Raw genomic sequence first — 111,931 nt, 5'->3', positions numbered from 1 at the left:
ATGACCACGCGTCCCACCAGCACGGAGGACTGGCAGCCGGTCTGCCGCGTCGCCGAGCTCGAGGTCGAGCGCGGCGCCACGGCCCTGGTCCACGGCCAGGCGATCGCGATCTTCCGCACGCCGGACGACACGATCTACGCGCTCGGCAACCACGATCCGTTCGCGAAGGGATCGGTCATCGCCCGCGGCATCGTCGGCCGGCGCGGCGAGGTCCCCTTCGTGGCGTCGCCGGCCCACAAGCACGCGTTCGACCTGCGCACCGGGAAGTGTCTGGACGACGCGCACGTGTCGGTCCCGGCGTACGACGTCAAGGTCGTCGAGGGCGTCGTCCTCGTCGGCCATCGCAAGCAGGTCGACGCAGCCTGAGGCTGGATCGCCGACGGTTCGAGGAGGGGTCCGGATGAGCTGTCTGGTCACGGTTGCCCGCGGAGTCGGCGCGACCGACGAGGTGGCGCGCGAGATCACCGAGCGGGCCGCGGCCGCGCTGGGCGTCCCGGGGATCGTGTCGTACGTCGAGGAGCGCTCGCCGTCCCTGCGGTCGGTCGTCGAGACAGTGCGCGAGCCCAGCGTGGTCGTGCCCCTGCTGCTCTCGACCGCCCATCACCTGCTGCGCGACCTGCCCGGGGTGGCGAGCGCCTCGGCGCACCACATCTCGGTGGCGCCGGCCCTCGGGCCGCATCCGTTGGTCGCCGCGGCCCAGGCCGCGCGACTGATCGCCGCCGGCGCCCGGCCGGGGCAGCCGGTGGTCATGGTCGCGCTCGGGTCAGCCGATCCCTCGGTCGACCACCACCTGGAGCGGGCGGCGCAGCTGCTCGCCGACACCTGGACCGGGCCGGTCGAGCTCGCGACGCTCGAGGACCGTGGCCCCCGCCCCGAGGAGGTCGTCCGGCGCGGGGTGGTGGTCTCGCCGTACCTGCTCACGCCGGGCCCGGACGCCGCCCGGGTCCGCGAGCAGTCGCTGGCCGCCGGTGCCCTGCTGGTCGCCGACGTGATCGGCACGCACCGGTTCGTGTCCGACCTGGTGGCCCGGCGGTTCCGGATCTCGGCTCAGGCCGCCAAGGCCGCCTGAGCCAGGGCGTCCTCGACCAGCTCGATCAGCTGCTCCGAGACCAGCTCGTCGCGTTCGAGCGGGAGCATGTGGCCGGCCCCCGGCGCGACCAGGAGCCGCGCGCCGCGGATCGCGCCGGCGATCCGGCGCGCGTGCTCCGGCGGGGTCAGCCGGTCGGCGTCGCCGACCAGCACCCGGGTCGGGATGGCGTCGTACGCCGCCAGCCCGGCGGTCCGCTCGTGGCGCAGGAAGTCGCGGTAGAACCCCGCCATCGTCGCCGGCGGGCAGCGGACCAGCTGGTCGACGACCAGGCCGGCGTCGCGGAGCCGGAGCCGGTCGCCGAAGAGCAGCCGGTTGACGACGGTGCGCTCGAGGCTGGGGGAGCGGCGCCGGGTCCGGCGGGTCAGCAGCCGGGCCCGGGCCGCGAGCACGAACGGCAGACTCCCGCGCACCGTGGGGCCGACCTCGGGGAGGCCGAGGGTGACGGTGTCCAGTCGTCCCGACGAGGTCGCGACGAACAACAACCCCGCGATCCGGTCCACCAGGTCGGGCCGCACCTGCGGCAGCGCCGTCATCGTCATCCCGCCGATGGAGTGCCCGGCGATCACCAGCCGCCCGTGCGGCGCGTAGGCGTCGACGAGATCACCGAGGTCGCGGGCGAGGTTCTCGATGGTGCACGCGCGCTCCGGGGCGGGGTCCGAGCAGCCGTGGCCGCGCAGGTCCCAGGTGAGGATCCGGATGCCGTGCCCGAACCGGGCCAGCAGGTCGCGCACCTGGTAGTGCCAGTCCTCGGAGTCGGCGGTCCAGCAGTGCGCGAGGACGACCGTCACCGGCGCGCCCTCGGGCCCGTACGCCGCGACGTGCAGCCGCAGCCCGTCGAAGGTCCTCACCCCGGGACCACCCCGACCACCAGGGCGGTCGCGATGGCGGCGACCCCGTCCCCGCGGCCGGTCAGGCCCAGCCCGTCGGTGGTGGTCGCCGACACCGAGACCGGCGCCCCGACCGCCGCGGACAGGGCGGCCTCCGCCTCGGCCCGGCGCGGGCCGATCTTGGGCCGGTTGCCGAGGATCTGGACGGCGACGTTGCCGATCTCGAAGCCGGCGGCGCGGACGCGACGCGCGGTCTCAGTCAGCAGGGTCGCCCCGGAGGCGCCGGCCCACTGCGGCTCTGCCGTACCGAAGTTCGAGCCGAGGTCGCCCAGGCCGGCCGCCGACAGCAGCGCGTCGCAAACGGCGTGGGCCGCGACGTCGGCGTCGGAGTGACCCTCCAGACCGGCCGGCTCGTCGGGCCACGAGAGCCCGGCCAGGTGCATGGGGACGCCCGGGACGAGACGGTGCACGTCGGTGCCGATACCGGTGCGGAACGGGACGGGGTCGACGGCAGGGGGGACGGTGGCCACGCGCCGATCATGCCGTGCGCGACAATCGTCGACGTGGACACCTGGCGCTCCTGGTCGGTGGCCGGCCTCGCAGCGGGGCTGGCCGGCCTCGCCACCAGCTATGCCGCTGCGATGGCGCTCAACGTCCGCGAGTCGCCGCTGGTGGCCGTGGCCGAGGTCGCCATCCGCTTCACCCCCGGGTTCGTCGCCGAGCTGGCCATCGAGCGACTGGGCCGCGCCGACAAGCCGCTGCTCGTGCTGGGCATCGTCCTCGTGCTCGGCCTGCTGTTCGCGTGGGCCGGCCGGCTCGCCCGACGCAGCTGGTGGGCACCCGCCGTACTCTTCGCCGCGCTCGCCGGAGCCGGGGCCGCCGCCGTCGCGGCCCAGCGCAACCAGCAGCTGGTCGACTTCGTCCCGGTCGCGGTCGGCCTGGTCACCTGGCTGGTGTGCCTGTCGCTGGTGACCGACCCGCTGCGCGGCTTCGCCGGCCACCCCGACGAGGTGGCGCCGAGCGGTGGCCACCACCGTCGTACCTTCCTGATCCGCGCCGGCCTGGTCGCCGGCGGGGCGGTCGTGGTCGGGCTGCTCGGCCGGGTGGTCGGCCGGGGCCGACGCCAGGTCGAGCAGACCCGCCAGCTGCTCAAGCTGACCGGGGTCACCGCGCCCCAGGTGCCGAGGTCGGTCCGCGTCGGGGTGGAGGGCGTCACCCCCTGGGAGACCCACAGCGACGACTTCTACCTGATCCACGCCGGCATCAGCGTCCCTGCCATCGCGCCGCACGACTGGTCGCTGCGGATCCACGGCATGGTCGACCGCGAGATCGTGCTGTCGTACGAGGACCTGGTCTCGCGCCAGTTCACCGAGGCCTGGGTGACCCTGACCTGCGTCTCCAACGAGGTCGGTGGCGAGCTGATCGGCAACGCCTGGTGGAGCGGCGTCCGGATCGCCGACCTGCTGGTCGAGGCCGGGGTCCGGCCCGGCGCCGACGCGGTCAAGCAGACCTCACACGACGGCTGGACCTGCGGCACCCCGCTGGCCGCGCTGACCGACGACCGCAACGCGATGCTGGCCGTCGCGATGAACGGCCGGCCGCTGCCGATCGACCACGGCTTCCCGGTCCGCACCGTCGTCCCCGGCCTGTACGGCTACGTCTCGGCCACCAAGTGGGTCGTCGACCTCGAGGTGACCCGGTTCGAGGACTTCGAGGCCTTCTGGACCGAGAAGGGCTGGGCGGAGGAGGGGCCGATCAAGCTGTCCTCGCGGATCGACGTGCCGGGCTCCGGGGACGAGCTGCCGGCGGGCGAGGTCAAGGTCGCCGGCATCGCCTGGGCCCAGCACACCGGCATCGGCGCGGTCGAGGTCGCGGTCGACGGCGGCCCGTGGCAGGGCGCCCGGCTGGCCCGGACCCCGAGCATCGACACCTGGGTCCAGTGGGTCGCCTCGATCGACCTGGAGCCCGGCGACCACGTCGTTCGGGTACGCGCCGTCGACCTCGCCGGGCACGTGCAGACCGGTGTGGTCGCGGCGCCGGTGCCCGACGGCGCCACCGGCTGGCACGAGATCCGGGTGTCGGTCAGCGAGGAGTGAGGCGCGCGGTCACCAGGCGCCCTGGGCTCCCGCGGGCAGCGGGTGCTCGTCGTCGTGGATGACGTAGGCCAGGCCGCCGGAGGTCGGCAGCCAGGCCCGCTCGAACTCGCCGCGGTCGTAGGTGCGCCGCACCGTCGCCCGGGTGGGCGCGGCCGGGTCGTTGACGACGACGTCGCCCGCGGCGGTGAAGCCCACGATGACGAGCAGGTGACCGTTGGTGGAGGAGATCGGGGCGCCGGTGAGGTCGCCGCGGCCGAACGAGATCGACGCGACGACCGGGATGCCGGCCTTGATCAGCCGCTCCGCCTGACGCAGCGAGGTCAGCCGGGTCACGAAGGCGTGGCCGGCCAGCGGCGCGGCGTACGCGGTGTTGAACGGCCAGTTGCCGGTGCCGCGGTAGGCGCGGTCGTACGTCGATCGCGCGGCGTGGTCGACCACGGGATCGGTGTGCCGCTGCGCCACCCAGCTGTAGTCCTTCGCCTTGGGCAGGGAGCGGTAGTAGCCGAGCACCATCGAGGTGGAGGTGGGCGAGCACCAGGCCTCGCCGCCGTTGCCCCACTGCGGGTAGTGGCCCTGGTGGGTCATCTGGGAGTAGCGGGGCACGTCGAGGACGACGCCGCGGGCGACGCCGGGCGCGGAGGTCGCGGGCGCGGTGGTGGGGAGCCGGCTGGCCACCGCCCCGATCGCATCGATGCTCGGCGGCTTCGTGGTCGCGCCGGTCTTGCGGTGCAGGACGACCTGCAGCTGCCAGGAGGTCAGGCCGGCGGGGGCGGAGGCGACCCAGGTGTCGACGTTGACCGAGGCCAGGTCGTCGTCCTGGCCGGAGACGGAGGTGCGCTTGGTGAAGCGGTCGCCGGAGGTCCAGCGGCCCAGCACGTCCCAGCTCGACCGGGCGCCGGCGGCGTTCTTGCCGCGCACGCGGACCTCGATCCACGAGTCGCCCGGAGTGATCGCCGACCAGGACGCGATCAGCTGGGTCAGCCCGAAGCCCGGCTTCGCCCAGGGCGAGGTCCAGCGGCCGAGGTCATAGCTGCGGCCGGCGTACCTGCGGGTGCCGGCCGGCTTGGCCAGCTCGAGGCGGCCCGCGCGCACCTTCACGCCGGAGGCCCGGCCCTTGCGCAGCTGGGTGGTGGAGTCCCAGTCGGTGTGGGTGACCGTGCGGGCGCCGGCGCGAGCCGCCACCTGCGCGGCCGGTTCGGCGGCGGGAGCGGCGCTCGCCGGGACGGCGGGGACCGCGGCCAGGGGAGCGGCGAGCAGGACGGCGGAGGTCAGCACGGTGGCGAGGGGAAGACGCACCCCCACACGATACGCCGCCATGTCACTCCAGTCCCAGCAGTCACAGAATCCGGCGATGCGACCGGGAGGGCGCGGAATCCCTAGACTTGGGGGGTGACCCTCCGGCTCTACGACACCGCGACGCGCGACGTGCGCGACTTCGTCCCCCTCCAGGAGGGGAAGGTCGGTCTGTACCTCTGCGGCCTCACCGTGCAGTCGGAGCCGCATGTCGGGCACGTCCGGTCGGCGGTCAACTTCGACGTGCTGCAGCGCTGGCTGCGCCACCTCGGCCACGAGGTCAGCTTCATCCGCAACGTGACCGACATCGACGACAAGATCATCGCCAAGGCCGCCGACCAGGGCCGGCCCTGGTACAACCTCGCCGCCGCGATGAAGCGCGAGCTCGACACGGCGTACGCCTCGCTCAACGTCGCGCCGCCGACCTACGAGCCGCTCGCCACCGGCCACGTGCCCGAGATGCTCGCGCTGATCGAGCGGCTGATCTCGCGCGGGCACGCCTACGCGGCCGAGGACGGCTCCGGTGACGTCTACTTCGACGTGCGCTCGTGGCCGTCGTACGGCGAGCTCACGCGCCAGCGGATCGACGACATGGAGGCGGCCGAGGACGCCGACCCGCGCGGCAAGCGCGACCCGCGCGACTTCGCCCTCTGGAAGGGCCGCAAGGAGTCCGAGCCGGAGACCGCGTCCTGGCCGAGCCCCTGGGGTGCCGGCCGGCCGGGCTGGCACATCGAGTGCTCCGCGATGGCCGGCAAGTACCTCGGTCCCGCCTTCGACATCCACGGCGGCGGCGTCGACCTGCGCTTCCCCCACCACGAGAACGAGCAGGCCCAGTCCCGCGCGGCCGGTCACCCGTTCGCGTCGTACTGGTTCCACAACGCCTGGATCACCACGGCCGGCGAGAAGATGAGCAAGTCGCTCGGCAACTCGCTGCTGATCCCCAGCGTGCTGCAGCGCTACCGCGGCATCGAGCTGCGCTACTACCTGGTGGCCGCGCACTACCGCAGCCACGTCGAGTTCAGCTTCGAGGCGCTCGACGAGGCGGCCCAGGGCTTCCGCCGCATCGAGGGCTTCCTCGAGCGCGCCGGTTCGGTCGAGCCCGGCGAGCTGCCTCCCGCCTTCGTGGCCGCGATGAACGACGACCTCGGCACGCCCGCCGCGGTGGCCGTGCTCTTCGACACCGTGCGCGAGGGCAACAAGGCAGCGGACCCGGCGGCGCACGCCGCCCAGGTGCTCGCGATGCTCGACGTGCTCGGGCTGCACCCGGCCGACCCCGCCTGGGGCGCCGGGTCGAGCGACGATGCCAAGCTCACCAGTGCCGTCGACGCCCTCGTCGCCGGCCTCCTCGAGGCGCGTGCCGAGGCGCGGGCCGCCAAGGACTTCGCCACCGCCGACGCGATCCGCGACCGGATCAAGACCGCCGGCATCGAGGTCGAGGACACCCCCAACGGACCGAAGTGGACACTGATCTGATGCCCGGGAACTCCAACCGCAAGGGCGCGATCCGCAAGACCGCCAAGAAGCCGACCGTCGGGTCCGGCGGGCGCGTCAAGCGTGGTCTCGAGGGCAAGGGCCCGACGCCGAAGGCCAAGGACCGCCCGTACCACCAGGCCTACCGGTCCACGAAGAAGGCCGAGAAGGCTGAGAAGGCCGGGGGGAGCGGAGGCGCCCGCCCCGGTGGCGGCGGTTCCGCCCGCCCGCGCAAGCGCTCGACCAGCGACGTCGAGTGGATCGCCGGCCGCAACTCCGTGGTCGAGGCGCTGCGCGAGGGCGTGCCGATGATCGGCGTGTACGTCGCCGACGGTGCCGAGCGCGACGGCCGGCTGCGCGAGGCGTTCGCGCTGGCCGCCGACAAGGGCGTCAGCCTGCTCGAGGTCAGCAAGAACGAGCTCGACCGGCTGACCCACGGCGCGGTCCACCAGGGCCTGGCCGCCAAGATCCCGCCGTACGAGTACGCCCACCCCGACGACCTGCTCGACGCCGCCGAGGCCAACGCCGAGGCGCCGCTGATCGTCGCGCTCGATCAGGTGACCGATCCGCGCAACCTCGGCGCGATCGTGCGCAGCGCGGCCGGCTTCGGTGCGCACGGCGTGGTGATCCCCGAGCGCCGGGCCGCGAGCATGACGGCCTCGGCCTGGAAGACCAGCGCGGGCGCCGCCGCTCGGATCCCGGTCGCCCAGACCGTCAACCTGGTCCGCCAGCTGAAGGCCTACCAGGAGGCCGGCCTGATGGTCGTCGGCCTGGCCGCCGACGGTGACGTGACCCTGCCCGAGCTGGTCACCCCCGAGGGGCTCGGCGACGGCCCGCTGGTCGTCGTGGTCGGCGCCGAGGGTGGCGGGCTGTCCCGGCTGGTCGCCGAGACCTGCGACCAGCTCGTCTCGATCCCGATGGCCAACCAGCTGGAGTCGCTCAACGCCGGCGTCGCCGCCAGCGTCACGCTGTACGCCGTCTCCGAGGCCCGGGCCCGCCGCTAGGGTCGGAGGTCGTCCTCCTGCGTCAATCGGCGCCTCCGGCGACAGGCCGCGGTATCGAGGTCGCTCGCGCCCACATGGCGCACGTCGCGACCACCAGGGCTGCGGTAGCGGGAACGAAGAAGATCCCGATGCTCAACATCGCCAGCAGGTTGAAGATCCCGAGGGCGCCCACGACGACGAAGGCGGCGACGACCGGCCCCACGCGTGGCCTGATGATGGAGAGGCACCCGATGAGGATCGTGGCCATCAGCGGCAAGCCGGCGAGGGCGTAGGCGCCGCTGCCGATCTCCTCGACCAGTGTCCTGGTCGTGCTGGTCGTGGCGCCGTCGGAAGTCATGGTGGTCTCGCTGACCATCGGCGCCACCCCGACGCCCGCCGCCAGGCCGAGACTCCACAAGCCGGCGAAGGCGAGGGGTATCGAGATCGACCGGGTGGCGAGCCGCCGTGCATCACTCATGAAGCACCTCCTGCGACGCGCTGGGTGCACTCCTTCATCCAGCTCGGCCTTGAACGTGTTCAATTGTACCGTCGAGTCAGGCGCAGGAACACGACACCCTCGGAACGTGGAGGCAGGGCCGTCGCCGGTCCCCTGTGCGAAGCGTCCGGTCCGCGGCGCTCTGTGGGCGCCGTCACCTTTGCCGTCGCCTCTCGTTGAAGAACTGATACCTGTTCTACTTCGAGGGAGATCGTCGTGTCACGACGCTGTTCGACCCTGCTCGTCAGCCTGCTCGCCCTGCTGCTCGCCGCGTGCGGATCGCAGCTGGACCCCAAGACCGTCTCGCAGGTCAACGGCGACGCCGGGGGCTCCGGAGCGGCGGCGGGTGAGGCTCCGATCGGGGGCGAGGTGCCGGTGGACGGGGAGGTGCCGGCCGGCACGGTGCCCGACGCCTCGGCGGGCGGCGGTGGGGCGCCCGCGGCCGGTGGCGGCCCGGCGGCGCCGGTGGCCGGCGGTCCTCCCGCGGCCGGAGGTGGCGGCGGCAAGGGTGGCAGCACCGACGGCGGCAAGGGCAAGAACAGTGCCGGGGGTGGCGCGAAGGGCGCGAGCTGCGCCGGCTTCAAGAACGGGCCCGGCATCACCGACAAGACGATCACCATCGGCAACGCCTCCGACATCTCCGGCCCGGTGCCCGGCATCTTCGAGGCCAGCCAGGACGCGGTGCGGGCCTACGTCGCCTACTTCAACAGCACCGGCGACATCTGCGGGCGCAAGCTCGCGATCAAGACCTACGACACCCGCGCCGACGCGGGCGCCGACCAGCAGGCGTACGCCAAGGCCTGCGAGGAGACCTTCGCGATGGTCGGCTCGATGTCGGCCTTCGACTCCGGTGGTGCCGCGACGGCCCAGGGCTGCGGCCTGCCGGATCTCCGCTCGGCCGCGACCAGCGTGGAGCGCAGTGCGTGTGCGACCTGCTTCGGCGCCCAGTCGACCAACGCCAGCCAGTTCCAGAACGCCGTCGCCGACTTCGTGCTGAAGAACTACGGCGACGCCGGCCAGCACGCCGGCTTCCTCTACATCAACGCCGGGGCGGCCGTGCAGAACGCCAAGGGCCAGGTCGAGGCGATGACCAAGCGCGGGATGAAGTTCGACGTGGTCCAGGGCATCGACATCACCGAGTTCAACTACGCGCCCTACGTCCAGCAGCTGAAGACCAAGGGCGTGCAGACGGTCTTCTGGATCGGTGCCTACCAGCAGTCGGTCCGGCTGCGGCAGGCCATGGACCAGCAGGGCTACAAGCCGAAGCTCTACCTGCGCGACCCCACCGACTACAGCCCGGCCTTCGTCAAGGAGGGCGCCGGTGCCGTCGACGGCACGGTGGTCTTCGCGAACTTCACGCCGTTCGAGGAGGTCGGCTCGAACAAGGAGCTCGCGCTCTACCTCGGCTGGCTGGACCAGGTGAAGCCGGGCGCGACGCCCGGGTTCTTCGGGCTGTTCTCGTGGTCGGCCGCGCGGCTGTTCGTGGAGCGCTCGATCGCGCTCGGCGGCAAGCTCGACCGCGCCAGCCTGGTCGCGCAGCTCGGCGGGGTGAAGAACTGGACCGCCAACGACCTGCACTCCCCGCAGCAGGTCGGGGCCAAGCAGACCGGCGAGTGCTGGCGCTTCGTCCAGCTCGCCGGGAGCGCCTGGAAGCCGGTCGGCGGCACGAAGTACCAGTGCTCCGGCCTCACCAAGACCGGCTGAGCCGCCTCGTCGTCGTACGGACGACTGCCGTCCGAAAAGACCCTGTGGTCCCCGTCACCTTTGGTGCCGAGACTCGTTACTGGTACGTGTTCTACTTTCTGGAGGACGCCGTGAGGACCAGTCCCGAACGGTCACGAGGGCGTACGACGCGGGCCCGCTGGGCGCTCGCGACGGGTGCCTCCCTGCTCGCGCTCGGCCTCGCCGCCTGCGGCTCGCAGCTCAACCCGGAGACCGTCGTCCGGACCTCGGCCGACACCGGCGCGGGGGACGCCGCCGCCGGCGCCGTCCCGGGTGAGCCCGGCTCCGACCCGGCCGGCGAGCCGGGCGCGGCTCCCGCGCCGGCCCCGGCCGCCGGTCCCGAGGGTGCGCGCCCGCCCTCCGGCCCGACCGGCGACGGCGGCGACGGCGCCGCCCCCGGAGGCGGCGAGGGCGGCGCGCCCGCGGGCGGCAAGGGTGAGAACGCCGCGGACGGAGGGGCCAAAGCCGGCCGCTGCGACGGCTTCAAGAACCAGACCGGGATCACCGACAAGACGATCACCCTCGCCAACGCCTCCGACATCTCCGGCCCGGTGCCCGGCATCTTCGAGTCCGCCCAGCAGGCGACCCGGGCCTACGTCGCCTACTTCAACAGCACCGGCGACATCTGCGGGCGCAAGCTGGAGGTGGCCGCGCTCGACAGTCGCGCCGATGCCGGCGCCGACAACCAGGCCTACACCACCGCCTGCGAGAAGGCGTTCGCGGCGGTGGGCTCGCAGTCCGCCTTCGACTACGGCGGCGCCGCCGCGGCCGAGAAGTGCGGGCTCCCCGACCTCCGGGCCTACTCCGTCTCCGCCGAGCGGACCGCGTGCCGCACCTGCTACGCGGCGTACGCCGTCCAGCCGAACCAGGTGCCGTCGGCGATGCCGGCGTACTGGGCCAAGCAGGCACCCGAGGCGGTCAAGAGCGTCGGGATGCTCTACGTCAGCGCCGGCGCCGCACCCGCCAACGCCAAGAACTTCAAGGCGGCGTGGGAGAAGAACGGCTGGAGCGTCCCGGTCTTCCAGGCCATCGACGTCTCGGAGTTCAACTACGCCCCGTACGTCCAGCAGCTGAAGGACAAGGGCGTGAAGCTGGTCAACTACACCGGCCCGTACCAGTTCACCGTGCGCCTGCAGCAGGCGATGGCGCAGCAGGGCTACCAGCCGGAGATCTTCCTGCAGGACGCCACGATCCACGACCAGCGCTACGTCGAGCAGGCCGGCAAGCACGCCGAGGGCGTCTACGTCTACTCGCAGACCGGGCTCTTCGACGACTTCAGCAACAAGGAGATGGAGCTCTACCGGGCCTGGCTCGCGCAGGTGGACCCGAGTGCGGAGCCCAACACCTACGGCGTCTACGCCTGGTCCGCGGCCCGGCTCTTCGTCGAGCAGGCGGTCGCGCTCGGCGGACGGCTGAACCGTCAGACCCTCGTCCAGTCGCTCGCCAAGGTGAAGAACTGGACCGGCAACGGCATCCACGTGCCGCAGCAGGTGGGCGCCGAGTCGACGACCAACTGCGTCTCGATCATCCAGTACCAGGGCGGGACCTGGAAGAAGGTCTCGCCCGGCAAGTACCTCTGCGGTCCGATCACCGACACCGGCCTGGGAGGCTGATGTGACCACGTTCCTGGCCTTCACCGTGTTCGGCCTGTTCAGCGGTGCGGCGTACGCCATCGCCGCGAGCGGCCTGGTGCTGACCTACACCACGACCCGGGTCTTCAACATCGCCCACGGGGCGCTCGGCATGGTGATGTCCTTCGTGTTCTGGGACTTCAGCGTCCGCCAGGGCCTGCCGACCTGGCTGTCGCTGGTGCTGGTGCTGCTGGTCGTGGCGCCGGCGGTGGGCTGGCTGCTGCAGCGGTTCGTCACCCGCGGCCTCGGCGAGGGACCGGTCAGCGTCGCGCTCGTGGTGACCGTCGGCCTGCTGGTCGGCTGCATCGGGTTCGCCACCCAGATCTGGCCGCCGGAGGCGCGCTCGGTGCTGCCGTTCTTCCCGACCACCTCCTTCGAGGTCGGCGGCGTGATCATCACCGGCCACCAGCTGCTGACCATCGTGCTCTCCGCCGCGACCGCGCTCGGGCTCTACCTGCTGCTCAACCGCACCCGCATCGGCACCGCCATGCGCGCCTCGGTCGACAACCCCGAGCTGCTCAAGTTGTTCGGTGGCAGGCCCGAGACCGCCGCGGCACTGTCCTGGGCCATCGGGGTCGCGCTGGCCGCGCTGGCCGGCGTACTCCTCGTCTCGCAGGTGGGGCTCGACTACTACGCGCTGACCCTGCTGGTCATCAACGCGTACGCCGCCGCGATGCTCGGCCGGCTCAAGAGCCTGCCGCTGACCTTCGCCGGGGCGATGGCGCTCGGCCTCGCGACGTCGTACGCCTCCGGCTACCTGCCGACCGAGGGCCTGCTCAACAGCGTCCGCAACGTCATCCCGGCGCTCTTCCTCTTCCTCGTCATCATCTTGATGCCGCAGGCGCAGCTGCGGATCGGCCAGGTCAAGGGCATCGTGTCCGCGCCGCTGCCGTCGATGACCAAGTCGCTCGGCTGGAGCGCCGCGCTGCTGCTGGTGGTGGCGCTGCTCGCGGGCTCCTTCGCCGACTCCGACCTGCTGCTGGTCGGCACCGCCGCGACGTACGCGATGGTGATGCTGTCGCTGGTGCTGCTGACCGGGTACGGCGGGCACGTCTCGCTGGCCCAGCTCACCTTCGCCGGGGTCGGCGCGCTGGCCTACGCCAAGCTCGACGAGCCCAACCTCTACGGGCTGGCCCTCTCGGCGGCCATCGCGGCCGGCGTAGGCGCCCTGGTCGCGCTGCCGGTGCTGCGGCTGACCGGGCTCTACCTCGCCCTGTCGACGATGGCCTTCGCCTACCTGATGGACAAGATGGTCTTCCAGGCCGACTTCGCCTTCGGCTTCAACGGCACCCTGCCCGCCGAGCGGATGTCGGTGCTCGGCACCTCGATCAGCAGCACCGGCGGCTACGTCATGCTGATGACCGTCTTCTTCGTGCTGACCGCCCTGGCGCTGCTCCTGCTGCGGCGCGGTCCGGTCGGCCGGCTGCTGATCGCGATGCGCGACAGCCCGGCCGCCTGCGGCACCCTCGGCCTGGACCTGCGGTGGTTCCGGGTCGCGCTGTTCGGGCTCTCGGCCGGGATGGCCGGCCTGGCCGGGGCGCTGTACGCCGGGCTGCGACAGACCATCGGCGCGGCCGACTTCCAGTTCTTCAACAGCCTCCCGCTGCTGCTCCTGGCCGTGGTCTTCGGCGTGACGTCGGTGACCGGCGCGACCCTCGGCGGCATCGGCCTGATGCTGCTGCCGGTGATGCAGAGCGACCACCCGAGCATCGCCGGACTGATCTTCGCCGTCATCGGCTTCGGTGCCGTGGCCGCCGGCCGCGACCCCAACGGCCTGGCCAACCAGCTCTTCCGGGCCGGACGTCTCGCCCAGAGCCGGCTGGGCCCACGGCTGCGCGCGTCGCTGCCGGCGCTGCCGGAGCGCCGCGCGCAGGACGCACCGGCCGACCAGATCGTGCCGGGGCTGGTCGACAGCCCGGACGCCAGGAAGGAACCCGCCCATGTCGCTTCTTGAGGTCGACGACGTCGTGGTCCAGTTCGGCGGTGTCACCGCCGTCAACCACGCGACCTTCACCGCCCACGCGGGCCGGATCACCGGCCTGATCGGCCCCAACGGTGCGGGCAAGACCACCTGCTTCAACGTCATCAGCGGCCTGCAGCGCCCGACACGCGGGAAGGTCCGCTTCGACGGCCGCGCCGTCACCCGGCTGCCCGTGCACCGCCGCTCCAAGCGGGGGATGGGCCGCACCTTCCAGCGCCTGGAGGCCTTCGGGTCGCTGTCGGTGCGCGAGAACGTCCGGGTCGCCTTCGACATCCACCGCGGCCCGATCGGGTGGATCCGCCCGGCGGCGGCGGACGTCGACGCGCTGCTGGAGCGGGTCGGCATCGCGTCGTACGCCCGTGAGCGCGCCGACTCGATCCCCACCGGTACGGCGCGGCTGCTGGAGCTGGCCCGCTGCCTGGCCGGACAGCCGAAGCTGCTGCTGCTCGACGAGCCGTCCTCGGGGCTGGACGAGACCGAGACCGACGCCTTCGGCGAGCTGCTGAAGGAGCTGGCCGCGGAGGGTCGCGGGATCTTGATGGTCGAGCACGACATGGACCTGGTGATGGGGGTCTGCGACGACATCCACGTCCTGGACTTCGGCTCGGTGATCGCCTCCGGGGCGCCGTCGCTGATCCGCTCCGACCCGGCGGTGCAGAAGGCCTACCTCGGCTACTCCGACCTCGACGACGATGACGCCGTCTCCCTTCGGCACGACGAGGCCGGCACCAGCACGCAAGTGCTCCCCGCGATCCCCGAGGAGGTCCGATGAGCGGCGTCCCGATCCTGGAGATCGTCGACCTGCACGCGGCGTACGGCCGGATCGAGGTGCTGCGCGGCGTCGACCTGACGGTCCCGAAGGGGGCGGTGATGGCGCTGCTCGGCCCCAACGGCGCCGGCAAGTCGACCCTGGTCAAGATCGTCTCCGGTCAGAAGCGACCGACCAGCGGTGACATCCACCTCGGCGGGGTCAACGTGCGCGGCGCCGACTCCCAGGAGCTCGCCCGGCTCGGCCTCTGCACCGTCCCGGAGGGCCGCTCGGTCTTCCCCAACCTGACCGTGCAGGAGAACCTCACGCTGATGTCGTACGCCGGCGTGCCGGCCGAGGCGGTCCTCGAGACCGCGTTCGCCTACTTCCCCCGGCTGCTCGAGCGCCGCGGCCAGCTCGCCGGCACCATGTCCGGCGGTGAGCAGCAGATGCTCGCCATGTCGCGGGCGCTGGCCTCCGACCCGGCGCTGCTGCTGCTCGACGAGCTGTCCATGGGTCTCGCGCCGCTGATCGTCGACGAGCTCTACGACACCGTCGCCCAGATCGCCGAGTCCGGTGTCTCCATCCTCTGCATCGAGCAGTTCGCCCGCACCGCGCTGCGGGTCTCCGACTACGCCGCCGTCATGACCGGCGGTCGGGTGGTCGCCAGCGGCGAGCCCGCCGAGATCCTCGAGACCATGTCCGACGTCATCCTGGGAGGTGCCGCATGACTTCACCCGGCAAGATCACTCGCTTCGCGCCCGCAACCGCAGGGGCCCCGAGGACGCGACGCATCGTGCTGCCGTTCCTCGCCGCCGGCCTCGTCGGCGCGGTGCTGCCGCTCGCCGGCCCGGGGGCGCCCGCGGCGCACGCCGAGGAGAAGAAGCCGTTCAGCGGCTACAGCACCTCGGCGTTCGCCACGCCGGTGCGCCTGGAGATCTACGAGCCGACCATCCCGATCCCGGCGACGCCGCAGCTGGAGCTGTCCTTCGGCTACAGCACCGTCGAGGCCGACTCGAGCAGCGGGCAGGGGCGCTCCAGCTACCTGTGGCCCGGCGACCCGGTCGGCGAAGGCCTCAAGACGATCGTCGAGCAGCTCGGTCTGCCTCCGGAGCTCGCCGGCCCGATCGCGGCCCAGGGCTACCCGGTCCAGGTGAACTCCCAGTTCCCCTCCGGCCCGGAGGCCACGGCCGACGAGCCGTTCCCGGGCCTGGTGATGCGCACCTCGTCCGCCGACGGCGCGGTCAGCGCGTCCACGGGCTTCTCCACCGACTGCGACGTCGCCGCACCGGCGAGCACCGGCGGCGGGCTGCCCGGGCTGCCCGGCGTCCCCGGCCTTCCGGCGCTGCCCACCTTGCCCACAGTGCCGGGGCTCGCTGGACTGCCTGTGCTCGGCGACCTGACCGCAGCCCTCCCCGGCCTGGTCGGCGCCCCCGCGCAGCCGGCCGCTGCGGCGCCGGCGAGCGCCGCCGCACCGGAGCCGACGCCGGAGGAGGCCGTCGCCTGCCAGATCCCGCCCGCGCTGAGCGCCCTGGTCGACCTCGGCGGCTACGTCTCGACCTCCCGCTCGAGGGTCGCTGACGGCAAGGTGGTCACCACCTCGCGGGCCTCGCTCGGCGACGTACGACTGCTCGGCGGCATCGTGACGATCTCGGGCATCCACGCCACGGCGACCTCGTCCAGCGACGGCAAGACCGGGACGCCGTCGGGTGAGGCCCGGTTCGGCACGGTCACGATCGCCGGCCAGGAGTTCGCCTTCGGTCCCGAGGGGTACCGCGCCGTCGGCCAGACCGGGGCGATCCCGGGGCTGCCCGACGACCCGGCCAAGGCGCTGAAGACCCTCGGCGTCACCCTGACCCTGCCCACCCCGGAGCGGGTCTCGGACGGTGACGAGGCGTCCACCGCCGTGTCGGCCCTGCAGGTCGAGATCGACACCGCGATCCTCGCGCCGGTGCTCCAGCAGATCCCGCTCGGGAAGCTCCTGGCCGAGGTCCCGTTCCCGCCCGAGGCGGCCATCCTCAAGAGCCTGCTCGGCGCGCTGCCCAACCTCGCGCCGCGCGTGGTGCTGACCCTCGGCTCGGCCCAGAGTGAGGTCGACACCGTCCAGGGCATCCCGCTGCCGGATCTCCCGGCGGCGGACACTCCCGAGACCCCGGACACCCCGGGTGGCGAAGAGCCTCCCGGGGCAGGTGGCGGTGCCGGCGACGGCGCGGGTGGGGGCGCAGGTGGCGCCGGCACCGCTGCACCTCCCGGGGGCACGGGCGGTGCGCCCGGTGCCACGACGGATGCCGCCGGAGTCGGCGACCTGCCGGCCGCGGCCCCGGTCGCCGCCGGGCTGCCGCCCCTCTTCTCGATCCCCGGCATGCTGCTCCTCGGCGGCATCGCGCTGGCCACCGTCGCCGGCAGCTACCTGCGCCGGCTCGGCGCGGCCGCCCTCGGCGGCGGCGCGTCCTGCTCCCACGGCCTCGACAGCGGCCTGCCCGACCTCAGGAAGGCGTGACATGACCACTCTGCAGCCCACCACCGTCCAGCAGGGCGGAAACCTTGCCGCCCTGCCGCGAGCCGGCACCCGCCCGGCGTCGGGCGGCGCGGCTCCGTTGAAGAACAACCACTACCAGCTGCTCCAGGTCGTGCTGTTCTGGGCCGGCGCGATCCTGCTGCCGCTCGGGCTCGTGGTGATCGTGCTGGGCTGGTACGGCGCGGCCAACACGCCGTACCAGTACGACCAGCTCTCCTACCTGGTCTCCGGCGGACTGCTCGGCCTCGGCCTCACCTTCGTCGGCGGTTTCCTCTACTTCGGCGCCTGGCTGGCCCGGATCGCCGACGACGGCCGGCAGTCCTCCAAGCGGCTGGCCGACACGCTGCTGGTGCTCGCCGACGTGACCTCGCGCTCCGCCGCCATCAGCGACCAGGGCGTCGACCTCGCGGCGGTCCCCGTCACCGCGGGCGAGGGCACCACCCTGCACCGCCGCGACTGCGCACTCGTCGCGCACCGCGACGACCTGCGCGCAGCCGGCGACAACCCGAGTCTCACGCCCTGCCGGGTCTGCCGGCCCTGACCTGACGGTGGTTGAGCATCGAAGCCGCGCTAGCGGGTTTCGACACGGTTGCTAGCGCAACCTGCTCAACCACCGGGCAACGGTTGCTAGCGCAACCTGCTCAACCACCGGGTGCTGGCGCAGCCTGCTCAACCACCGGATCTTCAGAACTTCAGGTGGTGGGACAGGTCGCCGGTCTGGTCGACGTACATGGTCCGGGTGTCGAAGCACCAGGCTCCGTTGACCCGGTGGAAGGTGTCGCGGTAGCGACCGGTGATGATCACCTGCAGCGGCAGGTCGGGGGTCGCCTGGGTGACCAGGTAGTACGACGAGCAGGTGGCGCTCCCGGCGTCCTCGTCGACCTCCACGCGGGCGTTCGTGGTCACGTGGTGGGTCCGGGGCGTGCCGTCGTCGTACAGCCGGGTCGCCATCTCGTAGAGCCCGCGCACCGCGTCGCGACCCTCGAAGACGGTGCCGGGCGGGCCGCCTTCCGCGCCGTGGATCCGGCCGCGCGCGAAGAGCGCCGCGACTCCATCGAGGTCGCCGGAGTCGATCGCCTCGGCGTAGGCGTAGAGCAGGTTCTCGATCTTGCGTGCGCTGTCGACCACGCGCGGAGCATAGGGTGACCGCCGTCACAGGAGGAACCATGACGGACTGGACGCTGGCCGGGGTGCTCGCCGACGCACGACGCAAGGAGGGCCTCGACGACTGGGGACCCGGTCCGTTCGAGGAGCCGCTCGCCGTACTCCTCGAGGCGTACGGCGGCGCCGACCTCACCGACGTCGGCGCCCACCTGCTCCGGAGCGGGGCGGTGCGCAGCCTGCGGATGCGGCTGCGCGCGCAGGAGTGGGTCCGGCGGCACCCCGAGATCCTCGACGAGCAGGTGGCCGACCCGGTGGTGGTGGTCGGGATGATGCGCAGCGGCACCACGCTGGTGCAGCGGCTGCTCGCGGCCGACCCGCGCTTCCAGTGCGCCCACGGCTGGGAAGTGGTCTCACCCGTGCCGCGGCTCGACCACGAGTGGACGTCCGTCGACCCGCGGATCGTCCGGGCCGAGGAGCAGGCGGCGGTCTCGCGCGAGCTGGCGCCGGAGATGTTCGCGATCCACCCGATGCACCCGCGCGAGGCCGAGGAGGAGATCGTCTTCCTCGCCGACGCGTTCCTCTCGCACGTGCCCGAGTCGTCGGCGGACGTGCCGGCGTACCGCTCCTGGATCGACACGCAGGACTTCACCCCCGCCTACGACCACCTGCACCGGATGCTCCAGCTCCTGCAGTGGCAGAAGCGCCAGCGGGGCGAGGAGGTGCGCCGCTGGGTGCTGAAGACACCGGCACACCTGGGCTACCTCGACGTCCTGCTCGCCCGCTTCCCGGGCGCCCACGTGGTGCACCTGCACCGCGACCCGCGCGCGACCATCGGCTCCGGCGCGAGCCTGAACGCCACCATGCGGGCGCTGCACCACCCGTCGGTCGACCTGCACCGGATCGGCCCGGAGTGGCTGGCGCGGATGGGCTGGGCGAACGACCGCGCGCTTGCGACTCGGGCCCGCTGGGGCGCGTCGGGCCCGGTCACGGATCTGGAGTACGACGCGGTGGTGGCCGACCCGATCGGCTCGGTCGCCGCGGTGTACGACGCCCTCGGCCTGCCGCTGACCGCGGTCGCGGAGACCTCGATGCGCGGCTGGCTGGCCGCCCGGCCGCACGACGGCAGCCGCCGGCCCGACTACGCGCTGGAGACCTACGGCTTGACCGGCGAGCAGGTCGACGAGCGGTTCGGGGCAGAACCCGTCAGCCGAGCGCCGGCCGGACCTGCGCCAGCGCCTCCTCGGTGAGGGTGCCGAGCCGGGTCAGGTCGTGCGGGGCGGGTGCTTCGGTCCAGACCGCAAGGGCGGCGAAGACGGCGCCGGCGACGACCTCGGCGCGGACGGCGGCGGCGAGCTCGGGGACGCCGCGCTCGAGCAGGACCGCGCGCAGCTCGGTCGCCATCGCACCCTGCCGGTCGCGGAAGGTGCGCTCGATCCGCTCCGGGCTGAGCAGCTCGCTGCGCAGCCGGGCGATCTCGACCATCAGCCGCGGGTCGGTCGGGGCCGAGCCGAGGGAGGCGAGCACCGAGCGGATCAGGCCCTCGCCGTCGGGCCGCTCGCGCAGCGCACGTCGGAACCACTCCAGCCGGGTCACGACGTCACCGAATAGCACCTCGTCCTTGGTCGCGAAGTGGCGGTAGAAGGTCCGCTCGGTCACGCCGACCTCGGCCGCGATCGCCGACACGCTGGCCGCCTCGAAGCCGTCGGCCACGAACCGTCGCAGCGCCGCGTCGCGGAGCGCGGCGCGGGTCCGATCGGCTTTGCCGGGGGTCTCGCTCACCGGGACACCGTAACAAAATGTCAGGGCTGACATTTCGCCGGATCACGAGTACGGTCCCCGCCATGAGCCACCCCGTCGCCACCGCCGAGCAGCACGCGCACGAGCTCGCGGCCCTCGACCTGATCGAGCACCCGACCGTGCGGGCGGCGTACCGCTCCGTCGCCGAGACCTGGCTCGGCCGGGCCATGGCGAGCGACGCGATGCGCGCCTGCTTCGAGGCGGCGTTCGAGGAGGTGATGTTCTCGGCGGCGGTGTGGAGCTCCAACCAGGACCCGCTGCGGCCGAAGGTCACCACCATCACCCGGCTCGCGCACGAGGTCGATGGCCGTCGGGTGCCCGGCAGCCGGTGGGGGATCGACAACCCGGACACGGTCTACCGGGTCGTGCCGATCTCGGGCGACGAGCGGTACGTCCTGCGCGGCCGGGTCGGCGAGCACCGGATGACCGAGAACTACTTCACGCTCTGGAACGCCCACATGGGCACCGTCGACGTCTGCGACGGCCGGCGGATGCACGTCGAGGCGGACGGGTCGTACGAGATCACCGTCGACGCCGACGAGGCCGGCGGGCGGCCCAACCACATCCGGTCGACGTCGGAGGCGCACGAGCTCTACATCCGCGACGTGCTGCTCGACTGGGGCCGCGACGACCCGAACACGATCGAGGTCGAGCGGCTCGGCGGGCCGCCCGCGACCGCCACGCTGACGCTCGACGAGCAGGCCGAGGCGACCGCGCGGATGATGGCCCACTTCGCCGACTTCACCGGCAAGCTCAGCCACGGGATGTACAAGACGCCCGCCAACCACTTCTCGCTCGCCTGGTCCGCCGACCACACGGGCGCGATGCGCAGCCAGGTGTACGTCGCCGGCCGCTACGAGCTGGCTCCCGACGAGGCGTTCGTGGTCGACGTGAGCGACGGGGGCGCGGAGTACTTCACCGTCCCGCTCTCGAACATCTGGGGTACGACGCTCGAGGTCCTCGACCGCACCGGCAGCCTCAACAAGGCGCAGTCGCGGCCGAACGACGACGGCACCTACACCTACGTGATCGCCGGCGAGGATCCCGGCGTGCCCAACTGGATCGACACCGGTGGCCTGCCCGAGGGCATCCTGACCCTGCGGATGGCGGAGTTCCCGGACGGCGGCGCCCGCCCCGACCTCGCCGCGACCGGCCGGGTGGTCCGGCTCGAGGAGGTCGGCAGCCTCGCTCTGCCGACGGTGACGCCGGAGGAGCGGGCCGCGCAGCTCGCTGAACGACGAACCGGCTACCTGCGACGACTCCCCGAGGTGACGGCATGAGCCGCTGGCTGATCACGGGCTGCTCCACCGGCATCGGCCGCGAGATCGCGCGCGCGGCGCTCGGGGCCGGCCACCAGGTCGTCGTCACGTCGCGCAAGGTCGCCGACGTGACCGACCTGGGCGAGCTCGACGGGGCGCTCGCCGTACCGCTGGACGTCACGGACCGGGACCAGATCGCCGCGGCGGTGGCGGCGGCCGAGGAGGCGTTCGGCGGGATCGACGTACTCGTGAACAACGCCGGGTACGGCTACATGTCGGCCGTCGAGGAGGGCGACGACGCGGAGGTGCGCGCGCTCTTCGACACCAACTACTTCGGCGTCGTCGACACCCTCAAGGCGGTGCTGCCGGGGATGCGCGCGCAGGGCTCGGGCCACGTCGTGAACATCTCGTCGATGACGGGCCTGGTCGCGAACCCGCCGAACGCCTACTACAGCTCGACCAAGTTCGCGCTCGAGGCGCTGACCGAGGCGCTCGCGAAGGAGGTCGGCCCGCTCGGCATCAAGGTCACCGCGATCGAGCCGGGCGCGTTCCGCACCGACTGGGCGCGCCGGTCGATGAAGGAGGCGAGCGCGCCGATCGAGGCGTACGCCGACGACGTGGGCGTGCGCAAGGACCTGATCAAGCAGTTCGCCGACCACCTGCCCGGCGACCCGCGCAAGGTGGCGGAGGCGGTGCTGATGGTCGTCGGGCTCGACGACCCGCCGCTGCGGCTGCTGCTCGGCCACGACGTGCTGAAGGCGGTGCGCGAGAAGCTCGCCTCGATGTCGGCATCGATCGACGAGTGGGAAGCCACCACCCTCGACGTGAACCTGCCGTCGTGAGCGCCCTCCCCACCGCCGCCGAGGTGCTCGCCGGCGTCGACCTCACCGGCCGGACCGCACTGGTCACCGGCGGCTACTCCGGCATCGGCGTCGAGGTGGTCCGCGCCCTCGCCGGCGCGGGCGCGACCGTCCTGGTCCCCGCCCGGCGGCCCGGGAAGGCGACCGACGCGGTCGCGGGCATCGACGGGGTCGAGGTCGGCGCACTGGACCTGGCCGACCAGGCCTCGGTGGCGTCGTACGCCGACGGGCTGCTCGCCGCCGGTCGCCCGCTCGATGTCGTCATCGGCAACGCCGGCGTGATGGCCTGCCCGCAGACCCGGGTCGGGCCGGGTTGGGAGCTTCAGCTGGCGACCAACCACCTGGGCCACTTCGCGTTGGTGAACCGGCTAGCGCCGCTGCTCGGGGCGGGCTCCCGGGTGGTGAGCGTGTCGTCGACCGGCCACCACCTGTCCGGCTTCCGGTGGGACGACCCGTGGTTCGAGACCGGCTACGACAAGTGGCTCGCCTACGGGCAGTCGAAGACGGCCAACGTGCTGTTCGCCGTACACCTCGCGGCGCTGGGTCGGGAGCGCGGCGTGTCCGCCTTCTCGCTCCACCCGGGCGCGATCCTCACCTCGCTCGGCCGGCACCTCCAGGAGTCCGACCTCGACGCGGTGATGACCCTCGACGCCGACGGGCAGCCGGTGCTGCCCGACTTCCGCTCGCCCGAGCAGGGCGCCGCCACCGTGGTCTGGGCGGCGACCTCGCCGAGCCTCGCCGCGCACTCCGGCGCCTACCTGGAGGACTGCGGCATCGCGCCCGTCGTACCTCCCGGTCCGCAGACGACGTACGGCGTGAAGGACTACGCACTCGACCCGAACGACGCCGCCCGGCTCTGGGCCTGGTCGGTCGAGCAGACCGGGGTGGACGGCTTCGGGGACGGCGCAGCCGGGTGACAAGTCGGAAGGAGCGCGGCCTTGTTCCGACTTGATGGGTGTAAGTCGGAATAACTGGGTACGCTGATCCGAGTTGCCCCGTCCCGTCAGGAGCCCCTCGATGGCGTTGTCCGGCTCGCCCGAGGTGCCGCGTGCGGACGCTTCGGCAATGGTCCCCATTGCGCCGCACGGCCGCCAGGTTCGTCCCTGGTCCCAGACCTTTCGGGCCGGGACGAAGGAGGACCGGATGATGAGCGAGGTCGAGACGTACCTGCCGCCGCACCTGGCCGACATCGACCCGGCGATCCCGTCGCGCCTCGGCTCGACGATGGACGCCGCCCTCAGCGCGATCGCCCGACTGGACGACACCCACAGCGAGCACCTGGCCTCCCTGTCCACGATCCTGCTGCGTGCCGAGTCGGTCGCCTCCTCGAAGATCGAGCGGATCGAGGCCTCGATGGAGGACTACGCGCGCGCCCTGCACGGCATCAGGGCGAATGCCTCCGCGGTCTCGATGGTGGCCTCCACCCGGGCGCTCGGGAACCTCATCGGATCCGTCGACGACGCGCGAGACCTCACCTGGGACAACGTCCTGGCCGCGCACCGCGTCCTGATGGCGGACGACCCTTACGAGGCCGCCTACGCCGGGAAGGTCCGCGACCAGCAGAACTGGATCGGTGGATCGGACCACTCGCCTCGCAACGCTCTCTACGTCCCGCCGCCCCCGGGGACCGTGGGCGCCTATCTCGAGGACCTCGTCACCTTCGCCAACCGGGGCGACCTCAACGTCCTGGTCCAGGCCGCCATGACGCACGCGCAGTTCGAGTCGATCCACCCGTTCACCGACGGCAACGGCCGGATCGGCCGGGCTCTGATCAACACGGTGCTCCGCCGCCGGGGGGCGACCAGCCGGATCGTCGTGCCGCTCGCCTCGGCGCTCGTCGCTCGACGCGACGACTACTTCGACGTCCTCGGCTCCTATCGCGACGGCGACGCCGGACCGATCATCGCCGCGTTCTCGACCTCATCGACCATCGCCGCCGAGGAGTCCGCCGTCACCGCCGAGCACCTCTCCCGGATGACCGCCGAGTGGCTGGAGTCCGCCGGCACGCCCCGGGCGGGCAGCGCTGCGCGCAGGATCGTCGACTCGCTCCTCGACGTCCCGGTGTTCTCCGCCGAGGAGGTCGAAGCCAGGATCGGTGGCGCCACGTCGAGCATCTACGCCGCGCTCGGCCGGCTGGAGTCGAGCGGCGTCATCCGGCCGCTGACCAACCGGGCGCGCGACCAGGTCTGGGGCGCCGCGGCGCTGCTGGACGAGCTCGACGACCTCGGGGTCCGGATCGGCGCCCGCGCGCGTCGTGTGCTGGCGTGACCCTGGCTCCCCAGGTGTCCGGAGGGGAGCGACGCCGGGCGGTCAGTCCTCGCCCGCCGTGACGACCTCGTCCGGCTTCGCCCTCAGCACGTGCTCGATGTAGTCGCGGGCGGTGTCGAAGATGCCGACCTCGTGGCCGGCGCGCTCGGAGAGGTACCACCGGTGCACCAGCACCTCGTGGAAGAACTCCGCCGGCTCCAGCTTGCCGCGCTGGTCGGGCGGGATCATCTCGATGAGCGGCTCGTAGATCTGGGTCAGCCATCGGTAGGCGACCAGGCTGCGGTCCTCGCGGCCGAGGCCGTAGTGGGCGGTGAAGGACGCGATGTCGTTGAGCATCCGGCGGGCCTGGCCGTCCTCGACGTTCAGCCCGGTCAGGGCCTGCAGCTCGCGGCAGTGGTGGCCGAGCTCGACGACCTTCGGCTGGATCCGCACCTCGTCGCCGTCGAAGTCGGTGACGATGTCGAGCTCGTCGACGTCGAAGCCGAGGTCGTTGAGCCGCTCGATGCGCTGCTCGATGCGCCACATCTCGCCGGCGGAGAACTCCTCGGGGTCGGTGAGCTCGGCCCAGAGTGCGTCGTACCGCTGCTGGAGCAGGGCCACGGTCTCGTGGGCGTGCACGTCGCTGTCGAGGGAGTTGCTGGCCTGCAGGTCGAGGAGCTCGGCGAAGACGTTCTCGGTGGCGATGGTCAGGTCGTACTCGCGCATCTGCCGCGACAGCGTCGGTCGGAGCTCGCCGGTCTCGGCGTCGACGAGGTACGCCGCGAAGCCGCCGGCGTTGCGGCGGAACAGCACGTTGGACAGCGACACGTCGCCCCAGAAGAAGTCGGCGAGGTGCAGCCGCACGAGCAGCACCACCAGGGCGTCGACCAGCGCCGGCAGGCTCTCGGTGCTCATGCCGTGCGCGAAGAGGCTGCGGTAGGGCAGCGAGAACTGCAGGTGCTGGGTGAGCAGCGCGGCGGGCAGCGGCTCGCCGTCGGCGTCGACCCGGCCGGTGACGACGCCCTGGGGCAGGACCGCGGGCAGGCCCAGCCGCTGCAGGTCGCGCAGCAGCCGGTACTCCCGGAAGGCGATCTCCTCGACCGTCTCCTTCACCGCGTAGGTGCGGTCGTGGAGCCGGATGATCCGCACGACGTGGCGCGACAGGCCGCGGGGAAGGGGTACGACGTACTGCTCGTCCCACTCCTCCAGCGGCTGGGACCACGGGAGCGTGATGATCGCGGGATCCGGTCGGCTGGCGACGATGCGCAGCGCCATCGGGCCACCCTAGCCCTCGGAGGCGTCGGAAAGTCCTCGGGAAGTCCTCGGGAAGATTGACGCTTCAACCTCTGTTGCGTCGGTATGAAGAACATCGGGTTCCTGTCCTTCGGGCACTGGACGCCGTCGCCGCAGTCGGCGACGCGCACCGCGGCCGACGCGCTGCTGCAGTCGATCGACCTGGCGGTCGCGGCCGAGGAGCTCGGCGCGGACGGGGCGTACTTCCGGGTGCACCACTTCGCCCGCCAGCTCGCATCGCCGTTCCCGCTGCTCGCGGCCATCGGGGCGCGCACCAGCCGGATCGAGATCGGCACCGGCGTGATCGACATGCGCTACGAGAACCCGCTCTACATGGCGGAGGACGCCGGGTCCGCCGACCTGATCTCCGGCGGGCGACTGCAGCTCGGCATCAGCCGGGGGTCACCGGAGCAGGTGATCGACGGGTACCGCTACTTCGGCTACGAGCCGGCGCCGGACACCGATCACGCCGACCTCGCGCGCGAGCACACCCGGGTGCTGCTCGAGGTGCTGCGCGGGGAGGGCTTCGCGGAGCCGAACCCGCGGCCGATGTTCCCCAACCCGCCCGGACCGCTGCGGATCGAGCCGCACGCCCCCGGGCTGCGCGATCGGATCTGGTGGGGCGCCGGCTCGCGCGCGACCGCCGAGTGGACGGCGGAGCAGGGCATGAACCTGATGTCGTCCACGCTGCTGACCGAGGACACCGGCGTACCGTTCCACCAGCTGCAGGCCGAGCAGATCGAGCTCTTCCGCAAGGCCTGGGAGGCCGCCGGTCACTCGCGGGTCCCCCGCGTCTCCGTGAGCCGCAGCATCTTCCCGATCGTGAACGACATGGACCGGATGTACTTCGGCGGGGAGGGCGGCAGCCAGGACCAGGTCGGCATGATCGACGGCGGCGTCGCGCGCTTCGGCAAGACGTACGCCGGCGAGCCGGACCTCCTGGTCGAGCAGCTGCGCGAGGACGAGGCGATCGCCGCCGCGGACACCCTGCTGCTGACCGTTCCCAACCAGCTCGGTGTCGACTACAACGCCCACGTGATCGAGTCGCTGCTCACCCACGTCGCGCCCGCGCTCGGTTGGCGCTGAGGGCGACTGCCCGCCCCGCAGACGTCTCAGGCGTCTCGGGCGTTTCATCGGTGTCGAGAAACTCGCGCTTGTGTCGTGAAGTATCTCGACGTAGGCGTGAATTTCTCCGCCTAGGCGGAGAAATTCACGCGCCACCCCAGACCCACACCCCAGCCCCGTCCGCAGCCGGCAGCCGTACGACGCCCCGCCGCGCCTTGAGATCGCCCGCACGCCCGCCCTCGGTGGCGAGCAGCAGCGAGCCGCGGGTGAGACCGAGCGGGCCGGCGGGCAGGTCGATGGCCGAGCCGCCCGTGCGGCGGGCGAGCACCAGCACCGAGCCGGCCGGGTGCTCGCGCAGGAAGACCAGGGCGTCGTCGTCGACGTAGGCCCAGCGCAGCCCGCCGCGGCGCAGTGCCTCGTGGTCGCGCCGGGCGGCCGCCAGCGCGCCGTACGTCGTGAGCGTGGCGTGGTCCCAGGTCTCGGGCCGGTCCCAGGGCATCGGGCGGCGGGAGTCCTCGCCGAGCACGCCCTCCAGGCCGATCTCGTCGCCGGCGAAGACCATCGGCACCCCGGGCAGCGTGAACTGCAGGCCGGCGGCGACCCGGTGCAGGGGGCCGGAGCCGGTGACGGTGCGGATCCGGGCGCTGTCGTGCGAGCCGAGGATGTTCCACGACGTGGCCGCAGCGTGCCAGCCGTAGCGGGCGGTCCACTCGCGGACGGTCTGCTGCACCAGGGGTCCGGGGCGGCGCGGCACGGGCAGTGGCCGGCCGAAGGCGCGCGCCGGGGAGGCCGGATCGCGCAGCCACGACCACACCGGCCAGGAGAAGCCGGAGTAGTTCATCGTCCCGTGCCAGCCGTCGCCGTCGAGGTCGCCGGACGCGTCGTGGTTGTGCTCGCCGATCACCAGCGGGTCCGGCCGCTCCGCGGCGGCGGTACGACGCACCGCGCGGGCGGTGTCGTGGTTGACGTCGAGGGTGCCCAGCCGCCCGGTCATGTTGGCGACGTCGATGCGCCAGCCGTCGACGTCGAACGGCGGCCGCAGCCAGCGGGCCACGACCGAGTCGGGCCCCTCGACCATCGCGGACCGCAGCGTGGGGTCGGCGAGGTTGAGCTTGGGCAGGGTGCCGTGGCCCATCCAGCACTCGTAGCTGCCGTCGTGGTTGAAGTAGTACCAGCCGCGAGCCGGCGACGAGGGGTCCGACGACGCACTGACGAACCACTCGTGGGTGTCGCCGGTGTGGTTGGTCGTCAGGTCGCCGAGCAGCCGCCAGCCGCGGTCGTGGACGGCGGTGCAGAGCCGGGCGTACGCCTCGTCGCCGCCCAGCAGCGGGTCGACCCCGTCGAAGGTCGAGGCGTTGTAGCGGTGGTTGCTCTCGCCGGGGAAGACGGGGGTCGTGTACAGGATCGTCGCGCCGACCTCGGCGACATGGTCGAGGTGCTCGACGACCCCGTCGAGGTCGCCGCCGAAGAACTGCAGCGGGGTCCGGGGGTCGCTGCCCTCGAACACCACCTCGTCGTCCCAGGCCGCGGGCACCGCCCACTCGGGTGTGGGCCGCCCGTCGGCGGCGGCCGAGCGCGCGAAGCGGTCGGGGAAGACCTGGTAGACGACCCCGTCCCGGCCCCAGTCGGGCGCCGGCTCGTGCACGGTGACCCGGAAGTCGAAGGTGTCCGGGCCGTCGTGGCCCACCATCCCGGCGGCGGTCAGCCAGCGCTGCTCGCCGTCTGCGTCGGCGAGCAGGAAGCGGTAGTGCGTCACCGGGTTGTGCACGGGCAGCTCGCCTTCCCACCAGGTCGCGTGCTCGTCGCGCTCGACCACGGCGCAGGCGTGGTACGTCGGCTCGGCGTCGTACGTCGTCCGCACCCACACCGACTCGACCGGGTCGCCGGACCAGGTGCGCAGCCGTACCTTCACGGGCCAGCCGAGGGCGGGGGCCTCGTGCTCGAGGTAGCGGGGCGACCCGTCGTGGTGCGGCTCGTGCAGCAGGTGGTGCGGGGTGGCGCTCATCGGGAGACTCCAGGTCGGTTGCGAGGCCGCGGCTCGAGCCAGACGGCACCGGTGCCGTAGCTCGCCGCCTCGTCGCCCGGGTTGACCAGGGCGCAGCTCTTCATGCTCAGGCAGCCGCAACCGATGCAGCCGTCGAGACGATCGCGCAGCAGCTCGATGCGGCGGATCTGCTCGTCGAGCCGGGGCCGCCAGGAATTGCTCAGCCGGTGCCAGTCGGACTTGGTGGGGGTGCGGTTGTCGGGCAGCGTCGCAAGCGCCTCGGCGATCTCCTCGAGGCTCAGCCCGATCCGCTGGGCCGTGCGGATGAAGCCGATCCGGCGCAGGGTGTGCTGCTCGTAGCGGCGCTGGTTGCCCGTCGTACGCACCGAGTGGATCAGTCCGCGGGACTCGTAGAACCGGATCGCCGACGTCGCCACGCCTGCGCGCTCGGCCAGGTGTCCGATGGTCAGCTGGGTCACGGGTCCAGCCTCGCGGAGGTTCAAGCCTGCTTCAAGTTGACCTTGCGCACGCTCTCCTGGGCGAGGGCGGTGAGGAGGACGCTCAACGCGGGAAGCACCAGGATGCCGCGCAGAGGGGCGTCGGTCTCCAGGATCGGGCCGGCGGCGGACAGGGTTGCCGCCGAGGCGCACACGGTGAGGCTCACCAGCATCGCGGTCGTCGCGACCGGGCGGGGCAGGAGCAGGCGCAGGGAGTTGCGCAGAGCCAGCAGTGCGAAGAAGCCCCCGAGGACGAGAGTGAAGGCGGTGGCCGCACCGGGGCCCTCGAACCCCACGCTCAGGATGGAGGCGACGACCGAGGCCTGGAAGACGACGAAGAACGGGGTCCCGATGTCCGCCTGCTCGTCGGGGCGCAGCCACCACGCAGGTCCGAAGGTCATGCGGACATCGTCGTACATAGCGAGATCGCACGTTGGTAGAACAAGTTCTAGTTCGCCTGCTAGCGTCCGGCCATGACCAGCACCCTGAGCGACGACCAGCGCGTCGTCGTCGTCACCGGCGCCGCCTCCGGCGTCGGCTACGCGACCGCCACGATGTTCCGCGACGCCGGCGAGGTCGTCTTCGGCCTCGACGTGAACCCGACCGTCCCCGAGGGCGTGACCTATGTCGAGACCAACGTCGCCGACAAGGCCTCGGTCGACGCGGCGATCGCGACCTGCGCCCAGCACGGCCGCATCGACGTGCTCGCCAACGTGGCGGGCATCGTCCAGTTCGGTCGGTTCGAGCAGATCGACGAGGCCGAGCTGGACCGGGTGCTCGCGGTCAACCTCAAGGGCCCGTTCCTGCTGACCCAGGCGGCGCTCCCGTACCTGAAGGCCGGACCGGGCTGCGTCGTGAACGTCTCCTCGGTCGCGGGCCGGGTCCCGCAGCCGTACGCCGCCGCGTACGGCGCCTCCAAGGGCGGGCTGACCCAGCTGACCAAGAACCTCGCCCTGGAGCTGGTCTCCACCGGCGTCCGGGTGAACGCCGTCTGCCCCGGCACCATCGACACCCCGATGGTGGCCAAGGTGGCCGAGACCTATCCGAGCGACCTGGAGCCCCGGATCTCCGAGCGGCTCTTCATGCAGATGCCCGGTGCGATCCCGCCCGGCGACGTCGCGGCGGCCATCGGCTACCTCGCCTCGCCCGCGGCCGCGTTCGTCACCGGCACGGTGCTGGCCATCGACGGGTTCATGAGCTGACATGGGCGTCCTGGAGGGCCGGGTCGCGATCGTCACCGGCGCCGCCCGCGGGGTCGGCGCCGGCATCGCCCGGGCCTTCGCCAAGGAGGGCGCGCGCGTCGCCGTGGTCGACCTCGACGCCGAGGGTGCCGAACGGACGGTCGCCGAGCTGACGCCGTACGCCGAGGCGTTCGCGCTGCGCTGCGACATCCGTGACTCCGCCCAGGTGGATTCCTGTGTCGCGGACGTCGTCGAGCGGCTCGGGTCGGTCGACGTGCTCGTCAACAACGCCATCGACGCGGTCTCGGCGCGTTTCGAGGCGACGACCGACGACGAGCTGGACCGGGTGCTCGACACCGGCCCGAAGGCGACGCTCTACTTCATGCGCGCCTGCTTCCCGCACCTGCAGAGCAGCGCGTACGGCGGCCGCGTGATCAACCTGCGCTCCGGCTCCGAGCCGCAGGGGCTCGCCGGCTTCGGCGCGTACGTCGCCTCCAAGGCCGCCGTCGCCGGACTGACCCGGGTGGCCGCCCGGGAGTGGGGACGGCACGGCATCACGGTCAACAACCTCGCGCCGTTCGTGCTCAGCGAGGGAGCCCGGACCTACTTCGACGAGCGCCCCGAGGAGCTCGAGAAGATCGTCCTGAAGACGATGTCGGTGCCCCGGGTCGGCGACGCCGAGCACGACGTCGGCCGGGCCGCGGTCTACCTGGCCGGCCCCGACTCGTCGTACGTCACCGGGGTGACGCTGAGCGTGGACGGGGGCGGCAGCTTCTTCAGCTGACCCGCGTGCCCACTAGCATGAGCGACCGACCCGATCGGGTCGCGCCGATGTAGCTCAGTTGGTAGAGCGCCTTACTTGTAATAAGGATGTCGCGGGTTCAATTCCTGTCATCGGCTCCGAGGCGGACTTCTCGGGGCAAGCCGTACGTTCTCGGCCGACATTTCGCCCGAGAACGTCCAGCTTCCCCGGTGAACCGGGGAAGTTCCAGGCCGGCCCTCAGTCGCCCTTCAACCCGGCGATGAACGAGATGTCCATCTCGTCCTTGTAGACCTCGACCTCGAGCCCGCCGGCGCTCGCGGTGACCTCGGGGCCGACCTGCCAGCCGACGTCCTTGATCGAGCCGCCGCCACGGGTGTCGACGGTGACGTAGACGCCGGACTTGAACGAGCCCTCGACGCCGCCCACGCCGCCCTTGGCCTTGCTGCCGGCGACGATGGTCATGGTGCCGCTGCGGAAGTCGTAGGAGATCTCGGCGAAGGCGTTCAGCAGCGGCAACACCTCGGCGGAGAACTCCTGCTGGACCTTCTCGCAGTTGACCTTCATCTCGCTCGGGCCGAGCCCGAACTTGAAGCTGATCTTCTTGGCCTCCTCCGAGCACGCGCCGGCGCTCTCGGCGTCCGGCTCGTCCTCGGCGTCGACGCCCTCGACCGGCAGCGGCTCGACGCAGTGGTCCGAGCGGACCTGGGCGTCGCGGGCCCACACCCAGCCGCGGGTGGCGATGCCGGTGTGGGTGGTCGCCTCGAGCCGCTCGATGCCGAGGATGATCAGGTCGTGGCCCGCGGGCTCGGCGACGTGGGCGGCGATCGAGCTCATCAGCTGCGAGAGCAGGGCGATCCGCTCGTTCTCGGTGTCCTGGTACTCCTGCATCAGCGCCAGCCAGTGCTGGTGCTCCGAGCGCAGCGCGGGACGGCAGTGGTCGTTCATGTACTTCGTGTAGCAGGGGGTGTCGTCGCAGGCGGCGAAGGCGTCGTCCTGGATCTCGCCGTAGGTGTACGGCGCCTCGCCGGTCCCGCCGCCCCAGAACGCCTCCTTCTGCTCGGTCAGGTCGTCGAGGATCCGGTCGACCTGGTTCTCCAGGGCCTCGATCTCGGGGCTGGTGGCGGTGTAGGAGAGGCTGATCAGGTCGTGCCGACGCTCGCGCTCGGCCTCGGTGCTCGTGGCGTCGGCGGCGTCGAGGAGCACGTCGAGCGCGTTCGCGCGGGCGTTGTGGTCGTCGATCTCGGTGAAGTTGTGGTCGAGGATCGCCTGGTAGCCGTCGATCATGGCGACCGCCCGGTCGGGGGAGACCGGCAGGGGGACCTGACGCAGGTGCGTGGTGCGGCCGGCACCGAGATCGATCTGCGACAGCGGCTCGGGACGCGCGACCTCCTGCTCCGGCGCGGTCTTCTCCTGAGTGCGCTGGCGGCTCTTGCGGACCAGGCGGGCCGCCTTCACGTCGTCGCCCGCGCAGGCCTCGATGGTGGCCAGGCCGGCCTCGGCCTCGGTCAGCACCGGTGCCGCCGCCCGGGCGGCGAGGAACCAGGGCCGCGCCAGCTCGGCGCGGCCGGTCATCACCAGGGCCTGTCCGCGCACGGTCGCCGCGATCGCCTGCTGCGGGATCCCCATCGCCGGGGTCCGGAAGGTCCGGGAGGCGGCAGCGTCGAGGAGCGCGACCGCCTCGTTGGGCATGCTCAGCGAGACCGCGAGCGACGCCGCGTTCACCAGGTGGGTGCCGATGGTCGGCTCCAGGTCCGCGGCGCGGAGCAGCGCGGCCAGGGCGAGGCCGGGCGAGCCCTGGGCGACGCCGGCCGTCGCGAGCTGCTGGAGCCCGACGACGTCGTCGTACGACGGGGATGCGGCGAGCGCGGCCATCCCCGCGGCGGCGTCCTGGGTGAGCCGGGACCGGAGGCTGGCCACGGCGTCCGGGAGGGAGAACGCCCGGGCGGGGTAGGCGGACTGGCAGAAGATCTTCAGGTACCCGAGCGCGTCGTCCTCGTCGGCCGGCCAGTCCCGGGTCGTCGCGAAGCTGTCGAGCACCGTCTCGCCCGGATCCATCGCGGGGATCTGCGGGGTCGGCGGCGCCGGCGGGGGAGTCGTCGGTCGCTGCACCTGCAGCGTCCCGGCGACCCGGCAGTTGTTGCGCTCGTTGCGCTCCTTGACCTTGCGCTGGCCGTCGGCGCAGACGCGGACGGCGTACGACCCGGTCGCCAGCGTCACGGGCACCCGGAACGCCACGGTGGCCGGCCGGGTCCGCTTGCGCGGCTTCAGGGCGCCGACGGCGCGACCGGCCACGGGTACGGCGGCGCGGCCCGCGACCAGGTGGACACGGGTCGTCGAGCGCCTCGCCTTCGCGGTGCCGCTGTTGCGCAGGGTGTGTGGGACTCGCACGGTCGCGCCGGGCGCGACCGTGCGCACCGGGAGCGACGCGCTCGCGACGACGAGGTCGGGTGCCTTCGGGCGTGCGGCCCCCGCCGGGCCGGCCGGCAGCAGAGTGGCGGCGAGGGCGACGGACGCGACGAGGACGGGCAGGCGGGACGACATGACCCAGGACTGAACCAGGACGGCGCGCGATCCCGCCGCGTCATTTCAGAGCCGTCCAGACCGGCCGGAAATGCGGGTGGCGGGACCCGTCCCGATGTCGTACGACGCTGGGTCAGCGCAGCCGGCGGGCGGGGAACGTCGGCGGCGGGTCGGCGATGGCGTCCTGGGCCGCGATGAGCTGGATCTCGCGGGTGCCGGCGGCGATGGTCGCCTCCAGGATCGCGAAGACCGACGAGGTGGTCCGCTCCAGCGCGGTGGCCGGCGAGCCGGTCGTGCGCAGGTGGGCCAGGTAGAGCGCCGCGGTGACGTCGCCGCACCCGTTCGGGCTGATCGGCAGCAGCGGGGTGGTGACCGCCCAGGCGCCGGCGTCGGAGACGGCGACCACGTCGAGGTGGTCGGGCTCGACCTCCGAGGTCAGCACGCTCGTGACCAGGACGTCGCGGGGGCCGCGGTCGCGGACGGCGTCCACCGCGTCCAGCACCTCCGCGATCGTGGTGGTCGTGCGGCCGGCCAGGAAGTCGAGCTCGAAGTGGTTCGGGGTCACCACGTCGGCCTGGGGCACGACCGTGTCGCGCATGAACTCGGGGATGCCCGGTCGCACGAACATGCCGCGGCCCACGTCGCCCATCACCGGGTCGCAGCAGTAGACCGCGTCCGGGTTGAGCGCCTTGACCCTGGCGACCGCGTCCAGGATCACCGCGCCGACGGCCGGGTCGCCCTGGTAGCCCGAGAGGACCGCGTCGGCCTGGCCCAGGACGCCACGGTCCTCGATGCCGGCGATCACGTCCGCGACGTCGGCCGGGGCGAGCAGCGGCCCGCGCCACGCGCCGTACCCGGTGTGGTTCGAGAAGTGCACCGTGAGCACCGGCCAGACCTCGTGGCCGATGCGCTGGAGCGGGAACGTGGCGGCGGAGTTGCCGACGTGGCCGTAGGCGACCGAGGACTGGATGGACAGGATCTGCACCGGACCATCCTCCACCCCCAGGTAACTAGAACAGGTTGCAGTTCATGGCGTAGTGTGTGCCGAGCCACATTCCGTCAGTATGTGAACGCCGAGGTGTATCGATGGCCAAGACCCCCTACCGCAACGAGGCCGACTACGTCGTCGTGGGATCCGGGAGCTCCGGCGCCGCGATCGCCGGCCGCCTGGCCGAGTCCGGGGCGAGCGTGATCGTCCTCGAGGCAGGCAAGAGCGACGAGCAGTTCCTGGTGAAGAAGCCCGGGATGATCGGGCCGATGCACTCGGTCCCGCAGATCAAGCAGCGGGTCGACTGGGGCTACTACTCCACCCCGCAGAAGCACATCCTCGACCGCAAGATGCCGGTCCCGCGGGGCAAGGTCGTCGGCGGCTCGAGCTCGGTCAACGGCATGGTCTACGTGCGCGGCAACCGGGCCAACTTCGACTCCTGGGCCGCCGAGGGCAACACCGGCTGGGACGCCGACTCGGTGAACGCGGCGTACAAGCGGATGGAGGACTTCGAGGACGGCGAGAACGCCTTCCGCGGTGCCGGCGGCCCGATCCGGGTCACCCGCAACAAGGCTCCGCAGGAGGGCACCCTCCAGTTCATCCAGGCCACCGCCGACACCCTCGGGGTCAAGGTCCTCGACGACTACAACGGGGAGTCGCAGGAGGGCATCGGCCGGATGCAGCAGAACGCCGCGCAGGGGCTGCGCTACAGCGCCTCCCGCGGCTACATCCACCACCTCGCGCCGCCCACCCTGCAGCTGCAGTCGGAGGTGCTGGTCCGCAAGGTCGTCGTCGAGAACGGCCGCGCGACCGGCGTCGAGGTGACCGACAAGAACGGCTCGCAGCGCACCGTACGCGCCGGCAAGGAGGTCATCCTCTCCGCCGGCTTCGTCGGGTCCGCCCAGCTCCTGATGCTCTCGGGCATCGGTCACGCGCAGCACCTGAGGGACCATGGCATCGCGGTCGTCGCGGACCTGCCGGTCGGGGACAACCTGCACGACCACATGTTCCACGCGATGACCTTCCACACGACCTCCTCGAAGATGCGCGGCAACGCCTTCTTCTTCGGCAAGGGCATCGTGAAGGAGGCGCTGCGACCCGGTACGACGTTCCTCGCGAACTCGGTGTTCGAGTCGGTCGGGTTCGTGCGCACCTCGCAGGCCACCGACGTACCCGACCTGCAGCTGCACCTGTTGCCGTGGGCCTACGTCTCGCCCAACCAGGACGAGGCGATCCGCCACGACGTCGACCAGCGGCCCGCGCTGACGGTGCTCACGACCCTGATCTACCCGCGCAGCCGCGGCACCCTGCGGCTGGCCTCGGCGGACCCGACGGCGGCACCGCTGATCGATCCCCAGTACCTCGCCGACCCGGCCGACCTCGAGCTTCTCGGCGAGGGGTCGGAGATGGTCCGCGAGATCATGGGCGGCGCGGCCTTCGGCGGCGCGGTCAAGGAGGAGCTGCACCCCGGCGCCAACCTGACGGGCCAGGCGCTGCGCGACGCGATCCTCAACCGGGCGACCTCGGTCTACCACGGGGTCGGCACCTGTCGGATGGGTGTCGACGAGCTCGCCGTCGTCTCGCCCGACCTGAAGGTCCGGGGCGTCGAGGGCCTGCGGGTCTGCGACGCCTCGATCATGCCGTCGATCACCGGCGGCAACACCAACGCGCCGGCCATCATGATCGGCGAACGCGGCGCCGACCTGGTGCTGGGACGGGGCTGACCATGACTCTCACGCCGCAGCGGATCGCCCGCCCCGCGTCGGTCACCGACGCCTTCCTCCAGCGCCTGGTCGCCCGGATCCCGTCCACCGGCGGCGGCACCTGGAGGCTCACCGAGGTCTACACCGGCGAGCTGCTCGTCGAGCTGCCGCAGTCGACCCCCGCCGACATCGAGGGCGCCTTCGCCGCCGCCCGGGCCGCCCAGCGCGAGTGGGCCGCCTGGCCGCTCGCCAAGCGGCTGAAGGTCTTCAAGAAGGCGCACGGCCTGTTCATCGACAACGCCCAGACGACCGCCGACCTGATCCAGGTCGAGAGCGGGAAGAACCGGCGGATGGCGATCGAGGAGACCTGCGACCCGCCGATGGTGATGAGCCACTACCTCAAGCGCGCGCCGAAGCTGCTCGCGTCGGTGAAGCGCGGCGGGCCGGTGCCGTTCCTGACGACGTCGACCGAGATCCGCCAGCCCAAGGGCGTCGTCGGTGTCATCGCGCCGTGGAACTTCCCGTTCGCGACGGGCATCTCGGATGCGATCTCGGCGCTGATGGCCGGCAACGCGATCGTGCTCAAGCCCGACAACAAGACCGCCCTGTCGCCGCTGTACGGCATCTCGATGCTGGAGGAGGCGGGGCTGCCGAAGGGGTTGTTCCAGGTCGTCTGCGGCGAGGGACCCGACGTCGGGCCGACGCTGATCGACAACGCCAACTACGTCATGTTCACCGGCTCGACCAACACCGGCCGGGTGATCGGCGAGCGGGCCGGTCGCAACCTGATCGGCTGCTGCCTCGAGCTCGGCGGCAAGAACCCGATGATCGTGCTCGAGGACGCCGACCTGGAGGAGACCGTGCAGGGCGCGGTCTTCGGGGTGTTCGGCAACACCGGCCAGATCTGCATGCACATCGAGCGGATCTACCTGCCCGAGTCACGCTACGACGAGTTCAAGACCCGGTTCGTGGAGGCGGCGGAGTCGCTGCGCGTCGGTGCGTCGTACGACTTCGGGCCCGAGATGGGCTCGCTCGTATCGCCCGACCACAAGGACCGCGTGCAGGCGCACGTGGAGGACGCCATCGCCAAGGGCGCGACCGTGGTCACCGGCGGGAAGGCCCGCCCCGACCTCGGCCCGGCGTTCTTCGAGCCGACCATCCTCGAGGGCGTCACCAAGGACATGCTCTGCGGCGTCACCGAGACCTTCGGGCCGGTCGTCGCGCTGCACCGCTACCGCACCGTCGACGAGGCGGTCGCCCTCGCCAACGACACCGACTACGGCCTCAACGCCTCCGTGTGGGGTGGAGACGTGGAGGCCGCGTGTGCCGTCGCCCGGCGCATCGAGTCGGGCAACGTCAACGTCAACGACATCCTCGCGACTGCGTTCGCCTCCAAGGGGACGCCGTCGGGCGGGGTGAAGCAGTCGGGGGTCGGAGCGCGGCACGGCGACTACGGCCTGCTGAAGTACACCGACGTGCAGAACCTCGCGGTGCTGAAGAAGCAGGTGATGGGCGCGCGGCCCGGGCAGGACTACGACGCCTACGTGAAGTCGATGCTGTCCGGGCTGAAGCTGATGCGGAAGACCGGGATCCGCTGACTCACCGGTGGTTGAGCAGCTTGCGCTAGCAACCGTGTCGGCCGGTGGTTGAGCAGGTTGCGCTAGCAACCGTGTCGAAACCCGGTGAGCCGAGAGGCCACCTCGATCGAGGTCGCTTCGACGCTGCGGGGGTTTCGACACGCTCGTCGCTGGCGCTCCTCGCTGCTCAACCGCCGGTGGTCTCGGTGGTTGAGCAGGTTGCGCTAGCAACCGTGTCGAAACCCGGTGAGCCGAGAGGCCACCTCGATCGCGGTCGCTTCGACGCTGCGGGGGTTTCGACACGCTCGTCGCTGGCGCTCCTCGCTGCTCAACCGCCGGTGGGTCTCGGTGGTTGAGCAGGTTGCGCTAGCAACCGTGTCGAAACCCGGTGAGTCGACAAGCCACCTCGATCGCGGTCGCATCGACGGTGCGGGGGGTTTCGACACGCTCTCGCTGCTCAACCACCGGGGGTGTTTCGGTAGCGTCGCTCGCGTGAGCGAGATGACGTACCGCCCGCTGGGCGGCTCAGGGCTGATGGTCAGTGCGGTCGGGATCGGCTGCAACGCGTTCAGCGGGCGGGTGGACCTCGACGGCGTGCGCGGCATCCTCGCTGCGGCGCGCGACACCGGGGTGACCCTGCTGGACACTGCGGACGTCTACGGCGGCCACCCCGGCGGGAGCGAGGAGCTGCTCGGCGAGGCCCTGCAGGCCAGCGCGACGAGTTCGTGCTCGCGACCAAGTTCGGGATGGACATGCGCGGCGCGAACGGCGCCGACCACGGGGTGCGGGGGGCCCGGCGCTACGTACGACGCGCGGTCGAGGCGTCGCTGCGGCGGCTGAAGACCGACCGCATCGACCTGTACCAGCTGCACCGGCCCGATGACGTGACCCCGATCGAGGAGACCCTGTCGGTGCTGACCGACCTCGTGCACGAGGGCAAGATCGGCTACCTCGGGTGCTCGAACTTCGCGGGCTGGCAGGTCGCCGACGCCGACTGGACGGCGCGGTCGGGCGGGCTGGAGAGGTTCGTCTCGGTGCAGAACCGCTACTCGCTGCTCGACCGCTCGATCGAGGCGGAGGTGGTGCCCGCCTGCGAGACCTACGACCTCGGCGTACTGCCGTTCTTCCCGCTGGAGTACGGCCTGCTGACCGGCAAGTACCGCCGCGGGTCCGCGGCCCCCGAGGGCTCCCGGGCCCAGCTCGACCCGGCGCGAGCGGGGTGGCTGGCCAAGGCCGACTGGGACCGCATCGAGGCGCTCGAGCGGTACGCCGAGGCTCGCGGTGTCGAGGTCCTCGACGTGGCGATCGCCGGGCTGGCCGCGCAGCCGGCCGTCTCCTCGGTGATCTCCGGCGCCACGTCCGGTGATCAGGTGCGGCGCAACGCGGCCGCGCTGGCCTGGGAGCCGACCGAGGCGGACCTGGTCGAGCTGGACGAGATCACCGCCGACTGAGGCTCGCGCGGCGCTGGTCAGGCAACCTGGAGCGACCGCTTGGACAGCCCCATCCAGAACCCGTCGATGATCTGCTCGCCGGGCGTACCGGCGTCGGAGGCGGCGCCGAGGGTGACGAACAGCGGCGTGTAGTGCTCGACCGTCGGGTGGGCGTAGGGCATGCCGGGGGCCTTGGCGCGGTAGTTCGCGAGCTCGTCGACGTCGCCGCGGGCCAGCGCCTCGGCGGCCCACGAGTCGAAGTCGCGTGACCAGCCCGGGGCCTGGGCGTCGATCGACCAGTCGGTGAGGTAGCGCAGCCCGTGGGTGAGGAAGCCCGACCCGATGATCAGCACGCCCTCGTCGCGCAGCGGCCGCAGCCGGGCGCCGATCGCGAGCAGCCGCTCGGGGTCGTGGGTGGGCAGGGACATCTGCACGACCGGGATGTCGGCCGCCGGGTACATGATCTTCAGCGGCACCCAGGCGCCGTGGTCGAGCCCGCGGGTGGCGTGCTGGTGGACCGGCTCGGTCGCCGGCATCAGCGCCGCGATCCGCTCGGCCAGGGCGGTGGAGTCCGGCGTCCGGTAGGTCATCTCGTAGTACTTCGGGTGGAAGCCGCCGAAGTCGTAGACCAGCGGCGCCCGGTTGGCGCTCAGGCTGATCGGGGCCGACTCCCAGTGCGCGCTCACGATCAGGATCGCGGTCGGGCGCGGCAGGTCGCCCGCCAGCGAGGCGAGCTCGGCCGACCACAGCGGGTCGTCCAGCAGTGGGGGAGCACCGTGTCCGAGGTAGAGGCCCGGCATGCGTACGTCGACGGTGGTCATGACTCCTCCAATGGTTTGATCTTCAACTATATTCCCTCGGAGTGGCCGTGTCACGGGCCTCGGCAGGTCTCGGGGTTCGGGGACGTCATCCGAGGCGGCTGTCCTAGCGACCGGGCGGTACGACGTCCCGCGCGGGCTCGGCCCACGAGGTCCGGCCGTCACCGGTGATCGGCAGCACCGGCCCCCCGGTGACGTCCGGCCGGACGGTCGCCTCGCCGAGGCCGCGTACCCGGGCCAGCAGCTCCCGGGCGCGGACGCGGAGCCGTCCACCGTCGTCGACCGCCAGGCCGTGGACGTCGAGACCCGCGGCCCGGCCGAGGTCGACCGCGCGGGCGACGTGGAACTCCTGGGTGACCACGACGGCCGACTCCACCTCGAAGACGACACGGGCCCGGCGCATCGTGTACCAGGTGTTGAAGCCGGCGTAGTCGGTGAACACGTCCTCGGGCGGCACTCCGGCGGCGAGCACCGCGGCCCGCATGGTGTCGGGCTCGTTGTACTCGTGCGTGCCGTTGTCGCCCGAGAGCAGGATCTTGTCCACGGTGCCCGCCTCGTGGAGCGCGACCGCCGCGTCGACGCGGGCCTGCACGATCCGCCCGAGCGTGCCGTCGGGTCGGACCAGCGAGCCCGGCACGATCGCGACCTGGGCGTGGGGCAGGTCGGCGGGGGCGTCGGCCACCCGGTCGCCGGTGCGCACGATCACGACGGCGTTCGCCGTCCCGACGAGGGCGAGGATCAGGAGCGCGAGCACTCCGGCGCCGACGAACAGGCGGCGGCGCCACCCGCGCCGGGTCACGCCGGCACCCGCCAGTCGACCGGGGTGCCGCCCTGCTCGACGAGGAGGGCGTTGACCCGGCTGAACGGGCGCGAGCCGAAGAACCCCCGACTGGCCGAGAGCGGCGAGGGGTGCACGGACTCGACGTACGGCGTGCTGCCGAGCATCGGCTTGAGGCTCTGGGCGTCGCGGCCCCACAGGAGCGCCACGAGCGGGCCACCGCGCTCGACCAGCGCCTCGATCGCGCGCTGGGTGACCTGCTCCCAGCCCTTCCCGCGGTGCGACGCGGAGGCGCCGGGCTGCACGGTGAGGACCCGGTTGAGCAGCATCACGCCGGCGTCGGCCCAGGCGGTCAGGTCGCCGTGGGCGGGCATCTCGAGGTTGAGGTCGTCGCCGAGCTCGGTGTAGATGTTCGCGAGGCTGCGCGGGATCGGTCGCACGTGCGCCTCGACGGCGAAGCTGAGCCCGATCGGGTGCCCGGGCGTCGGGTAGGGGTCCTGTCCCACGATCAGGACGCGTACGTCGGCGAGCGGTCGCCGGAAGGCGCGGAAGACGTTGTCTCCGGTCGGCAGGTACGGCCGGTGGGCGGCGATCTCCTCGCGCAGGAAGCGGCCCATGGCGGCGACCTGGTCGTCCACCGGAGCCAGGGCCGCGGCCCAGTCCGGTGCCATCAGGCCCTTGTCGACGAGTCCGGCGAGTGCGCTCACGCGGACACGGTAGTGCCCCGCGCGGTCGCGCCGGCTCAGGCGAAGATCATGCAGCTCGACGTGGCATGGGCGATCAGCTTGCCGTCGGAGTTGAAGAGCTGCGCCTCGGCGAGGGCGGTACGGCGGCCGCGCTGGAGCACCTTGCCGACCGCCCGGAGTCGCCCGGACTTCACCGACGCCGGGCGCAGGAACTTCACGCTCAGGTCGAGCGAGGTGTAGCCCTCGCCCGCGCCCAGGGTGGTGTGCACCGAGCAGCCCGCGACAGTGTCGAGCAACGACGACAGCACGCCGCCGTGCACCGTGCCGAGCGGGTTGTAGTGCCGGTGTTCGGGGTCGAGGCTGACCGAGACCGACCCGGGCTCGACGACGAGGTCGACGAAGCCGAGCGTCTCCGCGAGCGGGGCGGCGGGGAGCAGCCCGTCGCGCATCGCGATCAACAGCTCGAGTCCGGTCATCGTGGCGACGTCGGGGGTCTGGGTCTCCGTCATGGATCCAGATTCGCTCACGCACTCTGCATCTGTCAACGAGACCCAGAGTGGCTATCCTGTGACCATGCCCACCGCCCCGCCCGCCCTCGCCTGGTCGACCGCGAACTGCACCCTCGGCCGGTCGTTGGCCGTGCTCGGCGAGCGGTGGACGCTCGTGGTGCTGCGCGAGGTCTTCAACGGGGTACGCCGCTTCGACGACATCCGCCGGCACAGCGGCATCCCCCGGCAGGTGCTGAGCAACCGGCTGGCCCTCCTGGTCGACCAGGAGATCCTGCGGCGGGCGCCGTACCGCGACGACGGGGCGCGCGAGCGCCACGAGTACCGACTGACCCCGAAGGGCTTCGACCTCTACCCGGTGCTGGTGGCGATCGCCGACTGGGGCGACCGCTACCTCGCCGACCCCGGCGGGCCGCCCGTCGAGTTCGCCCACCTCGACTGCGGCGGGGTGGTGCGCGCCGAGCTCGTGTGCGAGCACGGCCACCGGGTCGGCGACCCGCGCACCGTCGCCCCGCGCCCGGGGTCGGGGGCGCTGCCGGTGTCCTGAGCCTCCGCTCGACGTCCGGCGGGTTTCCGCACTTCCGCACGCTCGAGCGCCGCGGAAGCGGCAGACTCCGGGCATGCACGCGAACGGCGGTCGGGGAGTCGTCGTACTCCTCGTGCTCCTGGCGCTGGTCCCGTGGGGATCGGCCTGCACGCAGGGGGAGACGGAGGGCGCCCGGCCGGCGCCCGGCAGCACTCCCGTCGTCGGCTCCAGGGTGGCCCCGAGCCCGACCCCCGTCGCCGCCACGAGCACCCCCGCCTCGAGTACGACCCCCAGCGACAGCACGCCCGGAGCCGGCCGCGCCGCGCCGCGTCGGAGGATCTCCGTCTCCGACCCGGAGGGCGACGTCGACGACGCGCCACGACCGAGTCACTGGCTCGTCCCCGGCGTCGATCTCTCGGGGTTCGAGGTCACCTACGAGGCCACCTCGAGGAGGCTGCGGTTCAGGATCGAGTTCGCCGACCTGCGGCGCCTGGAGGATCACCACGGACTGTTCAGCCAGAGCATCACGGTGGCGAGCGACGCGGATCCGGGGCGGACCGTCTACTTCGAGCGCAGCTCCCTCGAACGCGACAGTCTCGTCAGCCGCACCGTCGCACCGATGCTGCACGACGGTTCCACGACCCGGCGGTGCCCCAGGGCCGGCTCGCACGTCGACCTGGAGTCCGACGTCGTGCTGATCTCGGTGCCGGTCCGATGCGTCACCCGGGTGCGACGCCCGGCCCGGTTCTCCGTCTGGACCAGCGGCGGGCAGCGTTTCGAGGACAGGCAGGGGTGGACCGTCGGCACCGACCTGCTGGAGGCCGGCCGCCGCGTTCGGACCCGCTGACCAGCGGCCCCGCCGTCAGTCCAGCGGGGAGACCCGGATGAGGTTCCCATCGGGGTCGGCGACCACGAAGGTCCGACCGAACACCTCGTCGTGCGGCTCCTCCACGACGCTCACGTCGCGCGTCAGCCAGCTGTCGAAGAGCGCGTCGACGGCGTCGGCCGAACCGGGCACCATCAGCCCGACCTCGGAGGTCCGGGGCGCGCCGGGGGTCACCTGGTCGGGGCGGCCGCCCCACAGGGCGAACAGGAGACCCGGGGCCACCTCGAACGGCACGTAGCGCGGGGTGGTCATCACCGGTTCCATCTCGAACAGGTCGCGGTAGAAGGCGGTCGCTCGCTCGACGTCGGTGACGTAGACGAGGAAGAGGTTGGGCGTGGGCATTCGGAAGCTCCTTCTCGGCGACCGCGTCTCGGTCGCCGCGTCCAGGCTCCCGTGCCCAGCGGTCAGTTCCTGACCGCTTCTCGCCGGGGTCCGAGGACTCTCAGAGCGGCGCGGGCTCGACCTGCGGCTCGAACGGCGGCACCCCGGGGTCCTCGCCGGGAGTGGGCGCGGGATCGGGGATCGGTGTCGGGTCGCCGCTGGGGACGATCTCGGGGTCGGGTGCGTTCGGCATGGTGGTCATGGCGCCCGGTACCCGCCGCGCGGGCTGTAACGCGGTGTCCACCGAGGTACGGCGGTGCTGCAGCACCGCACCAGGTCGGTGGACACCGCGTTACAGCGGCGTCGGTCCGCCCGCCGGCCCGCCCGCGGCGCCGCGCACCGGCCGAGAGAGGCGGTCCAGGAAGGCCACCAGCAGCGCTTCGCGCATCGCGGGCGAGGCGAGGTCGAGCATCGCGTTGACCTCGGCCATCCGCTCGGGCAGCGCGAGCCCGTCGCCCGCGGCCGAGCCGGACGAGCCCACCAGCCCGGACGCCGCCAGCAGGCCGTCGAAGTCGTCGTCGGTGAGCGCCGCCGGGTCGAGGGACTCGATGAACGCCGCGACCTCGGGGTCGACGGCGACCGGACCGGCGGCGACCGCCGCGGCGACGGCCTGCGACAACGCGGCGAGGAACTCACCGACCGCAGGCAGGGTCGCCGCGCTGACGGAGAGGTGCACGGTGGCCGGCTGGCCGGCGTACGACATCTGGGGCTGGACGTACCAGCCGCGCGCCGCCATCTCGTCGCAGATCGTGAACGGGTCGCAGGAGTCGTCGGTGGCCAGGGCGACCAGCGTCGAGTCGGGAGGTACGACGACCCGCAGGGGCGCGGTGATCCCCGCGACGATGCGGTCGACCGCCTCGAACACGTCGCGCGAGAGCCGCAGGTAGCCGTCGTCGCCCAGGGTCTGCAGCACCGCCCAGGCGCCGGCGAGCGGGCCGCCGGACTTGGTGGACTGCATCGTGGAGTTGAGCATCGTGTAGCCGGGCCAGTCCGCCGAGGCGAAGAACTGCGGGCGCCGGTGCCCTGGCGTGCGGTGCAGCAGCACCGAGGTGCCCTTGGGGGCGTAGCCGTACTTGTGCAGGTCGACCGAGATCGAGGTGACCCCCTCGACCGCGAAGGTCCACGGCGCGACGTCGCGGCCGAGGCGGGCGGCGTACGGCAGCACCCAGCCGCCGATGCACGCGTCGACGTGGCAACGGATCCCGCGCTCCAGAGCGAGAGCTGCGACCGCACCGACCGGGTCGACGACCCCGTGGGCGTACGACGGCGCGCTGGCCACCACCAGCACGGTGCTGTCGTCGGTCGCAGCGGCCATCGCGGCCGGGTCGGCGCGGAAGTCGGCGCCGACCGGCACCATCCGGAGCTCGACGCCGAAGTAGTGCGCGGCCTTGTGGAAGGCCGCGTGCACGGTCGACGGCACCACGATGTTGGGTCGGACCACGGAGGGCCGGCTGTCGCGCGCGGACTGCACGGCCAGCAGCACCGACTCGGTGCCGCCGGAGCTGACCGTGCCGACCGCGGTCGCGGGCGCGTCGAGGAGGTCGGCGGCGAACCCGACCACGTCGTTCTCCATCTGCAGCAGGCTCGGGAACGCGGTCGGGTCGAGGCCGTTGGAGCCGGCGTACGCCGCCACCGCCTCGCGGCCGACCCGGTCGACCTCGGCGAGGCCGGAGTCGTAGACGTAGGCCAGCGTGCGGCCGCCGTGCACCGGCAGATCGGCGGACTGCAGCTCGCGCAGGCGGGCCATGACGTCGCTCATGCCGGCACCGTCTCACCCTCGACCTCGTCGGCCTCCAGCGAGTAGCGCACGAGCCACCAGAGGCTGAGCAGGATCAGGACGGCGGGCAGCAGCGCGAAGCCGAGCACGATGGCCGTGACAGCGGAGTCGGGCTGCACGACGTCGGAGCCGGACCGGTAGCCGCCCAGCTGCAGCACCAGGGCGAAGACGGCCGGTCCGAGCGCGAGGCCGAACGTCTCCCCGGCGGTCCAGACGCCGGTGTAGACGCCGACCCGGTTGCTGCCCGTGCGCCGGGTGTCGACCGCCGCGGCATCCGGCATCATCGCCATCGGGAAGACCTGGCAGCCGGCGTACCCGACGCCGCTGAGCGCCACCGCGACGAACAGCACGCCCATCGGCGCGGCGTCGGCGAGCACCGAGAGCAGGGACCCGGCGGCGAGGAAGAGCGACGCGGCGACGAACCCCTTCTTCTTGCCGACCCGCTGGCCGATCGCCGACCAGATCGGGGTCAGCAGCAGGGCGGGGGCGACGAAGCACGCGAACAGCACCGTCACCGCGCCCTTGCTGTCGAGCACGTCCTCGGCGAGGTAGTCGACGCCGGCGAGGATGCAGCCGACCGCGAGCGCCTGGATCACGAAGGTCGTCAGCAGCAGCCGGAAGTCCCGGGCGCCGGCCACGACCCGCAGCTGGTCGCGCAGCGTGCCCGCGCCCGGCTGCACGGTCCCGAGCGGCGCATGACGGGTGCCGCGGTACGCCGCCACGACGCCGACCAGGATCACCACGGCCATCGCGAGGCCCATCAGCCGGTAGCCGTCCCGGCCGCCGGCCGCGTCCCGGATCAGCGGGGCGGTGGCGCCCGCGAGCAGGATCGTGGACGCGAGGATCGCGACCCGCCAGGTCATCAGCCGGGTGCGCTCGTCGTACGACGGGGTCATCTCGGCGGGCATCGAGACGTACGGGACCTGGAAGAAGGCGTACGCCGATGCGCAGGCCAGGAACATCACCAGCACCCAGGCGGCCTCCAGCGCGGTGGCCATGTCGGGCGCGGCGAAGAGCAGGGCGAAGCAGACCGCGAGCGAGATGCCGGCCCGCAGCAGCCAGGGCCGCCGCGGACCGCGCGGGTCGACGGTGCGGTCGCTGATCCGGCCGGCGATCGGATTGAGCACGACGTCCCAGGCCTTCGGGAGGAACACGATGAAGCCGGCGGCGATCGCGGCGATCCCGACCTCGTCGGTGAGGTACGGCAGCAGCATCAGGCCCGGGACGGTGCCGAAGGCACCGGTCGCCACCGAGCCCGACCCGTAGCCGATCCGGACGCTCCGGGGCAGGGCGTGATCGGGCCGGGTCTGACCGGACGGGCTCTGACCGGACGGGGCGTGGTCGGTGGACACCCATCGGAGGCTAGTGCGATTTCCCGGTCGACCGGGGAATCGCCACCCAACGGGCCAGTTTCCGAGCGGTCAGCGGCCCAGTGCCCGCGAGTCGCCCGAGCCGTAGCGGCGGGTCGGGTTGGACCCGATCGACTCCTGGGTGGCGGCCTTCCTCCGCGGAGCCGCCTTCTTGGCGGGCGTCTTCCTCGCGGTCGCGGCCTGCTTCGAAGCCGGGGCCTTCGTGGCCGCCGCCCGCTTCCGCACCGCCTTCTTCGGGGGTACGACGTCCGACCACTCGTCGATCCACTCGTCGAGCACCGCCCAGGTGCTGGTGCGGGCCGCGCGGCCGGTGAGCATGCCGAGATGTCCGCCGGGGACGATCTCGAAGCGGGGTTCGAGCGAGCCCGAGAGGTGCTGCAGCACCTCTCGCACCGCGGCGACCGGCGCGATCGTGTCGGTGGCGCCGGCCAGCACCAGCACCGGGGCGGTGATCGCGGACAGCGAGATCTCCCGCGAGCCGAGCTGCATGGCGCCGCCGACGAGCGCGTTGCCGGTCACGAACCGGTGGTAGACCTGCCCGAAGGTCCGGCCCGGGTAGGCGGTCATGTCGTCGGTGAACCGGTCGACCGCCTCCAGCTGGGCGAGGAACTCGGTGTCGTCGAGGTTGGCCGCGATCGCGAGCGGCCTGCTGACGAGCTTCTGGAACGTCGAGAGCTGGAAGGCCCACCGCACCAGCGGGACCGGTACGCCGCCCACGGCGCGGTAGGTCCGGCCGATCAGCCCGTCGCCCTCGTCCAGCCCGCGCATCGGCCGCACCGGGGCCACCAGGGGCACCTGCGAGATGTCGGTCGGCGACCCGGCGGCGGTCACCGACGCGATCGGCAGTCCGGGCCGGTCCGCCGCGGTCAGCAGCGCGAGGATCCCACCGAGGCTCCAGCCGACGACGTGCACCGGCCGGCCGCCGGCGTGTGTGGACGCCGCCTCGACGGCCCGCGGCACGACCTCGTCGACCCAGTGCGCCAGACCCAGGTCGCGGTCGCGGACGTCGACGTCGCCGTACTCCACGAGGTACGTCGGGCGCCCCTGCTCGACCAGGTGCTCGACCAGCGAGCAGCCGCGGCGCAGGTCGAAGCAGATCGCCGGGGCGGCCAGCGGCGACACCAGGAGCACCGGGTCGCCTCGGCGTGGGGCGGACGCAGAGGGCCGGTAGTGGTAGAGCTGCCGCTGGTCGCCCTCCTCGAGGAGGGTCCGCGGCATCGGTCGCAGGTCGGCGATGCTGCCGTGGACGAGCTGCTGGGCGAGGTTGCTCGCGGCCGAGACGACCTGGTCGCGGGTGGGGATCAGGTCCATGCTCGAGACGCTAGTCGAGGTAGGTGCGGCCCATCCAGGTCCCGCCGCCATCGACCGGTCCGTAGCCGTAGCGCGCGTAGAGGTCCGGTGACGTCGTCGTGACCAGCAGGGCGCGCTTGATGTGCCGGCCGACCAGCTCCTTGTCGATGGCGTCCATCAGCGCCGTACCGACCCCCTGGCCGCGGTGCTCGGAGGCGACGTAGACGTCGCACAGCCAGGCGAAGGTGGCCCGGTCGGTGACCAGTCGGGCGAAGCCGACGAACTCGCCGTCGTCGTACGCGCCGAAGCACAGCGAGTTCGCGATCGAGGTCTCGACGACCTCGCGGGGCCGCCCGAGCGCCCAGTAGGCGTCGGTCGAGAGCCAGTGGTGGACGGTGTCGACGTCGAGCCGCGTCGCGTCGGTGGTGATTTCGAGCATCACGAGCGCCTGGCGGGACGGACCGCCTTGCCGTGCGTGGACGGGACGTCGGACAGCTCGCCCATGAAGCTGTCGGCCCACGCCGCGACGTCGTGCTGGGTGACGGTCTTGCGCATCGCCTTCATCCGGCGGGTGATCTCGCGCTCGTCGGCGTGGTAGGCGTCCAGCATGGCCGACTTCATCCCGTTGATGTCGTAGGGGTTGACCAGCCAGGCCTGCCGCAGCTCGTCGGCCGCGCCCGCGAACTCCGAGAGCACCAGCGCGCCGTGGTTGTCGAACTTGCAGGCGACGTACTCCTTGGCGACCAGGTTCATCCCGTCGCGGTACGGCGTGACAGCCATGATGTCGGCCATCCGGTAGAGCGCCGCCATCTCCTCGCGGGGGTACGACGAGTGCAGGTAGCTGATCACCGGGCGGCCGATCCGGCCGAGGTCGCCGTTGATGCGACCGACCAGCCGGTCGATGTCGTCGCGCAGCAGGCGGTACTGCTCGACCTGCTCGCGCGAGGGCACGGCCACCTGCACGAAGACCGCGTCCTCGACGTCGAGGTGGCCGTCGGCGATCAGCTCGCTGAACGCGCGGAGCCGGGCGTAGATGCCCTTGGTGTAGTCGAGCCGGTCGATGCCGAGGAAGACCTTGCGGGGGTTGCCGAGTGCCTCGCGGATCTCGGTGGCGCGCTGCGCGACGGGCTCGGAGCGGGCCAGGGTCTCGAAGCCGGCGGCGTCGATCGAGATCGGGAACGCCGCCGCCTGCACGGTGCGGCCGTCGGGCAGGTAGACCAGGTCGCGGTGGGTCTTGTGGCCGACCCGCTGCCGGACCAGGCGGACGAAGTTCTGGGCGGCGCCGGGAAGCTGGAAGCCGACCAGGTCGGCACCGAGCAGCCCCTCCAGGAGCTGGCGGCGCCACGGCAGCTGCTGGAACAGCTCGGCCGGCGGGAACGGGATGTGCAGGTAGAAGCCGATGCGCAGGTCGGGTCGCAGCTCGCGCAGCATCAGCGGCACCAGCTGCAGCTGGTAGTCGTGCACCCAGACGGTCGCGCCCTCGGCGGCCAGCTCGGCGGCCTTCTCGGCGAACCGGTGGTTGACCGCGACGTAGGAGTCCCACCACTCCCGGTGGAACTCCGGCTTGGCGACCAGGTCGTGGTAGAGCGGCCACAGGGTGGCGTTGCTGAAGCCCTCGTAGAACCCCTCGATGTCGGCCTGCGTCATCGTCATCGGGACCAGGCTCATGCCGTCGTGCTCGAAGGGCTCCAGGTCCTGGTCGGTGCCGCCCGGCCACCCGACCCAGACGCCGTCGTTCGCGCGCATCACCGGCTCGATCGCGGTGACCAGTCCACCGGGGGAGACCCGCCAGCCCGGTGTCCCGTCCGCCTGCTCGACCCGGTCGACCGGAAGGCGGTTGGCCACGATCACCAGGTTGTTGGACACGCAGTTCACCCTAGTCTTTCCGTCGATGGTGGTGCTGGCACCACCTCCGAGCGGTGGGCGAGCGCCCCTGTACCCAGCCCGAGGAGTCCCTAGCGTTGAGGTCATGAGCAACCCCCTCACCCGCCTGGTCCGAGACACCGCCTACACCCTCTCCGCGTTCGTCCTCGGCGTCGTGGGGTTCGTCCTCGCGGTGGTCGGTCTCGCCGTCGGGGTGAGCCTGCTCTTCACCGTGATCGGCGTGTTCGTGCTGGCCGCCACGGTGTACGTCGCCCGCGGCCTCGCCCAGCTGGAGCGGGTCCGGATGGAGCGGCTGCTGGGCGCCGACGTCCCGCGGGCGTCGTACCGCGTTGCCGGACCGGGCGACGGCTGGCTACGTCGTACGGCGACGCCGCTGCGCGACCCGCAGTCCTGGCTCGACGTGCTCTGGGCGCTGCTGAGCTTCGTGACGGGCACCGTGGTGTTCGCGGTGACCGTGGCCTGGTGGGCGGCGGCGGGCATGGGGCTGACCTACTGGTTCTGGCAGCGGTGGCTGCCGGACGGCGACGACCAGGGGCTCGCCGAGCTGATCGGCCTGGGCGACAGCCGGCAGGCCGAGAGCCTGCTGATGCTGGCCATCGGGCTGGCGGCGGTCGTCACCCTGCCGTTCGTGGTGCGCGGCTGCGCGGCCCTGCACGCCGGACTGGCCTCGGCGCTGCTCTCGACCCGCGGCCGGCTGGCGACGCCGGGCCAGGCTCAGGCGTCGGCGGCGTAGCGCACGCCGATCTGCTCGCGCAGCCCGTCCAGCTGCCGCATCAGGGTCAGGGTCTGGGCGTGCGGGACGTACGGGCTCTCGAGCAGGCCGTTGCGCACGCAGTCGTTCACGTGGGCGATCTCGTTGCCGTAGCCCTGGCCGATCACCGGTTCGGTGCCCTCGATCCGCTGCGGGTGGCCGGGGCCCCGCGCGCTGTGCTCGGTGAAGGTGGCGTAGCGCGGGTGGTGGAAGCCGAACGGGATCTCCACGCGGCCCCGGTCGGTCGCGATCGCGGCGGAGCGCGAGGACCACGACGACATCGACGCGGTCAGGGCGGCGACCGCGCCGCCGGGGTAGCGGCCGGAGATGGCGACGTCCAGGTCGATGCCGGTCGGGGCCAGCCCCGCCTGCGCGGTGAGCTGCTCGGCCTCGCCGAGCATCAGGTGCGCGAAGGTCAGCGGGTAGACGCCCATGTCGAGAAGCGCCCCGCCCCCCAGCTCCGGGTCGAACATCCGGTCGCTCGGTGGCGCGTCGACGCGGAAGCCGAGCTCGGCACGCAGCGACCGGGGGCTGCCGAAGTCGCCGGCGCGGATCCGATCGCGCAGCACCCGGATGACCGGGTGGCAGGCCATCCACATCGCCTCCATGGCGAAGAGCCCGTGCCGGCCCGCGAGGGCGAACAATTCCTCGGCGTCGGCCGTCGTCAGCGTGAGCGGCTTCTCGCACAGCACGTGCTTGCCGGCCTCGAAGGCGATCCGGGCGTTCTCGAGGTGCAGCGAGTGCGGAGTGGCGATGTAGACGACGTCGACCGACGGGTCGGCGACCAGGTCCTCGTACGAACCGTGGGCGGTGGCCGTCCCGCGGGTGTGCTCCTCGGAGAACGCGCGGGCGGCCTCGACGCGGCGCGAGCCGACGGCGACGATCTCGGTGTCGGGCACCAGGGCCAGGTCCCGGGCGAAGGTGTGCGCGATCTTGCCGGTGGCGAGGATGCCCCAGCGGACAGTGGCGGCCATGGCCGGAGCGTAGCGGCGAGCGCTGTCCGGACGCTGCGGCGAGGCGAATGACATCGGTGTGGTTCGTTGCGTACAGTGCTGTGTGGACACCCCGATCCGCGCCAGCAGCAGCACACCAGGGAGACATCGCATGGACGCCGCGAACGCCCTCCACGGCCACGACGAGGCCGCGGCCGAGGTCGACCCCACCCTGAGCGAGCGCGACCGCGACATCCTCGAGTTCGAGCGCCAGTGGTGGAAGTACGCCGGCGCCAAGGAGACCGCGGTCCGCGAGAAGTTCGACATGAGCTCGACCCGCTACTACCAGGTCCTCAACGCGCTGATCGACCGCCCGGAGGCCCTCGAGGCCGACCCGCTCCTGGTCCGTCGGCTGCGTCGACTGCGTGCGGCCCGCCAGCGTCAGCGCTCGGCCCGCCGCCTCGGCTTCGAGGTCTGAGGCCACCGACATGCGCCAGCGCGGGCTGCTCTTCCCCTCTCCCGTGGTGATGCTCAGCATCATCGCCGTCGCCATGGCCGCGATCGCCTTCGTGGCCACCCGCGGCGGCGAGCCGACCGAGCGCGTGATCACGCCGGTCGCCGAGCCGACCACCTCGGCGGCGCCGGCCCCGAGTGCCGAGCCGCCCCCGGCGCCCGCCAAGCCGGCTCGCCCGGCGATCAAGCGCGACCAGGTCTACGTCGAGGTCTACAACAACTCCGGCATCAGCGGCCTGGCCGGCCGGGTCGCCGAGCGGACGACCGCCGTGGGCTGGTCGGTCGTGGGCTCGGACAACTGGTACGGCACCATCCCGACCTCGACGGTCTACCACCCGAAGCGGCTGGCGCGCGAGGCCAAGCTGCTGGCCCGCGACCTGGGCATCGAGCGCACGGCCCTCGCGGTGGGCGCGATGCGGATGGACCGCCTCACCCTGGTGCTCACCGGCGAGCTGGACTGAGAACTTCTCGTCCCGTTCACCGCACGTCCGGTCTCGCTGTGACGGACGCCGTGGGGCAGTCGGCCGGTCCGTGATTGGGTGAGCACCATGGAGTTCACCTCGACGGTCGGGGAGCAGCGTTGGGCTGCCCTCGTCCGGGCGGCGGCGGAGACGGTGGTCGGACTGGATTTCGACGGCACCCTCTCGCCGATCGTGGACGACCCGGAAAAGGCCCACATCCACCCCGACGCCAGCGACGTACTGGTGGACCTGGCCGCCCAGGTGGCCGCCGTCGCGGTCGTCACCGGCCGCCCGGCCCGCCAGGCGCTCGACCTCGGCGGCCTCGAGGAGGTCGGCCACGCGATCGAGGCGGCCGGCAAGGAGCTCTACCTCTTCGGGCAGTACGGCAACGAGCGCTGGAGCTCGACGAAGCGCCGGATCATCTCGCCCCGTCCGCCCGCCGGCCTCGCGACGTTCCTGCGCGACCTGCCCCGCGCGCTGCGTACGGCGGGCGCCGCCGATGCCTTCGTCGAGGACAAGGGGCTCGCGCACGCCGTGCACACCCGCCGGCTGGACGACCCGGACGCGGCGTACGCGCGGCTGCTGCCGCTGCTGCGCGAGCTCGCCGGCCGCAACGGCCTGGTCCTGGAGCCGGGGCGCAATGTCATCGAGGTGCGGGCGCCGGGCATGGACAAGGGGCAGGCGGTGCGCACCCTCGTCGACGAGGTCGGTGCCGGCGGCTTCCTCTTTGCCGGTGACGACCTCGGTGACCTGGAGGCCTTCGACGCCGTCGCCAAGCTGGCCAAGGACGGCATGCCCACCCTGCTGGTCTGCTCCGCCTCGGACGAGGAGTCCGCGCTGGTCGAGCACTCCGACGTGGTCGTGCACGGGCCCGAGGGTGTGCTCGACCTGCTGCGTCGGCTTGCGGCGGAGGCGCGCGACCTGCGGGCGTAGGGCGGCGGGAGTTTCACCGCCTGGGCGGTGAATCTCGTTCCTCTGTCGTGAAGCATCTCGACATCAGCGCGAGTTTCTCGACATCGAGGTGACTCCTGGGGCGATCGGTCCGCCCGGCTGGGAGGCATCGACCCCTGCTTGTTCGCCCACGGTGAACGGAGGAGGTCTCCGGAACACTGGGGCGGGCCCGGTAGTTGAGCCGGTACTACTCAACTTCTGGAAAGTGAGGCGACGCATGAGCGCCACGCGTCTTCCCGTTCTCTTCGTCACCGACCTCGTCGTGCTGCCCGGCATGGTCGTCCCCATCGAGCTCGACGAGGCCGCCCAGGCCGCGATCGACGCCGCCCGCAGCAGCGGCGACGAGCGGGTGCTCGTCGCGCCCCGGCTGGAGGACCGCTACGCGTCGTACGGCGTGGTCGCGAGCATCGAGCGGGTCGGCCGGCTCAGCTCGGGGCAGGGCGGCGCCCCGGCCGCCGTCCTCAAGGCCGAGCGACGGGCCGCCATCGGCAGCGGCGTGACCGGTCCCGGCGCGGCCCTGTGGGTCGAGGTGGAGCCGGTCGAGGAGGTCGTCTCCGAGCACGCCCACGAGCTGGCCGAGGAGTACAAGCGGCTGGTCGTCGCCGTCCTGCAGCGCCGGGAGGCCTGGCAGGTGATCGACCAGGTGCACCGGATGACCGACCCCAGCCAGATCGCGGACGCGGCCGGCTACGCGCCGTACCTCTCCGTCGAGCGCAAGCGCGAGCTGCTCGAGGAGCCCGACGTCGAGCGGCGGCTGACGACGCTGGTCGAGTGGACCCGCGAGCACCTCGCCGAGGCCGAGCTGACCGACAAGATCGGCCACGACGTCCGCGAGGGGATGGAGAAGACGCAGCGGGAGTACCTGCTGCGCCAGCAGCTCGCCGCGATCCGCAAGGAGCTCGGCGAGGGCGAGCCCGAGGGCTCCGACGACTACCGGGCGCGGGTCGAGGCCGCCGAGGTCCCCGACGCGGTCCGCGCCGCCCTGCTGAAGGAGGTCGACAAGCTCGAGCGCTCCAGCGAGCAGAGCCCGGAGACCGGCTGGATCCGGACCTGGCTCGACACCGTGCTGGACCTGCCCTGGCACGTCACCACCGAGGACTCGACCGACGTGGTCGCGGCCCGCGCGGTGCTGGACGCCGACCACCACGGGCTGGACGAGGTCAAGGACCGGATCGTGGAGTACCTCGCCGTCCGTGCGCGCCGCGCCGAGCGCGGCCTGCAGGTCGTCGGCGGTCGCGGGTCGGGCGCGGTGATCCTGCTGGCGGGACCTCCCGGGGTCGGCAAGACCTCGCTGGGCGAGTCCGTCGCCCGGGCGCTGGGCCGCAAGTTCGTCCGCGTCGCCCTCGGCGGCGTGCGCGACGAGGCCGAGATCCGCGGCCACCGTCGGACGTACGTCGGTGCGCTCCCCGGCCGGATCGTCCGCGCGATCAAGGAGGCCGGGTCGATGAACCCGGTGGTCCTGCTCGACGAGGTCGACAAGCTGGCCGCCGGCGCGTTCAGCGGTGACCCGGCCGCGGCGCTGCTGGAGGTGCTCGACCCGGCGCAGAACCACACCTTCCGCGACCACTACCTCGAGCTCGACCTGGACCTGTCCGACGTGGTGTTCATCGCGACCGCCAATGTCGTCGAGCAGATCCCGAGCGCACTGCTGGACCGGATGGAGCTGGTCACCCTCGACGGCTACACCGAGGACGACAAGGTCGCCATCGCCCGCGACTTCCTGCTGCCCCGGCAGCTGGAGCGTGCGGCCGTGACCGAGGAGGAGTTCACGATCAGCGAGGCCGCGCTGCGGGAGCTGGCGGCGAACTACACCCGCGAGGCCGGCGTACGGCAGATGGAGCGGATGCTGGCCAAGGCGCTGCGCAAGGCGGCGACCAAGCTGGCCACCGGCACCGAGCGGCTGGACGTCGACCTCGCGGACCTGAAGGAGCTGATCGGGCGGCCGCGGTTCACCCCGGACGCGCACGAGCGGACCTCGGTGCCCGGTGTCGCGACCGGCCTGGCCGTGACCGGGCTCGGCGGTGACGTGCTGTTCATCGAGGCCAGCGCGCACGAGGGCACAGCGGGGCTGACGATCACCGGCCAGCTGGGCGACGTGATGAAGGAGTCGGCGCAGATCGCACTGTCGTTCGTGCGGGCGCACGCGGGCGAGCTGGGGATCGCCCCGGCCTTCTTCGAGCGGGCCATCCACGTGCACGTCCCGGCGGGCGCCGTACCCAAGGACGGTCCGTCGGCTGGCATCACCATGGTCACCGCGCTTACCTCGCTCGCGACCGGCCGGCCGGTGCGCTCGGAGGTCGGCATGACCGGCGAGGTCACGCTCAACGGCCGGGTGCTCCCGATCGGCGGCCTGAAGCAGAAGCTGCTCGCCGCTCAGCGCGCCGGGCTCACCGAGGTGTTCGTGCCGCTGCGCAACGAGCCCGACCTCGAGGACGTCCCCGCGGACGTGCTGGAGGCGGTCACCGTGCACGTGGTCGGTGACGTGCTCGACGTGGTCCGGGGCGCACTCACGCCGATCCCGGAGGCCGCCACCGCTGCGGCCTGACCTGCCTGACAGGTCGTATGACATCCGATGATCGGGGAAGGCGGGTCTGCGGGTTCATCACGGTATGCAGACGAGCCCGCACCTCCCACGGTGGGTACGCCGTGGGAGGTGCGAACTGAGCGACATACCGTGATGAACCCGGGGCTGGCGTGGCGCGCCACCCCAACCCGGAGTCCGGCCCATGAGAGGGCCCGGACCCACCCGCAGAAGCCGTACGACGCCCGTCTCACCTCGTCCCACATCGCGGAATCGATGTGCACATGCTGAGACGGGCGTCGTACAGTCTCTAGCAGCTCATCAAGAGGGACTGAGGGAACGGCCCAGTGAAGTCCCGGCAACCGCCACGAGCCTCCGCCTCCCGGACATCGGGATCGGACGTGGAAACGGTGCTAATTCCGCCCGGATCGCGACGGTCGCGCCGGGGAAGATGAGAAGGAGGATTCATGAGCGCCGCCACCATCGTCGAGCACGGTACCGAGAAGAAGACCCTGCGTGAGGGTGCGTTCGGGAACGCCACCGCGCTGGCCTGCCGCGAGTGCGGCCACCAGCTCGAGCTGGGCCCCTTCTACGCCTGTCCGGAGTGCTTCGGACCGCTGGAGATCGTCTACCAGTTCCCGCAGGTCACCCGCGAGCAGATCGAGGCCGGCCCGAAGAACATCTGGCGCTACAAGGCGCTGCTGCCCGTGCCGGACGACATCGAGCAGAGCCCCAACATGGAGCCCGGCTTCACCCGGCTGCTGAAGGCCCACAACCTCGGCCGCGAGCTCGGCATCGACAACCTGTGGGTCAAGGACGACAGCACCAACCCGACGAACTCCTTCAAGGACCGCGTCGTGGCCTGTGCGCTGAGCGCCGCCCGCGAGCTGGACGCCAAGGTGTTCGCCTGCCCGAGCACCGGCAACCTGGCCAACGCGGTCGCCGCCGCTGGCGCCCGCGCCGGGATGAAGACCGTGGTCTTCATCCCCAGCAACCTGGAGAAGCCCAAGCAGGTCAACTCCGCCATCTACACCGAGAACCTCGTCGCGGTGAACGGCAACTACGACGACGTCAACAAGCTCGCCTCGGAGATCGCGGGCGAGGAGGAGGGCTGGGCGTTCGTCAACGTCAACGTCCGCCCGTACTACGCCGAGGGCTCCAAGACCCTGGGCTACGAGATCGCCGAGCAGCTCGGCTGGCGGCTGCCCGACCAGATCGTCATCCCGGTCGCGTCCGGCTCGCAGCTGACTAAGGTGCACAAGGCGTTCCAGGAGCTGATCAAGCTCGGCCTGGTCGAGGACAAGCCGTACAAGGTGTACGGCGCGCAGGCCACCGGCTGCTCCCCGGTCTCGGTCGCCTACAAGGCCGGCGTCGACGCGATCCGCCCGGTCAAGCCCGACACCATCGCCAAGAGCCTGGCCATCGGCAACCCCGCCGACGGCATCTACGTCCTCGACATCTGCCGGGAGACCGGCGGCGCGGTCGAGGACATCAGCGACGAGGAGGTCCGCGCGGCGATCGTGCTGCTGGCCCGCACCGAGGGCATCTTCACCGAGACCGCCGGTGGCACCACGGTCGGCGTACTGAAGAAGCTCGTCGAGTCCGGCCAGCTGGACACCTCGCTGGAGACCGTCGTCATCAACACCGGCCACGGCCTGAAGACGCTCGACGCGGTCTCCGACATCGTCGGTCCGGTCGCGACGATCGACCCGTCGTACGCCGCCTTCGTCGCCACCGGCCTGGCCTGAGTCTCGACCAGCTCGATCACCGGGTCTCGATACACCCGTCGCTCGTCCCTCACGACGGGCACTCGACCACCGAGAGAACGAGGAACCCCCTTGAGCGTCTCCGTCCGCATCCCCACCATCCTGCGCACCTACACCGGGGGCGAGTCCGAGGTCAGCGCGAGCGGCGCGACCCTGGGCGAGGTCCTGGAGGACCTGGACGCGCGCTACAGCGGGATCCGGGCCCGGATCCTCGACGACTCCGGCGAGCTGCGCCGGTTCGTGAACGTCTACGTCGGCAATGAGGACGTGCGGTTCCTCGACAGCCTCGCCACGCCCACGCCCGACGGCACCCAGATCTCGGTCATCCCGGCGGTCGCGGGCGGCTGAGCTCGGTCGGCCCCGGCTGAGCCGCCAGCCGCAGCAGGTACGCCGCGATCCCGGCCGTGCCCTGCATCCAGCCCACCCCGGGCGGAAGCAGGGGCTCGGGGGAGCGGTGCTCGACGAACCGCCAGTAGGCGCGCCCACCGTCGACGACCGCCCGGTCCACCAGCGCGTCGCCGAGGCGTACGGCGAAGTCCCGGTCGCCCGCATCCAGGAACACCTCGCCGACCCCGGTGGTGCCGCAACAACGGCCGTCGTTGTCCCAGAAGCCGGGGCGCAGCCGGTCCGGGACGCCCGAGCCGCGAACGGCCCGGAGGCAGTCCGCACGCCATGCGTCCGGCAGCTGCCCGGCGACGGACGCCACTCCGGCGCGGTCCAGGGCGGCGAAGAGCAGGGAGGTCCCGGTCGGACCGTGGCACCAGCCCCACTTGAGCGGCTCGCCGTCGTGCGCGTCGGCGGGGTCGAGCCCCGGAGACGCCACCAGGTGCGGGATCGCCAGCCCGTCGACCGAGCGATCCCGGATCGCGACGAGGTGCTCCGCTCCGCGGCACGCGAGGTCCACCAGGTCGGGCCGGCCCAGGAACGACCCGGCCGATGCCAGGGCCAGGGCGGCGCCGGCGGTCCCGTGCGAGAGGTTCGGCATCTCGGCCCGCCGAGGTAGCAGCCGCAGCTCGTCGGCCACCATCAGCCACGCAAGGCCGTCGGGCCGGGGCTGCGCCTGGGCCGCCAGCAGCTCCGCGGCCCTGGTCGCCAGCGCGACGTCCCCGCCGGCCACGGCAGCGTCCAGCACTCCCGCGGTCCCCAGGGTCAGGTCGAGGAACGGCGTGCCTGGCGCGACCGTCGGCGCCGCGGTGCTCAGCTGCGGCCACCCGGCGTCGGTCCCGATCGCGTGCAGCCGGTCGAGCGCCGGCTGCGGGGACCGACCCAGCGCGAGCAGGGCGTGCACGTCCCCGGCCAGCCCGTCGAAGTACGTCGCGTCGCCCGCCGTTGCCGCCCGCGCGACCAGCTGGTCGCCGATCGCCGCCGCCAGCCGCGCCTCCTCCTCGGTCCAGTCCCGGGTCGTCGCCACGACACCAAGGGCGAGCGCCAGCCCGCCCGTCCCGCTGTGCGTCCCGAACCGGTACGCCGCCTCGGGCGGCCCGCCGTCGCCGTACTCGGGGATCCAGGGTCCGCCGTCGTCGTACCGCACCTGGTCGAGCACCCAGCGCCAGCCGGCCTCGCCGGTGACGCGGCAGCGGTCGGCGCTGCTCACTGCACCCAGCGTGGGATGACGATGAGCGCTCCGACCGGCAGGGTGGTGCCCCACTCGGCATCGACCTGCAGCGTCCCGCCACGCGGGGCGGGTCGCACCTGCCAGTGCAGACCGTGCGCGCCGTATCCGCCGGACCAGCCCATCGGCTGGCTCACGCCCGCGAGCCGGAACATGGGGTCGCTGCGACCGTCGTCCACGTCGGTGAAGACCACGCCGTACCGCGCACCCTTCGGGACTCCGCGCAGCCGGAGCGTGGCGCCCGGATCGAGGCTCGTGGCCCGGCGATCGGGGAAGGCGGTATCGCGCTCGACGTGCATGGGCCCGGCGCGCCGGACCCGCGAGTCATCGCGTCCGCGCACGACGCACGCGGGACTCGACCAGGCGCTGGTCTGGCCGTAGGAGTGCTGGCGGACCCTCACGCAGAGCGCCTGACCGCCGCGGATGCCCATCCGCCGTCGCTCCACGGTCGATCCGGTCCACCGCGAGCGCCACGCGGGCGGCTTCGCGGCGAGCATGCTGGCGCGCCGGACCTGCACGTCGTACGTCCGGTCCTCGGGCCCGGCAGACCAGGTGGATGGCCAGCCTGCCGAGATCACGAAGGTCACGCGCGAGCGCGCCGTCACCGTGAACTCGATGAGGTCGGTGGCACCGACGTACGGCGCCCAGCCGGGAGCGCGGCGGTCGGCGACGGGCGCCTGGGCGAGTGCCCCGGGAGCAGGGAAGGCCATCACGAAGGCGACCAACAGCAGGACGAGACGACGCACGCGAACTCCTTGTGAGGGGAGCCGCACGATGTCACAGCGCCGCCCGCCGTGTCCGCAGGTGCGCCGACTCGGCCTCGTTGCCGCACAGCGCCAGAGCGGCGTCGAAGGCCCGCAGCGCGTCGTCGCGGCGGCCGATCCGGGCCAACAGCTCGGCACAGACGGCCGGCAGTCGGTGCCCGCCGAGGGCGACGCCGTCCAGGGCGGCCAGGCCGGCGTCCGGCCCGTCCCGTTCGGCGACGGCGACGGCCCGGTTGAGCCGGACCACGGGCGAGTCGCCGAGGGCCAGCAGCTCGTCGTACCGCGCCACGATTCGGTCCCACGCGGTCGCCGCGGGCGTCGGTGCGACGGCGTGCTCGGCGGCCACCAGCGCCTGCAGGAGGTACGGCGCGGGCGGCGCGCCCACCAGCGGGCGGAGCAGGTCCAGCGCCTCCAGCGCCTCCGCGTGGTGCCACCGGGAGCGGTCCTGGTCGGGGAGCAGCACCAGCCGCCCGTCGACGACCCGGGCGTCGCGCCGGGAGTGCTGCAGCAGCATCAGGGCGAGCAGTGCGTCGAGCTCCGGCCAGGAGGAGCCGGCGGGCAGCAGCGACCGCAGCACCCGCACCAGCCGGATGGCCTCCGCCGCCACGTCGGCGCGGAGCACGTCGGCGCCCGACCCGGGGGCGTAGCCGCTGGTGAAGGCCAGGTAGGACACGTCCGCGACCACGCCGACCCGCTCGGTCAGCTCGGCCCCGGCCGGGACGACGAACCGCGCGTCCGCCAGCTTCCGGCGCGCCCGGGTGAGTCGCGCGGCCATGGTCGACGTCGGCACCAGGAACAGTCGGGCGACGTCCTCGGTCGGCACGCCGAGCACCAGGCGCAGGGTCAGCGCCGCGGCGGCCTCGCGGGACAGGCGCGGGTGGGCACAGAGCAGGACCAGTCGCAGCCGTTCGTCGGTGACGGCCTCCCCGGCGTCGACCAGCACCCGTTGCGCGTGCTCCTGCACCGACGCCTCGACCGCCAGCAGCGGCATCTTCCGGGCCGCCACCGCCTCCGCGCGCAGCCGGTCGAGCACCCGTCGCCGGGCCGCGGTCAGCAGCCAGGCCGCCGGGTTGTCGGGTGTGGAGGCCGGGGTCCAGGTCCGCGCCGCCGCCTCGAACGCGTCACCGAGCGCGTCCTCGGCGAGGTCCAGGCGGCGGTACTGCGCGACGAGCAGGGCCAGCAGCCGGCCCCACTCCTCACGCAGCAGCGACCCCGGGTCGGATCCCGGGTCCGCCACCCCGTCAGCCATCGGTCGTGGGACGCACCTCGACCGAGAACGACTCGGGCAGCAGTCGGGCGAGCTCCAGCGTGGTCCCGAGGTCGGGGAGGTCGACGATCCACAGCCCACCCACCTGCTCGGCGGTCTCGGCGTACGGCCCGGCGGTGACGGCGCGGTCCGGGCCCGGCCGCAGGGTGACGGCCTCGGACGGCGCGGCCAGCCCCTCGCCGCTCACCACCGTGCCGCGCTCGGACACGGCCGCGGAGAACGCCGCGAACGCCGCGAAGACCGCCGCCCGCTCGGCGTCGCCGATCCGGTGCCACTTCTCGTAGTGGTCCTCCTCGGCCATCAGCAGCACGAACCTCATGGGGCGTCCCCGCTGTGGTCGACGGTCGCCCGCACCTCGACGCCCTCCTCGACCGACGCCAGCACGGCGCAGATCTCGAGCAGGTCGTCGAGGTCGTCGCTCTCGACGAGGTAGAAGCCGGAGAGCTGCTCCACCGCCTCGGCGTACGGCCCGTCGGTGACGGCGTGGCCGCCGTCGGGGGTACGACGGACCACCTTCGCGGTCCGGGAGTGGGTGAGTTCGGAGCCGCCGGTGATCCGGTGGCCGCGCTTCTCGAGGAGCAGGGAGAACTCCTCGTGCCGCGCGTAGGTGGCGGCCCGTTCCTCCGGGGTGGCGCTCTCCCAGGTGCTCTCGTCGCCGGGCAGCAGCACGACGTACTCGGTCATGGCGGGTCCTCTCCTCGACTGGAGGTGATGGTGAGTGTGTCACCGTGGTGACGGCCCAGGTCGACCCGAATCGACACCTCCCCGCAGGAATCCGTTCAGGTGGGCGTGATTGGACCTTCCCATGACCACCTCCCGCGCCGCCCGCGTCACCGTCACCGCCTCCGGGGGCGTCGCCCTGCTCGGCCTCGGCTTCGTCGTCGGCTCGCGCCAGCTGCTGCGCGCCCAGGCGGCGAAGGCGCGCGCGATCATCGGCAAGCCGCACGGCGATCACGCCCTCGACGCCGACCGGACCTGGCGGAAGAGGTACGGCGACCCCGTCGACCTGCTGCTCGTGGGTGACTCCATCGCCGCGGGCCTCGGTGCGGAGCGGCCCAAGGAGACCCTCGGCGGCCGACTGGCCCGGCAGCTCGCGAAGCGGACCCAGCGGTCGGTCCGGCTGCGGACGGTCGCGGTCGTCGGTGCGGAGACCTCGGCGATCGCCGGACAGCTCGACCGGCTGCCCGCGTCGTACGCCGCCGACGTCGCGGTGATCGTCGTCGGCGGCAACGACGTCACCCACCGGGTGCCGGTCGCCGACTCGGTGCGCGACCTGGAGGCCGCGATCGCCCGGCTGCGGGCGCGGGGCACGGCGGTCGTGGTCGGCACCTGCCCCGACCTCGGCGCGCTCAGACCGGTCCCGCAGCCGCTGCGGGCCCTCGGCTCGCGGGCCTCGCGACAGCTGGCCACCGCCCAGCGCGCGGGCGCGCTCCGAGCCGGGGCGCACGTGGTCTCGCTGGCGCACGTTGTCGGGCCGTTCTTCATCACCAACCCCGACGAGATGTTCAGCCTGGACCGGTTCCACCCCAGCTCGCTGGGCTACCAGCGGACCGCGCGGGCGATGCTGCCGTCGGTGCTGGCCGCGCTCGGGGTGCACGACCGGGTGCCGTTCGGCCACAGCCTCCCGGACGGTGCCAGTGAGAGGGGCGAGGTGCCGGGCGATGAAACCCGGGTTTCACCGAGGGTGCCGTAGCGTCCCCACCCGTGCCCGACGTGCTGCTGACCACCTTCTCCGCGATGCCCCACGGCGAGCCCGGCCACGCCGTGCTGGACCTGGAGCTCGCCCGCCGCGGCATCTCCAGTCGCTGGGTCCGCTGGGACGACGCCGACGTCGACTGGTCGGACGCCGGGGTGGTCGCGGCCCGCGCGACCTGGGACTACGAGGGCCGGCTGGCGGAGTTCCTGGAGTGGGCCGAGTCGGTCGAGGCGGCCGGCCCGGTGCTGCTCAACGGCTCTGCGGTCTTCCGCTGGAACACCGACAAGCGCTACCTCGTCGAGCTCGCCGAGTGCGGCGTACCCGTCGTCCCGAGCGTGCTGGTCGACGGTCGCGACGACGTGCGGGCGGTCGTGGCGCGGTTCGGCCGCGCGGTCGTGAAGCCGCGGGTCGCCGCCGGCGGCCGCGGCCTGCTCGTCGTCGCCGATGCCGACGCCTGGGAGCCGACCTCGCCCGGTGGTCCCTGGCTCGGCCAGCCGGTCGTCGAGTCGGTGCACAGCGAGGGCGAGCACTCGGTCTTCGTCCTCGACGGCCGCGCGGTCAGCCAGGTGCGCAAGGTCGCCGCCGTCGGCGACGTCCGCGTGCACGAGGAGTACGGCGGCAGCTCGATGATCGCCGACCTCGACCCGGTCGCGGCGGAGGTCGCCGTCGCCACCGTGCGGGCGGTCGAGGAGCTGCTCGGCACCGACCTGTCGTACGGCCGCGTCGACCTGATGCGGTACGACGGCCGCCTCGTCGTCAGCGAGGTCGAGATCACCGAACCGGGGCTCTACCTCGACGTGATCCCGGGCAACGCCGTGCCTTTCGCGGACGCGGTGCAGGCTCGCCTCTGAGCCTCGGGCGCCCGGAGTTTCTTGCACTCGCAGGGGTCGAGTGCTAAACATTGGGTTGGCACTCTTACCATGAGAGTGACAAACCGGATCGGTGCCAGTTGAGGTCCATGCGTCGGCGAGAAAGGGTTCGCCGGGTCGCAGGATCGTCCGTCGCGGGCAACCCACCGGACCGGATCCACAACTCTAAGCGTGAGGAATCGCAGGAGTTATGCCCAAGCTGATTGCTTTCAACGAGGAAGCCCGACGCGGCCTCGAGCGTGGCATGAACACGCTCGCCGACGCCGTCAAGGTCACCCTCGGTCCCAAGGGTCGCAACGTCGTCCTGGAGAAGAAGTGGGGCGCCCCCACGATCACCAACGACGGTGTGAGCATCGCCAAGGAGATCGAGCTCGAGGACCCGTACGAGAAGATCGGTGCCGAGCTCGTCAAGGAGGTCGCCAAGAAGACCGACGACGTCGCGGGCGACGGCACCACCACCGCCACCGTGCTGGCTCAGGCGATGGTCCGCGAGGGCCTGCGCAACGTTGCCGCCGGCGCGAACCCGATGGGTCTCAAGCGCGGCATCGAGGCCGCCGTCACCGCCGTCTCCGAGCAGCTGCTCGGCATGGCCAAGGACGTCGAGACCCGCGAGCAGATCGCCGCCACCGCCACCATCTCCGCCGGTGGCGACACCACCGTCGGTGACGCCATCGCCGAGGCGATGGACAAGGTCGGCAAGGAAGGCGTCATCACCGTCGAGGAGTCGAACACCTTCGGCATCGACCTCGAGCTCACCGAGGGCATGCGGTTCGACAAGGGCTACATCTCGGCCTACTTCGTGACCGACCCGGAGCGCATGGAGACGGTCCTGGAGGACCCCTACATCCTCCTGGCCAACTCGAAGGTCTCGAATGTCAAGGACCTGCTGCCGCTGCTCGAGAAGGTCATGCAGTCCGGCAAGCCGCTGCTGATCATCGCCGAGGACGTCGACGGCGAGGCTCTGTCCACGCTGGTCGTCAACAAGATCCGTGGCACGTTCAAGTCCGTCGCCGTCAAGGCCCCGGGCTTCGGCGACCGCCGCAAGGCCATGCTGCAGGACATCGCGATCCTGTCCGGCGGCCAGGTCATCTCGGAGGAGGTCGGCCTCAAGCTCGAGACGACCGGCATCGAGCTGCTCGGCCAGGCCCGCAAGGTCGTCATCACCAAGGACGAGACCACCATCGTCGAGGGTGCCGGCGACGCGGCCCAGATCGAGGGTCGGGTCAACCAGATCCGCGCCGAGATCGAGAAGTCGGACTCCGACTACGACCGCGAGAAGCTCCAGGAGCGCCTCGCCAAGCTGGCCGGCGGCGTGGCCGTCATCAAGGTCGGCGCGGCCACCGAGGTGGAGCTCAAGGAGCGCAAGCACCGCATCGAGGACGCCGTTCGCAACGCGAAGGCGGCCGTCGAGGAGGGCATCGTCGCCGGCGGCGGCGTGGCCCTGGTGCAGGCTGCGGCCACCGCGTTCGACAAGCTGGACCTGGTGGGCGACGAGGCCACCGGTGCCAACATCGTCCGCGTGGCCACCTCGGCCCCGCTGAAGCAGATCGCGATCAACGCCGGCCTCGAGGGCGGCGTCGTGGCTGAGAAGGTCTCCGGCCTCCCCGCCGGTCAGGGCCTCAACGCCGCGACCGGCGAGTACGTCGACATGATCGCCGAGGGCATCATCGACCCGGCGAAGGTCACCCGCTCGGCGCTGCAGAACGCCGCGTCGATCGCCGCGCTGTTCCTCACCACCGAGGTCGTCGTGGCCGACAAGCCGGAGAAGGCGGCGCCCATGGGCGGCGACCCGACCGGCGGCATGGGCGGCATGGACTTCTGATCGACAGCTGCCGCGGCGAAGTCGCGGGCAGCGTGGTCGATCAGGTCGAGTAGCGCCGGCACGGACCGAGCGAAGCGAGGGACGCGCGGCGCGTATCGAGACCGAGATCCAGCTCACGCAAGCGCAGCAGCACCGCACCAACCGAGGAGGCCTCGGACCCGCGAGGGTCCGGGGCCTTCCGGCATTTGAGAGGCTGGGCAGGCTCCCGGCTGGACGGGACCGCCCGCGGGTACTCGGAACATCTCGTGGCGGGCGAGGCGAAAGGGTGGACGTGGACGACCAGGAGCGCCGACGGCACTTCGAGGAGCTGGCGCGCGAGCTGACCGAGCCGCTGCGCCGGTTCGTGGTGCGGCGCACCGACCCCGCGACCGCCGACGACGTCCTCGCCGACACCCTGCTGGTGTGCTGGCGGCGCATCGACCAGATCCCCGCCGACCCGCTCCCGTGGGCGTACGGCGTCGCGCGCAACTGTCTGGCCAACGCCGAGCGGGGCCATCGGCGGCAGCGACGGCTGGCCGCCAGGATCGCGAGCACCACGCCGCCCGACGTCGTACCCGACCCGGCCGAGGTGCCCGGCGACGATGCGGTGATCGCCGCCCTGGCCGAGCTCCGTCCCGCGGAGGCCGAGCTGCTGCGGCTGTGGGCCTGGGAGGAGCTCACGCCCGGCGAGATCGCGGTCGTGCTCGGCATCACCCCGAACGCCGCCAGCATCCGGCTGCACCGGGCCCGGCAGAATCTCGCCGATCGCCTCAGGAAGGACGAGCGAAAGATCGACCGGACTGCCGGACATGAGGAGTCGAGAGAGGGGAGAAGGCCATGACCGACTCGCACGACATCGATCGGGACGACGCCCTGCGCGCACGACTGCGTGCCGTCGACCCGGCTGCCTCCCTCGGCCCGGCCGACCCCGACGGGGTGGCCCGACTCCTGGAGGACATCATGAGCCACGACACCGACACCCTGGTCCCCGAGCGCCGGACCGGCACACACGGCCGCAACCCGCTCACCTGGCTCGTCGCGGCGGCCGCCGCGCTGGTCATCGCGGGAGTGGGGATCTTCACGCTGACCGGGACCGACGACGACAGCACCGCGCCGCCGATCGCCGAGGGCGGCACGGGCGCGGACGGGAGTGACCCCGTCGTGATCAGCCTGCGGGCGCCCGCCGGGTCCACCGGCCGGTGCATGGTGCCGTCGGCGGAGGTGCTGTCCCAGCAGCAGCTGGCGTTCGCGGGCACGGTCGAGTCGATCGCCGACGGCACCGTGGTGCTGACCCCGACCACGTTCTACGCCGGCGACGAGGCCGATCAGGTCGAGGTCGACGCGCCGGCGGAGCAGCTGACGAACCTGATCGGCGCGGTCGACTTCCAGGTCGGCGGGACCTACCTGGTCTCCGCGACCGACGGCCAGGTCACCGTCTGCGGGTTCAGCGGACCGGCGACCCCGGAGCTGGAGAAGCTGTACGCCGACGCCTTCGGCGGATGAGCGTGCACGGGCTCCTGCTCGCCGCGGGAGCCGGCTCCCGGATGGGCCTGCCGAAGGCGCTGGTCGTCGACGGAGCGGGTGAGCCCTGGCTCGCCCGCTCCGTCGACGTGCTTCACGACGGCGGCTGCGAGCAGGTGACAGTCGTGCTGGGAGCCGCCGTCGAGGAGGCCGTGCTGCTGCTCGACGGCCGCGGCGCCGACGTCGTGGTCGCGCACGACTGGGCATCGGGGATGTCGGCCTCCCTGCGGGCGGGCCTGGCGTCGCTCGGAGAGGTCGACGCGGCCCTGGTGCACCTGGTCGACCTGCCCGACGTCACTGCCCAGGTCGTCGCCCGGGTGCTCGCGTCCGGCACCGGGCCGGGCTCGCTGGCGCGGGCGGCGTACGACGGACTCCCCGGGCACCCGGTGCTGCTCGGGCGCGAGCACTGGGACGAGGCGGCCGGGACGGCCGCCGGCGACCAGGGCGCGCGCGACTACCTGCACGCTCACGACGTACTGCTCGTCGAGTGCGGCGACCTGGCCCGAGGGCAGGACGTGGACCGCCCCCTGTGAGACGTGGGGTCACTCGGGGCGGCGGATCCGCACCGGACCGCGGGCGGTCGCCACGTCCACGACCGCGCCGCCCTGGGTGACCTCGACCAGACCGGCGGTCGCGAGCCGGGCCGCGGCGTCGCGGACCGGCTGCATGAGCGGTCGCCAGTCGTCGGGAGCGGCCGCCCGGGCGGCGTCGGAGGGACAGATCGTGGCGCCCGGGGCACGCTGGTCGAGCAGGTCCAGGATGGTCTGCTCCAACGGGTCGGCCACGAATCCGATGATGCCAACCCGGGGCCAACGGGCCGGTCAGTAGCCTGGATCACATGGAGGCCCTGGGCAGCGCCGCGGAGGTGGCCGAGCGACTGGGCGCGACCGGTTACCTGTGCGACGACGCGCTGGCCACGGTGGCGTTCCTGGCGCTGCGGATGGAGCGCCCGCTGCTGCTCGAGGGCGAGCCCGGCACCGGCAAGACCGCGCTGGCCGAGGCGCTGGCCGAGACGCTCGGCGTCCCGCTGGTGCGGCTGCAGTGCTACGAGGGCATCGACGCCACCCAGGCGCTCTACGACTGGGACTTCCCGCGGCAGATCCTGCACCTGCGCGCGCTCGAGGCGGCCGGAGGCGCGGAGCTGGAGGAGGCCGAGAAGAGCCTGTACGACGAGCGCTTCCTGCTCGCGCGCCCGGTGCTGGCCGCGCTGCAGCAGGCGCCGGCGGTGCTGCTGGTCGACGAGGTCGACCGGGCCGACGACGAGTTCGAGGCGTTCCTGCTGGAGGTGCTCTCGACCTACCAGGTGACGATCCCCGAGCTCGGGACCGTCCGGGCCGCGACCCCGCCGTACGTCGTGCTGACCAGCAACCGCACCCGCGAGCTGCACGACGCGCTGAAGCGGCGCTGCCTCTACCACTGGATCGACCACCCGGGCCTGGCCCGCGAGGTCGAGATCGTCCGCTCCCGGGCGCCCGAGGTCTCAGCGACCCTGGCGGCCCAGGTGGTGGGCGTCGTGCAGCAGCTCCGGGCCGGCGGCGACCTGCTCAAGCCGCCCGGGGTCGCCGAGACCCTCGACTGGGCGCGGGCGCTGCACCACCTCGGCACCGTCGACCTGGACCTGGAGACCGCGGCCCGGACCCTGGGGGCGCTGGTGAAGTACCGCGAGGACGCCGACCGGGTCCGCACCGCCCTCGATCGGATGCTCACCCCATGAGCCGACCCGTCACTGGCTCGGCGGATTCTGCGGCGTGTCGCGGCAGGATCGACGGGTCGACCCACGAGGCCGACGAGGTGCTGCTCGGGTTCGCCCGGGCGCTGCGGGCCGCCGGGGTGCCGGTGACCCAGGACCGGGCCCAGGGGTTCCTCGAGGCAGCGGCGCTGGTCGGGCTCGGCGACCCGGGCGCCACGTACGTCGCCGGGCGGGCCACGCTCTGCGGCAGCCCGGACGACCTGGCCCGCTACGACCAGGTCTTCGAGGCCTGGTTCGGCTCCCGCGACGGGCTCCCGCTACCGCGGCCCCCGCAGCCGGTCGCGCCGAGCTTCACCGATCTGCCCGAGACCGACGGCGACGATGACGGCGAGGGCGAGACCGACCCCGAGGTCGTCCGCGCCCGGGCCAGCGAGCTGGAGGTGCTCCGGCACCGCGACGTCGCCACCCTCTCGCCGGCCGAGCGGCAGCGGCTGGCCGCCCTGTTCGGCACGCTCCGGCCGCGGGTTCCGCTGCGTCGTACCGCTCGGCACCGGGCGTGGCACCGCGGCGACGTCGACGCCTCCCGCACCCTGCGCGCCAGCCTGCGGCGGATGGGCGAGCCGGCCGAGATCGCCTGGCGCCGCCGTGGCCGCAAGCCGCGCCGGGTGGTGCTGCTGGTCGACGTCTCCGGCTCGATGAGCGGGTACGCCGACGCGCTGCTGCGGCTCGCGCACCGCTTCACCCAGGCCGCGCCCGGATCGGTCGAGACGTTCACGCTCGGCACCCGGCTGACCCACGTCACCCGCGCGCTGCGGCTGCGCGACCCCGAGCGGGCGCTCGTCGCCGCGGGGCGGACGGTGCCGGACTGGTCCGGCGGCACCCGGCTGGGGGAGACGCTGCACTCCTTCGTGGACCGATGGGGCCGGCGCGGCACCGCTCGCGGCGCGGTCGTGGTGATCTTCAGCGACGGCTGGGAGCGCGGCGGCACCACCGAGCTCGCCGCCCAGGTCGCGGGGCTGCGCCGGATCGCGCACCGGGTGGTCTGGGTCAACCCGCACCGCGGCAAGGCCGGCTACGAGCCGGTCCAGCAGGGCATCGTCGCGGTGCTGCCGCACGTCGACGACTTCGTCGCGGGCCACTCGCTGGCGACGTACGCCGAGCTGGTGGAGGTGGTCGCCCGTGCGTGACGTGCTGCCCGAGCTGCTGGCCTGGTGGGAGGCCGGCGAGACGGTGGGGGTGGCGACCGTGGTCGCGACCTTCCGGTCCGCGCCGCGCCCGGCCGGTGCCTCGATGCTGGTCGGCCCCGACGACTCGGCCGTCGGGTCGGTCTCCGGGGGGTGCGTCGAGGGGGCGGTCTACGAGCTCGCCGGCGAGGTGGTGGCCTCCGGTGCGCCCGCCCTGGAGCGGTACGGCGTCTCCGACGACGACGCGTTCGCCGTCGGCCTGACCTGCGGCGGGATCCTCGACGTGTACGTCGAGCGGGTCTCGCGCGAGACCTTCCCCGAGCTGGGCGAGATCGCCGCCGACGTCGCGGCCGGTCGGCCGGTCGCGCTCGCCACCGTGGTCGAGCACCCCGACCCGGAGTGGGTGGGGCGGCGGCTCGTCGTACGACCGGACGGCGCGCTGGTCCCCGACCTTGCACGTGGTGGCCGTTCGGATCGGGGGACCCGAACGTCGGGGACCATCGGGTCGGCGCGGGCCGACGACGCCGTCCGGGACGACGCCCTGGGGCTGCTCGCGTCGGGGACGAACGCCACCCTGACCTACGGACCCGACGGGGAGCGCCGGGGCGAGGGCCTGCGGGTGTTCGTGTGGGCCTTCGCGCCGCACCCGCGGCTGCTGGTCTTCGGGGCGATCGACTTCGCGGCGGCGATGGCGCGGGTGGGGAGCTTCCTCGGCTACCGGGTGACCGTGTGCGACGCGCGGCCGGTGTTCGCGACCGCGAGCCGCTTCCCCGACGCCGACGAGGTGGTCGTCGACTGGCCGCACCGCTACCTCGCCGCGCAGGCGGAGGCCGGGGCGGTCGACCCGCGCACGGTGATCACCGTGCTCACCCACGACCCGAAGTTCGACGTACCCCTGCTGGAGGTGGCGCTGCGGCTGCCGGAGGTGGCCTACGTCGGCGCGATGGGCTCGCGCCGCACCCACGACGACCGGATGGCGCGGCTGAAGGAGGCCGGGCTGACCGACGACGAGCTGGCGCGGCTCTCGAGCCCGATCGGCCTGGACCTCGGCGCCCGGACCCCGGAGGAGACCGCGATCAGCATCGCCGCCGAGATCATCGCCGGCCGCTGGGGCGGCACCGGCGAGCGGCTCGGCCACACCCACGGACGGATCCACCGGGAGGGTCCGCTCGCATGAGCCGGAGAGGGAGGGGTACGACGCTCGCCGCGCTGCTCCTGCTCGTCCCGCTGGTGGCCTGCAGCGCTGACGACGAGCCGGGCACGAAACCCGACCCCTCCGCGAGCGGCAGCCCCTCCGAGGAGGTCACCCCCGCTCCGATCCCCACGCCCACCGAGCAGGTCGAGACCCTGCCGCCGGTCACCGACGAGACGTCGCTGCCGCAGCTGATGCGCGAGGAGTTCCGCGGCAGCCGGATCCGGTTCACGGCCCTCGAAGGCGAGACGGCGTCGTACACCCGGCACCGGGTGCTCTACCGCAGCGGCGACGTCCGGGTCTCGGGGGTGCTGCTGCGGCCGAAGGGGAGGGGGCCGTTCCCGGGGATCGTGCTCAACCACGGCTACATCGACCCGGCGATCTACGCACCGGGCCAGGGCCTGGCGCGTGAGCAGACTGGCTGGCGAACGCCGGCTTCGTCGTCCTGCACACCGACTACCGCGGCCACGCCGACTCCGACCCGGCCACGCCGCTGCAGCGCGAGAGCCGGCTCGGCTACGCCCGCGACGCGCTCAACGCCGTCGCGTCGCTGAAGCGGGAGCCGTACGTCGATCCCGACAAGCTGGCCATGCTCGGCCGCTCGATGGGCGGCGGGATCACCCTCAACGCCCTGGTCGCGCAGCCCGGGATCGTCGACGCCGCGGTCGTGTACGCCGGCGTGAGCTCGCGCTACCTCGACAACCTGCGGCACTTCACGGCGCGCAGCCGGCCGGAGGCGGTCGACGCGCTCTTCGACCGGTTCGGCACCCCGCAGGAGCGGCCGGACTTCTACCGGGGTCTGTCCTCGCGGACCTACTTCGACCGGATCACCGAGCCGGTGCTGATGCACCACGGCACCGACGACGAGCAGTGCCCGTTCCCGTGGGCGCAGACCACCCACCGGCTGCTCACCGAGGCCGGGGTCGCGAGCCGGCTGGAGGTCTACCCGGGGGAGCGCCACTCGTTCACCCCGCAGTGGCATACCTCCATCGAGGAGACGGTGCGGTTCCTGCGCCGCCGTCTCGGCGTCTGAGGGTCGGCGTTTGCCCGGCGCCGTCCCGGGCAGGTTCCAGACGTTCGCAAACAGCAGGACGGGCCCGCGGGGAGCCCGATCACGGAGAGCAGGCGATGACCGACATCCAGATGTCCGACGAGGTCGCGGCGCAGATCAAGGACCGGTTCAACAATCTGAGCAACGAGTTCGCCAACGGGAAGGTGTCGATCTCCTCCGAGGCCGGGCGGATCAGCTCCGGGTGCGGAGAGTTCTCCGGCACCGTGGACGGCGGGGTCGCGATCTTCGAGCTCGGCTGGCGGGACGTGATGGACGCCGGCACCACCGCGGCGGGCCTGATCGCGGGCAACACCAACGCACTGCACGTCGACCTGACCGCCATGGACCAGGACCTCTCCTGGTCGATCTCGCTCTGAGGACCCCGATGGCCGACGACCACTTCACCCTCGACATCCAGCCCGCCGTTCTCCGCGGCGTCCAGAACCGACTCGGCACCCTGGCCGACCACCTCCAGACCAAGGGGGCGACGGTCGAGGGCACTCCCGGTGACATCGGCAGCCAGTGGACCGGCACCGCCGCCGACACGATCAAGACCGAGATGTCGGGCCTCGGCGGGCTGATGAAGGGGTTCTCGACCAAGGTCGAGGCCATCTCCGCCGCCGTCGGCAGCCTGGCGAAGGACTACGAGGACGCGCTCGAGCAGCTCCCCAGCCTCAACCAGCGCTACCTGCAGGCCCAGACCGACTACGACACGGCGATGGCTCAGGCCGACAACGCCCACGCGACCCGCCGCAGTGACGCGACCGAGGGTGACGAGCCGCTCACCGACGACCAGAGCGAGCAGCTCGCGAACCAGCGGCAGGGTGACTACGACGCGGCCTTCGAGGCCCGCCGTCAGACCTGGCACGAGCTGGAGACGAGCTTCGGCTACCTCAAGCAGTGGCTGGGCTACCAGACCCGAGCCCTCGCCACGACCCTGGAGGAGCAGAGCCCGGTCGAGGTCCCGCCGAGCGCGCTCGAGGACCTGGAGAAGGGCAAGCTCCCGGTCCACCCCTTCGACCACTCCGAGCTGCTCGCCGGCATGACCCTGGTGCGTCAGTACGAGAACGCCGACATCGCGGCGACCGAGGAGGAGGCCCAGGACGACGTCGAGGAGCTCCAGGAGCTGCTGGAGGACGTCGACCTCTCCGACAGCGACGCCGTGCGCGACGCCCTCGCCGCGCTGGAGGGCAAGGCCGACGACCCCGTCTACGCGGCGGCCTTCGCGAAGGCGGGCGGCCCCGAGCTGGTCAACCGCGTCTACGACGTCGCCCAGTACTACATCACCACCGGGGAGAGTGAGGAGGACGACTGGACCGACGCGCTCCAGAGCTTCAACGACGTCATCGCCTCGGGCCTCGGCGAGTACTCCGACGTCGACCTGGTCGAGTTCACCCGCCGGTTCAGCAACCCCGAGACCGCGTCCCGGCTGGCCGCGATCACCGGCTCCGAGTACGCCGACGACCGCCTTCCGGGGATCGCCCTCGCGCTCAGCTGGTACATGCGCTACGACGTCCCGATCGACAACGACGGCGCCATCGACATCGGCCGTCACATGCAGGAGCAGGCCTACCCCGACGGCTACGAGGCGATGCTGCAGTCGTTCACCGACAGCACCGACCCGGAGACCCTCGCCCGGGTGCTCAACAACGCCAGCGAGGACGACCGCGAGGCGCTGCTCGCCGAGCTGGCCGACCTGCATGCCAACGACCACCGCGCGATCCTCGACCCCGACGGCTACCAGGTCCGCATGGACATGCTGAAGAACCTGCTGGAGAGCTCGCGCGACCAGAACTTCCCGGGGACGTTCGAGGACGTGCTGCAGACCATCCAGGACCACCAGGACGACATCGACCTGAGCCAGTACGACCTGGACCTGCAGGAGTTCTTCACCGACCCCGACACCATCGACTACCTCGCCCAGTCCAGCAGCGAGGTCGACCAGGAGCTCATCGCCGAGATGTTCAAGGACCATCTCGGCGACGAGGACGTGCAGAAGATGCTGGAGGAGCTCATCGCCCGCAACGGCGACGCCGGCGTGCTCGACGAGGCCACCGCCCGCAACGTCGGCTACCTGCTCGGCCTGGCCGAGTCCGCCGAGATGGACCTCAACGTCGGCGAGGCCATGCAGCCGATGATCGACAAGGCGGTCGAGTCCCTGCTGGCGGTGACGGGCAAGGCCGCCGGTCCGGCCGGGGTCGCCATCGACATCCTGAAGGCGTTCAACGAGCAGTACGCCGACGCCGCCGAGAACCGCGCCAACTTCGGCGAGGACTGGGGCGAGAACCAGGTGCACGAGAACCTCGCCTGGATCATCTACCTCCAGAACCACGGCGCCCCCGACTCCTACCAGGAGTGGCTGGCCGACGCCGACGCCCAGCAGTCGGTCTCCGACAGCGACCCGCTCAGCGCCGCCAGCCAGTACCTCAACTGGCTGGAGGACCCCGCGAACAACGACCAGGCGACGGCGGAGGAGATCCGGCGGATCCAGGAGATCATCAACCAGACCCGCGACATCGCATGAGGTCGATCCGCCTCGTCCCCGTCGCGCTGCTGCTCGTCCTCGCCACCGCGTGCTCCGGTCTCGAGGACCTGCCCGAGGACGAGACGTTCACCGCCTGCCTGGAGGCGGCCGGGGTCGACGCGGGGTCGGCGGACGACGAGGAGGGTCGACGCGAGGCGTTCGCCGACCCGGCGGCCCTGGACTGCGTGGCCGCCCTCGACGATCCCGAGGACCGCCGGGCGGTGCTGGGCGGGGTGTTCACCGACGAGCAGCTGTGGCCGGTCCTGCAGGACTGGGTCGCCACCCGCACCGAGGCCGCCGACGCGATCGCCCGCGAGAGCGGCGAGCTGCTCGATGCGGTCGACGGCACCGACCACGACGACGAGACAGGTGCGGGCTGGGCCAAGGAGCAGGTGCACGAGAACCTGGCCCTCGTCGTCTACGAGCAGGCCAACGGCGTGCCGGCGTCGTACCAGACCTGGCTCGACGACCCCGACGCGCAGCAGTCGGTCTCCCAGAGCGACCCGTTGAGCGCTGGCAGCCAGTACCTCAACTGGCTGGAGGACCCGGCCAACGGCGATCAGCAGACCGCTCAGGACATCCGGCGCCTCCAGGACACGATCCGCGAGACCCGGGAGGGCTGAGTCGCCGGGCCGCTCCGGTGACGCCCGTCACACCCCCGGCTACAGTGCCGGTAGACCGGACCCGGGGGAGACGCGATGGCCGCCAGCGAGCTACGCAGCAGGCGGTACGACGCCGTCCGGGCCTGGAGCGCGTTCGTCGAGCACGGCGATGACGCCGAGCCGCTCGTGCGGCCCGAGATCCTGAGCAGCTGGACCCGCTCGGAGGCCACCGTCTCGCCCGACGTCACGGAGGCGCCGCTCGCCGACGAGTCCGAGACGGAGTCGATCTGGCGCGGCTCGCCCCTGCAGGTCGCGGTGGAGAGCGTCGAGGCGGAGCTGCGGCGTACCGCCGAGGACGGCGACCTCGTCGTCGCCGTCACCGACCCGCAGACCCGGATCCTGTGGACGTACGGCGGCCGCGTCATGCGGCGCAAGGCCGAGACGGTCAACTTCGTGCCCGGCGGGCGCTGGGACGACCAGTCGGTCGGCACCAACGCGCTCGACCTCGCGACCCGGCTCGACGCGCCGTCGATGGTCTTCAGCGCCGAGCACTACGCCTCGATCGTGCACAACTGGGTCTGCTGGGCCGCGCCCGTGCACGATCCGGTGACCGGCGTCGAGCTCGGCGTCCTCGACCTGTCGACCACCTGGGACCGCACCCACCCGATCGGGCTCGCGACGGCTCGGGTGATGGCGCGGCTGATCGAGTCGGCGCTGCCGCCCTCCGCGAGCGGCGGCGGCCCCGACGAGACCCACGACCCCGGCCTGGTGATGACCCTGCTCGGCACCGCCGAGACCCGACTCGACGGTCTCCGGCTACTGCTCAACCGGCGCCAGACCGAGATCCTCGCCCTGCTCGCGATGCACCCCGAGGGGCTCTCGCTGGAGCAGCTGCACGCGTCCGTGTACGGTGACCAGCAGGTCACCTTCTCCACGCTCAAGGCCGAAGTCTCCCACCTGCGCTCGGCGCTGGGCGGCCAGCTCTCCTCGCGCCCCTACCGGCTGCTGATGCCGGTCGCGACCGACGTCGACCACGTGCTCGGGCTGCTGCGGCGGGGGCACGTCGCGGCCGCCGTCGAGGCGTACGGCGGCGACCTGCTGCCCGGCACCAACAGTCCGGCGCTCGGCGAGCTCGCCGAGTACGTCGCGGTCGCGGTCCGCGAGGCGCTGCTCGCCGACCCGCAGCCCGACGCGGTGGTCCGCTACAGCGAGCTCGCGCCGTACGACGCCGAGGTGCTGGAGGTCTGCCTGGCCCGGCTGACCGGGGGCTCGGGGGGCCGCGCGCACCCCGCCGTACCTCTGTTGAAGGGGCGGCTGGCCGTCGCGCGGCGCTGACCAACGGGCTGCCAACCATCGCTCCCTAGCGTGACCCGCATCACAGGTCCCGCACCGACAAGGGAGAGTCCATGACCCGGATCAACCTCACCGTCGACGGCGAGCAGGTCGCCGACGACGTCGAACCGCGGATGCTGCTGGTGCAGTACCTCCGCGAGCGACTCGGCAAGACCGGCACGGTGATCGGCTGCGACACCAGCAACTGCGGCGCGTGCACGGTGCATCTCGACGGCACCAGCGTGAAGTCGTGCAACGTGCTCGCGGTCCAGGTCGACGGGGCCGAGGTGACCACCGTCGAGGGGCTCGCCAAGGACGGCGAGCTGCACCCGGTGCAGGAGGCGTTCCGCGAGTGCCACGGGCTGCAGTGCGGCTTCTGCACCCCGGGGATGATCATGCAGAGCATCGACCTGCTGAAGGAGAACCCGCAGCCCTCCGAGGAGGAGATCCGGCTCGGGCTCGAGGGCAACCTGTGTCGCTGCACCGGCTACCACAACATCGTGAGGGCGGTCCAGCACGCGGCGGGGACGGTGCCGGCATGACCGCGGTCCAGGACGCGCCGGCCGCCGAGACCCGCAAGGAGATCGGCCGCGACCGGCGGCGCAAGGAGGACCAGCGGCTGATCACCGGCCGGACCCGCTGGACCGACAACATCGTGCTGCCCGGGATGCTGCACCTGGCGATGGTCCGCAGCCCGTTCGCGCACGCGACCATCACCAGCATCGACACGAACGCCGCGAAGGCGGCCACCAACGTCGTCGACGTGGTCACCGGCGAGGAGCTCGGCGACTTCCAGGGCGTGCTGATCAACGCCTGGCCGATCACGCCCGAGCAGAAGGCACCGACCCACCTCCCGGTCGCGACCGGCCGGGTGGCGTTCGCCGGCGAGATCGTGGCGGTGGTGGCCGCCCGCACGGCGGCCGAGGCGCGCGACGCCGCCGAGCTCGTCGACGTCGAGTACGACGTACTGCCGCCCGCGCTCGACCTGAGGGAGTCCGCGGCGGACACCGTGCTGGCCCATCCCGACCTCGGCACCAACAAGTCGGCACTGTGGATCTTCGACTCGAACGAGGCGGGCACCGGCGGCGACGTCGAGGCCGCGATCGCCGAGGCCCGGTCCGACGGGATCGTGATCGAGCGGGAGTACCGCCAGCAGCGGCTGATCCCCGCCTTCATGGAGCCCCGCTCGACCGTGGTCGACCCGACCGGCGAGCAGCTCACGGTCTGGTCGGCGACCCAGATCCCGCACATCCTGCGCTTCGCGCTGGCCGCCACGACCGGCATCCCGGAGTCCAAGCTGCGGGTGATCGCGCCCGACGTCGGCGGTGGCTTCGGCGGCAAGCTGCAGACCACCCCGGAGGAGTGGATCACCGTGGCGCTGGCCCGCCGGACGGGCCGGCCGGTGAAGTACACCGAGACCCGCAGCGAGTCGCTGATGAGCGCCCACCACGGCCGCGACCAGTGGCAGCGGCTCACCCTGGCCGCCGACCGGCAGGGCAACGTCAAGGCGCTCAAGGTCGACCTGCTGGCCGATCTCGGCGCGTACGTCTCGCTCGTCGGCGGCGGCGTACCGGTCCTCGGGGCGTTCATGTACAACGCGATCTACAAGTTCCCGGCGTACCGGTTCGCCGTCCAGACCGTGCTCACCAACAAGACCTGGACCGACGCCTACCGTGGCGCGGGACGCCCCGAGGCGACGTTCGCGATCGAGCGGCTGATGGACGAGCTGGCCGCCGAGGTCGGGGTGGACCCCCTGGCGATCCGCGAGCAGAACTGGATCAAGCACGAGGAGTTCCCGTTCACGACGGTCGCCGGGCTGGAGTACGACTCCGGCAACTACGAGGCGGCGACCGCGCGGGCCAAGGAGATGTTCGGGTACGACGAGCTGCGCGCGGAGCAGCGCCGCCGGCGCGAGTCCGGCGACCCGGTCCAGCTCGGCATCGGCGTCTCGACGTTCACCGAGATGTGCGGCCTGGCGCCCTCGCGGGTCCTCGGCTCCCTGGACTACGGCGCGGGCGGCTGGGAGCACGCGAGCGTGCGGATGCTGGCCACCGGCAAGGTCGAGGTCGTCACCGGCACCAGCGCCCACGGTCAGGGCCACGAGACGGCGTTCAGCCAGATCGTCGCCGACCGGCTCGGCGTGCCCTTCGAGGACGTCGAGGTGCTGCACGGCGACACCCAGGTGGCGCACAAGGGCCTGGACACCTACGGCTCCCGGTCGCTGGTCGTCGGCGGCGAGGCGCTGGTCAAGGCGACAGACAAGGTGGTCGAGAAGGCCAAGGTCGTCGCCGCGCACATGCTCGAGGCGTCGGCCGACGACCTGGAGTTCGGGGACGGCCGGTTCTCGGTACGCGGCACCGACCAGGGGGTGGCGATCCAGGAGATCGCCTCCGCGGTCTTCGCCGCGCACGACCTGCCGGACGGGATGGAGCCGTCGCTCGACAGCGACGCGACCTTCGACCCGGTGAACTTCAACTACCCGCACGGCACCCACCTGTGCGCGATGGAGGTCGACACCGAGACGGGTGCGCTGAAGATGCGCAAGTACGTCTGCTGCGACGACATCGGCAACGTCATCAACCCGCTCATCGTCGCCGGCCAGGTGCACGGCGGACTGGTGCAGGGCATCGCCCAGGCGCTGTGGGAGGAGGCGGTGTACGACGACTCCGGCACCCTGGTCAGCGGGTCGTTCGTGGACTACCTGCTGCCCACCGCCGCCGACACGATCAGCTTCGACGTCGACCACACGACCACCCCGTCGCTGACCAACACCCTCGGCACCAAGGGCGTCGGCGAGGCCGGGACCATCGCGTCCACGCCGGCCGTCGTCAACGCGGTCGTCGACGCGGTGCGTCACCTCGGGGTCAGCGACATCCAGATGCCCTGCACGCCCGAGCGGGTGTGGAAGGCGATCAACGGCGACGGTGCCTCGGGTGGTCCTGCGACGGAGGAAGCGGCGATGCCGCACTTCGAAGCCGGTGGTGCCGCCGGCAACCAGGAGCAACCCGGTCGGTCCTCTACGGAAGGAGCGGGCCAGTGATCTTCACCCCATCCGAATCCTCACTTCGTTCCGGTTCGAACGGGGGCCCCGAATGATCCCCGCACCGTTCGACTACCTCGCGCCCACCTCGGTCGAGGAGGCCCTGGCCGCGCTGTCCCAGCACGGCGACGACGCCAAGATCATCGCCGGTGGGCAGAGCCTGCTGCCGGTGCTGCGGATGCGCCTCAACGCGCCGGAGCTGGTCATCGACCTGGGCCGGATCCCGTCGCTGCGCGGCGTACGCGACGACGGCGACGCGATCGTGATCGGGGCGATGACCCCGCACTCCGTCGTCGGCTCCGACCCGCTCGTGGCCCAGCACGCGGGCCTGATCGCGGCGGCGGTGGAGCATCTCGCTGACGCGCAGGTCCGGCACCGGGGGACCTTCGGCGGGGCGCTCGCGCACGCCGACCCCGCCGGTGACCTCGGCGCCCCCGCGCTCGCGCTCGGGGCCGAGTTCGTGGTCGCCGGACCCGGTGGCACCCGGACCGTGGCCGCGGACGACTTCTTCGTCGGCCTCTTCGAGACCGCGATCGGCGACGACGAGATCCTCACCGAGGTGCGGCTGCCCAAGCGGACCGGCTGGGGGGCGCACTACGAGAAGTTCGTGCGGGTCGCCCACCAGTGGCCGATCGTGGCGGTCGCCGCGACGGTCCGGGTCGAGGACGGCCTGATCCTCGAGGCCCGGGTCGGGCTGACCAACATGGGCTCGACGCCGCTGCGCGCCCGGGCGGTCGAGGAGGCGCTGGCGGGCCAGTCGCTGTCCGAGGACGTCGTACGCGCCGCCGCGGAGCGGGCGACCGAGGGCACCGACCCGCCCTCCGACCTCAACGGCGCCGCGGACTACCGGCGGCACCTGGCCCGGGTGCTGACCCGGCGTGCGGTCCTCGCCGCGGCGGGCGCGTAGTGGACCTCCAGCACCGCTTCACCGTCCCCACCTCGGTAGAGGAGACCTGGGCGCACTTCAACGACATCGCGTCGGTGGCGGAGTGCTTCCCGGGCGCGACGGTCTCCTCGGTCGATGCCGACACCTTCGCCGGGTCGGTGAAGGTCAAGCTCGGCCCGATCGCGCTGGTCTACAACGGCTCGGGCCGCTTCGTCGAGAAGGACGAGGCGGCGCACCGGTTCGTGGTCGAGGCCAACGGCAAGGACAAGCGCGGCAACGGCACGGCCGGCGCCACGGTCACCCTCTCGATGGCGGTCGGCGCCGACGGCACCGAGGTGGAGGTGCTCACCGACCTGGCGATCACCGGCAAGCCGGCCCAGTTCGGGCGCGGGGTGATGCAGGACGTCTCCGACAAGCTGCTGGGGCAGTTCGTCGCCTGCCTCGAGCAGCGGCTCTCGGGTCCGCCGGCCGGTGCGGGCGGCGAGGCGGGCGGTGAGCAGGACACCGAATCCGCTTCGCCGACGGTGGACGGCTCACCGCCGGGCCGGCACGCCGGTGAGCAGTCCACCGAACCGGCTCCGGCGACGGTGGACGGCTCACCGCCGCCCGCTGCCGCCCCGCCGCCGCGACCGGCCCCGTCCCGGCCCCCGCCGGCGCGCGCGCAGGCCCCGGACTCGGTCGACCTGGGCGCGGCCGTCGTACCCGTGCTGGTGAAGGCGTACGGCAACGTCGTCGCCGCGGCGGTCGTCGGGCTGCTGCTGGGCTGGCTTATCGGGCGGCGCCGGGGATAGTCCGTCACACCAGAGGGGCGGATCGCCCCCGGGACCCCGCTCGTGTGACGGAGTACCCCGCCGCGCGCGTCAGTCGGTCAGCGTCGGTCGCGCTTGACCCGGCGGCGCACCTGGAGCAGCCGCAGCGAGGCGGCGAGGATGGCGATGAGCATCCCGGCGGCGGCAGCGATGAGCAGGGTCGCGGCGAGCGGCGCCGTACCCTCCCAGCCGAGGTAGGAGACCTCCACCGACTGGGTGTTCTGGACGATGAAGACGACGAGCAGGACCAGGACGACCGAGGCCACCACGACCGCGACCCAGGCGCCGCTGGTGCGGGACCCGCGCAGGGGATCCTTCGCGGGCGGCTCGTCATGGCGGGTCTCTGAGGCCGGTGCCTGCGGCTCGGGGGGTGCGGGATCGGTCGACTCGCTCATGCTCCCCGGTGCCCGCCGGCACCGGGGAGCACACGCTCAGCCGACGGCGGCGGAGAGACGCTCGAACTCCGCGTCGCTCAGCTCGAGGCCGGCGGCGGCGGTGTTGGACTCCAGGTGGGCGACCTTGGAGGTGCCGGGGATCGGCAGCATCACCGGAGAGCGCCGCAGCAGCCAGGCCAGGGCCAGCTGGGACGGCGTCGCGCCATGCTCGCGGGCGGCATCGGCGAGCGGTCCGTCGTCCTTCGACAGAGCCCCCGTCGCGAGCGGGAACCACGGGATGAACGCGATGCCCTCGGCCTCGCAGTGGTCGAGCAGTGCCTCGGCGGACCGGTTCGCGAGGTTGTAGAGGTTCTGCACCGACACGATCGGCGCGACCTCCTGGGCCGCCTGCAGCTGCGCCACGTCGACCTCGGAGAGGCCGAGGTGGCGGAGCTTGCCCTCCTCGCGCAGTGTCGCGAGCTCGCCGACCTGGTCGGCCAGCGGGACGGTCGGGTCGATCCGGTGCAGCTGGAACAGGTCGATCCGCTCCAGGCCGAGGCGGCGCAGGCTGGTCTCCACCTGCTGGCGCAGGTACTCCGGGCGGCCACAGGGGACCCAGACGTCCGGTCCGGTGCGCAGCAGCCCGGCCTTGGTGGCGACCACGACGTCGTCGGCGTACGGGTGCAGCGCCTCGCGGATCACCTCCTCGGAGTAGAACGGGCCGTAGGAGTCGGCGGTGTCGATGAAGGTGATGCCGAGCTCGACGGCCCGGCGTACGACGGCGACGGCCTCGGCGTGGTCGCGGGGCGGGCCCCAGACGCCGGGCCCGGTCAGCTGCATCGCGCCGTACCCGAGGCGTACGACGGGCAGGTCGCCGCCCAGGGTGAAGGTGCCGCTGGCGGCCGCGAGGTTGTCGGTGGGGGTGGTGGTCACCTGCCCAGCCAACTACGGCGGGCCAAACTCGCCGCCGCCCTCGCTGGTCGAGTAGCGAGCGCCAGGCCTCGTTGGTCGAATTGCGAGCCCAGGCTTCGTTGGTCGAGTAGCGAGCGCCAGCGAGCGTATCGAGACCCCGGTGCTCGGTCTCGATACACCGGTCGCGACCTCGATACGTCGGTCGCGCGGCTACTCGACCTGGCCGCTTCCTCGTCGCCCGAGCGAGCTCGGGCGACGGGGCGGCTCAGAACACGTTGAGCGGCCGGAACTGCACCGAGACCCGCGGACCGGCATGGGCGACCTTGGGTACGGCGTGCTCCCAGGTGCGCTGGCAGGACCCGCCCATCACGACCAGGTCGCCGTGGGCCATCTCGACCACGACCGCGTCGCCGCCGTTGCGGGGCCGAAGGTGCAGCTTGCGGGGGTCGCCGAGGGAGACGATCGCGACCATCGTGTCGTGGGTCTTGCCGCGGCCGATGGTGTCGCCGTGCCAGGCGACGCTGTCGCGGCCGTCGCGGTAGTAGCAGCATCCCGCTGTCCGGAACGGCTCGCCCAGCTCGGACAGGTAGTGCTCGCTGAGCGCGTCGCGCGCCTCGTCCAGCCCGGGGTGGGGGAGCGGGTCGCCGATCAGGTAGGTGTGCACGAGCCGGGGTACGTCGACGACGCGGTCGTACATCTGGCGGCGCTCGGCGCGCCACGGTACGTCGGCGACCAGCCGCGCGAACACGTCGTCGGCGTCCGGGACCCAGGCGGGCAGGACGTCGACCCACGCGCCGCGGGACAGCTCGCGGCGCTCCAGGCGGGAGAAGTCGGTGACCCCGGCGGGGGCCGCCTGGAACAGCGAGCTCTGGAAGTCCATGATCCGATCGTATCGAACAGACTTTCGATACGCGAGGGGTGAGCTCAGGGACCGCTCGGGGTCAACCCGGTGGCGCACTGTCGGTGGGACACGCGAGCATCTGGTCATGACCGCCGCCCCCGAGACTCCGACGATCGCCTGCCGGGTCCGCAACCTCACCAAGACCTACGGCACCGGGCAGGCGCAGGTGCGGGCCCTCGACGACGTCACGGTCGACATCCACGCGGGCGAGTTCACCGCGGTGATGGGGCCGAGCGGCTCCGGCAAGTCCACCCTGATGCACTGCCTGGCGGCTCTCGACACCGCCGACAGCGGTCAGGTCTTCGTCGGCGACCAGGAGCTCAGCAGCCTCGACGACAAGGCGCTGACCCGGCTGCGCCGCGACGAGATCGGCTTCGTCTTCCAGTCCTTCAACCTGGTGCCGACGCTCAGCGCCGAGGAGAACCTCCTGCTCCCGCTGGCCATCGCGGGCCGCAAGCCCGATCCGGAGTGGTACGCCGCGGTCGTGGACACCGTCGGCATCCGCGACCGGCTGCGCCACAAGCCCAACGAGCTCTCGGGCGGCCAGCAGCAGCGGGTCGCGGTCGCGCGGGCCCTGGTCAGCCGGCCGCAGATCGTCTTCGCCGACGAGCCGACCGGCAACCTCGACTCGCGCTCGGGTGCCGAGGTGCTGGAGCTGCTGCGCCGCAGCGCCGAGCTGGGCCAGACGATCGTGATGGTGACCCACGACCCGGTGGCGGCGTCGTACACCGACCGGGTCGTCTTCCTCGCCGACGGCCGGGTCGTCGACGAGCTGCGCTCGCCGACTCGCGAGCAGGTCCTCGACGTCATGACCCGGATGACGGCGTAGGGGACCGGGCCGATGCTCCGCGCCGCCCTCAAGAGCCTCCTCGGGCGCAAGGTGCGCCTGCTGATGAGCACGTTCGCCATCGTGCTCGGAGTCGCGTTCGTCGCGGGGACGCTGGTCTTCTCCGACACCCTGAACCGCAGCTTCACGGCGCTGTTCGCCTCGACGGTCGGCGACGTCGTCGTCCGACCCGAGGGCGCGATGACGGCGATGGGCGACCTGTCCACGCAGACGGTCCCGGCGGACCTCGTCGACCGGCTGGCACAGGTCGAGGGCGCCGAGCGCGTCGACGGCAACGTCTCGGCGATGAACGTCGTCGTGCTCGACACCGACGACAAGGTCGTCGGCGGCTTCGGTCCGCCGTCACTGGGGTCGAACTGGACCGGCGCCCCGGCCGGACACGGTCTCGAGGGCCTCGTCATCACCGAGGGCCGCGAGCCCGCCGGCGGCGGGGAGGTCGTGCTCGACGAGAGCACGGCCGAGAAGGCCGGCTACGGGCTGGGCGACGCCGTCTCGCTCAACACCGCGGGCGCCACCGCGACCCTGGCGCCCACCCTGGTCGGGATCGCCGGCTTCCCGGAGGGCGGCTCTCTCAACGGGGCGACGCTGGCCGTCTTCGACACCGTGACCGCCCAGGACCTCTTCCTGGCCGGCGCGGACGCCTACTCCGACCTCTGGGTCACCGCCGGGGACGGGGTCTCCCAGGAGGACCTGCGCGAGCGGGTCGAGGCCGAGCTGCCCGACGGGCTGGAGGCGGTCACCGGCGACGACGCCGCCGACGAGGCGGCCTCCGACCTGCTCGAGGCGATCTCGTTCCTCACCACCTTCCTGCTGGTCTTCGCCGGCATCGCCCTGGTCGTCGGCGCCTTCCTGATCGTCAACACGTTCTCGATCCTGGTCGCCCAGCGCAGCCGCGAGCTCGCGCTGCTGCGCGCCCTGGGCGCCTCCAAACGGCAGGTGCTCGGCTCGGTCCAGCTCGAGGCGCTGGTGCTCGGCCTGCTCGGGGCGACCCTGGGGCTGGGGCTCGGGGTGCTGCTCGCGATCGGGCTGCGCGCCGTCTTCGCCCAGGTCGGGCTCGACCTGTCCGGTCAGCCGCTGATCTTCGCGCCGCGGACCGTCGTGGCGGCGTACGCCATCGGGGTGGTGGTCACCATGGCCGCCGCACTGCTCCCGGCGCTGCGCACCACCCGGATCGCGCCGGTGCAGGCGCTGCGCGACGACATCGTGCTGCCGGAGTCGACCATCCAGCGCCGCCTCCAGGTGGGGGTGGTGCTCGTCGCCGCCGGCCTGGCCTCGCTCTTCGCCGGCCTCGGCGACATCGTCGAGGTGCCGCACGGCGGCTGGTTCGTCGGCGCCGGCGTACTCGCGATCCTGCTCGGCGTCGCGGCCGCGAGCCCGGTCATCAGCCGACCGTTCCTCGCGCTGGCCCGCACGGTCTTCGCCCGGCTGTTCGGGACCGTCGGCAACCTCGCCGGCCAGAACTCCCTGCGCAACCCCCGTCGTACGACCGCGACGGCCTCCGCGCTGATGATCGGCCTCGCCCTGGCCTGCACGATGGCGATCGTCGGCGACTCCGCCAAGGCCTCGGTCGACAAGTCCATCGAGGAGAACTTCGTCGGCGACTTCGTCGTGAGCAACGTGGTCGCCGGGTCGTTCTCGCCCGAGGTCGCCGAACGGCTCTCGGCGGTCGAGGGCGTCGTCCGGGTGGTCCGCCAGCGCTACACCGGCGGCACGATCGACGGCTCGCCGCAGGGTCTGGTCGGCATCGACGCCGACGGCGCCGAGTTCCTCGAGCTCCGGGCCGCCGCCGGTGACGTCACCGCGTTGCGCGACGACACCGTGCTGCTGCAGGAGACCTTCGCCGACGACGAGGGACTCGAGGTCGGTGACGACCTGGAGATCGAGATGCCCACCGGTGAGCAGCGCTGGGAGGTCGTCGGCATCTACGAGGACAACCCGGTGCTGTTCTTCCCGGTCGTCACCACGGTCGAGACGCTCCTGGCGACGGGCGCGCAGGACAAGGACAACGCGCTGATCATCGATGTCGACGAGTCCGCGACCGGGGTCGGGCAGCGGCTGGAGGAGGCGATCGCCGACCTGCCGATCGTCACGGTCAAGAACCAGGTCGAGTTCGCCGAGGAGCAGCGCGAGCCGATCGACCAGTTCGTGCTGCTGATCTTCGCACTGCTCGCCCTGGCCCTGGTGATCGCCGTGCTCGGCATCGTCAACACCCTCGCCCTCTCCGTCATCGAGCGCACCCGCGAGGTCGGGCTGCTGCGCGCGATCGGGCTCTCGCGCCGCCAGCTGCGCTGGATGATCACCCTCGAGTCGGTGGTCATCTCCGTGCTCGGTGCCGTGCTGGGCGTGCTGCTGGGGGTGTTCTTCGGCATCGTGCTGATGTACGCGCTGCGCGACGAGGGCCTGGAGGTGATCAGCGTCCCGGCGGGCCAGCTCGCGGTCTTCCTGGGCCTCTCGGTGGCGATCGGCGTGCTCGCCGCGGTGCTCCCCGCCCGGCGGGCCGCCCGGCTCGACGTACTGCGGGCGATCGCGACCGAATAGCTGCCGGCTCGCTTCGCTCGCCGGGCTGTTGGTTCGGCCGATCAGGCTCGCTTCGCTCGCGATCGGCCGGGCAGATCCGGGATTTGGCTGACGGAGGGTGTCTAGTCCATCTACCCTCGCGCTTGTGGAGGAAGTACTGGTTCCGGACGGGCGCTCGCTCAAGCACGTACAGGTGCGTGAGTACGTCCGATCCCTGGTGACCGGTAGCGCCCCTGGATCGCCCGCTCCGTCCGAGCGTGAGCTGGTGCACCGCTTCGGCGTCGCCCGGATGACGGTGCGCCAAGCGATGGACGCCCTGGTCGTCGAGGGCCTGCTGGAGCGGATCCCCGGTCGCGGCACCTTCGTCGCGCGGCCGCGTCGTACCGCCAGCCGGATCACCAGCTACACCGAGGAGATGGCGCGCCGCGGCATGCTCGCCGAGTCGCAGACCCTCCTCGCCCGGCGCGAGCAGGCCGGCCCCGGCGTCGCCCGGGCGCTCAGCCTCACCGAGGGCGACGCGGTCATCCACTGGCGCCGGCTGCGCCGCGCCGACGGCGTCCCGATGTGCCTGGAGGACGCCTACCTCAACGAGGTGCTGCTGCCCGGCTTCCTGCAGGGCGGCATGCCCACCAGCCTGTACGACGCCCTCGAGTCGCGCGGCCTGCGTCCGTCGTGGGCCGAGGACTCCATCAACGCCGACGCGGGCAACCCCGAGGAGTGCGCCCTCCTCGAGATCGAGCCCGGGACCGCGGTCCTGCGGCACTCGCGCCGGGCGATCGCCGGCGACAAGATCGTCGAGGTCTCCCGCACGGTCTACCGCTCGGACCGGTTCACCCTGTGGGTGCAGCTCGGCCAGGACGGCTGAGCGCCCTACAGCTTCCCGAGAGCCGCGACCGGCTCGCCGGTCTCCTCGCACACCCAGACCGGGTCCGGTCCGCCGAGGTCGGGCTGGATGTAGAGGGTGTGCACCGGTCCGTCCTCACAGATCGAGCACACGGGCCACCGGCCGGCCGACTCGAACAGGGCGTCCTGGACGTCCTGGGCGACCAGCCCGGCGACGTACACCTCGCCCTCGGGCCACTGCTCGGCCCACCACTTCCGGGCGGAGACGGCGTCCTCGAGGGCACTGACCGCCGCCGCCGTCGCCTGACCCCGGGCTGACAGGTCCGCGAGCACCCGAGCCCGCGCATCGAACAGCAACGCGTTGTCCACAGCCCCATTGTGCTCGGGTTTCAAAGAGCGACCCGGCCGGGCACGCATCGGGCACCGGCCGCGTCGGGTGGCCGCGGGGCTCGGAGGCCGAGGATGGGTGGGAACGACGCAGGTGCAGAGGTGTTCGTGGAGCGGTGGGCCGACCTGCAGCGGCTGCCGCTGGTGATGGACGAGGTGGCCGAGCAGGCCGACCGGATCGTGGCGCACGCGACGACCTGGGTGGCCAACCGGGCCGGCTTCGAGCCGAGTCCCGTGTGCCTGCTCCGGCCGCTGGCCGAGGCCATGGAGGTGATCGGGACGGCCTTCGGCCGGATGGGGGACGAGTTCGCCGAGTCCTGGGCCGACGTCCGGACCGGGGTCGTGATCGCCGAGCGCGAGCTGGCTGGCTCCGACGCGCGCGCCGTCGAGGCCAGCGCCGCGATCTCCCGGGCCCTGGGCGGGGTGGCCTGAGATGCCGCTGCCGACCCTGGACCGGATCCCGCTGGAGGCGCCCGACAAGGGCCAGGCCCAGCTCACCCACGACGCCACCTTCACCGCCTGGGACGACGCGTTCACGACCATGCGCGACGTGGTCAACCACGGCATCGACGCCCTCAACCACGTCGGCGCCGGGCTGCCGCGACTGCCCGAGGAGAGCCTGGAGTCGCTGCTGATCCTGCCGCTCACCGGCGACTACGCGACCATCCAGCGCAATGCCGCAGCCTGCGTCGACGTCCGCGACGCCCTGCACGCCTGGGGCGACAACATCCTGCGGATCTCGCTCGCCGTCGACCCGGCCTGGCACGGCCAGGCGGCCGCGGCGTACCTCCTCCGCGTCAACGCCTTCGGCCTCGCCGCCCGGGGCATCGGCGAGACGGTGCGGCTCGGTGCGATCGTGTTCGAGGAGATCGCGAAGGTCTCCGAGCGGATCGGCATCGAGGTCGAGCGGCTGGTCGTCGAGCTCGGCAAGACCCTGGTCCGTCTCGGGCGGCGGCTCCTGTCGAAGATCGCCGGCCCCGGCGGCTGGGCGGCGTTCGCGGGGGAACTGCTGCTGAAGGGGCTGGACGCCGTCACCGACATCATCGACGACGTACGACGGGTCCTGGAGCTGATCGACCACCTGCGCGAGCTCCGCGACGTGGTCGTCGACTGGGTCGAGGAGCAGCGGCACCGCCTGGGGCTCTTCCGCGACCTCCCGTCGCTGGTGCGCTCGTGAGCGCGTCTCGCACGGCGGTCGAGACGGCCCTGACCCATGCCGCCGCGGCCACCGAGCGGGCCGCGGTCGTCTCGCGCGAGGCGCCCGTCGACCTGGCGGTGCAGGTCGCCCTCGCGGAGGCGGGCGCGGCGTCGGTCGACGTGGGGGAGCGCGCGATCGCCGACCGGGTCGGCCGTGGCCTGCTCGGTTGGGACGACGTGTGGCGCGACCCACAGGCGCTGGGCCCGGAGGGCGTCCGCCTGGTCCAGCGGGCGCTGGTCCTGGCTGCCCGCGAGATCGGCCGGGAGGCGCCCTGAGCGGGTGCCATGCTCAGGCGGGCCGACCCGTCACATTCTCGGCGTTTTCTGCGGTGTGCCGTCGCAACAGTGACGGATCGGTGGGGCGTCGTACGGCGTCCGCTCAGCGACCCGTCGATCCCGCCGCGACACGCCGCGAAAGGTGCCGAGAAAGTGACGGGTCGCCGGCCGGCGGGCCCTAGCATCGGGTCATGGGCGAGGTGCTCCTCGAGGTGACGGTGCTGCATCAGCGCGACGTCCCGGGCGCCTGCGAGGGCGGGGCCGACCGGCTGCACCTCGTCGCCGGGAGCCCGGACGACCCGACTTCCCCGGAGCCGGCCCTCGTGTCGGCGGTGGCCCGGGCCAGCGACGTACCCGTCTTCGTGCTGCTGCGGCTCAACGACTCCTGGACCACGACCGGGGGTGAGCTCGCCCGGCTGCTCGGCCTCGCCCACGACTACCTCGGCGCGGGTGCGGCGGGACTGTCGTGGGGGTTCCTGGACAGCCGGCTCGAGGTCGACACGGAGGTCTGCGCGCACCTCGCGGAGCGACTGCCCGGGGTGCCCTGGACCTTCCACGAGGCCTTCGACCACGTCCTGGAGCCGGGCCGCTCCTGGCAGCAGGTGCTGGACCTGCCCGGCCTGGTGGGAGTCCGGTCCGCGGGCTCGCCCCGCGGCATGGGCGTGGGCGGCGAGGACCTGCTCGCCACCGCGCAGTCCGACCCGGACGTCGCGCGGCTGCTGATGGCGGGCGGCGGGCTGCTCGCCGAGGACGTGCCGTGGCTGCTGCGGGCCGGGGTGCGGCAGTTCCACCTGGACCTGCAGGCACGTCCCGGGGCGACGTACAAGTCGTACGTCGACGCGGGCCACGTCCGCTCCTGGCGCCGGCTGCTGGACGACTCGCTGCAGCGCATCTGAGACCCTGTCGGGGAGATGACGATCCTCATCGACCCGCCGAACGTCCCCGCCCACGGCCGCTTCTGGTCCCACCTCGCCAGCGACGAGTCGTACGACGAGCTGCACGCCTTCGCGCGCACCCTCGGCATCCCCGAGCGCGGCTTCGATCGCGACCACTACGACGTCCCCGCCGAGTGGTACGACGACGTGCTGGCCGCCGGCGCGCTCGCGGTCAGCTCCCGCGTGCTCGTGGCCCGGTTGATCGCCGCCGGCCTGCGCCGCCGCAAGCCCCAGCGCCCCCGCTGACCCGCGATAGGGGAGCGGGGAGGTCAGTCGGGCCAGAGGCGGCGGGCCCGGCGGGTCAGGTCGGCGCGGAGGGTGGGCAGGTCGGCGCCGGTGAGGTGGCCGTCGCGGACGACGTACTCACCACCGACCAGGACGTGGCGGGCCGAGCGCTCGGGTCCGAGGACCAGGGCCGCGAGCGGGTCGAGTACGTCGGCGACGTCGTCGCCGGGCCACACCACCAGATCGGCGCGCAGGCCGGGCTCCAGCAGCCCGATGTCGGATCGGCCCAGGCAGGCGGCGCCGCCGACGGTGCCGAGCGCGAGCGCGTCGACGGGCAGGAACGCGGTCGGGTCGAGGTCGCGCTGACGGGCCAGGAAGAGCGCCATTCGCAGCTCCGGCATCAGGGTGCCGATCTCGTTGGAGGCGACTCCGTCCACGCCCAGCCCGACCGGCACCCCGGCGGCGACCAGGTCGCGGACCCGGGCGATGCCGGCGCCGAGCCGGCTGTTGCTGGACGGGCAGTGGGCGACCCCGGTGCGGGCCTCGCCCAGGCGGACCACCTCGCGGTCGGAGAAGTGGATGCCGTGGGCGACCCAGACGTCGGAGTCGATCCAGCCCAGGTCGTCGAGGAGCTCCAGCGGCCGCTTCCCGAAGCGGGCGAGGGAGTCGCGCTCCTCGTCCAGGGTCTCGGCGAGGTGGGTGTGCAGCCGGATGCCGAGCCGGCGGCCCAGCGCGGCCGTCTCGCGCATCAGCTCGGGGGTGACGCTGAACGGGCTGCACGGGGCGGCGGTCACGAACAGCATCTCCCCGTCGTGCAGGCGGGCGTGCACGGCCTCGGTGGAGGCCAGGATCGCGTCCAGGTCCTCGACGACGGAGTCGGGCGGCAGTCCGCCGCGGCTCTCGCCGAGGTCCATCGAGCCGCGGGCGATGTGCGTGCGGATGCCGATCGAGCGGGCCGCCGCCGCGATCGCGTCGAAGACCGAGTCGTCGCCGCCCGGCACGAGGTAGTGGTGGTCCGCGGCCGTCGTACACCCCGAGAGCGCGAGCTCGGCCAGCGCGACCCGGGCAGCGGCCTCGACGTCCTCGGGGCTCAGCCGTGCCCACACCGGGTAGAGCGTCTGCAGCCAGCCGAACAGCGTGCTGTCGACGGCCCAGCCGCGGGTCAGCCACTGGTAGAAGTGGTGGTGGGTGTTGACCAGGCCCGGCGTGAGGAGGTCGCCGTCGCAGGCGATCACCACGTCACCGTCCAGCGCCGGCACCACGCCGACGGCGGTGATCAGCCCGTCCTCGAAGGCCACGTCGCCCGGCCAGCGAGCGCCGCGCAGCACGGTGCGGGTCATGGGGCGAGCCCGTCGAGCTCCGCCAGCTCGCGCTCCAGGTTGGCGCGAGCCGCCGCCTCCCAGCGCTCGCGGGCGTAGGCGGTGTGGAACAGGTGCTCCTTGTCGGCGAGGCTCGCGAGCACCTGCGTGCGCCCGTCGCGGAACACGTCGTCGTCGAGGTGGGCGTACTCCCGCCGCACCGCCGAGGTGTACGACGCGTACCGGTCGGCCGGCGCGGCCAGGATCGCCAGGTCGGCGTCGGAGAGCGCGCAGCCGTTCGGGTCGTCGTCGGCCGGCCGGTGGGTCTCGGTCAGCCGCACGAGCCGGGCGACCTCCTCGACCACCCCGGCCTCGACCAGGCCCGGGAGGGCGTCCTCGGCCCAGGTCGCGGAGCGCTCCTCGGCGTCGCGCTCCCCGTCGTACACCGCGTCGTGGAACCACGCGGCGAGCACCACGGGGCCCACGTCGTACGGCGTCCCCGCCGCGGCGAGCTCGTCGAGGCGGTCCAGCACCTCGGCGAGGTGTCGCGTGTCGTGGTAGCCGCGCGTCTCCTCGGCGTACGCCGCGAGCAGCTGGTCACGCAGGTCGGTCGAACCGGAAAGGGGCCATCTGTCACCGAGGTCCACGCACCCATCTAAGCAAGAGAGCGCTACGGTGACGCAAAACCAGAACTTGTTACAGAAATGGGATGGACATGGCAGCGAGCAACGAACGCATCCGCGAGGTCGTCGAGCAGTACGTCGCGCTGGTCGCGAGCGGTACGTCGGCCCAGATCGTGGACCTGTACGCCGAGGGTGCCACCGTCGAGGACCCGGTCGGCACCGACGTGCTGACGACCCGGGAGCAGATCGCGGCGTTCTACGCGACCCTGGACGGCCTCGAGCAGGAGACCCGGCTGGTCGAGCTGCGGATCGCGGGCGGCGAGGCGGTCTTCCACTTCGAGATCACCACCAAGGTCGGCGACGCCCGCTACGTGCTGGCGCCCTTCGACGCGATGACCTTCGACGACGACGGGCTGATCACGTCGATGCGGGCGTTCTGGAGCGACACCGACATGGTGGTGAGCTAGCTCAGACCCGCATGGCCGGCAGGCTCAGCGCCGCGGAGGAACCGAAGTCGGCCGCGGCCGAGTGGAGCCGGGGCGCGCGGCGCGGCCGGTCGTCGACCGGGAGGGCCAGGTCGCCGAGGTCGTGCCACGCGTCGTCGCGGACGCTCAGCCCGCCCAGGTGCGGCCGCAGGTGGTCGTTGCTCGCGGGTGCGGGCCGGACCACCAGCTGCAGGCCGGGCATGGTCGCGAGCGCCTCGAAGGCGAAGTGGCCGCTGGTCTCGGTGCGGGTCCGGCCGACCAGGTGACCGTCTGCGTCGAGCAGCCGGACGCGGGCGCCGGAGAGCGGCACCGTCGGGTCGGCGCCGTCGACGACACGACCCTGGAGCACGCCGGTCGGGGTCTCGCCGACCCGGTCGGCGGCGGGCCGACGGGTCGCGCGGGTGTCGCGTGACTCGCGGGTCAGTCGCTGGTCGACCTCGGAGACGTAGCCGGACCTGACCACGACGGCGGCGGTGCTGGAGGTGAGCCGCCTCGGGTCGGACTCCGAGCGCTCGTCGGTGACCTGGACGAAGTAGCGACCGGCCGGCACCCGCAGGGACCAGGCGCCGGCGTACGACCGCTTGCGGCCCAGGCAGCGGCCGTCGACGTCGTACCACCGGATCTGGACGACGCACGGCCCCGGGGCCTGGATCCTGCCGCGGATGCATCCCCGCTGCTCCGTGCTCCTGACCTGCTCCGCCCTCATGGCCCTCTCCCGCGAACTGGTGCCGAGGCGCCGATCGCCCCGATGGGACGAACCTAGGAAGCGGGGATCAAGACGGCGGCGGGAATTCGTCAGGTCTCGCGCAAGAAAGCCGCAAGGAGCGGTCGAGGCTAGGCGCAGGCCGGGTCGGTCTCGCCCGCGGCCCAGGGGAGTACGACGTCGCCGACCGCCGTCGCCCGGCCGGTCGTCACCGCGATCGCCGAGACCTGAGCACGCTCGAACTTGCAGTACGGCGCCGTCTTCCGGGCTCCCGGAGTCACCACGACCGACAGGCCGCCCTGGGTCGCCAACCGGCCGCCGAAGCGGAACGCCCCGCTGCTGGTGCTCGTCGTCTCGCCCACGGGCACGCCGGCCCCGTTGAAGAGCTGGACCCGGGCATCGCCGACGGGCATGGTCGTGGTGCTGGAGCGGAAGACCAGCCGGCCGGTCACCGAGGCGCCGCGCCTGGTCAGCCGGAAGCTGCCGAAGGCGGCCCGGTTCGAGCGGACCTTGCCGTTCGTCACGTTGCCGGTGCGGCCGAAGTAGTCGCCGACGTCCGGGACGATGAGCTTGTACCGGCCCGGGTAGAGCCCGGTGAACGTGACGCTGCCGCGGCGCGAGGTGGCGGTCCACCACTGTCCCGTCTTCTTGCTCACCGCGGTCACGGCGATCCGGCCCTTGATCGGCTGGCCGCCGGCGTACAGGTCGACCAGCAGGCTCCCGGCGCGCTTCTTCAGACTGATCCGGGTGTTGCGGACGGTGCCTGCCTTGATCCGGCCGACGAACACGCTCTTGTCGACCCAGTCGCCCTTCCGGTCGAAGGTGAAGACGGAGTACTTGCCGGGCGCCAGGCCGCCGATGGCGAACTGGCCCGCGCTATTTGCCCGGGTCTCGAACGACTGCTCGTCCCGGTTGGCCGCGACGACGCGGGCGCCCTTGGCCACCCGGCCGCCGGCAAAGGCGGTGCCGGTCACGGCGCCGCCGCGCTTCATCCGCACGTTCTTGACCGTCGTCGACCCGGCGCGGACCCGGACCTTCACGTTGGTCGGCGCGAACTTGCGCACGTCGTACGACGGAGCCCCGTCGACGAACTGCAGCCAGTAGGTCCCGGGACCGAGGTTGAGCTGGTAGGCGCCGCCGCGCACCTTGCGGGCGCCGAGGTAGGACCAGTCCCGCGTGAACCACCGCACGGTCCCCTTCGGGAGCTGCTTGCTGCCCGTCACGATGTTGCCCCGGACCTTGCCGGTGGTGGCCGCCTCGGCCGGAGCCGCGGCGCCGACCGCGAGCAGCAGCGAGGCGAGCAGCCCGACGAGGGCGACCAGGACGAGGCCGGTACGGCGGGCGGTGACGGTGGTCCCCATGTTCATGAGCTCCGAGCAGGCAGGCGGCAGGGTCGTGGTCATCGTAGGTCGGGGTGCCGACACGTCTCCTGAAGGCCGGCGCAGGGTTCGCTCAAGATCCGGGCGGTCGCATCGCCCACCGGATCGTGCCGGTGGCCGCAGCGCCGAGGCCGCGGACGACGGTGCGCTCGGAGACCGGCAGCCACGGCAGTCGCAGCGGCAGCCGGGTCCAAGCCGGCATCAGGGCGACGGCGGCGGCGACCAGGACGGCGTACGGCGCCCGCGCGGCGAGCGGCAGCGGCGGGTGCACCAGCACGTAGCGGACCGCCTCGCGGGCCTCGGCGGTGCCGCGCAGCTCGGGACGGTACGACGCGAGCACCTCCCGCAGCCCGGCCTCGGTGGTCGGCGGGTCGAGGACCCCGAGCCGGCGCGCCACGACGGCGGTCTGCGCGACGTACTCGTCACGCTCGGCGCCCCGCAACGGCTCCGCGCCGTACACGGTGTGCGCCCGCAGGAAGCTGTCGATCTCGGCGACGTGCACCCACAGGAGCAGATGCGGGTCGGAGGCGGCGTACGGCGTGCCGTCGGGCATCGTGCCGGTGACCCGCTCGTGGATGCGGCGTACGACGCCGATGGTCCGGTCGACGTCCTCGACGTGGCCGAAGGTCGTGGTGGCGATGAAGGTGCTGGTGCGGGCCAGCCGCCCCCACATGTCGCCGCGGTAGCCCGAGTGCTCGGCGACGCCGCGCATCGCGGCGGGATGCAGGGTCTGCAGGAGCAGCGCGCGGAGGCCGCCGACGAACATCGACGCGTCGCCGTGCACCCGGGTGACCGGACTGCCCGGCTCGTAGAGCCGCGGCCCGGGCCGGCCGTGGATGCGATCGCGCTCGCGGGGGCCGTCCGGTCCGGCGACCCGCTCGAAGAGGGCCGCGCCGAGCTTCGTGCGCAGGTCGATCACGCTGCCGACGATAGTTCGGCCGCCCAGCCCGGAGGGCGGACGACGAGGGGCCGGCTCGGGCTACCCGGCCCGGACCTTCTTCCCGACCTTCAGCGGGGCGTCGCTGTTGAAGGCCTTCACGCTGCCCCGGCGCAGGGCCTCGTCCATCGTGACGGTGTCGGCGTCCGCCATGGACATCAGGTCGCCCCTGACCAGGCCGGCGCCGACCCGGACCCACTTCGGCGAGCCGAGGCAGGTGCGCGGGACCGTGATCCGGATCCGGTCTCCGGAGGCGTCGAAGGAGATCCTCTTGCCTCGGCACGGCACGTCGGGGGTATCCGCGCCCGCGGCGTCGTCGGTGAGGGTGAACATCTTCAGGTCGGCGCTCCGCAGGTACGTGACCGAGTAGTCGCCCTCGGGCGTCACGAGCCGGCCCACCACCGCGTGGTCGCCGCCCTTGAGGTCCCGGACGACCAGCGTCACGGTCACCTTCCCGGGGCCGTGGTTCACCTTGAGCCGGGTGATGTCGGTGGCCTGGTCGGATGGGTCCTCGACCGCCCCGTCACCGGCCGCCGAGCCGCGCACGACGTCGCCCTTGGCGTCCCGGTGGGACCAGGAGCCGGCCTGGGCCGATCCGGCGGCGACGACGGGCGTCGCGAGCAGGGTCAGGGCGGTGAGGAGGGTGGCGACGCGTACGCGCCGACGGGAGCTGCGGATCACGGGGGTCCTTAACCTTCGAGGTCTGGTCGAACTCGAAGGTTAGGGACCTGTGCTTGCGCCCGCCGGGATTCCCCGAACCTTCACGGACCGGTACAGACGTCCGGCAGCTCAGCCCAGCCCGGCCGCGGCGACGACCAGGGCGACGATGACGGCGACCACCACGCTCAGGGTCACGACCAGTGCGAGGACGCCGGGCCGCTTCTGGCGCTCGGGCCCGATCCGGCCGCGACTGAACTGGTGCAGAGGTGCCGCGTAGAACACCGGCACCGTCTGCCCCGGCGCGACGTCGATGTCGATGGTGGCCTGGCCGTACTCCCGCAGCCAGGTGCAGCGGACGTCGATCCGGAGCCGGCCGGGGTGGACCGGCACGGGGTTGTCGCCGTACCGCACCGGCACCGGGTGGCCGTTCATCCAGACCTTCGGCGGGATCAGGCTGTTCGTCATCCAGCTGCCCTGGACGGTCAGCGCGACCCATCCGGTCGGCGGGGGCGGCGGTTGCTGGGGCGAGTACGGCGGCTGGGCGGGGATCGTCACGCGTCCAGCCTGCCCAGCGGGGTGGCCGTCATGCGTCGTGGTCGCCAGGTCGTACGACGTCCCGCCGCTTGGTCCATCGCGTCGATCAGCGAGTCTCCGACCGCGGCCGCTAGATGCGCCGCTGGGCCGCCGACACGAGCTCCGTCGCAGCGCGTTCGGCCGACACCACTGCGGCCACGTGACCGGTCGCGCCTCGTACCTGTTCCGGTTCCGGTCGCGGCGCATCTGCTCGTAGTGCTGCGCCGCACCGCTCGCGGGCGGCTTGTCGAACACCACCGCCAGGAAACGTCCCAGTGCTTCGTGCTGCCCTGGGCCCGACCTGGTCCGATAGCCATAGGCGGCGAGCATCGCCTCGCCGGCGTCGTGAGCGGCGTCGTAGGCGAGGTTGTACTTGTTGTGGGTCTTGGTCAGGTTCGGCACGTCGAGCAACGCGTCATCCGCCTGCCTGAGGAAGTCGCTCGCCCGGCTCAGGTCCGACGGCACCTTCTGGATCCGGCCGGACGTCTCCAGCACATCGAGTGCGTCCTGCTGAGCGGTGGTCAGTGGCGTGAGGGCCATTCGCCGGCTCCGATGAGGGGGATGGTCGGACTGCTTCTCAGGTTCGTGAGGAAGCCGGAGTCAGCCTGCCACTCGTCGGGGGTCATGATGACCGGATTCACAGGCCTGCCCACGGCTTCGCCGACGCTGCGGCACGCGGCGTACACGGCCTCCGCATCGGGCTGGCCGACGACCATCACGTCGATGTCTTCCGGCGGAGGTCCATCGATGCCGCGGCTTCGCGCCGCGTAGGACCCGAACACGAGCGCGATGTCGATGCCGCTGAGGGACCCGAGCTCTCTCGTGAGAAGCGGAACCGGTCCAGCGGCGACCATGACCAGGCTGCGGACCGGCGAGGTCAGCGGGCTGGCGGGGTTGGGGCGGACCAACCGCGCCCGGCCCACACGTCGTTCTTGCAGCAGCCCGACCTGCAGCAGCCGTTCGATCTCCCGGTGAGTCGACCCGTACGCCGTACCGGTGCGTTCGCTGAGCTCGCTGAGGCTGAGCTCGCCATCGGAAGCCAGGAAGAGCTCCGCGAGGAGGCGGGCCTGCGCCTCCGACCTGAACAGGGGCGCGATGGGGTCAGCCGAAGTTCTCACAATAATGGATAATATCATCCATTATTGCGATGGCTCGGGAGGTCGTACGACCTGGCCGCCTCGGCAACGAGCTCGGATGACGTCCCGACGCCCGGCGACGCCTCAGGCAGGTAGGTCCTCCGCGTCCAAGATCCGGTAGGCGTACCCCTGCTCGGCGAGGAAGCGCTGCCGGTTCTGGGCGAACTCGGCGTCGACGGTGTCGCGCGAGACGACGGTGTAGAAGCGGGCGACCTTGCCATCGTGGCCGGGCCGCAGCAGCCGACCGAGTCGCTGCGCCTCCTCCTGGCGCGAGCCGAAGGAGCCCGAGACCTGGATGGCGACCTCGGCGTCGGGCAGGTCGATGGAGAAGTTCGCGACCTTGGAGACGACCAGCAGCTTGACCTCGCCGCTGCGGAAGGCGTCGTAGAGCCGCTGGCGCTCCTTGACGCTGGTGTCGCCCTTGATGACGGGCGCGTCGAGGGTGGCGGCGAGCTCGTCGAGCTGATCGAGGTACTGCCCGATGACCAGCGTCGGTTGGCCGGCGTGCTGGGCGACCAGGTCGCGCACGACGCGGGTCTTCTCGGCGGTGCAGGAGGCGAGCCGGTAGCGCTCCTCCGGCTCGGAGGTCGCGTAGACGATCCGCTCGTCGGTCGGCAGCGTCACCCGCACCTCGACGCAGTCGGCCGGCGCGATCCAGCCCTGCGACTCGATGTCCTTCCAGGGGGCGTCGTACCGCTTGGGGCCGATCAGCGAGAACACGTCGCCCTCGCGGCCGTCCTCGCGCACCAGGGTCGCGGTCAGCCCGATCCGGCGGCGCGCCTGCAGGTCGGCGGTCATCCGGAAGATCGGCGCGGGCAGCAGGTGCACCTCGTCGTACACGATCAGGCCCCAGTCGCGGGCGTCGAGCAGCTCCAGGTGCGGGTAGGTGCCCTTCCGGCGCAGCGTGAGGACCTGGTACGTCGCGATCGTGACCGGCCGGATCTCCTTGACGGCGCCGGAGTACTCGCCGATCTCGTCCTCGGTCAGCGACGTGCGCTTGATCAGCTCGTCCTTCCACTGGCGCGCGGAGACCGTGTTGGTGACCAGGATCAGGGTGGTGGCCTGCGCGTGCGCCATCGCGGCCGCGCCCACGATCGTCTTGCCGGCACCGCAGGGGAGTACGACGACGCCCGAGCCGCCGTGCCAGAACGAGTCGGCCGCGTCGCGCTGGTAGTCGCGCAGCGACCAGCCCTCCTCGAACAGCGAGATCGGGTGCGCCTCGCCGTCGACGTACCCGGCGAAGTCCTCGGCCGGCCAGCCCAGCTTCAGCAGCGCCTGCTTGAGGTTGCCGCGCTCGGAGCCGTGCACGACCACGGTGTCGTCGTCGATCCTCGTCCCGAGCATCCCGGCGACCTTCTTGGCCCGCAGCACCTCCTCCAGGACCGGCCGGTCGGTGCTGGCCAGGGTCAGCCCGTGCACCGGGTGCTTCTCCAGCCGCAGCCGGCCGTAGCGGGCCATCGTCTCGGCGACGTCGACGAGCAGGGCGTGCGGGACGGCGTACCGGCTGTACTCCAGCAGCGTGTCGACCACCTGCTCGGCGTCGTGCCCGGCGGCCCGGGCGTTCCACAGCCCCAGCGGGGTCAGCCGGTAGGTGTGGATGTGCTCGGGGGAGCGCTCCAGCTCCGCGAACGGCGCGATCGCCTTGCGGCAGTCCTGCGCGCGCTCGTGGTCGATCTCGAGGAGGAGGGTCTTGTCGGACTGGACGATCAGGGGTCCGTCGTTCACCTGGCGAGTCTACGGACGGGGTCCGACAGCGGGTGGGCGCCGCGGCTTCATCACGGTATGCAGACGAGCCGGCACCTCCCATGGTGGGTACGCCGTGGCAGGTGCGAACTGGTCTGCATACCGTGATGAAGCTGCGGCTGGAGTGACACCCGAACGCCGCCCAGCCAGCGCGTCAGCCCAGCGCGTCAGCCCGACGCGTCCGCGCGCAACCGAGCGCGGTACGCCGCGACGCTCGCGCGTGAGGAGCAGCGCTCGGAGCAGTAGCGGCGGGAGGCGTTGGGGGAGGCATCGACGAAGACGTCCGTGCAGGGGGTGGCCGCGCAGGTGCCGAGCCGGGACGGGCCCAGGTCGCAGACCAGGGCGGCCAGCCCGAGCAGGGCCTCGCCGGCGAGCAGCTCGGCGAGCGAGGCGGTGCGGGCGGCGACGTGCAGGTGGAGCACGCCCGAGTGGTCGGAGATCCGGGGCGTGACCGGGTAGCGGACCATCAGCTCGTTGAGGATGGCCACCACGGCCTGCGGGTCGTCGTGGGCAGCGGCTTCGAAGACCGGGCGGAGCTCGCGCTGGAGCTTCCGCAGCAGCATGCAGTCGCGGTCGGTGACCTGGTCGTGCAGCGACTCCCGGTCGGCGAGGTGGGCCACCAGTGCGGCGACGCCGTCGAGGTCCACGTTCAGCAGCGCGGCCGACCGCTCGGTGTACCGGAGGAAGTCCACGGCGGGAGTCTAGGAAGAACTGACCGGTCTCACGGCGGAGATCCGGTGTACGGCGAAGGTGCGGACGTCGTCGGAGCGATGGTCGTGGGCGGTCAGCTGCCCACCCTCGACGGCCAGCGGGTCGACGGTCCGCTCGGTGGCGGTGCCGTGGTTGTCGACGTAGCCGATCAGCACCGTCGACCGGTTCTCGACCGCCTCCCGGAGCGCGGCGAGCGACCCGCTGGGGGACAGCGAGCCCGCGGAGGCGGGTCGGGCGGCCGCGGCCCGGTCGCCCGATCGGATCGCGGACACCACCGACGTCACGACCGCCGTCGCGCGCGCTGCCGTCGCCCCCGCGCCGCGGCGGTGCTCGCGCGGGGTGCGGGCGCGCAGCAGGTCGGGCCGGGTGACCCGCACCGTCCCGTCGGGCGCCTCGACGACCGGTGCCGCACCCAGCTCGCGCAGCCGGGGCAGCAGCACGTCGATGGGGGTGCTGCTGATCAGCACCGTCGGCGCCAGGCGGCGCAGCCCCAGCGACTCGGCCCTGGGGTGGTGCAGCAGCTCGGTCAGCGCGGTCTCGTCGTCGGCCCGCAGGAACGCCTCGGCGTGCCCGACCCGGATGGTGCCGTAGGTCCGCGCGGTGTCGTCGACCAGGTAGCCCAGCGGCTGCGGCACCGGCGTCCGCGACACCGCGGTGAGGAACTCGTGCAGCTCGGCCGCCGTCCAGCCGGTGTCGAGGGCGCGGCGTACCGACGCGGGCGTGAAGCGGTACGTCGTCGCGCCGCCGCGGGACTCGACGTCGGCGACCAGCGCCAGCGTGCGGGCCAGCCCCGACTCCAGCGGCCCGGGCGCGACCGCGGTCAGGTCGGCCTGGAGCAGCACGTGGTCGACCGGGTCCGGCAGCAGTGCCGCCAGGCCGGGGACGGGGTCCTGGCCCGCGACGAGCGCCCGGGCGTACGACGCCAGTCCGCCCATCCCCACCAGGCCCAGGACCGAGGCCTCGGTCAGCGCCCAGACGACCTGGTCGGCGCGGTTGCGCGGCCGGCGCGGACGCAGCCACGAGACGAGAGCGACGAGCGAGGGGGTGCCGGTGCCGGTCGCGAGCACCTCGCCCTCCGGCAGCGTGGCCAGCGCCTCGAGCGCCATCCGCCGGCTCTCGACCTGGTGCACGCCGGTCAGCTCGGGCGCGAGCGCGTTCCACGGCTTGTCGGCCGTGTCGCGCTGCCCGACCAGACCCGGCATCCGCGGCGAGGTCAGCCAGGCCCGGGCCAGCGCGGCCCACCGGTCGGCGGCGGGCAGCGCCGACCAGGTGTCGTAGGCGTCGGTCGGGATCCAGGCCGGGTTGCCGTCGGGGTCGGCGGCGGTGGCGAGCAGCCCGGCGGCGTGCGCGGTCTCGACGATCAGGGCGGCGCTCGGCTCGTCGACGTGGAGGTGGACGGCGGTCGCCTTCAGGTCACGGACGCCGAGGCCGCCGCTGCGCAGCGCGCTCGGCGGGTGCATGCCCCAGTGGTCGAGGAGCAGCTCGACGCGTCGTACGGCGTCGAAGGCGGCGCCCGCCGCGGCCCGGTCGACGACCCGTGCCGAGCGCTCGGAGGTGACCAGGGCGGGGACCGCGTCGACCGGCTCGGTGGTGGTCCGAGCGCCCCGCAGCACCAGCCCGACCTCGCCGGGTAGCACCACGACGCCGCCGGACCGGGGGACCAGCAGCCCGCGGGCGAGCAGCTCCTCGGCGGGGGTCTCGGCGTCCTCGGGGGTCACGTGGTGCCGGGAGGTGCCGGTGGTCGCCTCGCCGCCGTGGGCCGCCACGTGCTCGAGAAGGGCGCGGGCGGCGGCGGAGAGCTGGCCGATCCGCTCCTCGAGGTCGGCTGGGTCGGCCGGGTCGGAGGAGACCTGCTGCAGCCCGCTCGACCCCGGCCCGCCGGCCAGGCTCTCCGCGACCCCGGACAGCGGGCGCAGCCCGGAGGTGCTGTGCCAGACCAGGGCCAGGTCCTCCAGTCGGGCCAGCGCGGTCGCGACGGTGGCCGGCTCGGCCCGGACCACCGTCGCGAGCTCCGCAGCGGTAGTTTGGCGCAGGACCACGAGGGCATCCAGTACGCAGAGCTCGGCCCGAGTCAGCTGGTCGAGCGCACGGAGCAACGAGGACCGGACGGCAGATCGGGACGCCAGCTGGCCGGAGTCGTGAGGGGCAGGGGTGGCGAGATCCGGGCGGTTGGACAGCAGCCGGGCGAGGCGCTCGTCGGGCCACGCGCGCAGCTGGTCGGCGAGCGAGCGGAAGCCCGCGGCGGGGGTCTCGTCTGGCGCACTGTGTCCGGACATCATTCCTACGCTACCGACATCTCGGGTGCGCCGATGAGGAGCGTCGAGCTGCGGTACGGCGGCGCGACCGACGTCGGGCTGGTCCGCGCGGTCAACGAGGACGCCTTCCTGGCCCGGCCGCCGGTCTTCGTCGTCGCCGACGGGATGGGCGGCCACGACGGAGGTGACATCGCCAGCGCGATCGTGGTCGAGGAGTTCGGCCGGCTCGCGGAGTCCGGCTACGACCCGACCCTCGGTCCCGAGACCGTCGCGGCCACCCTGCGCGCCTGCCACGCCCGGATCCAGGAGCACGCGGCCCGGCAGCGGGCGGGCGGCCACCCGTCGTACCAGTCCGGCACCACGGCGGTGGCCGCCCTGCTCGTCGAGGTCGAGGGCGAGCCGCGCTGGCTGGTCGCCAACGTCGGCGACTCGCGGGCCTACCGCGTCGTCACGGGTCGGCTCGAGCAGGTCAGCGTCGACCACAGCCTCGTCCAGGAGCTCGTCGACGCCGGGACGATCACCGCGGCCGAGGCCGCCCACCACCCCGAGCGGAACGTCGTGACCCGGGCGCTGGGCGGGCCCGACCGGCCCGACGCCGACTACTTCCTGCTCCCGCTCGACGACCTCCCGCGCCTGGTGCTCTGCTCCGACGGCGTCAACGGGATGCTCGACGACCCGGAGATCGAGCAGGTCCTCGCCCGCGCGTCCGACCCCGCCCAGGCCGCCCTCGACCTGGTCGCCGCCGCGGTCGCGGCGGGGGGTGAGGACAACGCCACGGCGGTCGTCGTCGATGTGGTGGGATGGGCGCTCGACGAGACGCCCGATGAGACCGAAGAGACGAGATGACGACCGACGCCACCACCGCTCTCCGCTCGTACCGACCCGGCGACTGGTACGCCGTGCTCGGCGACGAGGTCGCCGTCCTGGTCCCGCCCTCGGAGCGGGACCGCGTGGCCGCGCTCTGGGAGCTCGTCGACGGGGGCGCCGACGCCGACGAGGTGCTCGATGCGCTGATCGCCGGCGGGCTCCGCTCGCTGCCCGGCTTCGTGCTCCTCGCCCACACCGGCGACCGGCTGCGCGTGGTGCTGCGCGGTTCCGCCCGCGCCGGCATCGACACCTTCGACGGCCCGGTGGCGCTCGACGGCTCGGACGCCACCACCTGGGTGGAGCGGGTGCTCCCGGGGGTCCGGGCGGTCCGGGTCGACGTCGCCGACTACGCCGAGGGGCCGGACCGACCGATCGACGCGGGGCTGGTGCGGGTCGGCCGGCTCGACCGCCCGCCATACGCCGAGCCGCCGCCGTACGCCGAGCCGCCCTCGGACCCCGCACCCGTGCCCACCCCCGAGCGGGTCCCGGACCTCCCGCCCGACCCGGCCGACGAGCCCACCGAGGCGATCTTCCTCAGCGAGCTCCCCGACCTGCCGCCGCCCCCGCCCTACCCGCCGACCCCGCCGCCGACCCCGCCGCCGACTCTCCCGCCCGGCCCGCCGCCGGTCTCCCCGCCGGACGGCTGGGACCCCACCGGCCACGACGGCACGACCCGGACCCCGGGTGCCCGAGACGTCGCCCTCCCGCAGCCCGGCATCCCCGGCCAGCCGCCGGCCCCGTCGGTCACCGCGCACCCGGTCGCGCAGCTGACCTTCTCCGCGGGCGACGTCGTGGAGGTCGACCGGGTGGTGCTCGTCGGCCGCGCGCCCGAGGCCGGCCGGTTCACCCCGACCGACGACGTCCGGCTGGTGACGGTGCCGAGCCCGCACCAGGAGATCTCCTCGACCCACGTCGAGATCCGGCCCGGCTCCGGTGCCGACCACGGCAGCGCGGTCGTGACCGACCTGGGCTCGACCAACGGCACCGTGCTGGTGCAGCCGGGACTGCCGCCGGAGGTGCTGCAGCCGGGCGTCGCCGTCCAGCTGCTGCCGGGCGCCGTGGTCGATCTCGGCGACGGCGTCACCATCCAGGTCTCCCAACCCTGACCCGCACCGACCGTCGACGATGGACCGCCACTCGAGCCCGGGGGTGGTCCTCCCTGTCGCCGGGCTGGAGCGACGGTGCTACGCGTTCGCCCTCGACCGGCTGCTGAGCTGGACGGTGCTCGCGGGCGGGGTCGCCTGCTCGGCGGTGACGCTGCTCCGGCCCGGGCACACCGGCGCCGGGATCGCGCTGATCGTCGGCGTGGCGCTGCTGGTCGGCGTGGGCCAGGTCGTCCTGCTCGGGCGGCTCGGTACGACGCCGGGCCGGGCGGCGGTCGGGCTGCGGGTGCTCGACGCCGAGACCGGCAGCCCGATCGGGGTCGGCCGCGGGCTGGTGCGGACCCTGCTGCTCGCGCTCGCGACCCTGCCGACCTTCGGGCTCGGGGTGGCGATGCTGGCCTGGACCGCGCTCACCGACCCGGGCGGTCGACGTCGGGGCTGGCACGACCGACGGGTGCGGTCCGTCGTCGTCGACGCCCGCCCGCTCCCCGTGGCCGAGGTCGAAGACGAGCCCGTCCCGGTCGGGGTCGTCAACCTCACCGCTCTGCGGCTGGGTCCGCCGGCGTCCAGGTCCTCCGGGCCACCGGCCCCTTCGCGGGGCCCGGTCTCGAGTGCCGCATCGTCCGCTCCCTGGCGGGTCGACTTCGACACCGGCGAGTCGTTCGTCGTCACCGGGCTGACCCTGGTGGGTCGCGACCCGGAGGCCCGGCCGGGCGAGCAGGCCCGGCTGGTCCCCCTGCCCTCCGAGGACCAGTCGCTCTCCAAGACCCACGCCCAGTTCCAGGTGGCCCCCGACGGCGCACTGGTGGTGCTGGACCGCGGGTCGACCAACGGCTCGGTGCTGGCCCGCGGCGGCGTGCCACGTCAGCTGTCCGAGCACCGGCCGGCGACGCTGCTGCCCGGCGACCTGGTCCGGTTCGGCGACCGCACGATGGCCGTCGCCCGCGAGGAGTGAGCACGGTGAGGTCCATGGCACCTGAGACCGGGCCCCCTCGTCGCGCGCAATCTGGATCCCGACGTGGAACCTGTTCTAGATTGCCGACATGACCTTCGCCTTGGAGCGCACCGTCGCCACCTCCGCCACCCCCGCCGACGTGTGGGCGCTGTGGAGCGACCCCGGCTCCTGGTCCGCGTGGGACCCGGCCGTGCAGAGCGTCGCGCTCGAGGGCCACTTCGCGGAGGGCGCCGCGGGCACCATGGTGCTGGCCGGGCCGATCGAGGCGCCGTTCGTGCTCGAGATCGTCGAGCCGGGTGCGCGCTACCTGGACCGGCTCACCATCGGCGACCTGGTCATCCGCATCGACCACCTGGTCGTCGCGGTCCACGGGGGCGCGGAGATCACCGTGCGGACCACCGTCGAGGGGCCCGGCGCCGACGACATCGGCCCGATCGTCACCCAGGACACGCCGGTCGCGATGGCCCGGCTGGTGGAGCTCGCCGAGGCCCGCTGAGCAGCCCGACCGCTCAGGGCGTGGGTACGGCGACGGTCGTCGCCCAGGCGCGGCGCCCGGACGCCAGCTCGACCTCGACCAGGTGATGGTCGCGGCTCTCGTGCGCGAGGGCGAGCGCGAGCTCGTCGTCGCTGATCTGCAGCGCGACGCCGCGCACGAGCCCGCCGGCAGCGCTCGGGACCAGCGCGGGGTGGACGTCGGAGCCGGCCAGGTCGGCGGCGCTCCCGTCGGCGACGCGGACCTGCACGAGCCGGTGACTGGTGATCGCGTCCGGCTCGCCGCGGACCGTGCGACCGAAGATGCGCAGCTGCACCTCGGCGAGCCGGAACGTGCCGTAGGTGAACAGCAGCACCTCCCGCGCCTCCGGCTGGGGTGCGTGCGCCGCCGGTCCTCCGGCCGGCAGCACCAGCCGGAAGGTGCTGCCCGCGCCCACGACGGACTCGACCTCGACCCGGCCCCCGTGCCGCTGCACGATCCGGGACACGATCGCCAGGCCGAGCCCGGTGCCGGGCTGGTCCAGGGCGAGGGGGTTGGCGGTCCGGTAGAACTCCTCGAAGATCCGGTCCCGGTCCTCCTCGGCGATCCCGATCCCGGTGTCGCGGCACGCGACCTCGACCCCGTCCCGGTGGCGGGCCACCCGCAGGGTCACGGAGCCGCCGGCCGGCGTGTACTTGATCGCGTTGCTGAGCAGGTTGGCGACCGCCCGCTCGATCGCCACGGCGTCGCCCAGGCAGACGAGGAGCTCGTCGGACTCCTCGATCCGGAGGACGACCTGCGCGCGGCGGGCGTTGGCGTCGTACAGCTCGACCGCCTCACCGACGAGCGCCACCAGGTCGACCGGTCGCGGGTCGGCGGGCTCGGGGGAGTCGGTGCTGTAGAGCAGCTGCAGGTCGTTGACGGCCCGCTGGAGCCGTTGGCCACCCCGCTGCATGGCACCGACGGACAGGTGGGCGTCCTCGGACAGCTCAGGGTCGGAGGCCAGGATCTCGAGGTGGCCGAGGATGGCGGTGAGCGGGTTCTTCAGCTCGTGCGAGACCATCGCCATCAGCCGGCCCTTGTAGGCCGCGACCGTGCGCAGCTCGTCGAGGAGCGCCTGCTCCCGCGTGGCCAGTCCGGCGTTGTGGATCAACAGGCCGAGGTCGCGGCCGATGTCGAACGCCGCCCCCACCTCGGCGGGACTCCACTCGGCTCCGGTCGGGAGCCGGGAGAGCACCATCGCCCCGGCGCAGCCGTCGCCGAGCACGCCGAGGGGAGCGACGAGCAGCGAGCCGACGTCCGGCCCCGACTCGAGGGCGGCGGCGACCACGTCCGGGTCCAGGGCCAGGTCGCGGGGGGCCGGGCGCCGGGGGGCGACGACGAACGCCTGCCGGGCGGCCCAGGCCCGGTCGGCGGCGTGCGTGGTCAGCGCCGCGATCGGCGGGGGCGGCTCATCGGGACCGTCCGGGCCGAGGACCGCAGCCTCGGGCTGCAGCGCAAACCAGAGCCGATCGGCCCGCAGCGCGCGGCGGATCCGGTCGCGACCGGTGTCGATCACGTGCTGGGGGGTGCGGGTGTCGGCGCCGTTGCGGAGGACGTCGGCGGCGGCGTCGGTCAGCCGCACCAGCTCGGCGAGCCGCTCGCGGGCGAGCACGTTGAGCACGCTCGCGCGGGCGTGTCGGGCATGGATCTGCAGGACCTGGCGCTCGGCGGCGTCCGGCCGGCTGCCCGACCGGGGCAGGTCGAGCCCGAGGAAGCCGACCAACCGGCCGTCCTCGTCGTCGTGGAACGGCGCGAGCAGGAGGTCGTCGGGCTGCCAGGCGTCCGGCGCCGGGCCCCCGGCCTCCGCGGACCGCCAGCCCCACCTGTCCAGGTCCAGGGCGTGGGTCCGCGCGGGCAGGAAGCGGAAGAGCCCCCAGTCCTCCGCGGTCTCCAGCGCCTCGAGCAGGGGCCCCACGGGAGCGATCGCCCCGATCTCGGATGCCACCGCCTCCTCCGGACCGACCATCGCCAGGCCCTGGACGTAGCCGTCCTCGCGGACCACGCTGACACCGACCAGGTCGAAGCCGGTGAGCTCGGAGACGGTCTCGACGATCAGCTGGAGCGCGTCGCGCGACTGGGCATCGGCCCAGCTCACCGCGGGGCCGTGTCGCTGGACGGGCGGATCCGATGGGGGCACGCCGGGAGTCTCCTGGGTGGTCGGTGCGCCCAGCGTAGGACGCAGCACCCCCAGGGTGTCGTACGGCGGCGGGGCCGTTCGTTGTCAGAGTGAGCATCGCCCACCAGGACCGAGAGGAACCGATCATGCGCAGCATCGTCACCACCCACTTCATCTCCCTCGACGGGGTCGCCGAGGCGCCCGGCGGCGAGCCGGGCTACCGCCACAGCGGCTGGACCTCCGACATCGAGTCGGACCCGGCCGTCTACGAGGCCAAGGGCCGCGAGCAGGAGGAGGCCGGCGCCATGCTGATGGGCGGGCGGACCTACGAGGCGTTCGCGCCGATCTGGCCGGAGATGGACTACTTCGCCCGCTGGAACTCGCTGCCCAAGTACGTCGTCTCCTCGACCGTCACGGACCCGCAGTGGCACGACACGACCGTGATCTCCTTCGCCGACGTGGCCGGTCTCAAGGAGGGTGACGGAGGCCCGATCTACGTCCAGGGCAGCATGGCGCTGACCCAGTCGCTGCTGAAGGCCGGGCTGGTCGACGAGGTCCGGCTGACGGTGTTCCCGGTGATCCTCGGGAGCGGTCGCGGCCCGTTCCCGACCGACGCGCTCGACCAGGTCCGGCTCACCCTCGCCGACAGCACGACGTACTCGAACGGGGTGCAGTACCAGGTCTACCGTCCTCGGCGCTGAGGATCTACCGTCCCCGGATGGAGTCCTACGCGAAGGGCGAGACCACCTCCGATCTGCTGGACGAGACCATCGGGGCCAACCTGGCCCGCACGGTCGCCCGCCATCCGGACCGGGAGGCGCTGGTCGAGGTCGCGACCGGCCGGCGCTGGACCTGGGCCGAGCTGGACCGCGACGTCGACGCCCTGGCCCGGGGCCTGGTGGCGGCCGGGCTCGCCGCCGGGGACCGGCTCGGGATGTGGGCGCCGAACTGCGCCGAGTGGACGCTCGTGCAGTACGCCGCCGCCCGCGCCGGGATCGTGCTGGTCAACCTCAACCCGGCGTACCGCACCCATGAGCTGGCCTATGCGGTGAACCAGTCCGGGCTGCGGCTGCTGGTCGCGGCCGAGCGGTTCAAGACCTCCGACTACCGCCGGATGGTCGAGGAGGTGTGCGAGGACTGCCCCGGCCTGGAGCGCACGGTCTTCCTCGGCACGCCGCACTGGGACGAGCTGCTGGCCGGCGGTGTCGACCTGCCCGCGGACGCGCTGGCCGAGCGCGCGGCGGGCCTGAGCCCGGACGACCCGATCAACATCCAGTACACCTCCGGCACCACGGGCTACCCCAAGGGCGCCACGCTGAGCCACCGCAACATCCTCAACAACGGCTACTTCACCACCGAGCTGATCGGACTGGGCCCCGAGGACCGGCTCTGCATCCCGGTGCCCTTCTACCACTGCTTCGGCATGGTGATGGGCAACCTGGGCTGCACCTCCCACGGCACCACGATGGTGATCCCGGCCCCCGGCTTCGACCCGACGGCGACGCTCCGGGCCGTCCAGGACGAGCGCTGCACCGGTCTGTACGGCGTGCCGACGATGTTCATCGCGATGCAGAACGCGCCGGACTTCGCCGACTACGACCTCTCGTCGCTGCGCACCGGGATCATGGCCGGCTCGATCTGCCCGGTCGAGGTGATGAAGCGCTGCATCGAGGAGATGCACCTGAGCGAGGTGTCGATCGCCTACGGCATGACCGAGACCTCCCCGGTCAGCTGCCAGACCCGGTCCGACGACGACCTGGACCGGCGTACCGCCACCATCGGGCGGGTGCATCCGCACGTCGAGGTCAAGGTGGTCGACCCGGTGTCCGGCGAGACGGTGCCGCGGGGGACTCCGGGTGAGCTGTGCACGCGCGGCTACAGCGTGATGCTCGGCTACTGGGAGGAACCGGAGAAGACCCGGGCGGCCATCGACGAGGACGGCTGGATGCACACCGGCGACCTCGCGCAGATGCGGGAGGACGGCTACTGCCTGATCGTCGGCCGGATCAAGGACATGGTCATCCGCGGCGGGGAGAACATCTACCCCCGCGAGGTCGAGGAGTTCCTGTACGGCCACCCCGACGTCGAGGACGTGCAGGTGGTGGGCGTGCCCGACGAGCGGTACGGCGAGGAGCTGTGCGCCTGGGTGCGGATGCGAGCGGGTGCGGCCCCGCTCGACGCCACCGCGGTGCGGGCCTTCTGCGCGGGCCGGCTCGCCCACTACAAGGTCCCGCGCTACGTCCTGGTCGTCGACCACTTCCCGATGACCGTCACCGGCAAGGTGCGCAAGGTGCAGATGCGGGCGGAGTCCCCGGAGCTGCTGGGGCTGTGAACCGGGCTGCGGGTGAGGGTGGGGCTGGGACTGGGCGCCGCGGGTTCATCACGGTATGCAGGCCAGTTGTCACCTGCCACGGTGGGCCCGCCGTGGCAGGTGCGAGTTCGCCTGCATACCGTGATGAACCCGCACGCCGGCCGCCCGGCGCCCGGCGCCGCCCCACCCCCCTCAGCGGGTGAGCAGCACCGGGATCCGGCTGACGGTGCCGTCGCCGCTGGTCCAGGTGACCCAGCCGTCGTCGAACGGTCGGGGCTCGGGGCCGGTGATCCGCAGCGTCCAGGTCGCGGACTCGCCGGGCGCCAGCCGGACGGCGGCGGGCGTCAGGGTGACGCCGTGCCGGCGGAACCCCGAGGTCGACGAGGAG

General features: G+C 72.6%; 113 protein-coding genes, 1 tRNA gene and 1 riboswitch (1 of these 115 only partly in view). Of the genes, 67 read left to right on the top strand and 47 right to left on the bottom strand.

Going from position 1 to position 111,931, the window contains the following annotated elements:
- Positions 1–366, top strand: a complete 366-nt coding sequence (nirD, locus tag MUB56_RS01170; RefSeq protein ID WP_244930088.1) for a nitrite reductase small subunit NirD — start codon at positions 1–3, stop codon at positions 364–366.
- Positions 367–400: 34 nt separating this feature from the next.
- Positions 401–1,069 (top strand): CbiX/SirB N-terminal domain-containing protein, encoded by a 669-nt coding sequence (locus tag MUB56_RS25815; RefSeq protein WP_280637346.1) that lies wholly within the window; start codon positions 401–403, stop codon positions 1,067–1,069.
- Here MUB56_RS25815 and MUB56_RS01150 read toward each other — a convergent pair.
- Positions 1,048–1,938, bottom strand: a complete 891-nt coding sequence (locus MUB56_RS01150; protein ID WP_280637345.1) for an alpha/beta hydrolase — start codon at positions 1,936–1,938, stop codon at positions 1,048–1,050. The genes MUB56_RS25815 and MUB56_RS01150 overlap by 22 nt on opposite strands.
- Positions 1,935–2,447: a 2-C-methyl-D-erythritol 2,4-cyclodiphosphate synthase gene (ispF, locus tag MUB56_RS01145; protein ID WP_280637344.1), complete on the bottom strand. Its 513-nt coding sequence runs from the start codon at positions 2,445–2,447 to the stop codon at positions 1,935–1,937. Before ispF ends, MUB56_RS01150 begins: the two co-directional genes overlap by 4 nt.
- A gap of 33 nt (positions 2,448–2,480) precedes the next feature.
- On the opposite strand from ispF, the gene MUB56_RS01140 reads away from it, so the two are divergent.
- A complete protein-coding gene (locus MUB56_RS01140; protein ID WP_244930085.1) occupies positions 2,481–4,013 on the top strand; it encodes a molybdopterin-dependent oxidoreductase in 1,533 nt (510 codons plus the stop codon).
- A 9-nt stretch (positions 4,014–4,022) separates the two neighbouring features.
- On the opposite strand, the gene MUB56_RS01135 is transcribed toward MUB56_RS01140, so the two are convergent.
- Positions 4,023–5,309, bottom strand: a complete 1,287-nt coding sequence (locus MUB56_RS01135; protein ID WP_244930084.1) for a peptidase C39 family protein — start codon at positions 5,307–5,309, stop codon at positions 4,023–4,025.
- Between the two features lie 93 nt (positions 5,310–5,402).
- Here MUB56_RS01135 and cysS point away from each other — a divergent pair, with 93 nt between their 5' ends.
- Positions 5,403–6,779 (top strand): cysteine--tRNA ligase, encoded by a 1,377-nt coding sequence (cysS, locus tag MUB56_RS01130; RefSeq protein ID WP_244930083.1) that lies wholly within the window; start codon positions 5,403–5,405, stop codon positions 6,777–6,779.
- Positions 6,779–7,780: a 23S rRNA (guanosine(2251)-2'-O)-methyltransferase RlmB gene (gene rlmB, locus MUB56_RS01125; RefSeq protein ID WP_244930082.1), complete on the top strand. Its 1,002-nt coding sequence runs from the start codon at positions 6,779–6,781 to the stop codon at positions 7,778–7,780. Before cysS ends, rlmB begins: the two co-directional genes overlap by 1 nt.
- A 22-nt stretch (positions 7,781–7,802) precedes the next feature.
- Here the strand turns inward: rlmB and MUB56_RS01120 are convergent, their stop codons facing one another.
- Positions 7,803–8,237, bottom strand: coding sequence for a hypothetical protein (locus tag MUB56_RS01120; protein WP_244930081.1), 435 nt, complete (start codon positions 8,235–8,237; stop codon positions 7,803–7,805).
- 234 nt (positions 8,238–8,471) lie between these two features.
- On the opposite strand from MUB56_RS01120, the gene MUB56_RS01115 reads away from it, so the two are divergent.
- From MUB56_RS01115 to MUB56_RS01085, 7 genes are all read left to right on the top strand, one after another.
- Positions 8,472–9,959 carry an ABC transporter substrate-binding protein gene (locus MUB56_RS01115; RefSeq protein ID WP_244930080.1) on the top strand — a complete coding sequence of 496 codons (1,488 nt, stop codon included), beginning with the start codon at positions 8,472–8,474 and terminating at the stop codon, positions 9,957–9,959.
- A 110-nt stretch (positions 9,960–10,069) separates the two neighbouring features.
- Positions 10,070–11,590, top strand: coding sequence for an ABC transporter substrate-binding protein (locus MUB56_RS01110; protein WP_244930079.1), 1,521 nt, complete (start codon positions 10,070–10,072; stop codon positions 11,588–11,590).
- A gap of 1 nt (position 11,591) precedes the next feature.
- Positions 11,592–13,562, top strand: a complete 1,971-nt coding sequence (locus MUB56_RS01105) for an ABC transporter permease (protein WP_244930078.1) — start codon at positions 11,592–11,594, stop codon at positions 13,560–13,562.
- Positions 13,549–14,361 (top strand): ABC transporter ATP-binding protein, encoded by an 813-nt coding sequence (locus MUB56_RS01100; RefSeq protein ID WP_244930077.1) that lies wholly within the window; start codon positions 13,549–13,551, stop codon positions 14,359–14,361. The genes MUB56_RS01105 and MUB56_RS01100 overlap by 14 nt, the downstream gene beginning before the upstream one ends.
- Positions 14,358–15,068 carry an ABC transporter ATP-binding protein gene (locus MUB56_RS01095; protein ID WP_244930076.1) on the top strand — a complete coding sequence of 237 codons (711 nt, stop codon included), beginning with the start codon at positions 14,358–14,360 and terminating at the stop codon, positions 15,066–15,068. Before MUB56_RS01100 ends, MUB56_RS01095 begins: the two co-directional genes overlap by 4 nt.
- Positions 15,065–16,837 carry a choice-of-anchor P family protein gene (locus MUB56_RS01090; protein WP_244930075.1) on the top strand — a complete coding sequence of 591 codons (1,773 nt, stop codon included), beginning with the start codon at positions 15,065–15,067 and terminating at the stop codon, positions 16,835–16,837. The genes MUB56_RS01095 and MUB56_RS01090 overlap by 4 nt, the downstream gene beginning before the upstream one ends.
- Before the next feature lies 1 nt (position 16,838).
- Positions 16,839–17,396, top strand: coding sequence for a hypothetical protein (locus tag MUB56_RS01085; RefSeq protein WP_244930074.1), 558 nt, complete (start codon positions 16,839–16,841; stop codon positions 17,394–17,396).
- A gap of 143 nt (positions 17,397–17,539) precedes the next feature.
- On the opposite strand, the gene MUB56_RS01080 is transcribed toward MUB56_RS01085, so the two are convergent.
- Positions 17,540–17,983 carry a nuclear transport factor 2 family protein gene (locus MUB56_RS01080; protein WP_244930073.1) on the bottom strand — a complete coding sequence of 148 codons (444 nt, stop codon included), beginning with the start codon at positions 17,981–17,983 and terminating at the stop codon, positions 17,540–17,542.
- Positions 17,984–18,021: 38 nt separating this feature from the next.
- On the opposite strand from MUB56_RS01080, the gene MUB56_RS01075 reads away from it, so the two are divergent.
- Positions 18,022–19,206 (top strand): sulfotransferase, encoded by a 1,185-nt coding sequence (locus tag MUB56_RS01075; RefSeq protein ID WP_244930072.1) that lies wholly within the window; start codon positions 18,022–18,024, stop codon positions 19,204–19,206.
- Here MUB56_RS01075 and MUB56_RS01070 read toward each other — a convergent pair.
- Complete coding sequence (locus MUB56_RS01070) at positions 19,163–19,738, bottom strand: TetR/AcrR family transcriptional regulator (protein WP_244930071.1); 576 nt, start codon at positions 19,736–19,738, stop codon at positions 19,163–19,165. The two genes, MUB56_RS01075 and MUB56_RS01070, sit on opposite strands and share 44 nt — an antisense overlap.
- 62 nt (positions 19,739–19,800) lie before the next feature.
- Here MUB56_RS01070 and MUB56_RS01065 point away from each other — a divergent pair, with 62 nt between their 5' ends.
- The 4 genes from MUB56_RS01065 to MUB56_RS01050 all read left to right on the top strand — a co-directional run bounded on the left by MUB56_RS01065 (position 19,801) and on the right by MUB56_RS01050 (position 24,143).
- Positions 19,801–21,036 carry a hypothetical protein gene (locus MUB56_RS01065; RefSeq protein WP_244930070.1) on the top strand — a complete coding sequence of 412 codons (1,236 nt, stop codon included), beginning with the start codon at positions 19,801–19,803 and terminating at the stop codon, positions 21,034–21,036.
- Positions 21,033–21,857 carry an oxidoreductase gene (locus tag MUB56_RS01060; protein WP_244930069.1) on the top strand — a complete coding sequence of 275 codons (825 nt, stop codon included), beginning with the start codon at positions 21,033–21,035 and terminating at the stop codon, positions 21,855–21,857. The genes MUB56_RS01065 and MUB56_RS01060 overlap by 4 nt, the downstream gene beginning before the upstream one ends.
- Complete coding sequence (locus MUB56_RS01055) at positions 21,854–22,792, top strand: oxidoreductase (RefSeq protein ID WP_244930068.1); 939 nt, start codon at positions 21,854–21,856, stop codon at positions 22,790–22,792. Before MUB56_RS01060 ends, MUB56_RS01055 begins: the two co-directional genes overlap by 4 nt.
- Positions 22,793–23,021: 229 nt before the next feature.
- A complete protein-coding gene (locus MUB56_RS01050; RefSeq protein ID WP_280637343.1) occupies positions 23,022–24,143 on the top strand; it encodes a Fic family protein in 1,122 nt (373 codons plus the stop codon).
- A 42-nt stretch (positions 24,144–24,185) separates the two neighbouring features.
- Here MUB56_RS01050 and MUB56_RS01045 read toward each other — a convergent pair whose 3' ends face one another.
- Positions 24,186–25,397: a DUF4032 domain-containing protein gene (locus tag MUB56_RS01045; protein ID WP_244930067.1), complete on the bottom strand. Its 1,212-nt coding sequence runs from the start codon at positions 25,395–25,397 to the stop codon at positions 24,186–24,188.
- A gap of 84 nt (positions 25,398–25,481) precedes the next feature.
- Between MUB56_RS01045 and MUB56_RS01040 the strand changes: the two genes are divergently transcribed.
- Positions 25,482–26,501: an LLM class flavin-dependent oxidoreductase gene (locus tag MUB56_RS01040; RefSeq protein WP_244930066.1), complete on the top strand. Its 1,020-nt coding sequence runs from the start codon at positions 25,482–25,484 to the stop codon at positions 26,499–26,501.
- Between the two features lie 124 nt (positions 26,502–26,625).
- Here the strand turns inward: MUB56_RS01040 and MUB56_RS01035 are convergent, their stop codons facing one another.
- The 3 genes from MUB56_RS01035 to MUB56_RS01025 are packed head-to-tail and all read right to left on the bottom strand — an operon-like array spanning position 26,626 to position 29,362.
- The gene (locus MUB56_RS01035; protein ID WP_244930065.1) at positions 26,626–28,485 is read right to left on the bottom strand and encodes a glycoside hydrolase family 13 protein; all 1,860 of its coding nucleotides are present in this window, start codon (positions 28,483–28,485) and stop codon (positions 26,626–26,628) included.
- On the bottom strand, positions 28,482–28,943 hold the full coding sequence (gene soxR / locus MUB56_RS01030) for a redox-sensitive transcriptional activator SoxR (RefSeq protein ID WP_244930064.1): 462 nt from the start codon (positions 28,941–28,943) through the stop codon (positions 28,482–28,484). The genes MUB56_RS01035 and soxR overlap by 4 nt, the downstream gene beginning before the upstream one ends.
- Positions 28,944–28,963: 20 nt before the next feature.
- On the bottom strand, positions 28,964–29,362 hold the full coding sequence (locus MUB56_RS01025; RefSeq protein ID WP_244930063.1) for a hypothetical protein: 399 nt from the start codon (positions 29,360–29,362) through the stop codon (positions 28,964–28,966).
- Between the two features lie 72 nt (positions 29,363–29,434).
- Here MUB56_RS01025 and MUB56_RS01020 point away from each other — a divergent pair, with 72 nt between their 5' ends.
- From MUB56_RS01020 to MUB56_RS01010, 3 genes are all read left to right on the top strand, one after another.
- Positions 29,435–30,163 carry an SDR family oxidoreductase gene (locus tag MUB56_RS01020; RefSeq protein ID WP_244930062.1) on the top strand — a complete coding sequence of 243 codons (729 nt, stop codon included), beginning with the start codon at positions 29,435–29,437 and terminating at the stop codon, positions 30,161–30,163.
- Position 30,164: 1 nt separating this feature from the next.
- Positions 30,165–30,926, top strand: a complete 762-nt coding sequence (locus MUB56_RS01015; protein WP_244930061.1) for an SDR family oxidoreductase — start codon at positions 30,165–30,167, stop codon at positions 30,924–30,926.
- Positions 30,927–30,969: 43 nt separating this feature from the next.
- Positions 30,970–31,042: transfer RNA gene (locus MUB56_RS01010), tRNA-Thr, on the top strand.
- A 100-nt stretch (positions 31,043–31,142) separates the two neighbouring features.
- Here MUB56_RS01010 and MUB56_RS01005 read toward each other — a convergent pair.
- Positions 31,143–33,446, bottom strand: coding sequence for a CARDB domain-containing protein (locus MUB56_RS01005; RefSeq protein ID WP_244930060.1), 2,304 nt, complete (start codon positions 33,444–33,446; stop codon positions 31,143–31,145).
- A 112-nt stretch (positions 33,447–33,558) separates the two neighbouring features.
- Entirely contained in the window at positions 33,559–34,410 is an 852-nt protein-coding gene (gene pdxY, locus MUB56_RS01000) for a pyridoxal kinase PdxY (protein WP_244930059.1), read from the bottom strand.
- Positions 34,411–34,511: 101 nt separating this feature from the next.
- Between pdxY and MUB56_RS00995 the strand changes: the two genes are divergently transcribed.
- The 3 genes from MUB56_RS00995 to MUB56_RS00985 all read left to right on the top strand — a co-directional run bounded on the left by MUB56_RS00995 (position 34,512) and on the right by MUB56_RS00985 (position 39,144).
- The gene (locus MUB56_RS00995; RefSeq protein WP_244930058.1) at positions 34,512–36,137 is read left to right on the top strand and encodes a GMC family oxidoreductase N-terminal domain-containing protein; all 1,626 of its coding nucleotides are present in this window, start codon (positions 34,512–34,514) and stop codon (positions 36,135–36,137) included.
- Positions 36,138–36,139: 2 nt separating this feature from the next.
- The gene (locus MUB56_RS00990; RefSeq protein WP_244930057.1) at positions 36,140–37,714 is read left to right on the top strand and encodes a succinic semialdehyde dehydrogenase; all 1,575 of its coding nucleotides are present in this window, start codon (positions 36,140–36,142) and stop codon (positions 37,712–37,714) included.
- Positions 37,715–38,418: 704 nt separating this feature from the next.
- On the top strand, positions 38,419–39,144 hold the full coding sequence (locus tag MUB56_RS00985) for an aldo/keto reductase (protein WP_348536705.1): 726 nt from the start codon (positions 38,419–38,421) through the stop codon (positions 39,142–39,144).
- Between the two features lie 17 nt (positions 39,145–39,161).
- Here the strand turns inward: MUB56_RS00985 and MUB56_RS00980 are convergent, their stop codons facing one another.
- The 4 genes from MUB56_RS00980 to MUB56_RS00965 form a co-directional block, all read right to left on the bottom strand.
- Entirely contained in the window at positions 39,162–39,944 is a 783-nt protein-coding gene (locus MUB56_RS00980; protein ID WP_244930056.1) for a class III extradiol ring-cleavage dioxygenase, read from the bottom strand.
- 103 nt (positions 39,945–40,047) lie between these two features.
- A complete protein-coding gene (locus MUB56_RS00975; protein WP_244930055.1) occupies positions 40,048–40,740 on the bottom strand; it encodes an ElyC/SanA/YdcF family protein in 693 nt (230 codons plus the stop codon).
- On the bottom strand, positions 40,737–41,426 hold the full coding sequence (locus MUB56_RS00970; protein WP_244930054.1) for a uracil-DNA glycosylase: 690 nt from the start codon (positions 41,424–41,426) through the stop codon (positions 40,737–40,739). Before MUB56_RS00970 ends, MUB56_RS00975 begins: the two co-directional genes overlap by 4 nt.
- Before the next feature lie 35 nt (positions 41,427–41,461).
- Entirely contained in the window at positions 41,462–41,914 is a 453-nt protein-coding gene (locus tag MUB56_RS00965) for a PaaI family thioesterase (RefSeq protein ID WP_244930053.1), read from the bottom strand.
- Between the two features lie 64 nt (positions 41,915–41,978).
- Between MUB56_RS00965 and MUB56_RS00960 the strand changes: the two genes are divergently transcribed.
- Together MUB56_RS00960 and MUB56_RS00955 are read left to right on the top strand one after the other, a co-directional pair.
- Positions 41,979–42,458 (top strand): helix-turn-helix domain-containing protein, encoded by a 480-nt coding sequence (locus MUB56_RS00960; protein WP_244930052.1) that lies wholly within the window; start codon positions 41,979–41,981, stop codon positions 42,456–42,458.
- Between the two features lie 73 nt (positions 42,459–42,531).
- Positions 42,532–43,284: a hypothetical protein gene (locus tag MUB56_RS00955; protein ID WP_244930051.1), complete on the top strand. Its 753-nt coding sequence runs from the start codon at positions 42,532–42,534 to the stop codon at positions 43,282–43,284.
- 15 nt (positions 43,285–43,299) lie between these two features.
- On the opposite strand, the gene MUB56_RS00950 is transcribed toward MUB56_RS00955, so the two are convergent.
- The 7 genes from MUB56_RS00950 to MUB56_RS00920 all read right to left on the bottom strand — a co-directional run bounded on the left by MUB56_RS00950 (position 43,300) and on the right by MUB56_RS00920 (position 50,007).
- Positions 43,300–43,665 carry a VOC family protein gene (locus MUB56_RS00950; protein ID WP_244930050.1) on the bottom strand — a complete coding sequence of 122 codons (366 nt, stop codon included), beginning with the start codon at positions 43,663–43,665 and terminating at the stop codon, positions 43,300–43,302.
- Between the two features lie 100 nt (positions 43,666–43,765).
- A complete protein-coding gene (locus MUB56_RS00945; RefSeq protein WP_244930049.1) occupies positions 43,766–43,906 on the bottom strand; it encodes a hypothetical protein in 141 nt (46 codons plus the stop codon).
- A 90-nt stretch (positions 43,907–43,996) separates the two neighbouring features.
- Positions 43,997–45,463 (bottom strand): aminotransferase class V-fold PLP-dependent enzyme, encoded by a 1,467-nt coding sequence (locus MUB56_RS00940; RefSeq protein ID WP_244930048.1) that lies wholly within the window; start codon positions 45,461–45,463, stop codon positions 43,997–43,999.
- Positions 45,460–46,833, bottom strand: coding sequence for an MFS transporter (locus tag MUB56_RS00935; protein WP_244930047.1), 1,374 nt, complete (start codon positions 46,831–46,833; stop codon positions 45,460–45,462). Before MUB56_RS00935 ends, MUB56_RS00940 begins: the two co-directional genes overlap by 4 nt.
- Positions 46,834–46,902: 69 nt before the next feature.
- On the bottom strand, positions 46,903–48,162 hold the full coding sequence (locus tag MUB56_RS00930; RefSeq protein ID WP_244930046.1) for an alpha/beta fold hydrolase: 1,260 nt from the start codon (positions 48,160–48,162) through the stop codon (positions 46,903–46,905).
- A 10-nt stretch (positions 48,163–48,172) separates the two neighbouring features.
- Positions 48,173–48,580: a GNAT family N-acetyltransferase gene (locus tag MUB56_RS00925; RefSeq protein WP_244930045.1), complete on the bottom strand. Its 408-nt coding sequence runs from the start codon at positions 48,578–48,580 to the stop codon at positions 48,173–48,175.
- The gene (locus MUB56_RS00920) at positions 48,580–50,007 is read right to left on the bottom strand and encodes a trehalose-6-phosphate synthase (RefSeq protein WP_244930044.1); all 1,428 of its coding nucleotides are present in this window, start codon (positions 50,005–50,007) and stop codon (positions 48,580–48,582) included. The genes MUB56_RS00925 and MUB56_RS00920 overlap by 1 nt, the downstream gene beginning before the upstream one ends.
- Positions 50,008–50,110: 103 nt before the next feature.
- On the opposite strand from MUB56_RS00920, the gene MUB56_RS00915 reads away from it, so the two are divergent.
- Positions 50,111–50,758 carry a sensor domain-containing protein gene (locus MUB56_RS00915; protein WP_244930043.1) on the top strand — a complete coding sequence of 216 codons (648 nt, stop codon included), beginning with the start codon at positions 50,111–50,113 and terminating at the stop codon, positions 50,756–50,758.
- Here MUB56_RS00915 and MUB56_RS00910 read toward each other — a convergent pair.
- A complete protein-coding gene (locus MUB56_RS00910) occupies positions 50,740–51,750 on the bottom strand; it encodes a Gfo/Idh/MocA family oxidoreductase (protein ID WP_244930042.1) in 1,011 nt (336 codons plus the stop codon). The two genes, MUB56_RS00915 and MUB56_RS00910, sit on opposite strands and share 19 nt — an antisense overlap.
- Positions 51,751–51,880: 130 nt before the next feature.
- On the opposite strand from MUB56_RS00910, the gene MUB56_RS00905 reads away from it, so the two are divergent.
- The 6 genes from MUB56_RS00905 (at position 51,881) to MUB56_RS00880 (ending at position 58,268) form a co-directional block, all read left to right on the top strand.
- Positions 51,881–52,186 carry a DUF3263 domain-containing protein gene (locus MUB56_RS00905; RefSeq protein WP_244930041.1) on the top strand — a complete coding sequence of 102 codons (306 nt, stop codon included), beginning with the start codon at positions 51,881–51,883 and terminating at the stop codon, positions 52,184–52,186.
- A 10-nt stretch (positions 52,187–52,196) separates the two neighbouring features.
- Positions 52,197–52,682, top strand: coding sequence for a LytR C-terminal domain-containing protein (locus MUB56_RS00900; RefSeq protein WP_244930040.1), 486 nt, complete (start codon positions 52,197–52,199; stop codon positions 52,680–52,682).
- Positions 52,683–52,769: 87 nt separating this feature from the next.
- Positions 52,770–53,615 (top strand): trehalose-phosphatase, encoded by an 846-nt coding sequence (gene otsB / locus MUB56_RS00895; protein WP_244932329.1) that lies wholly within the window; start codon positions 52,770–52,772, stop codon positions 53,613–53,615.
- A 235-nt stretch (positions 53,616–53,850) separates the two neighbouring features.
- Positions 53,851–56,178 (top strand): endopeptidase La, encoded by a 2,328-nt coding sequence (gene lon, locus MUB56_RS00890; RefSeq protein ID WP_244930039.1) that lies wholly within the window; start codon positions 53,851–53,853, stop codon positions 56,176–56,178.
- A 291-nt stretch (positions 56,179–56,469) separates the two neighbouring features.
- Positions 56,470–56,612: riboswitch (SAM riboswitch) on the top strand.
- 9 nt (positions 56,613–56,621) lie between these two features.
- Positions 56,622–57,902: a threonine synthase gene (gene thrC, locus MUB56_RS00885; RefSeq protein WP_244930038.1), complete on the top strand. Its 1,281-nt coding sequence runs from the start codon at positions 56,622–56,624 to the stop codon at positions 57,900–57,902.
- Between the two features lie 90 nt (positions 57,903–57,992).
- On the top strand, positions 57,993–58,268 hold the full coding sequence (locus MUB56_RS00880) for a MoaD/ThiS family protein (RefSeq protein WP_244930037.1): 276 nt from the start codon (positions 57,993–57,995) through the stop codon (positions 58,266–58,268).
- Here the strand turns inward: MUB56_RS00880 and MUB56_RS00875 are convergent.
- The 5 genes from MUB56_RS00875 to MUB56_RS00855 are packed head-to-tail and all read right to left on the bottom strand — an operon-like array spanning position 58,243 to position 62,247.
- Positions 58,243–59,514, bottom strand: a complete 1,272-nt coding sequence (locus MUB56_RS00875; RefSeq protein WP_244930036.1) for a lanthionine synthetase LanC family protein — start codon at positions 59,512–59,514, stop codon at positions 58,243–58,245. The two genes, MUB56_RS00880 and MUB56_RS00875, sit on opposite strands and share 26 nt — an antisense overlap.
- The gene (locus tag MUB56_RS00870; protein WP_244930035.1) at positions 59,511–60,278 is read right to left on the bottom strand and encodes a hypothetical protein; all 768 of its coding nucleotides are present in this window, start codon (positions 60,276–60,278) and stop codon (positions 59,511–59,513) included. The genes MUB56_RS00875 and MUB56_RS00870 overlap by 4 nt, the downstream gene beginning before the upstream one ends.
- A 31-nt stretch (positions 60,279–60,309) precedes the next feature.
- Positions 60,310–61,545 carry a DUF6596 domain-containing protein gene (locus MUB56_RS00865; RefSeq protein WP_244930034.1) on the bottom strand — a complete coding sequence of 412 codons (1,236 nt, stop codon included), beginning with the start codon at positions 61,543–61,545 and terminating at the stop codon, positions 60,310–60,312.
- Positions 61,538–61,882 (bottom strand): YciI family protein, encoded by a 345-nt coding sequence (locus MUB56_RS00860; protein WP_244930033.1) that lies wholly within the window; start codon positions 61,880–61,882, stop codon positions 61,538–61,540. Before MUB56_RS00860 ends, MUB56_RS00865 begins: the two co-directional genes overlap by 8 nt.
- The gene (locus tag MUB56_RS00855; protein ID WP_244930032.1) at positions 61,879–62,247 is read right to left on the bottom strand and encodes a YciI family protein; all 369 of its coding nucleotides are present in this window, start codon (positions 62,245–62,247) and stop codon (positions 61,879–61,881) included. The genes MUB56_RS00860 and MUB56_RS00855 overlap by 4 nt, the downstream gene beginning before the upstream one ends.
- Positions 62,248–62,368: 121 nt before the next feature.
- Between MUB56_RS00855 and MUB56_RS00850 the strand changes: the two genes are divergently transcribed.
- From MUB56_RS00850 to MUB56_RS00825, 6 genes are all read left to right on the top strand, one after another.
- The gene (locus tag MUB56_RS00850) at positions 62,369–63,256 is read left to right on the top strand and encodes an SGNH/GDSL hydrolase family protein (RefSeq protein WP_244930031.1); all 888 of its coding nucleotides are present in this window, start codon (positions 62,369–62,371) and stop codon (positions 63,254–63,256) included.
- 11 nt (positions 63,257–63,267) lie between these two features.
- Positions 63,268–64,110: a hypothetical protein gene (locus MUB56_RS00845; RefSeq protein ID WP_244930030.1), complete on the top strand. Its 843-nt coding sequence runs from the start codon at positions 63,268–63,270 to the stop codon at positions 64,108–64,110.
- A 208-nt stretch (positions 64,111–64,318) separates the two neighbouring features.
- Positions 64,319–65,950, top strand: coding sequence for a chaperonin GroEL (gene groL, locus MUB56_RS00840; protein WP_244930029.1), 1,632 nt, complete (start codon positions 64,319–64,321; stop codon positions 65,948–65,950).
- Between the two features lie 271 nt (positions 65,951–66,221).
- Entirely contained in the window at positions 66,222–66,770 is a 549-nt protein-coding gene (locus tag MUB56_RS00835; RefSeq protein ID WP_244930028.1) for a sigma-70 family RNA polymerase sigma factor, read from the top strand.
- Positions 66,767–67,432 carry a hypothetical protein gene (locus MUB56_RS00830; RefSeq protein WP_244930027.1) on the top strand — a complete coding sequence of 222 codons (666 nt, stop codon included), beginning with the start codon at positions 66,767–66,769 and terminating at the stop codon, positions 67,430–67,432. The genes MUB56_RS00835 and MUB56_RS00830 overlap by 4 nt, the downstream gene beginning before the upstream one ends.
- The gene (locus MUB56_RS00825) at positions 67,429–67,983 is read left to right on the top strand and encodes a nucleotidyltransferase family protein (protein WP_244930026.1); all 555 of its coding nucleotides are present in this window, start codon (positions 67,429–67,431) and stop codon (positions 67,981–67,983) included. The genes MUB56_RS00830 and MUB56_RS00825 overlap by 4 nt, the downstream gene beginning before the upstream one ends.
- Before the next feature lie 9 nt (positions 67,984–67,992).
- Here the strand turns inward: MUB56_RS00825 and MUB56_RS00820 are convergent, their stop codons facing one another.
- A complete protein-coding gene (locus tag MUB56_RS00820) occupies positions 67,993–68,235 on the bottom strand; it encodes a DUF3253 domain-containing protein (RefSeq protein WP_244930025.1) in 243 nt (80 codons plus the stop codon).
- 53 nt (positions 68,236–68,288) lie between these two features.
- Here MUB56_RS00820 and MUB56_RS00815 point away from each other — a divergent pair, with 53 nt between their 5' ends.
- The 13 genes from MUB56_RS00815 to MUB56_RS00755 all read left to right on the top strand — a co-directional run bounded on the left by MUB56_RS00815 (position 68,289) and on the right by MUB56_RS00755 (position 81,742).
- A complete protein-coding gene (locus tag MUB56_RS00815; RefSeq protein WP_244930024.1) occupies positions 68,289–69,164 on the top strand; it encodes a MoxR family ATPase in 876 nt (291 codons plus the stop codon).
- Positions 69,161–70,327, top strand: a complete 1,167-nt coding sequence (locus tag MUB56_RS00810) for a VWA domain-containing protein (protein ID WP_244930023.1) — start codon at positions 69,161–69,163, stop codon at positions 70,325–70,327. The genes MUB56_RS00815 and MUB56_RS00810 overlap by 4 nt, the downstream gene beginning before the upstream one ends.
- The gene (locus tag MUB56_RS00805; protein ID WP_244930022.1) at positions 70,320–71,501 is read left to right on the top strand and encodes an XdhC/CoxI family protein; all 1,182 of its coding nucleotides are present in this window, start codon (positions 70,320–70,322) and stop codon (positions 71,499–71,501) included. The genes MUB56_RS00810 and MUB56_RS00805 overlap by 8 nt, the downstream gene beginning before the upstream one ends.
- Positions 71,498–72,070, top strand: coding sequence for a hypothetical protein (locus MUB56_RS00800; protein WP_244930021.1), 573 nt, complete (start codon positions 71,498–71,500; stop codon positions 72,068–72,070). The genes MUB56_RS00805 and MUB56_RS00800 overlap by 4 nt, the downstream gene beginning before the upstream one ends.
- Positions 71,962–72,549 carry a prolyl oligopeptidase family serine peptidase gene (locus tag MUB56_RS00795; RefSeq protein WP_244932478.1) on the top strand — a complete coding sequence of 196 codons (588 nt, stop codon included), beginning with the start codon at positions 71,962–71,964 and terminating at the stop codon, positions 72,547–72,549. The genes MUB56_RS00800 and MUB56_RS00795 overlap by 109 nt, the downstream gene beginning before the upstream one ends.
- Before the next feature lie 95 nt (positions 72,550–72,644).
- Positions 72,645–72,944: a hypothetical protein gene (locus MUB56_RS00790; RefSeq protein ID WP_244930020.1), complete on the top strand. Its 300-nt coding sequence runs from the start codon at positions 72,645–72,647 to the stop codon at positions 72,942–72,944.
- 8 nt (positions 72,945–72,952) lie between these two features.
- Positions 72,953–75,091: a WXG100 family type VII secretion target gene (locus MUB56_RS00785; protein ID WP_244930019.1), complete on the top strand. Its 2,139-nt coding sequence runs from the start codon at positions 72,953–72,955 to the stop codon at positions 75,089–75,091.
- Positions 75,088–75,714, top strand: coding sequence for a hypothetical protein (locus MUB56_RS00780; RefSeq protein WP_244930018.1), 627 nt, complete (start codon positions 75,088–75,090; stop codon positions 75,712–75,714). The genes MUB56_RS00785 and MUB56_RS00780 overlap by 4 nt, the downstream gene beginning before the upstream one ends.
- Positions 75,715–75,789: 75 nt before the next feature.
- Positions 75,790–77,028: a transcriptional regulator gene (locus MUB56_RS00775; protein ID WP_244930017.1), complete on the top strand. Its 1,239-nt coding sequence runs from the start codon at positions 75,790–75,792 to the stop codon at positions 77,026–77,028.
- Between the two features lie 71 nt (positions 77,029–77,099).
- Positions 77,100–77,567 (top strand): (2Fe-2S)-binding protein, encoded by a 468-nt coding sequence (locus MUB56_RS00770; protein ID WP_244930016.1) that lies wholly within the window; start codon positions 77,100–77,102, stop codon positions 77,565–77,567.
- Positions 77,564–80,065: a xanthine dehydrogenase family protein molybdopterin-binding subunit gene (locus MUB56_RS00765; RefSeq protein ID WP_244930015.1), complete on the top strand. Its 2,502-nt coding sequence runs from the start codon at positions 77,564–77,566 to the stop codon at positions 80,063–80,065. Before MUB56_RS00770 ends, MUB56_RS00765 begins: the two co-directional genes overlap by 4 nt.
- 52 nt (positions 80,066–80,117) lie before the next feature.
- A complete protein-coding gene (locus MUB56_RS00760) occupies positions 80,118–80,972 on the top strand; it encodes a xanthine dehydrogenase family protein subunit M (protein WP_244930014.1) in 855 nt (284 codons plus the stop codon).
- Positions 80,972–81,742: an SRPBCC family protein gene (locus MUB56_RS00755; RefSeq protein WP_244930013.1), complete on the top strand. Its 771-nt coding sequence runs from the start codon at positions 80,972–80,974 to the stop codon at positions 81,740–81,742. The genes MUB56_RS00760 and MUB56_RS00755 overlap by 1 nt, the downstream gene beginning before the upstream one ends.
- A 77-nt stretch (positions 81,743–81,819) precedes the next feature.
- On the opposite strand, the gene MUB56_RS00750 is transcribed toward MUB56_RS00755, so the two are convergent.
- The 3 genes from MUB56_RS00750 to MUB56_RS00740 all read right to left on the bottom strand — a co-directional run bounded on the left by MUB56_RS00750 (position 81,820) and on the right by MUB56_RS00740 (position 83,926).
- A complete protein-coding gene (locus MUB56_RS00750) occupies positions 81,820–82,155 on the bottom strand; it encodes a lipopolysaccharide assembly protein LapA domain-containing protein (protein ID WP_244930012.1) in 336 nt (111 codons plus the stop codon).
- Between the two features lie 36 nt (positions 82,156–82,191).
- Positions 82,192–83,067 (bottom strand): aldo/keto reductase, encoded by an 876-nt coding sequence (locus MUB56_RS00745; protein ID WP_244930011.1) that lies wholly within the window; start codon positions 83,065–83,067, stop codon positions 82,192–82,194.
- Between the two features lie 244 nt (positions 83,068–83,311).
- Positions 83,312–83,926 carry an alpha-ketoglutarate-dependent dioxygenase AlkB gene (locus tag MUB56_RS00740; RefSeq protein WP_244930010.1) on the bottom strand — a complete coding sequence of 205 codons (615 nt, stop codon included), beginning with the start codon at positions 83,924–83,926 and terminating at the stop codon, positions 83,312–83,314.
- A gap of 106 nt (positions 83,927–84,032) precedes the next feature.
- Here MUB56_RS00740 and MUB56_RS00735 point away from each other — a divergent pair, with 106 nt between their 5' ends.
- From MUB56_RS00735 to MUB56_RS00725, 3 genes are all read left to right on the top strand, one after another.
- Positions 84,033–84,776 carry an ABC transporter ATP-binding protein gene (locus MUB56_RS00735; protein ID WP_244930009.1) on the top strand — a complete coding sequence of 248 codons (744 nt, stop codon included), beginning with the start codon at positions 84,033–84,035 and terminating at the stop codon, positions 84,774–84,776.
- A gap of 12 nt (positions 84,777–84,788) precedes the next feature.
- Positions 84,789–87,332, top strand: coding sequence for an ABC transporter permease (locus MUB56_RS00730; RefSeq protein WP_244930008.1), 2,544 nt, complete (start codon positions 84,789–84,791; stop codon positions 87,330–87,332).
- A gap of 124 nt (positions 87,333–87,456) precedes the next feature.
- Positions 87,457–88,176, top strand: a complete 720-nt coding sequence (locus MUB56_RS00725; RefSeq protein WP_244930007.1) for a GntR family transcriptional regulator — start codon at positions 87,457–87,459, stop codon at positions 88,174–88,176.
- A gap of 5 nt (positions 88,177–88,181) precedes the next feature.
- Here MUB56_RS00725 and MUB56_RS00720 read toward each other — a convergent pair whose 3' ends face one another.
- On the bottom strand, positions 88,182–88,523 hold the full coding sequence (locus tag MUB56_RS00720; RefSeq protein ID WP_244930006.1) for a hypothetical protein: 342 nt from the start codon (positions 88,521–88,523) through the stop codon (positions 88,182–88,184).
- 93 nt (positions 88,524–88,616) lie between these two features.
- On the opposite strand from MUB56_RS00720, the gene MUB56_RS00715 reads away from it, so the two are divergent.
- The 5 genes from MUB56_RS00715 (at position 88,617) to MUB56_RS00695 (ending at position 91,195) form a co-directional block, all read left to right on the top strand.
- The gene (locus MUB56_RS00715) at positions 88,617–88,973 is read left to right on the top strand and encodes a hypothetical protein (protein ID WP_244930005.1); all 357 of its coding nucleotides are present in this window, start codon (positions 88,617–88,619) and stop codon (positions 88,971–88,973) included.
- Position 88,974: 1 nt separating this feature from the next.
- Positions 88,975–89,718: a hypothetical protein gene (locus MUB56_RS00710; RefSeq protein WP_244930004.1), complete on the top strand. Its 744-nt coding sequence runs from the start codon at positions 88,975–88,977 to the stop codon at positions 89,716–89,718.
- A complete protein-coding gene (locus MUB56_RS00705) occupies positions 89,715–90,014 on the top strand; it encodes a hypothetical protein (protein WP_244930003.1) in 300 nt (99 codons plus the stop codon). The genes MUB56_RS00710 and MUB56_RS00705 overlap by 4 nt, the downstream gene beginning before the upstream one ends.
- A 191-nt stretch (positions 90,015–90,205) precedes the next feature.
- Entirely contained in the window at positions 90,206–90,910 is a 705-nt protein-coding gene (locus MUB56_RS00700; protein WP_244930002.1) for a copper homeostasis protein CutC, read from the top strand.
- Between the two features lie 15 nt (positions 90,911–90,925).
- Positions 90,926–91,195, top strand: coding sequence for a DUF4031 domain-containing protein (locus MUB56_RS00695; RefSeq protein ID WP_244930001.1), 270 nt, complete (start codon positions 90,926–90,928; stop codon positions 91,193–91,195).
- Positions 91,196–91,218: 23 nt separating this feature from the next.
- Here the strand turns inward: MUB56_RS00695 and MUB56_RS00690 are convergent, their stop codons facing one another.
- On the bottom strand, positions 91,219–92,514 hold the full coding sequence (locus MUB56_RS00690; RefSeq protein ID WP_244930000.1) for an 8-oxoguanine deaminase: 1,296 nt from the start codon (positions 92,512–92,514) through the stop codon (positions 91,219–91,221).
- Positions 92,511–93,119, bottom strand: coding sequence for a hypothetical protein (locus tag MUB56_RS00685; RefSeq protein WP_244929999.1), 609 nt, complete (start codon positions 93,117–93,119; stop codon positions 92,511–92,513). Before MUB56_RS00685 ends, MUB56_RS00690 begins: the two co-directional genes overlap by 4 nt.
- A gap of 68 nt (positions 93,120–93,187) precedes the next feature.
- Here MUB56_RS00685 and MUB56_RS00680 point away from each other — a divergent pair, with 68 nt between their 5' ends.
- Positions 93,188–93,562, top strand: a complete 375-nt coding sequence (locus tag MUB56_RS00680) for a nuclear transport factor 2 family protein (RefSeq protein ID WP_244929998.1) — start codon at positions 93,188–93,190, stop codon at positions 93,560–93,562.
- A gap of 1 nt (position 93,563) precedes the next feature.
- Here MUB56_RS00680 and MUB56_RS00675 read toward each other — a convergent pair whose 3' ends face one another.
- The 9 genes from MUB56_RS00675 to MUB56_RS00635 all read right to left on the bottom strand — a co-directional run bounded on the left by MUB56_RS00675 (position 93,564) and on the right by MUB56_RS00635 (position 103,698).
- Positions 93,564–94,286, bottom strand: coding sequence for a carboxypeptidase-like regulatory domain-containing protein (locus MUB56_RS00675; protein ID WP_244929997.1), 723 nt, complete (start codon positions 94,284–94,286; stop codon positions 93,564–93,566).
- 128 nt (positions 94,287–94,414) lie between these two features.
- Complete coding sequence (locus MUB56_RS00670; protein WP_244929996.1) at positions 94,415–95,686, bottom strand: carboxypeptidase-like regulatory domain-containing protein; 1,272 nt, start codon at positions 95,684–95,686, stop codon at positions 94,415–94,417.
- A 49-nt stretch (positions 95,687–95,735) separates the two neighbouring features.
- Complete coding sequence (locus MUB56_RS00665) at positions 95,736–96,581, bottom strand: oxygenase MpaB family protein (protein ID WP_244929995.1); 846 nt, start codon at positions 96,579–96,581, stop codon at positions 95,736–95,738.
- A gap of 60 nt (positions 96,582–96,641) precedes the next feature.
- A complete protein-coding gene (locus MUB56_RS00660; protein WP_244929994.1) occupies positions 96,642–97,280 on the bottom strand; it encodes a hypothetical protein in 639 nt (212 codons plus the stop codon).
- A gap of 108 nt (positions 97,281–97,388) precedes the next feature.
- Complete coding sequence (locus tag MUB56_RS00655) at positions 97,389–98,372, bottom strand: hypothetical protein (RefSeq protein WP_244929993.1); 984 nt, start codon at positions 98,370–98,372, stop codon at positions 97,389–97,391.
- A complete protein-coding gene (locus MUB56_RS00650) occupies positions 98,354–98,968 on the bottom strand; it encodes an ArsR family transcriptional regulator (protein ID WP_244929992.1) in 615 nt (204 codons plus the stop codon). Before MUB56_RS00650 ends, MUB56_RS00655 begins: the two co-directional genes overlap by 19 nt.
- Positions 98,969–99,052: 84 nt before the next feature.
- Positions 99,053–100,693 (bottom strand): DNA repair helicase XPB, encoded by a 1,641-nt coding sequence (locus MUB56_RS00645; RefSeq protein WP_244929991.1) that lies wholly within the window; start codon positions 100,691–100,693, stop codon positions 99,053–99,055.
- Positions 100,694–100,878: 185 nt separating this feature from the next.
- On the bottom strand, positions 100,879–101,403 hold the full coding sequence (locus MUB56_RS00640) for a CGNR zinc finger domain-containing protein (RefSeq protein ID WP_244929990.1): 525 nt from the start codon (positions 101,401–101,403) through the stop codon (positions 100,879–100,881).
- 9 nt (positions 101,404–101,412) lie between these two features.
- Positions 101,413–103,698: a helicase C-terminal domain-containing protein gene (locus MUB56_RS00635; RefSeq protein WP_244929989.1), complete on the bottom strand. Its 2,286-nt coding sequence runs from the start codon at positions 103,696–103,698 to the stop codon at positions 101,413–101,415.
- A gap of 33 nt (positions 103,699–103,731) precedes the next feature.
- Between MUB56_RS00635 and MUB56_RS00630 the strand changes: the two genes are divergently transcribed.
- The 4 genes from MUB56_RS00630 (at position 103,732) to MUB56_RS00615 (ending at position 107,098) form a co-directional block, all read left to right on the top strand.
- Entirely contained in the window at positions 103,732–104,523 is a 792-nt protein-coding gene (locus tag MUB56_RS00630) for a protein phosphatase 2C domain-containing protein (RefSeq protein WP_244929988.1), read from the top strand.
- A complete protein-coding gene (locus tag MUB56_RS00625) occupies positions 104,520–105,650 on the top strand; it encodes an FHA domain-containing protein (protein WP_244929987.1) in 1,131 nt (376 codons plus the stop codon). The genes MUB56_RS00630 and MUB56_RS00625 overlap by 4 nt, the downstream gene beginning before the upstream one ends.
- Positions 105,651–105,693: 43 nt before the next feature.
- Complete coding sequence (locus tag MUB56_RS00620) at positions 105,694–106,602, top strand: RDD family protein (protein WP_244929986.1); 909 nt, start codon at positions 105,694–105,696, stop codon at positions 106,600–106,602.
- An 88-nt stretch (positions 106,603–106,690) separates the two neighbouring features.
- Positions 106,691–107,098, top strand: coding sequence for an SRPBCC family protein (locus MUB56_RS00615; RefSeq protein ID WP_244929985.1), 408 nt, complete (start codon positions 106,691–106,693; stop codon positions 107,096–107,098).
- A gap of 13 nt (positions 107,099–107,111) precedes the next feature.
- Here MUB56_RS00615 and MUB56_RS00610 read toward each other — a convergent pair whose 3' ends face one another.
- The gene (locus MUB56_RS00610; protein WP_244929984.1) at positions 107,112–109,253 is read right to left on the bottom strand and encodes a HAMP domain-containing sensor histidine kinase; all 2,142 of its coding nucleotides are present in this window, start codon (positions 109,251–109,253) and stop codon (positions 107,112–107,114) included.
- A gap of 125 nt (positions 109,254–109,378) precedes the next feature.
- Here MUB56_RS00610 and MUB56_RS00605 point away from each other — a divergent pair, with 125 nt between their 5' ends.
- Together MUB56_RS00605 and MUB56_RS00600 are read left to right on the top strand one after the other, a co-directional pair.
- Positions 109,379–109,933 carry a dihydrofolate reductase family protein gene (locus MUB56_RS00605; protein ID WP_244929983.1) on the top strand — a complete coding sequence of 185 codons (555 nt, stop codon included), beginning with the start codon at positions 109,379–109,381 and terminating at the stop codon, positions 109,931–109,933.
- Positions 109,934–109,950: 17 nt separating this feature from the next.
- A complete protein-coding gene (locus MUB56_RS00600) occupies positions 109,951–111,564 on the top strand; it encodes an AMP-binding protein (protein ID WP_244929982.1) in 1,614 nt (537 codons plus the stop codon).
- A gap of 171 nt (positions 111,565–111,735) precedes the next feature.
- On the opposite strand, the gene MUB56_RS00595 is transcribed toward MUB56_RS00600, so the two are convergent.
- A protein-coding gene (locus tag MUB56_RS00595; protein WP_280637340.1) for a S8 family serine peptidase crosses the window boundary here: on the bottom strand, positions 111,736–111,931 show its final stretch. 1,961 nt of this gene lie beyond the right edge of the window; the window shows 196 of its 2,157 coding nt (coding positions 1,962–2,157); its start codon lies off the right edge, out of view — the gene reads right to left on this strand; it ends in the stop codon at positions 111,736–111,738.

It is taken from the genome of Nocardioides sp. W7 (assembly GCF_022919075.1).
Classification (GTDB): domain Bacteria; phylum Actinomycetota; class Actinomycetes; order Propionibacteriales; family Nocardioidaceae; genus Nocardioides.
This window is presented reverse-complemented; position numbering and strand designations above follow the sequence as displayed.

Coding starts and splice junctions, on each gene's coding strand:
- MUB56_RS00715 (WP_244930005.1), top strand. CDS start 88,617: ATGGGTGGGAACGACGCAGGTGCAGAGGTGTTCGTGGAGCGGTGGGCC.
- MUB56_RS00910 (WP_244930042.1), bottom strand. CDS start 51,750: ATGGCCGCCACTGTCCGCTGGGGCATCCTCGCCACCGGCAAGATCGCG.
- MUB56_RS01035 (WP_244930065.1), bottom strand. CDS start 28,485: ATGAGCGCCACCCCGCACCACCTGCTGCACGAGCCGCACCACGACGGG.
- MUB56_RS01095 (WP_244930076.1), top strand. CDS start 14,358: ATGAGCGGCGTCCCGATCCTGGAGATCGTCGACCTGCACGCGGCGTAC.
- MUB56_RS00925 (WP_244930045.1), bottom strand. CDS start 48,580: ATGCTCGAAATCACCACCGACGCGACGCGGCTCGACGTCGACACCGTC.
- MUB56_RS00955 (WP_244930051.1), top strand. CDS start 42,532: ATGCACGCGAACGGCGGTCGGGGAGTCGTCGTACTCCTCGTGCTCCTG.
- MUB56_RS00765 (WP_244930015.1), top strand. CDS start 77,564: ATGACCGCGGTCCAGGACGCGCCGGCCGCCGAGACCCGCAAGGAGATC.
- MUB56_RS01045 (WP_244930067.1), bottom strand. CDS start 25,397: ATGGCGCTGCGCATCGTCGCCAGCCGACCGGATCCCGCGATCATCACG.
- MUB56_RS00965 (WP_244930053.1), bottom strand. CDS start 41,914: ATGACGGAGACCCAGACCCCCGACGTCGCCACGATGACCGGACTCGAG.
- MUB56_RS00615 (WP_244929985.1), top strand. CDS start 106,691: ATGACCTTCGCCTTGGAGCGCACCGTCGCCACCTCCGCCACCCCCGCC.
- MUB56_RS01005 (WP_244930060.1), bottom strand. CDS start 33,446: ATGTCGTCCCGCCTGCCCGTCCTCGTCGCGTCCGTCGCCCTCGCCGCC.
- MUB56_RS01085 (WP_244930074.1), top strand. CDS start 16,839: ATGACCACTCTGCAGCCCACCACCGTCCAGCAGGGCGGAAACCTTGCC.
- MUB56_RS00680 (WP_244929998.1), top strand. CDS start 93,188: ATGGCAGCGAGCAACGAACGCATCCGCGAGGTCGTCGAGCAGTACGTC.
- MUB56_RS00855 (WP_244930032.1), bottom strand. CDS start 62,247: ATGACCGAGTACGTCGTGCTGCTGCCCGGCGACGAGAGCACCTGGGAG.
- MUB56_RS00670 (WP_244929996.1), bottom strand. CDS start 95,686: ATGACCACGACCCTGCCGCCTGCCTGCTCGGAGCTCATGAACATGGGG.
- MUB56_RS00605 (WP_244929983.1), top strand. CDS start 109,379: ATGCGCAGCATCGTCACCACCCACTTCATCTCCCTCGACGGGGTCGCC.
- MUB56_RS00690 (WP_244930000.1), bottom strand. CDS start 92,514: ATGACCCGCACCGTGCTGCGCGGCGCTCGCTGGCCGGGCGACGTGGCC.
- MUB56_RS00950 (WP_244930050.1), bottom strand. CDS start 43,665: ATGCCCACGCCCAACCTCTTCCTCGTCTACGTCACCGACGTCGAGCGA.
- MUB56_RS00675 (WP_244929997.1), bottom strand. CDS start 94,286: ATGAGGGCGGAGCAGGTCAGGAGCACGGAGCAGCGGGGATGCATCCGC.
- MUB56_RS00695 (WP_244930001.1), top strand. CDS start 90,926: ATGACGATCCTCATCGACCCGCCGAACGTCCCCGCCCACGGCCGCTTC.
- MUB56_RS01100 (WP_244930077.1), top strand. CDS start 13,549: ATGTCGCTTCTTGAGGTCGACGACGTCGTGGTCCAGTTCGGCGGTGTC.
- rlmB (WP_244930082.1), top strand. CDS start 6,779: ATGCCCGGGAACTCCAACCGCAAGGGCGCGATCCGCAAGACCGCCAAG.
- MUB56_RS01020 (WP_244930062.1), top strand. CDS start 29,435: ATGACCAGCACCCTGAGCGACGACCAGCGCGTCGTCGTCGTCACCGGC.
- MUB56_RS01060 (WP_244930069.1), top strand. CDS start 21,033: ATGAGCCGCTGGCTGATCACGGGCTGCTCCACCGGCATCGGCCGCGAG.
- MUB56_RS00655 (WP_244929993.1), bottom strand. CDS start 98,372: ATGGCCCTCACGCCACTGACCACCGCTCAGCAGGACGCACTCGATGTG.
- MUB56_RS25815 (WP_280637346.1), top strand. CDS start 401: ATGAGCTGTCTGGTCACGGTTGCCCGCGGAGTCGGCGCGACCGACGAG.
- MUB56_RS00900 (WP_244930040.1), top strand. CDS start 52,197: ATGCGCCAGCGCGGGCTGCTCTTCCCCTCTCCCGTGGTGATGCTCAGC.
- thrC (WP_244930038.1), top strand. CDS start 56,622: ATGAGCGCCGCCACCATCGTCGAGCACGGTACCGAGAAGAAGACCCTG.
- MUB56_RS00800 (WP_244930021.1), top strand. CDS start 71,498: ATGAGCCGGAGAGGGAGGGGTACGACGCTCGCCGCGCTGCTCCTGCTC.
- MUB56_RS00650 (WP_244929992.1), bottom strand. CDS start 98,968: ATGATATTATCCATTATTGTGAGAACTTCGGCTGACCCCATCGCGCCC.
- MUB56_RS00930 (WP_244930046.1), bottom strand. CDS start 48,162: ATGGACCTGATCCCCACCCGCGACCAGGTCGTCTCGGCCGCGAGCAAC.
- MUB56_RS00960 (WP_244930052.1), top strand. CDS start 41,979: ATGCCCACCGCCCCGCCCGCCCTCGCCTGGTCGACCGCGAACTGCACC.
- MUB56_RS00815 (WP_244930024.1), top strand. CDS start 68,289: ATGGAGGCCCTGGGCAGCGCCGCGGAGGTGGCCGAGCGACTGGGCGCG.
- MUB56_RS01120 (WP_244930081.1), bottom strand. CDS start 8,237: ATGAGTGATGCACGGCGGCTCGCCACCCGGTCGATCTCGATACCCCTC.
- MUB56_RS00865 (WP_244930034.1), bottom strand. CDS start 61,545: ATGGCTGACGGGGTGGCGGACCCGGGATCCGACCCGGGGTCGCTGCTG.
- MUB56_RS00740 (WP_244930010.1), bottom strand. CDS start 83,926: ATGGACTTCCAGAGCTCGCTGTTCCAGGCGGCCCCCGCCGGGGTCACC.
- MUB56_RS01065 (WP_244930070.1), top strand. CDS start 19,801: ATGAGCCACCCCGTCGCCACCGCCGAGCAGCACGCGCACGAGCTCGCG.
- MUB56_RS00600 (WP_244929982.1), top strand. CDS start 109,951: ATGGAGTCCTACGCGAAGGGCGAGACCACCTCCGATCTGCTGGACGAG.
- otsB (WP_244932329.1), top strand. CDS start 52,770: ATGGAGTTCACCTCGACGGTCGGGGAGCAGCGTTGGGCTGCCCTCGTC.
- MUB56_RS00700 (WP_244930002.1), top strand. CDS start 90,206: ATGGGCGAGGTGCTCCTCGAGGTGACGGTGCTGCATCAGCGCGACGTC.
- MUB56_RS00915 (WP_244930043.1), top strand. CDS start 50,111: ATGAGCAACCCCCTCACCCGCCTGGTCCGAGACACCGCCTACACCCTC.
- MUB56_RS01075 (WP_244930072.1), top strand. CDS start 18,022: ATGACGGACTGGACGCTGGCCGGGGTGCTCGCCGACGCACGACGCAAG.
- MUB56_RS00785 (WP_244930019.1), top strand. CDS start 72,953: ATGGCCGACGACCACTTCACCCTCGACATCCAGCCCGCCGTTCTCCGC.
- MUB56_RS00980 (WP_244930056.1), bottom strand. CDS start 39,944: ATGACCACCGTCGACGTACGCATGCCGGGCCTCTACCTCGGACACGGT.
- MUB56_RS00990 (WP_244930057.1), top strand. CDS start 36,140: ATGACTCTCACGCCGCAGCGGATCGCCCGCCCCGCGTCGGTCACCGAC.
- MUB56_RS00790 (WP_244930020.1), top strand. CDS start 72,645: ATGACCGACATCCAGATGTCCGACGAGGTCGCGGCGCAGATCAAGGAC.
- MUB56_RS00940 (WP_244930048.1), bottom strand. CDS start 45,463: ATGAGCGACGTCATGGCCCGCCTGCGCGAGCTGCAGTCCGCCGATCTG.
- MUB56_RS01090 (WP_244930075.1), top strand. CDS start 15,065: ATGACTTCACCCGGCAAGATCACTCGCTTCGCGCCCGCAACCGCAGGG.
- MUB56_RS00905 (WP_244930041.1), top strand. CDS start 51,881: ATGGACGCCGCGAACGCCCTCCACGGCCACGACGAGGCCGCGGCCGAG.
- MUB56_RS01050 (WP_280637343.1), top strand. CDS start 23,022: ATGAGCGAGGTCGAGACGTACCTGCCGCCGCACCTGGCCGACATCGAC.
- MUB56_RS00730 (WP_244930008.1), top strand. CDS start 84,789: ATGCTCCGCGCCGCCCTCAAGAGCCTCCTCGGGCGCAAGGTGCGCCTG.
- MUB56_RS00825 (WP_244930026.1), top strand. CDS start 67,429: ATGAGCGTGCACGGGCTCCTGCTCGCCGCGGGAGCCGGCTCCCGGATG.
- lon (WP_244930039.1), top strand. CDS start 53,851: ATGAGCGCCACGCGTCTTCCCGTTCTCTTCGTCACCGACCTCGTCGTG.
- MUB56_RS00750 (WP_244930012.1), bottom strand. CDS start 82,155: ATGAGCGAGTCGACCGATCCCGCACCCCCCGAGCCGCAGGCACCGGCC.
- MUB56_RS01025 (WP_244930063.1), bottom strand. CDS start 29,362: ATGACCTTCGGACCTGCGTGGTGGCTGCGCCCCGACGAGCAGGCGGAC.
- MUB56_RS00625 (WP_244929987.1), top strand. CDS start 104,520: ATGACGACCGACGCCACCACCGCTCTCCGCTCGTACCGACCCGGCGAC.
- MUB56_RS00995 (WP_244930058.1), top strand. CDS start 34,512: ATGGCCAAGACCCCCTACCGCAACGAGGCCGACTACGTCGTCGTGGGA.
- MUB56_RS00630 (WP_244929988.1), top strand. CDS start 103,732: ATGAGGAGCGTCGAGCTGCGGTACGGCGGCGCGACCGACGTCGGGCTG.
- MUB56_RS01015 (WP_244930061.1), top strand. CDS start 30,165: ATGGGCGTCCTGGAGGGCCGGGTCGCGATCGTCACCGGCGCCGCCCGC.
- MUB56_RS00710 (WP_244930004.1), top strand. CDS start 88,975: ATGCCGCTGCCGACCCTGGACCGGATCCCGCTGGAGGCGCCCGACAAG.
- MUB56_RS00635 (WP_244929989.1), bottom strand. CDS start 103,698: ATGTCCGGACACAGTGCGCCAGACGAGACCCCCGCCGCGGGCTTCCGC.
- MUB56_RS00945 (WP_244930049.1), bottom strand. CDS start 43,906: ATGACCACCATGCCGAACGCACCCGACCCCGAGATCGTCCCCAGCGGC.
- MUB56_RS00830 (WP_244930027.1), top strand. CDS start 66,767: ATGACCGACTCGCACGACATCGATCGGGACGACGCCCTGCGCGCACGA.
- MUB56_RS00860 (WP_244930033.1), bottom strand. CDS start 61,882: ATGAGGTTCGTGCTGCTGATGGCCGAGGAGGACCACTACGAGAAGTGG.
- MUB56_RS00770 (WP_244930016.1), top strand. CDS start 77,100: ATGACCCGGATCAACCTCACCGTCGACGGCGAGCAGGTCGCCGACGAC.
- nirD (WP_244930088.1), top strand. CDS start 1: ATGACCACGCGTCCCACCAGCACGGAGGACTGGCAGCCGGTCTGCCGC.
- MUB56_RS00850 (WP_244930031.1), top strand. CDS start 62,369: ATGACCACCTCCCGCGCCGCCCGCGTCACCGTCACCGCCTCCGGGGGC.
- MUB56_RS00810 (WP_244930023.1), top strand. CDS start 69,161: ATGAGCCGACCCGTCACTGGCTCGGCGGATTCTGCGGCGTGTCGCGGC.
- MUB56_RS00775 (WP_244930017.1), top strand. CDS start 75,790: ATGGCCGCCAGCGAGCTACGCAGCAGGCGGTACGACGCCGTCCGGGCC.
- MUB56_RS00780 (WP_244930018.1), top strand. CDS start 75,088: ATGAGGTCGATCCGCCTCGTCCCCGTCGCGCTGCTGCTCGTCCTCGCC.
- MUB56_RS00760 (WP_244930014.1), top strand. CDS start 80,118: ATGATCCCCGCACCGTTCGACTACCTCGCGCCCACCTCGGTCGAGGAG.
- MUB56_RS00735 (WP_244930009.1), top strand. CDS start 84,033: ATGACCGCCGCCCCCGAGACTCCGACGATCGCCTGCCGGGTCCGCAAC.
- MUB56_RS01040 (WP_244930066.1), top strand. CDS start 25,482: ATGAAGAACATCGGGTTCCTGTCCTTCGGGCACTGGACGCCGTCGCCG.
- groL (WP_244930029.1), top strand. CDS start 64,319: ATGCCCAAGCTGATTGCTTTCAACGAGGAAGCCCGACGCGGCCTCGAG.